General features: G+C 62.6%; 87 protein-coding genes and 1 tRNA gene (1 of these 88 only partly in view). 40 read left to right on the top strand and 48 right to left on the bottom strand.

Going from position 1 to position 89,621, the window contains the following annotated elements:
* Positions 1 to 191 (top strand): site-specific integrase (locus B059_RS0114295; RefSeq protein WP_018078937.1); only part of this gene is annotated, 191 nt, incomplete at its 5' end.
* A 169-nt stretch (positions 192 to 360) separates the two neighbouring features.
* On the opposite strand, the gene B059_RS0114290 is transcribed toward B059_RS0114295, so the two are convergent.
* The gene (locus B059_RS0114290) at positions 361 to 2,058 is read right to left on the bottom strand and encodes a glutamine--tRNA ligase/YqeY domain fusion protein (protein WP_018078936.1); all 1,698 of its coding nucleotides are present in this window, start codon (positions 2,056 to 2,058) and stop codon (positions 361 to 363) included.
* A gap of 222 nt (positions 2,059 to 2,280) precedes the next feature.
* Here B059_RS0114290 and B059_RS0114280 point away from each other — a divergent pair, with 222 nt between their 5' ends.
* Complete coding sequence (locus B059_RS0114280) at positions 2,281 to 3,120, top strand: delta-class carbonic anhydrase (RefSeq protein WP_018078934.1); 840 nt, start codon at positions 2,281 to 2,283, stop codon at positions 3,118 to 3,120.
* 108 nt (positions 3,121 to 3,228) lie between these two features.
* Here the strand turns inward: B059_RS0114280 and mnmA are convergent, their stop codons facing one another.
* From mnmA to B059_RS0114265, 3 genes are read right to left on the bottom strand one after another with little or no spacing between them, the layout of a single operon-like run.
* A complete protein-coding gene (gene mnmA / locus B059_RS0114275; RefSeq protein ID WP_018078933.1) occupies positions 3,229 to 4,305 on the bottom strand; it encodes a tRNA 2-thiouridine(34) synthase MnmA in 1,077 nt (358 codons plus the stop codon).
* The gene (locus B059_RS0114270; protein WP_018078932.1) at positions 4,302 to 4,751 is read right to left on the bottom strand and encodes an NUDIX hydrolase; all 450 of its coding nucleotides are present in this window, start codon (positions 4,749 to 4,751) and stop codon (positions 4,302 to 4,304) included. The genes mnmA and B059_RS0114270 overlap by 4 nt, the downstream gene beginning before the upstream one ends.
* Positions 4,744 to 5,286 carry a pseudouridine synthase gene (locus B059_RS0114265; RefSeq protein ID WP_026177543.1) on the bottom strand — a complete coding sequence of 181 codons (543 nt, stop codon included), beginning with the start codon at positions 5,284 to 5,286 and terminating at the stop codon, positions 4,744 to 4,746. The genes B059_RS0114270 and B059_RS0114265 overlap by 8 nt, the downstream gene beginning before the upstream one ends.
* Positions 5,287 to 5,350: 64 nt before the next feature.
* Here B059_RS0114265 and icd point away from each other — a divergent pair, with 64 nt between their 5' ends.
* The gene (gene icd / locus B059_RS0114260; RefSeq protein ID WP_018078930.1) at positions 5,351 to 6,592 is read left to right on the top strand and encodes an NADP-dependent isocitrate dehydrogenase; all 1,242 of its coding nucleotides are present in this window, start codon (positions 5,351 to 5,353) and stop codon (positions 6,590 to 6,592) included.
* 54 nt (positions 6,593 to 6,646) lie between these two features.
* Here the strand turns inward: icd and B059_RS0114255 are convergent, their stop codons facing one another.
* On the bottom strand, positions 6,647 to 6,853 hold the full coding sequence (locus B059_RS0114255; RefSeq protein ID WP_018078929.1) for a cold-shock protein: 207 nt from the start codon (positions 6,851 to 6,853) through the stop codon (positions 6,647 to 6,649).
* Positions 6,854 to 7,125: 272 nt separating this feature from the next.
* On the opposite strand from B059_RS0114255, the gene B059_RS0114250 reads away from it, so the two are divergent.
* From B059_RS0114250 to dnaE, 4 genes are all read left to right on the top strand, one after another.
* Complete coding sequence (locus B059_RS0114250) at positions 7,126 to 7,422, top strand: PsiF family protein (protein ID WP_018078928.1); 297 nt, start codon at positions 7,126 to 7,128, stop codon at positions 7,420 to 7,422.
* 52 nt (positions 7,423 to 7,474) lie between these two features.
* On the top strand, positions 7,475 to 8,629 hold the full coding sequence (earP, locus tag B059_RS0114245) for an elongation factor P maturation arginine rhamnosyltransferase EarP (RefSeq protein ID WP_018078927.1): 1,155 nt from the start codon (positions 7,475 to 7,477) through the stop codon (positions 8,627 to 8,629).
* A 42-nt stretch (positions 8,630 to 8,671) separates the two neighbouring features.
* Positions 8,672 to 9,232, top strand: coding sequence for an elongation factor P (efp, locus tag B059_RS0114240; RefSeq protein WP_018078926.1), 561 nt, complete (start codon positions 8,672 to 8,674; stop codon positions 9,230 to 9,232).
* 102 nt (positions 9,233 to 9,334) lie between these two features.
* A complete protein-coding gene (gene dnaE, locus B059_RS0114235; RefSeq protein ID WP_018078925.1) occupies positions 9,335 to 12,778 on the top strand; it encodes a DNA polymerase III subunit alpha in 3,444 nt (1,147 codons plus the stop codon).
* 206 nt (positions 12,779 to 12,984) lie between these two features.
* On the opposite strand, the gene B059_RS0114230 is transcribed toward dnaE, so the two are convergent.
* From B059_RS0114230 to ispB, 6 genes are all read right to left on the bottom strand, one after another.
* Entirely contained in the window at positions 12,985 to 13,254 is a 270-nt protein-coding gene (locus tag B059_RS0114230) for an acylphosphatase (RefSeq protein ID WP_018078924.1), read from the bottom strand.
* A 6-nt stretch (positions 13,255 to 13,260) separates the two neighbouring features.
* Positions 13,261 to 15,336, bottom strand: a complete 2,076-nt coding sequence (metG, locus tag B059_RS0114225; protein WP_018078923.1) for a methionine--tRNA ligase — start codon at positions 15,334 to 15,336, stop codon at positions 13,261 to 13,263.
* Positions 15,337 to 15,402: 66 nt separating this feature from the next.
* Positions 15,403 to 16,005 carry a DUF924 family protein gene (locus B059_RS0114220; protein ID WP_018078922.1) on the bottom strand — a complete coding sequence of 201 codons (603 nt, stop codon included), beginning with the start codon at positions 16,003 to 16,005 and terminating at the stop codon, positions 15,403 to 15,405.
* Between the two features lie 17 nt (positions 16,006 to 16,022).
* The gene (locus B059_RS0114215) at positions 16,023 to 16,274 is read right to left on the bottom strand and encodes a CDGSH iron-sulfur domain-containing protein (RefSeq protein WP_018078921.1); all 252 of its coding nucleotides are present in this window, start codon (positions 16,272 to 16,274) and stop codon (positions 16,023 to 16,025) included.
* Between the two features lie 151 nt (positions 16,275 to 16,425).
* Positions 16,426 to 16,502 (bottom strand) — tRNA-Pro (locus B059_RS0114210).
* An 83-nt stretch (positions 16,503 to 16,585) separates the two neighbouring features.
* Complete coding sequence (gene ispB, locus B059_RS0114205; RefSeq protein ID WP_026177542.1) at positions 16,586 to 17,554, bottom strand: octaprenyl diphosphate synthase; 969 nt, start codon at positions 17,552 to 17,554, stop codon at positions 16,586 to 16,588.
* Positions 17,555 to 17,724: 170 nt separating this feature from the next.
* Here ispB and rplU point away from each other — a divergent pair, with 170 nt between their 5' ends.
* The 3 genes from rplU to cgtA all read left to right on the top strand — a co-directional run bounded on the left by rplU (position 17,725) and on the right by cgtA (position 19,466).
* A complete protein-coding gene (gene rplU / locus B059_RS0114200; protein WP_018078920.1) occupies positions 17,725 to 18,036 on the top strand; it encodes a 50S ribosomal protein L21 in 312 nt (103 codons plus the stop codon).
* A gap of 12 nt (positions 18,037 to 18,048) precedes the next feature.
* Entirely contained in the window at positions 18,049 to 18,312 is a 264-nt protein-coding gene (rpmA, locus tag B059_RS0114195) for a 50S ribosomal protein L27 (protein WP_018078919.1), read from the top strand.
* 95 nt (positions 18,313 to 18,407) lie between these two features.
* Positions 18,408 to 19,466 (top strand): Obg family GTPase CgtA, encoded by a 1,059-nt coding sequence (gene cgtA, locus B059_RS0114190; RefSeq protein WP_018078918.1) that lies wholly within the window; start codon positions 18,408 to 18,410, stop codon positions 19,464 to 19,466.
* On the opposite strand, the gene B059_RS0114185 is transcribed toward cgtA, so the two are convergent.
* The 10 genes from B059_RS0114185 to B059_RS0114140 all read right to left on the bottom strand — a co-directional run bounded on the left by B059_RS0114185 (position 19,463) and on the right by B059_RS0114140 (position 29,584).
* A complete protein-coding gene (locus B059_RS0114185; RefSeq protein ID WP_018078917.1) occupies positions 19,463 to 19,741 on the bottom strand; it encodes a hypothetical protein in 279 nt (92 codons plus the stop codon). The two genes, cgtA and B059_RS0114185, sit on opposite strands and share 4 nt — an antisense overlap.
* A complete protein-coding gene (locus B059_RS0114180) occupies positions 19,738 to 21,858 on the bottom strand; it encodes a nitric oxide reductase activation protein NorD (protein WP_018078916.1) in 2,121 nt (706 codons plus the stop codon). Before B059_RS0114180 ends, B059_RS0114185 begins: the two co-directional genes overlap by 4 nt.
* Positions 21,859 to 21,878: 20 nt before the next feature.
* On the bottom strand, positions 21,879 to 22,691 hold the full coding sequence (locus B059_RS0114175) for a CbbQ/NirQ/NorQ/GpvN family protein (protein ID WP_018078915.1): 813 nt from the start codon (positions 22,689 to 22,691) through the stop codon (positions 21,879 to 21,881).
* Positions 22,692 to 22,705: 14 nt separating this feature from the next.
* Positions 22,706 to 23,179 (bottom strand): DUF4124 domain-containing protein, encoded by a 474-nt coding sequence (locus tag B059_RS0114170; RefSeq protein ID WP_018078914.1) that lies wholly within the window; start codon positions 23,177 to 23,179, stop codon positions 22,706 to 22,708.
* Positions 23,180 to 23,184: 5 nt separating this feature from the next.
* Entirely contained in the window at positions 23,185 to 24,096 is a 912-nt protein-coding gene (locus B059_RS0114165) for a YkgJ family cysteine cluster protein (protein WP_018078913.1), read from the bottom strand.
* Between the two features lie 177 nt (positions 24,097 to 24,273).
* The gene (gene aprA, locus B059_RS0114160) at positions 24,274 to 26,295 is read right to left on the bottom strand and encodes an adenylyl-sulfate reductase subunit alpha (RefSeq protein WP_018078912.1); all 2,022 of its coding nucleotides are present in this window, start codon (positions 26,293 to 26,295) and stop codon (positions 24,274 to 24,276) included.
* Between the two features lie 18 nt (positions 26,296 to 26,313).
* Positions 26,314 to 26,787 (bottom strand): adenylyl-sulfate reductase subunit beta, encoded by a 474-nt coding sequence (gene aprB / locus B059_RS0114155; protein ID WP_018078911.1) that lies wholly within the window; start codon positions 26,785 to 26,787, stop codon positions 26,314 to 26,316.
* 183 nt (positions 26,788 to 26,970) lie between these two features.
* On the bottom strand, positions 26,971 to 28,188 hold the full coding sequence (gene sat, locus B059_RS0114150; RefSeq protein WP_018078910.1) for a sulfate adenylyltransferase: 1,218 nt from the start codon (positions 28,186 to 28,188) through the stop codon (positions 26,971 to 26,973).
* A 165-nt stretch (positions 28,189 to 28,353) separates the two neighbouring features.
* Positions 28,354 to 28,767, bottom strand: a complete 414-nt coding sequence (locus tag B059_RS0114145) for a hypothetical protein (protein WP_018078909.1) — start codon at positions 28,765 to 28,767, stop codon at positions 28,354 to 28,356.
* Between the two features lie 106 nt (positions 28,768 to 28,873).
* Positions 28,874 to 29,584, bottom strand: a complete 711-nt coding sequence (locus tag B059_RS0114140; protein WP_018078908.1) for a type 1 glutamine amidotransferase — start codon at positions 29,582 to 29,584, stop codon at positions 28,874 to 28,876.
* Here B059_RS0114140 and B059_RS0114135 point away from each other — a divergent pair.
* A complete protein-coding gene (locus tag B059_RS0114135) occupies positions 29,583 to 30,233 on the top strand; it encodes a retropepsin-like aspartic protease family protein (RefSeq protein WP_018078907.1) in 651 nt (216 codons plus the stop codon). The two genes, B059_RS0114140 and B059_RS0114135, sit on opposite strands and share 2 nt — an antisense overlap.
* A gap of 66 nt (positions 30,234 to 30,299) precedes the next feature.
* On the opposite strand, the gene folE2 is transcribed toward B059_RS0114135, so the two are convergent.
* The 4 genes from folE2 to B059_RS0114115 form a co-directional block, all read right to left on the bottom strand.
* Positions 30,300 to 31,109: a GTP cyclohydrolase FolE2 gene (gene folE2 / locus B059_RS0114130; RefSeq protein WP_018078906.1), complete on the bottom strand. Its 810-nt coding sequence runs from the start codon at positions 31,107 to 31,109 to the stop codon at positions 30,300 to 30,302.
* Between the two features lie 79 nt (positions 31,110 to 31,188).
* Positions 31,189 to 33,045 carry a 1-deoxy-D-xylulose-5-phosphate synthase gene (gene dxs, locus B059_RS0114125; protein WP_018078905.1) on the bottom strand — a complete coding sequence of 619 codons (1,857 nt, stop codon included), beginning with the start codon at positions 33,043 to 33,045 and terminating at the stop codon, positions 31,189 to 31,191.
* Between the two features lies 1 nt (position 33,046).
* Positions 33,047 to 33,934, bottom strand: coding sequence for a polyprenyl synthetase family protein (locus B059_RS0114120; RefSeq protein WP_018078904.1), 888 nt, complete (start codon positions 33,932 to 33,934; stop codon positions 33,047 to 33,049).
* Positions 33,927 to 34,169 carry an exodeoxyribonuclease VII small subunit gene (locus B059_RS0114115; RefSeq protein WP_018078903.1) on the bottom strand — a complete coding sequence of 81 codons (243 nt, stop codon included), beginning with the start codon at positions 34,167 to 34,169 and terminating at the stop codon, positions 33,927 to 33,929. Before B059_RS0114115 ends, B059_RS0114120 begins: the two co-directional genes overlap by 8 nt.
* Positions 34,170 to 34,428: 259 nt before the next feature.
* Here B059_RS0114115 and B059_RS0114110 point away from each other — a divergent pair, with 259 nt between their 5' ends.
* From B059_RS0114110 to B059_RS0114100, 3 genes are all read left to right on the top strand, one after another.
* Positions 34,429 to 35,541: an aromatic ring-hydroxylating oxygenase subunit alpha gene (locus B059_RS0114110; RefSeq protein WP_018078902.1), complete on the top strand. Its 1,113-nt coding sequence runs from the start codon at positions 34,429 to 34,431 to the stop codon at positions 35,539 to 35,541.
* Positions 35,542 to 35,602: 61 nt separating this feature from the next.
* Complete coding sequence (locus B059_RS0114105; protein WP_026177541.1) at positions 35,603 to 36,469, top strand: DMT family transporter; 867 nt, start codon at positions 35,603 to 35,605, stop codon at positions 36,467 to 36,469.
* Between the two features lie 27 nt (positions 36,470 to 36,496).
* Positions 36,497 to 36,865 carry a SpoIIAA family protein gene (locus tag B059_RS0114100; RefSeq protein WP_018078900.1) on the top strand — a complete coding sequence of 123 codons (369 nt, stop codon included), beginning with the start codon at positions 36,497 to 36,499 and terminating at the stop codon, positions 36,863 to 36,865.
* On the opposite strand, the gene B059_RS0114095 is transcribed toward B059_RS0114100, so the two are convergent.
* Genes B059_RS0114095 through pip form a run of 3 tightly spaced genes read right to left on the bottom strand, consistent with a single transcriptional unit; the run spans position 36,862 to position 39,424 of the window.
* Positions 36,862 to 37,602 (bottom strand): DUF3025 domain-containing protein, encoded by a 741-nt coding sequence (locus tag B059_RS0114095; RefSeq protein ID WP_018078899.1) that lies wholly within the window; start codon positions 37,600 to 37,602, stop codon positions 36,862 to 36,864. The genes B059_RS0114100 and B059_RS0114095 overlap by 4 nt on opposite strands.
* On the bottom strand, positions 37,599 to 38,462 hold the full coding sequence (locus B059_RS0114090; protein ID WP_018078898.1) for a tetratricopeptide repeat protein: 864 nt from the start codon (positions 38,460 to 38,462) through the stop codon (positions 37,599 to 37,601). The genes B059_RS0114095 and B059_RS0114090 overlap by 4 nt, the downstream gene beginning before the upstream one ends.
* Positions 38,462 to 39,424 carry a prolyl aminopeptidase gene (gene pip, locus B059_RS0114085; RefSeq protein ID WP_018078897.1) on the bottom strand — a complete coding sequence of 321 codons (963 nt, stop codon included), beginning with the start codon at positions 39,422 to 39,424 and terminating at the stop codon, positions 38,462 to 38,464. Before pip ends, B059_RS0114090 begins: the two co-directional genes overlap by 1 nt.
* A 246-nt stretch (positions 39,425 to 39,670) precedes the next feature.
* On the opposite strand from pip, the gene B059_RS0114080 reads away from it, so the two are divergent.
* From B059_RS0114080 to B059_RS19975, 4 genes are all read left to right on the top strand, one after another.
* On the top strand, positions 39,671 to 40,060 hold the full coding sequence (locus B059_RS0114080) for a Gfo/Idh/MocA family oxidoreductase (RefSeq protein ID WP_026177540.1): 390 nt from the start codon (positions 39,671 to 39,673) through the stop codon (positions 40,058 to 40,060).
* A gap of 99 nt (positions 40,061 to 40,159) precedes the next feature.
* Positions 40,160 to 41,260, top strand: coding sequence for an FIST signal transduction protein (locus B059_RS0114075; protein ID WP_018078895.1), 1,101 nt, complete (start codon positions 40,160 to 40,162; stop codon positions 41,258 to 41,260).
* Positions 41,261 to 41,286: 26 nt separating this feature from the next.
* A complete protein-coding gene (locus tag B059_RS0114070; protein ID WP_018078894.1) occupies positions 41,287 to 41,550 on the top strand; it encodes a hypothetical protein in 264 nt (87 codons plus the stop codon).
* 15 nt (positions 41,551 to 41,565) lie between these two features.
* Positions 41,566 to 43,773: a putative bifunctional diguanylate cyclase/phosphodiesterase gene (locus B059_RS19975; protein WP_051068527.1), complete on the top strand. Its 2,208-nt coding sequence runs from the start codon at positions 41,566 to 41,568 to the stop codon at positions 43,771 to 43,773.
* Positions 43,774 to 43,936: 163 nt separating this feature from the next.
* Here B059_RS19975 and B059_RS19150 read toward each other — a convergent pair whose 3' ends face one another.
* From B059_RS19150 to cydP, 8 genes are all read right to left on the bottom strand, one after another.
* Entirely contained in the window at positions 43,937 to 44,863 is a 927-nt protein-coding gene (locus B059_RS19150; protein ID WP_018078893.1) for a catalase, read from the bottom strand.
* A gap of 273 nt (positions 44,864 to 45,136) precedes the next feature.
* Positions 45,137 to 45,709, bottom strand: a complete 573-nt coding sequence (locus B059_RS0114055) for a Tll0287-like domain-containing protein (RefSeq protein WP_018078892.1) — start codon at positions 45,707 to 45,709, stop codon at positions 45,137 to 45,139.
* 220 nt (positions 45,710 to 45,929) lie between these two features.
* Complete coding sequence (locus B059_RS0114050) at positions 45,930 to 46,217, bottom strand: cyd operon YbgE family protein (RefSeq protein WP_018078891.1); 288 nt, start codon at positions 46,215 to 46,217, stop codon at positions 45,930 to 45,932.
* Positions 46,214 to 47,362: an NAD(P)/FAD-dependent oxidoreductase gene (locus tag B059_RS0114045; protein WP_211206915.1), complete on the bottom strand. Its 1,149-nt coding sequence runs from the start codon at positions 47,360 to 47,362 to the stop codon at positions 46,214 to 46,216. The genes B059_RS0114050 and B059_RS0114045 overlap by 4 nt, the downstream gene beginning before the upstream one ends.
* Positions 47,363 to 47,447: 85 nt before the next feature.
* Positions 47,448 to 47,585 carry a cytochrome bd-I oxidase subunit CydX gene (gene cydX / locus B059_RS20395; protein ID WP_018078889.1) on the bottom strand — a complete coding sequence of 46 codons (138 nt, stop codon included), beginning with the start codon at positions 47,583 to 47,585 and terminating at the stop codon, positions 47,448 to 47,450.
* Between the two features lie 11 nt (positions 47,586 to 47,596).
* Entirely contained in the window at positions 47,597 to 48,733 is a 1,137-nt protein-coding gene (cydB, locus tag B059_RS0114035; protein ID WP_018078888.1) for a cytochrome d ubiquinol oxidase subunit II, read from the bottom strand.
* Positions 48,734 to 48,742: 9 nt separating this feature from the next.
* Complete coding sequence (locus B059_RS0114030) at positions 48,743 to 50,335, bottom strand: cytochrome ubiquinol oxidase subunit I (protein ID WP_018078887.1); 1,593 nt, start codon at positions 50,333 to 50,335, stop codon at positions 48,743 to 48,745.
* Positions 50,325 to 50,540, bottom strand: a complete 216-nt coding sequence (gene cydP / locus B059_RS0114025; RefSeq protein ID WP_018078886.1) for a cytochrome oxidase putative small subunit CydP — start codon at positions 50,538 to 50,540, stop codon at positions 50,325 to 50,327. Before cydP ends, B059_RS0114030 begins: the two co-directional genes overlap by 11 nt.
* 175 nt (positions 50,541 to 50,715) lie before the next feature.
* On the opposite strand from cydP, the gene B059_RS0114020 reads away from it, so the two are divergent.
* Positions 50,716 to 52,005, top strand: coding sequence for a sigma-54 interaction domain-containing protein (locus B059_RS0114020; protein WP_018078885.1), 1,290 nt, complete (start codon positions 50,716 to 50,718; stop codon positions 52,003 to 52,005).
* A gap of 99 nt (positions 52,006 to 52,104) precedes the next feature.
* Here B059_RS0114020 and B059_RS0114015 read toward each other — a convergent pair whose 3' ends face one another.
* The 6 genes from B059_RS0114015 to B059_RS0113990 form a co-directional block, all read right to left on the bottom strand.
* Positions 52,105 to 52,476, bottom strand: coding sequence for a c-type cytochrome domain-containing protein (locus B059_RS0114015; RefSeq protein WP_018078884.1), 372 nt, complete (start codon positions 52,474 to 52,476; stop codon positions 52,105 to 52,107).
* 116 nt (positions 52,477 to 52,592) lie between these two features.
* Positions 52,593 to 55,250 (bottom strand): aconitate hydratase AcnA, encoded by a 2,658-nt coding sequence (gene acnA / locus B059_RS0114010; protein WP_018078883.1) that lies wholly within the window; start codon positions 55,248 to 55,250, stop codon positions 52,593 to 52,595.
* 84 nt (positions 55,251 to 55,334) lie between these two features.
* A complete protein-coding gene (locus B059_RS0114005; protein ID WP_018078882.1) occupies positions 55,335 to 55,685 on the bottom strand; it encodes a DUF3147 family protein in 351 nt (116 codons plus the stop codon).
* A 38-nt stretch (positions 55,686 to 55,723) separates the two neighbouring features.
* Positions 55,724 to 57,223, bottom strand: a complete 1,500-nt coding sequence (gene lysS / locus B059_RS0114000; RefSeq protein ID WP_018078881.1) for a lysine--tRNA ligase — start codon at positions 57,221 to 57,223, stop codon at positions 55,724 to 55,726.
* A 22-nt stretch (positions 57,224 to 57,245) separates the two neighbouring features.
* The gene (locus B059_RS0113995; protein ID WP_018078880.1) at positions 57,246 to 57,677 is read right to left on the bottom strand and encodes a type II toxin-antitoxin system VapC family toxin; all 432 of its coding nucleotides are present in this window, start codon (positions 57,675 to 57,677) and stop codon (positions 57,246 to 57,248) included.
* Positions 57,674 to 57,907, bottom strand: coding sequence for a type II toxin-antitoxin system Phd/YefM family antitoxin (locus B059_RS0113990; protein ID WP_018078879.1), 234 nt, complete (start codon positions 57,905 to 57,907; stop codon positions 57,674 to 57,676). Before B059_RS0113990 ends, B059_RS0113995 begins: the two co-directional genes overlap by 4 nt.
* An 83-nt stretch (positions 57,908 to 57,990) precedes the next feature.
* Here B059_RS0113990 and recQ point away from each other — a divergent pair, with 83 nt between their 5' ends.
* The 7 genes from recQ (at position 57,991) to B059_RS21125 (ending at position 64,640) form a co-directional block, all read left to right on the top strand.
* The gene (gene recQ / locus B059_RS0113985; RefSeq protein ID WP_018078878.1) at positions 57,991 to 59,790 is read left to right on the top strand and encodes a DNA helicase RecQ; all 1,800 of its coding nucleotides are present in this window, start codon (positions 57,991 to 57,993) and stop codon (positions 59,788 to 59,790) included.
* A gap of 365 nt (positions 59,791 to 60,155) precedes the next feature.
* The gene (locus tag B059_RS0113980; protein ID WP_018078877.1) at positions 60,156 to 61,004 is read left to right on the top strand and encodes a hypothetical protein; all 849 of its coding nucleotides are present in this window, start codon (positions 60,156 to 60,158) and stop codon (positions 61,002 to 61,004) included.
* A 36-nt stretch (positions 61,005 to 61,040) separates the two neighbouring features.
* Positions 61,041 to 61,523 carry an adenylyl-sulfate reductase subunit beta gene (gene aprB / locus B059_RS0113975; protein ID WP_038058853.1) on the top strand — a complete coding sequence of 161 codons (483 nt, stop codon included), beginning with the start codon at positions 61,041 to 61,043 and terminating at the stop codon, positions 61,521 to 61,523.
* Positions 61,523 to 63,391, top strand: coding sequence for an adenylyl-sulfate reductase subunit alpha (gene aprA, locus B059_RS0113970; RefSeq protein ID WP_018078875.1), 1,869 nt, complete (start codon positions 61,523 to 61,525; stop codon positions 63,389 to 63,391). The genes aprB (B059_RS0113975) and aprA (B059_RS0113970) overlap by 1 nt, the downstream gene beginning before the upstream one ends.
* Before the next feature lie 98 nt (positions 63,392 to 63,489).
* Positions 63,490 to 63,879, top strand: coding sequence for a hypothetical protein (locus B059_RS0113965; protein WP_018078874.1), 390 nt, complete (start codon positions 63,490 to 63,492; stop codon positions 63,877 to 63,879).
* Positions 63,880 to 63,894: 15 nt separating this feature from the next.
* Positions 63,895 to 64,404 (top strand): FKBP-type peptidyl-prolyl cis-trans isomerase, encoded by a 510-nt coding sequence (locus B059_RS0113960; protein WP_018078873.1) that lies wholly within the window; start codon positions 63,895 to 63,897, stop codon positions 64,402 to 64,404.
* Between the two features lie 74 nt (positions 64,405 to 64,478).
* The gene (locus tag B059_RS21125) at positions 64,479 to 64,640 is read left to right on the top strand and encodes a hypothetical protein (protein ID WP_018078872.1); all 162 of its coding nucleotides are present in this window, start codon (positions 64,479 to 64,481) and stop codon (positions 64,638 to 64,640) included.
* A 99-nt stretch (positions 64,641 to 64,739) separates the two neighbouring features.
* On the opposite strand, the gene pepN is transcribed toward B059_RS21125, so the two are convergent.
* From pepN to B059_RS0113925, 6 genes are all read right to left on the bottom strand, one after another.
* Positions 64,740 to 67,442 (bottom strand): aminopeptidase N, encoded by a 2,703-nt coding sequence (gene pepN / locus B059_RS0113950; protein ID WP_018078871.1) that lies wholly within the window; start codon positions 67,440 to 67,442, stop codon positions 64,740 to 64,742.
* A gap of 147 nt (positions 67,443 to 67,589) precedes the next feature.
* Complete coding sequence (locus tag B059_RS0113945; RefSeq protein WP_018078870.1) at positions 67,590 to 68,096, bottom strand: Hsp20/alpha crystallin family protein; 507 nt, start codon at positions 68,094 to 68,096, stop codon at positions 67,590 to 67,592.
* A gap of 58 nt (positions 68,097 to 68,154) precedes the next feature.
* Positions 68,155 to 68,553 carry an Hsp20/alpha crystallin family protein gene (locus B059_RS0113940; protein WP_018078869.1) on the bottom strand — a complete coding sequence of 133 codons (399 nt, stop codon included), beginning with the start codon at positions 68,551 to 68,553 and terminating at the stop codon, positions 68,155 to 68,157.
* Positions 68,554 to 68,565: 12 nt separating this feature from the next.
* Positions 68,566 to 68,997 carry an Hsp20/alpha crystallin family protein gene (locus B059_RS0113935; protein ID WP_018078868.1) on the bottom strand — a complete coding sequence of 144 codons (432 nt, stop codon included), beginning with the start codon at positions 68,995 to 68,997 and terminating at the stop codon, positions 68,566 to 68,568.
* 224 nt (positions 68,998 to 69,221) lie between these two features.
* Positions 69,222 to 70,326 (bottom strand): peptide chain release factor 2 gene (gene prfB, locus B059_RS20855; protein WP_157273710.1). Its coding sequence is split into 2 segments (ribosomal slippage): positions 69,222 to 70,244 and positions 70,246 to 70,326, totalling 1,104 coding nucleotides; the frame shifts between segments, so codons are not numbered across the junction.
* Between the two features lie 15 nt (positions 70,327 to 70,341).
* Complete coding sequence (locus tag B059_RS0113925; protein ID WP_038058878.1) at positions 70,342 to 71,625, bottom strand: MgtC/SapB family protein; 1,284 nt, start codon at positions 71,623 to 71,625, stop codon at positions 70,342 to 70,344.
* A gap of 207 nt (positions 71,626 to 71,832) precedes the next feature.
* Here B059_RS0113925 and B059_RS0113920 point away from each other — a divergent pair, with 207 nt between their 5' ends.
* The 14 genes from B059_RS0113920 to epsI all read left to right on the top strand — a co-directional run.
* On the top strand, positions 71,833 to 72,828 hold the full coding sequence (locus tag B059_RS0113920; RefSeq protein WP_018078865.1) for an ABC transporter substrate-binding protein: 996 nt from the start codon (positions 71,833 to 71,835) through the stop codon (positions 72,826 to 72,828).
* Entirely contained in the window at positions 72,825 to 75,662 is a 2,838-nt protein-coding gene (locus B059_RS19140) for an EAL domain-containing protein (RefSeq protein ID WP_157273709.1), read from the top strand. Before B059_RS0113920 ends, B059_RS19140 begins: the two co-directional genes overlap by 4 nt.
* Before the next feature lie 367 nt (positions 75,663 to 76,029).
* The gene (locus tag B059_RS0113910; protein WP_018078863.1) at positions 76,030 to 76,752 is read left to right on the top strand and encodes a PEP-CTERM sorting domain-containing protein; all 723 of its coding nucleotides are present in this window, start codon (positions 76,030 to 76,032) and stop codon (positions 76,750 to 76,752) included.
* A gap of 452 nt (positions 76,753 to 77,204) precedes the next feature.
* Positions 77,205 to 78,587: an undecaprenyl-phosphate glucose phosphotransferase gene (locus tag B059_RS0113905; RefSeq protein WP_018078862.1), complete on the top strand. Its 1,383-nt coding sequence runs from the start codon at positions 77,205 to 77,207 to the stop codon at positions 78,585 to 78,587.
* A 557-nt stretch (positions 78,588 to 79,144) separates the two neighbouring features.
* The gene (locus B059_RS20850; protein ID WP_018078861.1) at positions 79,145 to 79,810 is read left to right on the top strand and encodes a PEP-CTERM sorting domain-containing protein; all 666 of its coding nucleotides are present in this window, start codon (positions 79,145 to 79,147) and stop codon (positions 79,808 to 79,810) included.
* A 245-nt stretch (positions 79,811 to 80,055) separates the two neighbouring features.
* Complete coding sequence (locus B059_RS0113895) at positions 80,056 to 81,933, top strand: outer membrane protein transport protein (protein WP_026177535.1); 1,878 nt, start codon at positions 80,056 to 80,058, stop codon at positions 81,931 to 81,933.
* 266 nt (positions 81,934 to 82,199) lie between these two features.
* Positions 82,200 to 83,162, top strand: a complete 963-nt coding sequence (locus B059_RS0113890) for an EpsD family peptidyl-prolyl cis-trans isomerase (protein ID WP_018078859.1) — start codon at positions 82,200 to 82,202, stop codon at positions 83,160 to 83,162.
* 116 nt (positions 83,163 to 83,278) lie between these two features.
* The gene (locus B059_RS0113885) at positions 83,279 to 83,944 is read left to right on the top strand and encodes a CAAX prenyl protease-related protein (RefSeq protein WP_018078858.1); all 666 of its coding nucleotides are present in this window, start codon (positions 83,279 to 83,281) and stop codon (positions 83,942 to 83,944) included.
* Positions 83,941 to 85,122, top strand: coding sequence for an XrtB/PEP-CTERM-associated polysaccharide biosynthesis outer membrane protein EpsL (epsL, locus tag B059_RS0113880; protein ID WP_018078857.1), 1,182 nt, complete (start codon positions 83,941 to 83,943; stop codon positions 85,120 to 85,122). The genes B059_RS0113885 and epsL overlap by 4 nt, the downstream gene beginning before the upstream one ends.
* A gap of 294 nt (positions 85,123 to 85,416) precedes the next feature.
* Complete coding sequence (gene epsE, locus B059_RS0113875) at positions 85,417 to 86,184, top strand: polysaccharide export protein EpsE (protein ID WP_018078856.1); 768 nt, start codon at positions 85,417 to 85,419, stop codon at positions 86,182 to 86,184.
* An 11-nt stretch (positions 86,185 to 86,195) separates the two neighbouring features.
* Positions 86,196 to 87,584, top strand: coding sequence for a chain length determinant protein EpsF (epsF, locus tag B059_RS0113870; RefSeq protein WP_018078855.1), 1,389 nt, complete (start codon positions 86,196 to 86,198; stop codon positions 87,582 to 87,584).
* A gap of 32 nt (positions 87,585 to 87,616) precedes the next feature.
* On the top strand, positions 87,617 to 88,504 hold the full coding sequence (gene epsG, locus B059_RS0113865; protein ID WP_018078854.1) for a chain length determinant protein tyrosine kinase EpsG: 888 nt from the start codon (positions 87,617 to 87,619) through the stop codon (positions 88,502 to 88,504).
* A gap of 4 nt (positions 88,505 to 88,508) precedes the next feature.
* Positions 88,509 to 89,408, top strand: coding sequence for an exosortase B (xrtB, locus tag B059_RS0113860; RefSeq protein WP_018078853.1), 900 nt, complete (start codon positions 88,509 to 88,511; stop codon positions 89,406 to 89,408).
* Positions 89,409 to 89,423: 15 nt separating this feature from the next.
* On the top strand, positions 89,424 to 89,621 hold the 5' end (the start) of the coding sequence (gene epsI / locus B059_RS0113855) for an exosortase-associated protein EpsI, B-type (protein ID WP_018078852.1). Its footprint extends 492 nt past the window's final position; only the first 198 of its 690 coding nucleotides appear in the window; its start codon is at positions 89,424 to 89,426; the stop codon falls past the right edge of the window.

The following is an 89,621-nucleotide window of genomic DNA, read 5'->3' as shown; positions in this document are numbered from 1 at the left end:
TGCAGGCCGGCGTCGATATCAGCGTAATCGCGCTCTGGCTCGGGCATGAAAGCCCGCTAACAACCCACCACTACGTCGAGGCCGACCTGACCATGAAGGACCGTGCCTTGGCACGCCTTCAAGCGCCAGAGGTCAAGGTGCAGCGCTATCGTGCACCCGACTCGCTGATCGACTTCCTAAAGACCCTGTGATTATGTGAAGGACGGAATTCGCGCCTGCCGCTGCCAATCAGCTATTGGCGTGCGTTCCGACTCGCTACTTTCCATAATCAACGACTTTGCATAATCGGCCTTATGTAAAGTTTTACATAAGGCCGAGAAGTTGCCGTTCGACGTAAGCGGTCAGACCGCTACTGACTGGCTAACTGCCAGCCTTCCCCCACGAATCCTTCAACGTCACCGTCCGGTTGAACACCGGCGCGCCCGGCTTTGTGTCGACGCGATCCGCAACGAAATAGCCGTGCCGCTCGAACTGGAACGAAGCCTCGGGCGTGGCGTCCTTGAGCGCCGGCTCCAGCTGCGCGTGGATGACCTTCACCGAATCGGTGTTGAGGTCGTCGAGGAAGTTGCCGGTCTCGGTACCGGGTTGCGCGGTTTTGAACAACCGGTCGTAGAGGCGTACTTCGGCTTCGTGCGCGTGCGCGGCGCTCACCCAGTGGATGTTGCCCTTGACCTTGACCGAGTCGGCGCCGGGGGTGCCGGACTTGGTGTCGGGGAGGTATTCGCAGTGCACGGCGGTGATGCGGCCGTCGGCGCCACGGTCAAAGCCAGTGCATTTGACGACGTAGCCGTAGCGCAGGCGCACCGAGTTGCCGGGGAATAAGCGGAAATAGCCCTTGGGCGGGGTCTCCTCGAAGTCCTCGCGCTCGATCCACAATTCGCGCGAGAAGGGAATGGCGCGCTTGCCCAGCTCTGGCTGCTGCGGGTGGTTGGGGGCGAAGCAGTCCTCAGACTGGCCTTCGGGGTAGTTGTCGATGATGAGCTTGACCGGGTCGAGCACGGCGATGCGGCGCAGCGCGGAATCATTCAACACGTCGCGCTGGCAGGCCTCGAACACGCTATAGTCGATCCAGCCGTCGGATTTCGACACGCCGATCTGGTCGGTGAAGCGGCGGAAGCCTTCCGGCGTGTAGCCGCGGCGGCGCGCGCCGACCAGCGTGGGCAGGCGCGGGTCGTCCCAACCGGAGACGTGCTTTTCATCGACCAGCTGGATCAGCTTGCGCTTGGAGAGCACGACGTAGGTGAGATTCAGGCGCGCGAATTCGATCTGCTGCGGCAGCGGGCGGGTGAAGAAGCCGTCAATGGCGAGCTTGTCGAGCAGCCAGTCGTAGAAGGGGCGCTGGTCCTCGAATTCCAGCGTACAAATCGAGTGGGTGATGTGCTCGATCGCATCCTCGATCGGGTGGGCGTAGGTATACATCGGGTAGATGCACCAGGTGTCGCCGGTATTGTGGTGGGTGGCGCGCTTGATGCGGTAGATCGCCGGGTCGCGCAGGTTGATGTTGGGCGAGGTCATGTCGATCTTCGCGCGCAGAACGTGCGCACCGTCGGGGAATTCGCCGGCGCGCATCTTGCGGAAGAGGTCGAGGTTCTCCTCGACCGAACGATTCCGATAGGGGCTGTCCTTGCCTTTTTCAGTGAGCGTGCCGCGGTAGGTGCGCATCTCGTCGGCGGAAAGTGAATCCACGTAGGCGTGGCCGGCCTGGATCAGGTGTTCGGCGCAGGCGTACATGGTGTCGAAGTAGTTTGACGCGTAGTAGAGATGCGTGCCCCAGTCGAAGCCCAGCCATTTCACCGACTCGACGATGGAGTCGACGTATTCCTGTTCCTCTTTCTCGGGGTTGGTGTCGTCGAAGCGCAGGTGGCAGACGCCGCCGTAGTCGCGGGCGAGGCCGAAGTTGAGGCAGATCGACTTGGCGTGGCCGAGGTGCAGATAGCCGTTGGGCTCAGGCGGAAAGCGCGTCTCGACGCGGCCGCCCCATTTTCCGGCGGCATTGTGCTCGTCGATGAGGTTGCGGATGAAGTTGGCGGCGGGGGCGGGTGTCGGTGTGTGGCTCATGGGGCGAATTCTGCTGCCGGGATGACAGGTCCGGAATCATAGCCATTTAGCAGCGGGCAAGGCAATTGCGGGCGCCGGGACGGGATGGATCATGGGTGCTTTGCACGTGGTGGCTCTTGTTTTTCCATATGGTGAAAATTATGTACGGCATGCAAAACGGCTGGAGGCTCGCGGGTAATCTACTGTTGTTCATCGGCATTTGACAACAGAGGGAAATGAATCATGAATCTGATCAACGGTTCGAATACCGGCGTGCTGGCTGCGTGTGTCGGTTTGGCCTTGGGGCTCGCCGTTCCGGGCGCATGGGCGGCCGAGGTGCAAGGCGAAGCGTGCGAGGGCTTCGGTCCACAGACACCGCGTGACATCGACAGCCGCGTGGGCGAGAACCGGCGCGTCTTCACGATGGCGCCCGACTACAGGCAGATGAACCTGTGCAACATTCATTTCCACAAGAATGCCGAACACAAGGCTTCGGCGTTCTCCGTTTACGCCGGGGAAGGCGATGGGCACGGTCATGAAAGCGGCTATCTGTGCAACGCGAGCAAGCAGTTGAACGCGGCCGAACTGGCGCCTGCAGCAAAGCCGATCTGCAAGGGTGAGCACGGTGCGCTCAAGCCGGGCGACACCATCGAGGTGCACTGGGTATATTCCTCGTGCGACGTCAAACCCGGCCAGGGGCTGGGGGCTTGCCTGTCTGCGTCTTGCGCCAATCCTGCGCTCCGGGTCGAAACTCAGGTGTTCACGGTGGTGAACGATCCCAAGGCGCTGGACTTCACGACTCTCGATTACGGCGGCGGCCTGGTCGATGGCTACCATCAGGCGAAGGCGATTCCCTCGAATACCGGTACGCCGGTCCAGTTCCTGGGATCCACTACCGGGCCCAAGTACACCGAGCAGGCATGCTCGCCGCTGCAGGTGACCTGGAGCGTGCGCCCGAACTGCAGCAAGGTGGATATCAACAGTGTCGGCCGGTGGTGCGAGCAGAATGCGTTCGGCGAGGACCATGCGCACGGCGTGCGCAAGCTGGTGACCAACCCCAAGCTGTTGTCCACGATTCAGTGATCGGCCGGCCTTGCCCTGCGTAGCGATACGTGCAGGCCTTCGCAGTCGGCCGGCCATTCCGATCCGTCGGAATGGCCGGCCGGTTTTTTGTTGCCGGCAGTGGTTGTCTCAGACGATGATGCCGCCGCCCAGGCACACCTCGCCGTCGTACAGCACCACCGACTGGCCAGGCGTGACCGCCCATTGCGGGACGTCGAAGACGAGTTCCAGCGTGTCGGCCTCGAGCCGGGTGATGCGGCAGGCGGCGTCGGCCTGGCGGTAGCGGGTCTTCGCGGTGTAGGGCTTGCCGGGGTCGGGGGCGACGCCGCTGATCCAGTTGAGCTGGCCGGCAGCGAGCGCCGAGCGCTTGAGCAACGGCTGGTCGTGGCCCTGCACCACGACCAGCGTGTTGGTCGCCATGTCCTTGGCGGCGACGAACCACGGTTCGGTGCTGCTGTCCTTCTGTCCGCCGATGCCGAGGCCATGGCGCTGGCCCAGGGTGTAGTACATCAGGCCCTGATGGCGGCCGACGACGCGGCCATCGGGCGTTTGCATCTCGCCGGGATTGCGCGGCAGATAGCGTTCGAGAAATGCGCGGAAGTTGCGCTCGCCGATGAAGCAGATGCCGGTGCTGTCCTTCTTGGCGGCGTTGGGCAGGCCGATCTGCGCGGCGATCTTGCGTACCTCGGGCTTGGGCAGCTGCGCCAGCGGAAACAGGGTGGGAGCAAGCTGCGCCTGGCTCAGGCGGTAGAGGAAATAGCTCTGGTCCTTGTTGCTGTCGGCCGCGCGCAGCAGCGTGGCGCGACCGGCAGCGTCTGCGCCCTTGCCGGCGTAGTGGCCGGTGGCGATGTATTCGGCACCGCGCGCGATGGCGTCGTCGAGGAAGGCCTTGAACTTGATCTCGGCGTTGCACAGCACGTCGGGGTTGGGGGTGCGGCCGGCCTGGTATTCGGCGAGGAAGTAGCTGAACACGCGTTCCTTGTATTCGGCGGCGAAGTTGACTAGGTCGACCTCGATGTCGAGCACGTCGGCGACCGCGAGTACGTCCAAAAAATCTTGTCTGGCGGTGCACTGTTCGGTGCCATCGTCGTCGTTCCAGTTCTTCATGAAGACGCCGAGCACGTCGTAGCCCTGCTGCTTGAGCAGATGGGCGGCAACGGCGGAATCGACGCCGCCGGAGAGACCGACAACGACGCGCGTACTCATGCGTGGCTCACGAAGTTGAGCGGAAAGCGCCGCCCGGCGAGGTAATCCTCGATGCAGCGCATCACCAGCGGGCTACGGTGCGGGGTGGGATGGGCGGCGAGCTCCGCCGGCGTCAGCCACAGCGTGCGCACGATGCCGTCATCGAGCGCGCGTCCGGCGTCGAAACCGACGGCTTCGCAGACATAGGCAAAGCGCAGATAGGTGATGTCGCGGCGCGGATAGTAGGTGCTGTAGCAGCCCAGCAATGCAAGCGGCTCGACGTGATGCGCGGTTTCCTCCAGCGCCTCACGGCGCACCGCATCCAGCAGGGTTTCGCCGCGTTCCCAGTGGCCGGCGGGCTGGTTCAGGCGCAGGCCTTCGGCCGTGTGTTCCTCCACCAGCAGGAATGTGCCGTGGTGCTCGACGATGGCGGCGGCGACGACGTGAGGCAACCAGGTTTCAGACATGTTGTTCCATCCATTCTCCGGGCTGCAAGGCGCCCAGGGTCCATTCGCCGACGGCGGCACGGATCAGCCGCAGCGTCGGGAAGCCGATCTTCGCCGTCATCCGGCGCACCTGGCGGTTTTTGCCTTCGTTGATCGTGAGTTCGATCCACGCGGTCGGGATGCTGGCGCGAAAGCGGATCGGCGGGGTGCGCGGCCACAGGCCGGCAGGTGCGTCGATGAGGCGCAGCGCGGCCGGACGAGTGACGAAATCGCCGAGGTCGACTCCACGGCGCAAGGGTTCGAGATCGGCTTCGTTCGGCACGCCCTCGACCTGCGCCCAGTAGGTTTTCGGCAGCTTGTGGCGCGGATCGGCGATGCGGCTCTGGAGTGGCCCATCATCGGTTAAAATCAGCAGTCCCTCGCTGTCAGCGTCCAATCGCCCGGCCGCATACACGCCGGGCACGCTGAGGTGATCGCGCAGGCCCTGCCAGCGCCCCTCGGGGGTGAACTGGCTCAGCACGCCGTAAGGTTTGTTGAACAGGATCAATCGCGCCACGCTACAGACAATTCGCAAAACGCCCATTTTAACGTTACCCGAGCATTCACCTTACTATCCAGCCATGACTTATCAAAACATCCGGATCCCCGCCAACGGCCAGAAAATCACCGTCAACGCCGACAACACGCTCAACGTGCCCGACATCCCCATCATTCCCTTCATCGAGGGCGACGGCACGGGTGTCGACATCACGCCGGCGATGCGCCGTGTGGTCGATGCGGCGGTGGCCAGGGCCTACGGCGGCAACAGGCAGATCGCGTGGATGGAGGTGTTCGCCGGAGAGAAGGCAGTCAAGGTCTACGGCGGCGACCAGTGGCTGCCGGATGAGACCGTGCAGGCGGTGAAGGACTATGTGATCTCGATCAAGGGCCCGCTCACCACCCCGACCTCGGGCGGCATCCGCTCGCTCAACGTCGCGCTGCGCCAGCTTCTGGATCTGTACGTGTGCCTGCGCCCGGTGCGCTATTTCACCGGCGTGCCGAGCCCGGTGAAGGCGCCGGAGAAGGTCGACATGGTAATCTTCCGAGAGAACACCGAGGACATCTACGCCGGCGTCGAGTGGGAGGCCAATTCGCCTGAAGTGAAGAAAGTGATCGAATTCCTGCAGCAGGAAATGGGCGTGACGAAGATCCGCTTTCCCGCGACCTCGGCCATCGGCATCAAGCCGGTGTCGATCGAAGGCTCCGAGCGGCTGATCAGGAAAGCCATCCAGTACGCGATCGACAACGGCCGCAAGTCGGTGACCCTGGTGCACAAGGGCAACATCATGAAGTTTACCGAAGGCGGCTTCAAGAAATGGGGCTACGAGCTCGCCGCGCGCGAATTCGGCGCCAGGCTGGTCGGCGAAGGCCCGTGGATGGAATTGCCGAACGGCATCATCATCAAGGACGTGATCGCCGATGCTTTCCTGCAGCAGATCCTGCTGCGCCCGGACGAATACGACGTGATCGCCACGCTCAACCTGAACGGCGACTACATTTCCGACGCGCTGGCGGCGGAAGTCGGCGGCATCGGCATTGCGCCGGGAGCCAACCTGTCCGACACCGTGGCGATGTTCGAGGCGACTCACGGTACTGCGCCCAAGTATGCCGGCAAGGACTACGTCAACCCGGGCTCGCTGATCCTGTCGGCCGAGATGATGTTGCGCCACCTCGGCTGGATCGAGGCAGCCGACCTGATCGTGGCTGGCATGGAAAAGGCCATTGCCGCCAAATCGGTAACCTATGATTTTGCGCGCCTGATGGAAGGCGCGACCGAGGTGAAATGCTCGCAGTTTGCCGAGGCGATGGTGGCGAAGATGTGAGCCTGCGCAGCAAAAAAAACCCCGCCTGGGCGGGGTTTTTTTGGCTCGAACAACTCAGCCTTGCGGCTGGATGTTGGAGGCCTGCTTGCCTTTGGGGCCCTGGCTGACTTCGAAGCTGACCTTCTGGCCTTCCTTCAGGGTCTTGAAACCGTTGGACTGGATGGCGGAGAAATGTGCGAACACATCCTCGCCGCCGTCATCGGGGGTGATGAATCCAAAACCCTTGGCATCGCTGAACCATTTGACAGTACCTGTTGCCATTCAAACTTCCTCCTTGGCGTGACACGAACAACATAACCGCGATAAGCACAATTGCACTGGCGGATGACTGGACGGCGTGATTTTTTTTGCCGTCGGTCTGAATTCAAGCGCGCTACCCGGTGATGCCCTGTGGTAATGCCAAACCTGCACGGTTCTTGAAACCAAACTTTTTGCTTTTTACTACCGTGCATGAGTTTTTACAAGTGTAAAGCCGAGAAAAAACAATGGGCTCGGCTAGACTGTGGTTTCCATTCAACCAAAGGGGGAGGGCGATGAAAAAAACCGTCTTGATCGGCCTGATGGCGGGCGCCATGCTGGCCACAGGCGCATGGGCCGAAACGGCGCAGCAGACGCGGATGAAATCGTGCAACGCCGAAGCGGGCAAGCAAAGCCTCGCCGGCGATGCGCGCAAGGCGTTCATGAAATCCTGTTTGTCCGGCGCAACGCAATCCGGCGAAAAGATCACCCAGCAGCAGCGCATGAAGAATTGCAACGCCGAGGCCTCCGGCAAACAAATGAAGGGCGATGCGCGCAAGGCCTTCATGAAGTCCTGCTTGTCCGGCAAGTAAGCCGAACGAAGGCCCGCAGCGCCGGGCCTTCGTGGTTTGGGGATGCGGTAGCATGCGTGCCATGCGCGCCACCTGGGACATCTTCTGCAACGTCGTCGACAACTATGGCGACATCGGCATTGCCTGGCGGCTGGCGCGCGGACTGGCCACGGAGCAGGGCCTGGCAGTGCGGCTGTGGGTGGATGATTTGCATGCGTTTCACCGCATCTGGCCAGCCATCGCGGTAGATGCAGATCGGCAAACCTGCGAGGGCGTGGCGGTCTGCGCGTGGCGCATGCCGTTTGCCGCGGTCCGGCCGGCGCAGGTGGTGATCGAGGCATTTGGCTGTGCCTTGCCGGAATCCTATCTGACCGCGATGAGCGTGCAGGCGCCGCCGCCGGTCTGGATCAATCTCGAATACCTGAGTGCCGAACCCTGGGTGGCGGAACATCATGGCTTGCCGTCGCCGCATCCACGCTTGCCGTTGACCAAATATTTTTTCTTTCCCGGCTACACGTCCGGCACCGGCGGCTTGCTGGCCGAGGCGGATCTGGTTGAACGGCGTACAGCGTTTATCTGTGCCGGGGCGGCCGCGTTCTGGCGCCAGCTTGGGCTGGATGCGCCGCCGCCTGAGGAATTGCGGGTGTCGCTGTTCGCTTACGAAAACCCGGCGCTTCCCGCCCTGCTCGATGCCTGGGCGGCCGACACGCATCCTGTCACCTGCCTCGTGCCTGAAGGCCGGGTCATTCCGCAATTGACGACGTGGCTGTCGGTTTCCGGGCTGCGCGCGGGAGACGAACACCGGCGTGGCGCCTTACGGCTGCGCATCCTGCCGTTTCTGGATCAGGACACGTACGACCGCCTGTTATGGGCGTGTGGCCTCAATTTTGTGCGGGGCGAGGATTCCTGCGTGCGGGCACAGTGGGCAGCGCGTCCATTGGTCTGGCAAGCTTATCCGCAGGCCGGGGCGGCGCACTGGGCCAAGCTGGATGCGCTGCTGGCGCGTTACACGGCGGGGCTGGATGCTGCGGCAACGCGGGCGGTCGTGGCACTGTGGCAGCGTTGGAACGGCCAGCCCGATACGCCGGATATGGCGCAATGCTGGGCGGCATGGCGGACGCAGCAGAACCCGATCGAGCACCATGCACGTGCCTGGCCCGAGCGGCTCGCCCCGGCCGGACGCCTGACCGACACGCTGGTTGACTTTGTGGAAAATAAGTTAAAATAGCGAGTTTTCTCAAATTTACCAGCTATCGCAACAGGCACATTCATGAAAATCGCACAGGAACTCCGCGCCGGCAACGTCGTGATGATAGGTAAGGACCCGATGGTGGTGCAAAAGGCCGAATTCTCAAAATCTGGCCGCAACTCTTCCGTCGTCAAGATGAAGCTGAAGAACCTGCTCACCGGCGCCGGCACCGAATCGGTCTACCGCGCCGACGACAAGTTCGACACTGTCACCCTCGATCGCAAGGAATGCACCTATTCCTATTTCGCCGACCCGCTGTATGTGTTCATGGACAGCGAATACAACCAGTACGAGATCGAAGCCGACAATCTGGGCGACGCACTGAACTACCTGGACGACGGCATGCCGCTGGAAGTGGTGTTTTACGACGGCAAGGCCATTTCGGTCGAAATGCCGACCACCGTCATTCGCGAAGTCGAATACACCGAGCCGGCCGTGCGCGGCGATACCTCGGGCAAGGTGATGAAGCCCGCGCGCATCAAGCCCACCGGGTTTGAACTGCCGGTCGCGGCTTTCGTCGACATCGGCGACATGATCGAGATCGACACCCGCACCAACGAATTCAAGCGTCGCGCCAACTGAGTTCCGGCGCGTGGCTCTGGAAAAGGCAGCTTCGGCTGCCTTTTGTTTTTTTGCCGTTTCCCACGGCGTTAAAATAACGGGCTGCGTTCCCGTATCCGCCCCATGACCGATCCGCGTTTCATCCATCTTCGCCTGCATACCGAGTATTCCGTCACCGATGGCCTGGTGCGGATCGGCGAGGCGGTCGGGCGTGCGCGCGAGACGGCCATGCCTGCACTCGGAGTGAGCGATCTTTCCAACACCTTTGGCTGGGTGAAGTTCTATCGTGCCGCGCGCGCTGCCGGCATCAAGCCGGTTTTCGGCTGCGACGTGTGGGTGACGAACGCAGCCGACCGCAACCGCCCATCGCGCCTGCTGCTGCTGGCGCAGCACCGCGCAGGCTATCGCCGCCTGTGCGAACTGCTTACCCGGGCCTACCAGGACAACCTCCATCGCGGTCGTGCCGAAATCGACCTCGCCTGGCTGGCTGACGATACCGACGGCCTGCTGGCGTTGTCGGGCGGCGACGCCGGCAACGTCGCCCAGGCGATTCTCGACGACAAGCCCGACGCCGCGCGTGTCGCCGCCGAGGCCTGGGCCGCGCTGTTTCCCGGCCGCTATTACCTGGAACTGCAGCGCTTCGGCCAGCCGCATGCCGAACGCCTGATCGACGGCCTGCTCGACCTCGGGGCGACGCTGAATCTGCCGGCAGTCGCCACGCATCCGATCCAGTTCATCGCGGCAGACGATTTCAAGGCGCACGAGGCGCGCGTATGCATCGCCGAAGGCATGATGCTGGGCGACCCGCGCCGCCCGCGGCCGTTTACCGCCGAGCAGTATTTCAAGACGCCGGACGAGATGGCGGAACTGTTCGCCGACCTGCCCGAGGCGCTCGCCAACAGCGTGGAAATCGCCAAGCGCTGCAACCTCACGCTGGAACTCGGCAAGAGCAGGCTGCCCGATTTCCCGACGCCCGACGGCATGAGCCTCGACGATTACATGCGGCAGCGTTCCATCGAGGGCCTGCATGAGCGCATGGCCCAGCTTTACCCCGATGCAGCCCAGCGCGCCGCCAGGCTGCCGGAATACACCGAACGGCTGGAGTTCGAGCTCGGCACGATCATCCAGATGGGCTTTCCCGGCTACTTCCTCATCGTGGCCGACTTCATCAACTGGGCCAAGAACAACGGTGTGCCGGTGGGGCCGGGGCGCGGCTCCGGCGCGGGTTCGCTGGTCGCCTACAGCCTGCGCATCACCGATCTCGATCCGCTCGCCTACGATCTGCTGTTCGAGCGTTTCCTCAACCCCGAGCGGGTGTCGATGCCCGACTTCGACATCGACTTCTGCCAGGACGGGCGCGACCGCGTGATCCAGTACGTCAAGGACAAGTACGGCCACGCGGCGGTATCGCAGATCGCCACCTTCGGCACGATGGCGGCGAAGGCGGTGCTGCGCGACGTCGGCCGCGTGCTCGACCTGCCGTACCTGTTCGTCGACAAGTTCGTCAAGCTGGTGCCCAACGAGCTCGGCATCAGCCTGGCCGAAGCGCGCGAGAAGGAACCGCAGATCGACGAGCGCGCGAAGAACGAGGAGGAGCTCGCCGAGCTGCTGCCGCTGGCGGAAAAGCTCGAGGGCATTACCCGCAACGTCGGCATGCACGCGGGCGGGGTGCTGATCGCGCCGGGTCGGCTCACCGACTTCTGCCCGCTGTACCGTGCCGAGAACTCGGACGCCATGGTGTCGCAGTTTGACAAGGACGACGTCGAGGCGATCGGCCTGGTCAAGTTCGACTTTCTGGGATTACGCACGTTGACCATCCTGGCCGAGGCGGTGCGCTTCGTGCAGCGCCACGAGGCGCGCAGGGATTTCCGCCTGGAGGAGCTGCCGCTCGACGATCCGGCGGTGTACAAGCTGTTTGCCGCCGGCAACACCACAGCGGTGTTCCAGTCCGAATCGCGTTCGGCCAAGGACCTGGAAAAGAAGCTCAAGGGCGACTGCTTCGAGGACATCATCGCGCTGATGGCGCTGAACCGGCCGGGGCCGCTCGGTTCCGGCATGGTGGACGACTTCATCGCACGCAAGCAGGGCAAGCAGAAGCCTGAGTATTTCCATCCCGACCTCGAGCCGGTGCTGAAATCGACCTACGGCATCATCGTCTACCAGGAACAGGTGATGCTGGTGGCGCAGATTCTGGCGGGCTACAGCCTCGGCGCCGCCGACATGCTGCGGCGCGCCATGGGCAAGAAGAAGCCCGAGGAAATGGCGCAGCAGCGCACGATTTTTCTCGAGGGCGCGGCCAAGCGTGGGGCCGATACCAAGGTCGCCGAGCGGCTGTTCGACCTGATGGAGAAGTTCGCCGAATACGGCTTCAACAAGTCGCACTCGGCGGCCTACGCGCTAGTGGCGTACCACACCGCCTGGCTCAAGGCCTACTACCCGGCTGAATTCATGGCGGCGACGATGTCGTCGGAAATGTCCGACACCGACAAGGTGCGGGTGTTCTACGAGGACTGCCGCGCCAATGGGTTGGCGATGCTGCCACCCGACATCAATCTGTCCGGCTACCGCTTCGAGCCGGTTTCCGCAACTGAAATCCGCTACGGCCTGGGTGCGATCAAGGGCAGCGGCGAGGCGGCGATCGGCGCCATCGTCGCCGAGCGCGAGCTCAACGGCCCCTACCGGGGCCTGTTCGATCTGGCGCGGCGGGTCGACAAGCGCTACCTCAACCGCCGCGTGCTCGAAGCACTGGTGAAGGCAGGCGCGTTCGACCGCATCAGTGACCACCGCGCCAGCCTGATGGCGTCGATCGGTGCCGCACTGGAAACCGCCGACCGCACCGCACGCAGCGGCGGCCAGGTGGGCCTGTTCGGCGAAATGCTCGACGGTGGAGAAGACCTGATCGACGTGCCGTTGTGGCCGGAGCAGGAAAAGCTGCTGCAGGAGAAATCCGCGCTCGGCTATTTCTTCAGCGGCCATCCCTTCACCTCGTATCTGGCCGAGGTGTCCAGCTTCGCCAAAAGACAGCTCGACAGCCTGGAGCCCTCACGCGATCCGGTGATGCTGGCCGGCATCGTGGTCTCGCTGCGCACCCAGATGACGCGGCGCGGCAAGATGCTGATCCTGCTGCTGGACGACGCGACTGCGCAGGTTGAGGTGGTGATCTTCAACGAGCTTTACGAGCAGAGCCGGCATCTGCTGAAAGACGATTCACTGCTGATCATCGAAGGCAAGGTCAACCGCGACGACTATTCGGGTGGCGTACGGGTGACGGCAGAGCGGATCTACGATCTGACCGGCGCCCGCACCCGCTTTGCCCAAGGCCTGCGGCTGGCGTGCAACGGACAATATCCGGCCCAATCCAATAGCAGCAGCAGCCGCAAGCTGGCTGAATTGCTCGCACCGTACAAGATGCAGGAGGGGGGGTGCCCGGTGTGGATCGACTATTGCAATCCTGGCGCGTGTTGCCGGGTGCGCCTGGGCGAGGATTGGCGGGTGCGCCTGGACGACCGGCTGCTTGAGTCGCTGGAGGGCTGGCTCAAGCCCGAAGCGGTGAACGTGATTTACTGAATGCCGGGCAGCGCGGTTGATGTTTTTTTGCATTGGGGGTTGACAGGCAATGAATTATATTAGATTATTCTAATAACGCTGAGGTCGCTGCAATAGCATTTCAGTGTTGTCTCCTCCAATCCTCCTCCTTTGGTGGATATTCAGCCCGGCTCCAGAGCCGGGCATTTTTTTGCCTGTCCGGCCAAGGTGGCAATCCTGGCGCCGGGCTAATCGACCCGTATCTTGAATCCGCTGAAGTGGCCGCGCGTTTCGCTGCGCTCGATGCGCTCAACCCGCGCCAACGGCGGGCCGCTGTGTGCCCATTGAATCAGCGCGTCGACGGCTGCGGCACTGCCTTGAACCACCGCTTCGACCGATCTGTCGGGCGCGTTGCGTACCCAGCCAGCCACGCCCAGGCGTTCGGCCTCGATCCGCATCGACTCGCGGAACCCTACGCCCTGCACGCGGCCATGAATACGCAGGTGCAGCGTTTTCATGACGGTTTACTTCACTTTCATGCCCGGCTGTGCGCCGCTGTCGGGCGACAGGATGAACAGGCCGGGCGCCTCGCCTTTGTGCCCTTCGGGGTAGGAGGCCGCCAGCACCATACCTTCGCTCATGCCGAACTTCATCTTGCGTGGCGCGAGGTTGGCGACCATCACGGTGAGCCGTCCGACCAGCGCTTCCGGCGCATAGGCCGACTTGATGCCGGCAAACACCTGGCGGGTGCCGAACTCGCCGAGGTCAAGCGTCAGCCGCAGCAGCTTGTCGGCGCCTTCGACGTGTTCAGCATGGGCGATGCGCGCGATGCGCAGGTCGATCCTGGCGAAATCGTCGATGCTGACGATTTCTGAGGCTGGCGTGGCGGTCGCCGGCTGCGCGGCATGCACCTGTGCTTCGGCATGGCGCACCGGGGCGGGGGCAGGAGTCGGTTCGAGATTCAGCTTGTTGGCGTCTACCATGGCTTCGATGGATTGGGGATCGATGCGGGTCATCAGGTGCTTGTACTGGTTGATGCGGTGTCGGATGAACAGGCTTTGCGCGTCGCCCCAGGCCAGCGGTGGAACGTCGAGGAAGGCCTCGACTTCGCCGGCGAGCTTCGGCAGCACCGGTTTCAGGTACAGGGTCAGCAGGCGGAAGCAGTTGAGCGCGACCGTGCAGACCTCGTGCAGGCGATATACCGCCTCGGGTTTCTTGGCGAGTTCCCAGGGTTTCTCATCGGCCACGTATTGATTGGCGCGGTCGGCCAGCGCCATGATTTCGCGCAGGGCCTTGGCGTAATCGCGCGCCTCGTAATGCGCGGCGATTGAATCGGCAGCAGCCTGGAATGCGCCGATGAGTTCGATATTGGCCACGCCGTCGGCGAGCTTGCCGCCGAAGTTCTTGTGGATGAAGCCGGCGGTGCGGCTGGCGATGTTGATGAACTTGCCGACCAGATCCGAATTCACCCGCGCGACGAAGTCGTCCAGGTTGAGATCGATGTCCTCCATGCTGCCGTTGAGTTTGGCAGCGTAGTAGTAGCGCAGCCACTCGGGGTTCAGCTTCTGCGCCAGATAGCTTTCGGCGGTGATGAAGGTGCCGCGCGATTTGGACATCTTCTGGCCGTTGACGGTCAGAAAGCCGTGCGCATAGATCGCCGTCGGCAGGCGATGGCCGGAGTATTTCAGCATCGCCGGCCAGAACAGGGCGTGGAAATACAGTATGTCCTTGCCGATGAAGTGCACCAGTTCGGTCTTGGAATCGGCGCCCCACCAGGCGTCGAAGTCGAGGCCGTGATCCGCCGCGTATTTGGCGAAGCTCGCCATGTAGCCAACCGGCGCATCCAGCCACACATAGAAATATTTGCCGGGCGCGCCGGGGATCTCGAAGCCGAAGTAGGGCGCGTCGCGGCTGATGTCCCAGTTGTTCAGGCCCGAGGCGAACCACTCCTGCATCTTGTTGGCGGCTTCCGACTGCAGCGTGCCCGAGGTGGTCCACTCGCGCAGGAAGGCCTCGCAGTCGCCGAGCCTGAAGAAGTAATGCTCGGAATCCCTGTGCACCGGCGTGGCGCCCGACACCGCCGACACCGGGTTCTTCAGTTCGGTCGGGTTGTAGGTGGCGCCACACACTTCGCAGTTGTCGCCGTACTGGTCGGCCGCGCCGCACTTCGGGCATTCGCCCTTGATGAAGCGGTCCGGCAGGAACAGGTTTTTTACCGGGTCGTACAGTTGCGCAATCGTCTTGCTTTCGATCAGGCCGGCTTCCTTCAGGCGCAGATAGATGGCCGACGCCAGTTCGCGGTTCTCCTCGGAATGCGTCGAGTAGTAATGATCGAAGCCGATGTGGAAGCCGGCGAAGTCCCGCGTATGCTCGTCCCACACCCGGCCGATCAGCGTTTCCGGCGTGATGCCTTCTTTTTCCGCGCGCAGCATGATCGCCGTGCCGTGGGTGTCGTCGGCACACACGTAGCGGCAGTCATGGCCGCGCATCTTCTGGAAACGCACCCAGATATCGGTCTGGATGTATTCGACCAGATGGCCGAGGTGGATGCTGCCGTTGGCGTAGGGCAGGGCGGAGGTGACAAGGATCTGGCGGGACATGAACGAGCCGGAAGGCGAAAAACGCCCATTTTACGCCTGCCGACCGCTGCGTTCTTACCTCTCCCGCTAAAAACGCGAGCCGGGCTGTTTCAGGAATTCGATCTCGTCGGGCGTGGAGGGGCGGCCCAGGATCGCATTGCGATGCGGGAAGCGGCCGAAGCGCGCGACGACGTCGAGATGCTTGCGCGCGTAATCGAGGAAGTTGTCGAACAGCGCGCGTTCGTCTGCCGCCGCCTCGTGCGCCAATTGCGTATACAGCGAAACGGCCCGCTCCTGCATGGCAAGCGACTCGGCGTGCTCTAGCGGCAGATAGAGAAACACCCGCTCGATCGGCGCCAGCTGCCGGTACTCGCCGGATTCCAGCGCGGCGAGACTCAGCGCCAGCGATTGCGGATCGGTGGCAAAGGCCTGCGGCTGATCGCGATAAATATGGTGCGGAAACTGGTCGAGCACAATCACCAGCGCCAGTCGTCCGCGCGGGGTGTCTATCCAGTGGTCGAGGTGGCCTGCAGTGGCCGCGGTCAGCGTGGCGGCAAAGCGGTCGATGACCGCCTGATCATTTTCCGGTGATTTGCCGAACCACAGCTTGCCTTGCCGTTCGGCGACCGCGGTCGCGCTGCCTGGCGCGCCGAACCAGAAAGCGAGCACCTTTTCGGAGGCGTCTGTCATGGCGGGTTCAATGTGGCTCAGAACATGTCGTCAGACAGTTCGTTGTGCGCGCCATCGCAAAACGGCTTGTCCTTGCTGTGCTTGCAGTTGCACAGCCATACCGTCGTTTTTTCCTTGATGACGAACGGCATCGGCTCGATCCCGCTGCCTTCATGCGAACCGTCGCAGAACGGCTGCGTCATCGAGCGGCCGCACGAGCACCACCAGTATTCGCCAGGTTCGAGTTCGAGTTCAGCGGGTTTGCGGTCGTAGACAATGGGTTCGGACATGGTGTGCTCCTGTGCAAAAAAGCGCCATTCTAGCGGCATTGGGCGCTTCGAAATCCGCATGGTTTTTGTGGTGATTGGCGCAGCCATGGCGAAGCCGGATCGTACGCGGAGAAGAAGTGGTCGTGTATTGGCTGCCATGAATGAGGATTCATGGTCGGGGTGAGAGGATTCGAACCTCCGACTCCTGCGTCCCGAACGCAGTACTCTACCAGGCTGAGCTACACCCCGAGGCAGATGGCGGGTCCAGTATGGGCTGAACCCTTGCTTGAAGAACTACCGGGAAACGTTCAAGGAAACGTCTTTCAACGCGGTCAAAAACTACGGTCAACCGCGAAAGCCGCTAATTGTAGCAAAGCTGATTTGGATTTTGAATCCGGTAATGCAGAAATTGCATCATTTGCCATCTGGACTTCCCGCTGCGCGACTTCGCGAGTGTAGTGCAGGGCGCGCGTATCCTTGATTGCAGCGAGCACGCTCTGGAATTCGGTCAGGCCGCCGTGTTCGATGGCCTGGCGGATGCTGGCGGCCTGTTCCGGGGTGCCGTGCTTCATTGCATACAGCAGCGGCAGGGTGGGTTTGCCTTCAGCCAGGTCGTCACCGATGTTCTTGCCGGTCTTGAGGAAGTCGCCGGAGTAGTCCAACACGTCGTCGATCAGCTGGAACGCGGTGCCGAGGTGCATGCCGTAGCGCGCCAGCGCGTCCTTTTCCGCGTCGCTGCCGCCACCGATGACGGCGCCCAGCCGGCTCGCGGCCTCGAACAGCTTGGCGGTCTTGTAGCGGATGACGCGCAGGTAGTGCTCTTCGTCGATGTCGGGGTCGTGGCAGTTGAGCAGTTGCAGTACCTCGCCCTCGGCGATGATGTTGGTGGCGTCGGACAGGATGCGCATGACTTCCATGTTGTCGATCCCCACCATCATCTGGAAAGCGCGCGTATAGAGGAAGTCGCCGACCAGCACGCTGGCGGCATTGCCGAACAGGGCGTTGGCGGTTTCGCGGCCGCGCCGCAGTTCGGATTCGTCGACCACGTCGTCATGCAGCAGGGTGGCGGTGTGGATGAACTCGACCACCGCGGCAAGCTCGTAATGGGCGCGGCCCGGATAATTGAGACAGCCTGCGGATAGCAGCACCAGCGCCGGGCGCAGCCGCTTGCCGCCGCTGTTGATGATGTATTCCGAGACCTGGCGGATCAGCGCTACGTCGGAATGCAGGCTTTGGCGGATGACATGATCGACAGCGCGCATGTCGTCAGTCAGGTAGGATTGCAGGCTCTCCAGGGACACGGTAAAGGTTTGTATAGGGAAAAGCCTCAGATGTTAGCAGTCCGGGCGCGGTTTTTCATCGCTTGCGGCTAGATAATCAGTGCGGCGGCTGGATTAAATCGTTTGACTCGCTGTCTGTTCGTCGCTAGAATCTTGCGCTTTCCTGGGTTCGTATTGGTTGGAGACCCCCAATGTACGCAGTCATCAAAACCGGCGGCAAGCAATATCGCGTGAGCGCCGGTGACAAACTTAAAATTGAAAAGCTCGAAGCCGAGATCGGCAGCGAGATCACCTTTGATCAGGTGCTGATGGTGGGCGATGGCGCTGACATCAAAATGGGCGCCCCCATGCTGCGTGGCGCCACGGTGACGGCCACGGTGCTGAACCAGGCGCGTGGCGACAAAATCAAAATTTTCAAGATGCGCCGCCGCAAGCATTATCGCAAGAGCCAGGGCCATCGCCAGTACTTCACCGAAGTGCAAATCGGTGGCATCACCGCATAAGGAGCACATGACATGGCACACAAGAAAGCAGGCGGCAGTTCGCGTAACGGTCGCGATTCGGAATCGAAACGTCTGGGCGTGAAGCGCTACGGCGGCGAATTGGTTCTGGCGGGCAACATCATCGTGCGTCAGCGCGGCACCCAGTTCCACCCCGGCGACAACGTCGGCATCGGCAAGGACCACACCCTGTTCGCCAAGGCGAACGGCACGGTCAAGTTCGAAGTCAAGGGTGCAGCCCGCCGCCGTGTGGTTCGCATCGAGCCGGTTGCGGCTTGAGTTGATTTAAGCCGAGTCCGAATCGGCCACCAAAAAGCCCTGTCCGCCGGATGGGGCTTTTTTGTTTGTGCCGGGTTAATCAGGTTTACGCCAATATGAAATTCATCGACGAAGCGAAAATTCAGGTGCTGGCCGGCAAGGGCGGCGACGGCAGTGCATCGTTTCGCCGTGAAAAATATATTCCCAAGGGCGGTCCCGACGGCGGCGACGGCGGCCGTGGCGGCAGCGTGTACGCGGTGGCGGACTGCAATATCAACACCTTGGTCGAGTTTCGTTTCAAGCGCACTTTCAAGGCGCAAAATGGCGAAGGCGGGCGCGGTGCGCAATGCTACGGCAAGGGCGGCGAAGATCTTGTCATCCGCGTGCCGGTCGGGACGGTGTTCACCGACATCAACAGCGGCGAAGTCGTGGCCGATCTGGCCGAGAACGGGCAAAAGGTTTGCCTGGCAAAAGGCGGCAAGGGCGGCCTGGGCAACCTGCATTTCAAGTCGAGCGTCAACCGCGCGCCGCGCCAGCATACACTGGGCGAGCCAGGCGAGGAATGGGAGCTGGCGCTTGAGTTGAAGGTGCTGGCCGACGTCGGCCTCCTGGGTATGCCCAACGCGGGCAAATCGACCTTCATCCGCGCGGTATCGGCGGCGCGCCCCAAGGTGGCCGATTACCCGTTCACCACGCTGGCCCCCAATCTGGGCGTGGTACGGGTGGACAGCGAACGCAGCTTCGTCATCGCCGACATTCCCGGGCTGATCGAGGGCGCGGCAGAAGGCGCCGGCCTGGGCCACCAGTTTCTGCGGCATCTGCAGCGCACCCGTTTGTTGCTGCACCTGGTCGATATTTCGCCGCGCTGGGAGGCCGGCGATCCGGTGCGCGAGGCACGCGCCATCGTCGAGGAGCTGCGCAAATACGACCAGCAGCTCTACGACAAGCCGCGCTGGCTGGTGCTGAACAAGATCGACATGGTGGACGAGGCCGAACGCGCAGCAGTGGTCGAGCGGTTTGTGAAGGACTACGGCTGGCAAGGGCCGGTGTTTGCGGTTTCGGCCTTGAATGGGGCAGGCTGCAGCGCGTTGACCTACGCCATCATGGACTATCTGGGCACGCAGTTTGCCGTGTCCATCGAGGATGCGGCGGCGGCCAATCCTGCCGCCGATTAAGGTTCCAGCGGTTCGGCTGGCGATGATGCATCGCTGTCGACCCGCTTCCAGTCGTTTTCCTGCAGCACCACCTGATATTTGGCCCAGCGGGCGAATTCTTCCGGGCTGCAATCGCCTTTCTTGCGGCGGCAGGTGCCGGCGATTCCCTTGAAGCGAACCACCGTCTCACCGGTCTCGGCGTCGGCGGCGATGTCGGCCAGTTGGCGCACGCCCCAGGTGCGACCGTAGGCACCGTTGCTGTAGAAATACCCTATCTTGAGTTCGTCCAGGCTCATGTCGTGATGCGTCGATAAATGTCGGTGACCTTGATGGGCAATTGTCGCACGTCATCCAGAATGATGTAACGCGCTGTGCCATACATGTGGGGCAGGTAGTCGCGTGCGTCGCGGTCGAGCGTGATGCAGAAGGGGTGAATGCCGGTGCGGCTGGCTTCCAGCAGCGCCATGCGCGTGTCCTCGATGCCGTACTGGCCGCGATAGACGTCGAAATAATCGTCCGGGCGGCCGTCCGATAGCGTCATCAGCACGCGGGTGCGGGCCTCGACCTGGTTCAGCAGCCGGGTCATGTGGCGCAGTGCGAAGCCCATGCGGGTGTATTCCTGCGGACGGATGCCGGAGATGCGCGCCTTCACTTCGTCGCCATAGTGTTCGTCGAAAGTCTTGATGCGGAACAGCTCGCAGCGCTTGCGCGTGGTGCCGGAAAAACCATAAATCGCATAGCGGTCGCCCAGCAGTTCCAGCGCCTCGCACAGCAGGATCAGCGCCTCGCGCTCGGCTTCGTTGATCCAGCCCTTGGTGGAACCGCTCATGTCGACCAGAAAGGCCACTGCGATGTTGCGTTCGGCGCGATGCAGGCGCACGAACAGGCGATCGCTCATTTCGCGGCCGTCTTTCGCATCGGCGAGCGCCTCGATCAGCGCGTCGAGATCGATTTCGTCGCCCTGGGTCTGCCGCTTGTCGAGGCGGTTCTCGTCGCGCAGCGCTTCGAATTTCCTGCGCAGGTGCTTGACCACGCCAGCGTATTTTTCGAGCGTATCGCGATAGAAGCTGTCGTGCGCCGGGGTGACGGTTTTTTCACGCATCACGCACCAGTTCTTGCGGTAATGCTGACGGCCGTGATCCCACTCGGGATACAGCTCCGCGCCTTTTTCATGATAGGTGCCGTGCCATACGGCATCAGGGTCCTCGGGCTGGTCGAACACGCGGGTCGGGTCGTATTCGCCATCGCCCGCCGGGGTGAGGTATTCCGGGGGGATCTCGCCGAAGTCGAGATAGACCGAGGCAAGCAGCTGTCTGACATCGTCGGGCGGCGCCAGCGGCGCGCCGTCGAGGGTGATCTCGAAGTCGAGCCGGCCGTTTTCGTCACGCGGCTCGGCATCCAGTGCAGGCGGCGTTGCGGGCGCTGCCTGCGGGCCGGTTTGCGCGGTCGTGTGCTCTTCCAGCAGCTCGGCCAGCCTGATGCGCAGGCGCGCCTTCTCGTTGTCCACTCGGGCGGCGCGGGCGGCGGCAATCGCCTCCGGACGCAGGCTGCCCTGATCGCTCCATTGTGGGCATTCGGCTTCGTCGTAGGCGGCGCCGAGCAGGGCCAGGCTGTCGTCCAGCGTGGACTGGGCGGAGCCCAATGCAGCCTCGAAACGGCGCCAGGCTGGCGGCAGTTCAGGGTCGAGCTGTGCGCGCAGGCGCTGCATCTGGCGGTGCAGGCCGGGTAGCTCACGCGCGATGCGCGCGGTGAGCCGCAGTGTTTCCAGCGCGTAAAGACGGGCGAGCGCGCGTTCCGGGTCGGCATAGTGGGCCGCGACGCCTGCATAATCGATGCGCAGGGTGCCGAAGCGAGTTTGCGCCCACAGCAGTGCGACGGTGGCCTTGGCGAGCTGGAAGTTATCGTCCAGATTCGGCAATGCGGCGATCAATGGCGGCAGCACGATGCGCTCGCCGTCAGTCCAGGCAGCATCGCCTTCCTCGATGCGCAGCCGTCGTCCGGAGAGGCCGCAGACGAAATTGCCAAGCACCGGTGCGATCTCGTCGAACAGCGCGCCGGCCGCATCGTTCCGGTGCTGCGCTGCATCGAAGCTGTCGACTTGCTCCATCACCCTGAGCGCGGTCTGCAGGCCGGTACGGTCGTAGACGTCGCAGGCATGCACCGCCCAGGCCTCCAGCAGGCGTCGCTCCATGCGCGGCAGCAGCGCCGGTGCACGGCGGCCGAACTGCCAGGCGAGCGTGATGTGGGTGGAGGCGATGCGGCGGATCCAGCCGAGGATGAAGTCCTGCTCGTCGCGTGCCAGCGGTTCGAGCTCGGCGGCGAGTTGCTCGACCTTGAAATAGGTGAATTCGGTTTCCAGCCAGACGTGGAGGCTGGCCTCCATGTCTGCGGCGGAAAGCGGCGGCTGTGCCATGTCGGATGGCCTGCTTCAGCTCAAAAAATCGATGAGGAGAGTTCCTGGATCGCCTTCAGCATGTCGGCGTCGTCGGTGACCGCCTGCGCGACCGCAGATTTGCATGCCGTCACCGGGCTGATGCCGTCGGCGATCAGCTTGCCGGCATGCACCAGCAGCCGCGTGGAGGCGCCTTCCTCCAGCCCGCTGCCCTTGAGGTTGCGCGTCATCTGCGCGAAGCGCACTAGATTGTCGGCGACCGCTTCGGTCACGCCGGATTCGGTAGCGACGATGCGGCGTTCGAGCGCGGCCGAGGGGTAGTCGAATTCCAGCGCGACGAAGCGCTGGCGGGTTGACTGCTTCAGATCCTTCAGCACGCTCTGATAGCCGGGATTGTAGGAAATGGCCAGGCAGAACTCGGGCGGCGCCTCGACGATCTGGCCGAGTTTTTCCATCGGCAGGGTGCGGCGATCGTCGGCCAGCGGATGGATCACCACCATGGTGTCCTTGCGCGCCTCGACGATTTCGTCCAGATAGCAGATGCCGCCGCAGCGAACTGCGCGGGTGAGCGGACCGTCGACCCATACGGTTTCGCCGCCCTTGACCAGATAGCGGCCGACCAGGTCGGACGCGGTGAGGTCATCGTGGCACGACACCGTGATCAGCGGCCTTTTGAGTCGCCACGCCATGTGTTCCATGAAGCGCGTCTTGCCGCAGCCGGTGGGGCCTTTCAGCAAGATCGGGATATGTTGCCGGTAGGCGGCCTCGAAGAGCCGGATTTCATCGCCGACGGCTTCATAGTAGGGCTCTTTTTCGATCAGACGATGGGTGGGGTCGAGGGTGCGTGCGTTCATGGCCGAAGGTTTTTTCAGAAGCAGGCGGATTGCTGTTTCTTGCGTTCGAGTTCTTTGACTTCCGCGTTCCAGGCATCCATCTGTTCCTGGGTGTAGCCTTTACGGCGTGCCGCATCCATTTTGTCGAACACCCGCCCGAGTTTGTCGGCCAGTGCGTCACACTGCCGCGCCGAGGCAGGTTTGGCGGTGGCATTTCCCTTCAGGGTACGCCGGGTTTCAAGGTGAATGGCAGGCTCGGCGTCGCGGTTCGCCGCTTTGGAGGCGGCAGGGGGGGCTGGCATGGGTAATGCTGGTTGCACGCGCACCGGGTCGGGCAGCGGTGCAGGGGCGATCTCCACTTTGCGCGCTTCCCGTGCATTGCGGCAGGGCAGGTTGGAATAAGTCACCTTGCCCTGCGCGTCGATGCACTTGTTGAGCGTGGGCTGCGCCGATGCGCCTGCGGGGAACAGGGCCGGCAACGCGAGCAGGACCAGTGCAAGCACACGCATGAGGATCAGTGCTCGCCCGAATACTTGTCGTCTTCGAGCGCCATCTTTTGCTGGAATTCGGTCTCTTTCGCCTGCTCGGCCAGGGCGCGCTTGCGCGCCAGACGCTTTTCGTACGCCCCCGGGTGCTGCTCGACAAATTCTTCGCCGAATAGCGCGTGGCGCAGGAAGTTCATGCCAAAGTCGAGCAGGGCCTCGTCGTCGGCGATCAGGGTGGCCATGATCTCGACCGGAATGTCATAAGTATCGTTGAAGCTCGGGCTCATGACAAAGGCGCGGAAACGGTCGACGTCATAGCTCGCCATGAAGAAGAGCTGGTTGGAAACCGGGGTCGGCTTGCCGATCGCGGGGCCGGCCGATTTGCGCTTGACCACCAGCTGGCGCCACGCGTGCGCTTTCTGGTCGTACTCGTCGACGCCCTGTTCGTGGCGGTATTCCTCGATGGTCTGGACCTTGTCCTCGAAGTGGCCAAGGCAGTGGGGCTCCTTCACCAGCGCGTAGGCACTGCGGTCGACGTATTCGTCCGAACGGCGCATGGTCAACAGCGCCACCGGGTAATAGCGGCAGGCGGTAGGGCGGTCTTCGTAGACGCCGCAGCCTTCGGGTGTCATGAACTGGCAGGCGGTACCACCCTCGACCGGATTCAGCTTGATGCCGGGCATGCCGTCCTTGTCCATCTCGAACGGTACCGAGTACTGCTTGAGGAATTCGCCCGACGACATGTCCAGGCGCTTTTTCAGACGCAGCACATCGTAGGGCGTCAAAGGAATGTCGATGTTGCTGCAGCAGGCATTCCAGCATTTGACGTTGCGATGGCAGCGGAATTGCAGCCTGGCGTTTTCAGCCAGCATGGCGGGTTTGACCGGGTTGCCCGCGAAAGGGGAATCCTCGATCAAGTCTTTAAATTCGGCTTCGTTCATTTTGCGACCTCTCGGGGCACTGCCCCTCACTTCAAAAACATCAACATATAGCCGGGAATGCGTAGGGTACGCGCTTTCGGCTGGATGCTGAACAACCTTGATTGTCTTGCTGTTATTACTGCCGGAAAAAAACCGGGCGCCCAGAAGGCGCCCGGAGTTTACTGCGTCACCGATGGATTAGTGGGCAGCGGGCTTGAACAGCTTGGACTTGTCGACCAGATCCACGTGGGCGCGCTTGAAGCAGTTCCACTGCTTGGAGTTCTTGTCGTAGACCGAGTTCACGAAGCAATGCCAGTTTTCCTCATCGACAAAGTTCTTGTCCATGCGGTAGTAGAAGCCGGGGTAACGGCTTTCTTCGCGGAACTGGATGTGCTTCATGTGGGCTTCGGCCGTCAGGATGCGATGGTAGTTTTCCCACGCGCGCAGCAGTTCGTGCAGGTCTTTCGCACGCATCTTTTCTGCGTCTTCCTTCAGCATGTTCAGCTTTTCTTCCGCCACACCCAGCATGTTGGCGTTGGTCGTGTAGTAGGTCGCGACACCGGCAACATACTCGTCCATGATTTTCTGCAGACGGAACTGCAGCATCTTGGGTGTGATGTAGTTGGGGTTGACGTCGATCGCCGTGGTGTAGTCCTTGTGCTCGAGGAAGGTGCGCACCGGCTTGTAGATGTCTTCCACCAGTTGCTCGACGGAGGTGTCGAGTTCGGGTTTCCAGTCCTTGTTGTCGATGCAGAACTTGACCATGGACTTGGCGCACATGCGGCCTTCGGCGTGGGAGCCGGAGGAGAACTTGTGGCCGGATGCGCCCACGCCGTCGCCGGCGGTGAACAGACCCTTGACCGTGGTCATCGAGCGGTAGCCCCAGTTCCAGCCCTTGGGCAGGTGAGCCGGGATCTTGCCCGCATCGGCGTGCGTTTCGTCGGTCGGTGCGCCGATATCGGTCGGGCCCGACACCCAGATGCCGCAGCAGCCGGAATGGCTGCCAAGCAGGTAGGGCTCGGTCGGCATCAGTTCGGAGTTCTTCTTCTCCGGCTCGATGTTTTCGCCCACCCAGATACCGCACTGGCCGACGCACATGTCGAGGAAGTCTTCCCAGGCTTCGGCTTCGAGGTGCTTCACTTCGCGCGGGGTCAGGGTCTCGCGCAGCTTGGCGAGGGCGGTCACGGTGTCCATGTAGATGGGACCGCGGCCTTCCTTCATTTCCTTCAGCATCAGGTGGTTACGCAGGCACGAAGCCGGCACGGCAGCCTGACCGTAGGGGGGGTAGTCGTTCAGCAGTTCCTTGTTCTTCTGCATGTAGACTTCGCCGTAGGCGTTGACGGCCTGGGCCTTGAACAGCAGGAACCATGCGCCGACCGGGCCGTAGCCGTCCTTGAAGCGGGCGGGCACGAAGCGGTTTTCCATCATGGTCAGCTCGGCGCCGGCTTCGGCAGCCATCGCGTAGGTCGAACCTGCGTTCCACACCGGGTACCAGGCACGGCCGGTACCTTCACCGACGGAGCGCGGACGGAAGATGTTCACGCAGCCACCGGCGGCCAGCAGGATCGCCTTGGCCTTGTAGACGACGACCTTGTGGTCGCGGGTCGAGAAGCCGACGGCACCGGCGATGCGGTTGGGGTCGTTCTTGTCGTTGACCAGCTTGACGATGAAGATGCGCTCTTCGATGCGATCCATGCCGAGCGCCTTCTTGGTCGCTTCGGCCACGATCCACTTGTAGGATTCGCCGTTGATCATGATCTGCCATTTGCCGGAACGCACGGGCTTGCCGCCGTCCTTCAGCGTGGGCAGGCCTTGCGAACCGTCGTGGCGCTCGCCGTTTTCGTCGGTCTTCCAGATCGGCAGGCCCCATTCCTCGAACAGGTGCACGGAATCATCCACGTTGCGGCCGAGGTCGTAGGCGAGGTCGTCACGCGTGATACCCATCAGGTCGTTGGAGACCATGCGGGCGTAGTCGGCGGGATCCTGTTCGGATCCGATATAGGTGTTGATCGCGGACAGGCCTTGTGCCACGGCACCGGAACGGTCCATCGCGGCCTTGTCGACCAGCTTGATCTTCAGATCGATGCCGGTCTCTGCCTTGGCGGCGTCAGCCCAGCGCATGACTTCGTAACCGGCGCCGCAGCAAGCCATGCCGCCGCCGATCAGGAGGATGTCGACTTCCTCCTGGACTACTTCAGGATTACCAAATTCTCCAGCCATTTCGTTTACCTCTCTAAATTACTTGCGAATCAGTTCAGCGGGGTTGCCGGCACGGTAGCCCCCCATCATGTCACGGGTGAAGGAACCCGTGGACTCGATATCAGCCATCTTGGGCATGGGTTTGTTGCCGTAGGGATCGATCGAGCCTTCGGGGGTGGTGCGGATCGGGAACTTGAAACGCTTCAACACGCCGTTACGGAACTTGATGGTCCACATGATGGAGTCGGAACCACGCAGCGGTTGAACCATGCCGCCCAGCGGCACGACGTCGGCGTAGTGGCGAACTTCAATGGCTTGCTGCGGGCAAATCTTCACGCAGGAATAGCACTCCCAGCACTGCTCGGGTTCCTGGTTGAACGCACGCATGGCGTGGCCGGTTTCCGAACCGTCCTTGTCCAGTTTCATCAGATCGTGCGGGCAGATGTACATGCAAGCGGTCTTGTCCTGACCCTTGCAACCGTCGCACTTGTCGGTACGAACATAGGTTGGCATTACAGTCTCCTAAAGTTAGCTAACAATCCGCGTACGTCGCGGTCCGCTTAGAACTGAACCCGTCCTTGGCCGGGGCGACTCGCGAATCCGCTTCCGGTAGGCTCGTGTCCTAAAAGCTTGCCCCGATCACTGCTGCAACGATCGGAGCCATTCCATCCGGCATGCCTGCCGTCCGGAAAAAAACTACGCTGCCGAGTGGCCTTTCAACTCGACCTTGACGTTCTGCTCCGCGGAGAGGCCGGCGTAATACTTTTGCAGCACCTTGGCGACTTCCGGGCGGCTGAATTCGACCGGCAGATCCTGGCCTTCGGACAGCATCGAACGTACCTTGGTGCCGGACAGCAGGATGCGGTCGTCCTTGGTATGCGGGCAGGTACGCTGCGAGGCCATGCCACCGCATTTATTGCACCAGAAGGTCCAATCGATGTTCATGTTCTTGGTTTCGAGCGCATCCTTGGGGATTTCGTCGAAAATCTTCTGCGCGTCGAACGGGCCATAGTAATCACCCACGCCGGCGTGGTCGCGGCCGACGATCAGGTGCGAGCAGCCGTAGTTCTGGCGAAACAGCGCATGCAGCAGGGCTTCGCGCGGGCCGGCGTAGCGCATGTCGAGCGGGTAGCCCGCCTGGATCACGGTGTTGGGGGCAAAATAGTTGTCGATCAGAGTGGCGATCGCTTCGGAACGGACTTCGGCGGGAATGTCGCCCGGCTTCAGCGCGCCAAGCAGCGAGTGGATCAGCACGCCGTCCATGGTTTCGATGGCGATCTTGGCCAGATACTCATGCGAGCGGTGCATCGGGTTGCGGGTCTGGAAAGCGGCAATCTTGGACCAGCCCATTTTTTCGAATGCGGCGCGAGTTTCGGCGGGGGTCATGAACTGGTCGCCGTACTCTTCCTTGAAGCTGCCGGTGGACAGCACCTTGACCGGACCGGCGAGATTGACCGGGCCCTGGTCCATGACCATCTTCACGCCAGGGTGCTCGAGATCGGTGGTCTTGTAGACCTGCATGCACTCGTGCGCCTTGTCGATAGCGTATTTCTCGGTCACCTTCATGGTGCCCATGATGTTGCCGGATTCGCTGTCGACCAGTGCGATATCGGCACCGACCGCGATATTCTGGGCGGTGACTTCATCGGCGGAGAGGGTGACCGGAATCGGCCAGAACAGGCCGTTGGCCATTTTATAGCCGTCGCATACGCCCTGCCAGTCGGCATGGGTCATGAAGCCTTCGAGCGGGGTGAAACCGCCGATTCCCATCATGATGAGGTCGCCGGTTTCGCGCGAGGTCATCTTGACCTTGGGCAGCGAGGCAGCGCGGGCTTGCTCGGCAGCAAGTGCGGCGCCCGTCAGCAGCAGGGGTTTGAGTTCGCCGCCACCGTGGGGGCGTACCAGTTTGGACATGCTGTCTCCTCAGAATTGAAGGGGTTATTGAGTCGGGGCAGCATAGCACCGGGGCTGATGTCTGAATAATGCTTTATTTTTATTTGAGGATAAGCGGGGTTGATATTGACTCATGGCCATAAAAAAGCCCGGTATGGCCGGGCTTTTTTATTTTGAAACAACTGCTTATGCGTCGAAGAAGGCAGGCATGTCGGTCTGCTCGGTCTTGATGACGTCAACCCAGGCAGGCTTGGTGTCGCCACCGGCTGCAGCCAGTTTTTTGGTTTCTTCGTAGAGCATTTTCCAGCGGTTGTACAGACAGTCGCTGATCTTGCGCATACCCGAATCGAAATAGGAGTTATGCAGATCGCCTACGGTACGGGTGAAAGCCTCCATCTGCTCAAGCAGGTTATGTGGGTAGCCGTGACGGTTGGGGTCGGCGTATTTGACCATTTCGCGCTTGACTGCCCGCACGAAGACTTTTTGGCCTTCGGTGAGGTCGGCTTCGGTACGGGGGCTACCGCCGTAATTCATCACCTCGTGGATGAAGCCATTGAGACGTTCGCCGAAATCGAAGTTGGCATAGTCGACGTTTTGCATAAATCCTCCGTTATCACGATGAATCTTTAAACCTGGATATGACTCCGTTGGCTATCCTACCCTGCGCGATACGGCTGTCCAGCGTCTTCTCGGGGCGGCCGCATGATTATTTTCTAAGCCCTTGAATCCAGCGGGAATATATTTTGTCGGCCAGTTGATGCAGGCGGGCGATGCGGGCATCCATGTCCGCCTGGATGGCGCCGGGAGACTGTACGCCGGGACTGTCGCTGGCGGCGATTTCGGCGCCGCCGCTGTCGCACCAGCTGGCGATCAGTTCGGGCGTCATTTCGACGTGGCATTGCATACCGATATGGCGGCCATTCAGGATATAGGCCTGGTTGGCGCACCAGACGCTGTCGAGAATGCGCGTGGCGCCCGGCGGCAGACTGAAGGTGTCGCCGTGCCAGTGAAACGCCAGCATGGGCTGTGTGGCTTCGCCCAGCCAGGGAAGCGCTGCTTCGGCGTCGCTGATGCGGACGTCGCCCCAGCCGATCTCCTTGACCGGGTTACGGCTCACCGTGCCGCCCAGCGCTTTGGACATCAGCTGCCCGCCCAGGCAATGACCAATCACCGGAACGTCCGATGCGACCGCCTGGCGGATCAGGGCCAGCAGCGGCGGAATCCAGGGCAGGTCGTCGTTGACGCTCATATGCCCGCCCATCAAGCAGATGCCCGAAGCGCCGTTAAGGTCTTTGGGCACGGCGTCGCCGGCGTCGATGCGAACCAGCTGCCAGGGAATGCCGTGGTGATCCAGAAACGTGGTGAAATATCCCGGCCCTTCGGTGAGCGAATGACGGAAAACCAGAACAGGAAGCATGATGCCTCTCGATAAAAAAACGGTCGTGATGATGATAGCCGCAGGCGGACTTTCCTGCATGCCTGCGTGGGCAGCCAGCATCTCGGTGACGGGGCTGTTCAAGGACAAGGCCATCGTCAGCATCGACGGCGGCAGGCCACGTACCCTGAGTGTGGGACAGACGGTTCAGGGAGTGAAACTGGTGGCCGCGGATTCCGGTAGTGCCAGTTTCGACGTCGACGGCAAGCGCCGTACGCTGGGTATGGGGCAATCGTTTGCAGGCGGCGCGCCGACTGGCCCGCGCCAGAGCGTGTCGCTCACGGCCGATGCCCGTGGCCACTTTGCCGCGGCCGGTTCGCTCAACGGGTATCCGATGAGCTTCCTGGTCGACACCGGCGCGACGTCCATCGCCATCAGCGCTGCCGAAGCCAGACGCATCGGACTCGACTACAAGGCCGGGCAGGCCACTGGCGTCGGCACCGCCGCAGGGGTGGTGCCTGCCTGGCGCGTCAAGTTCAATACCGTCAAGGTCGGCGGCATTACTGTCAGCCAGGTCGACGGTCTGGTGGTCGAGACCGGTTTGAGCGTGCCGCTTTTGGGGATGAGCTTTTTGAACCGGATGGAAATGCGGCGCGACGGGCAGACGATGACGCTTACGCAGCGGTATTGACGGCAAGCGGGCAAAATGAAGCGGGGCCCACTGTTGCGGGCCCCGCTCCTGCGATGCTGCAGGAAATTATTGCTTTGTCTTGTCGCGCTCGATCAATGCGTACGCCGAATGATTGTGGATGGATTCGAAGTTCTCGGCTTCCACCACATACGCATCGATCATGGGTTCGGCGTTCATTGCGGCGGCGACGTCGCGCACGATGTCCTCGACGAATTTCGGATTGTCGTAGGCGCGTTCGGTGACGTATTTCTCGTCAGGCCGTTTCAGCAGGCCGAACAGCTCGCACGAGGCCTGGTCTTCAACTTTGCGCACCAGGTCTTCGATCCATAGGAAGCCGTTGGTCCTGGCGGTGACGGTGACGTGCGAGCGCTGGTTGTGGGCGCCGTAATCGGAGATTTTCTTCGAGCACGGGCACAGGGAGGTCACCGGCACCAGCACGCGAGTGGTGTGGGTGTATTGGCCGTTCTCTATTGCGCCGATGAAGGTGACTTCGTAATCCAGCAGGCTCTGCACGCCTGAGATGGGCGCGGATTTGTTGATGAAGTAGGGGAAGGTCATTTCGATGTAGCCGGATTCGGCTTCCAGGCGTTCGATCATCTGGCGCAACATGCCCTCGAAATTCTCGACCGAAATCTCGCGCTCGCGTGTATTGAGGATTTCAATGAAGCGCGACATGTGCGTACCCTTGAAGTTATGCGGCAGGTACACGTACATATTGAAGCTGGCGATGGTGTGCTGGACGCCGACGCTCTTGTCAGCGACCCGAACCGGGTGGCGAATGCTCTTGATGCCGACCTTGTTGATGGCGATTTGCCGCGTGTCGGTCGAACTTTGTACGTCCGGCATGCAAACGGCGGTTTCGCAGATCTGGTTCATGGCAGGCTCCTTGTATTGGTTTCAGCTTGGGCTGGGGACAGTTTAGACTAAGTATAAACTGTCCGAATAGTTGAGTAAACTACTCGGATAATAAGATCATCCGCTGACGTACGGAATGGACTATCCCCGTCGCGTCGAGCCCGCAGCCAGCCAGCATCGCAGCCGGGTCGCCATGTTCGATAAAAGTGTCGGGCAGGCCCAGATGCAGGATCGGCATGCTGAGGCCAAGTCCGGCCAGAGCCTCGGCTACCCCGGTGCCGGCGCCGCCCGCCACCGTATTTTCTTCCAGTGTCACCAGCAGACGGTGGCTGTGCGCCAATTCACGTAGCAAGTCCAGGTCCAGCGGTTTCACGAAGCGCATGTCGGCCACGCTGGCATCGAGCGCTTCGGCCGCTTGTAGCGAGGGTGCGACCAGGCTGCCGAAGGCGACGAGCGCGACATCGTGGCCGCGCCGACGCAGCAGGCCCTTGCCGATCTCGACTGGTTCGAGGCCGGGTTCGATCGCGGCGCCGCCGCCGCTGCCGCGCGGATAGCGCACCGCCGAAGGGCCATCGTGCAGGAAGGCGGTGGTCAACAGGCGGCGGCACTCGTTCTCGTCCGATGGCGCGGCGATCAGCAGGTTGGGGATGCAGCGCAGGAAGGAGAGGTCGAAACTGCCGGCGTGGGTGGGGCCGTCGGCACCGACCAGGCCGGCGCGGTCGATCGCCAGCATCACCGGCAGGTTCTGCAGTGCGACGTCATGGATCAGCTGGTCGTAGGCGCGCTGCAGGAAGGTCGAATAAATCGCCACCACCGGCTTCACCCCCTCGCAGGCCAGCCCGGCGGCGAAAGTCAGCGCGTGCTGTTCAGCGATGCCGACGTCGAAATAGCGTTTCGGAAACTGTTCGGAGAAGCGCACCAGCCCGGAGCCTTCGCGCATTGCTGGCGTGATGCCGACCAGCCGCGTATCGGTGACAGCCATGTCGCACAGCCAGTCGCCGAACACCTGGGTGTAGGTGGGCTTGCCGCCGGTTTTTTCGGCGACGCCTGCGGCCGGGTCGAAGCACGACACGCCGTGATACAGGCAGGGGTTGGTTTCGGCGGGTTCATAGCCCTTGCCTTTGCGGGTGACCACATGCAGAAATTGCGGGCCGCTGAGCTGCTTGATGTTGCCTAGCGTTTCCAGCAGCACGTCGAGATCGTGGCCATCGATCGGACCGATGTAGTTGAAGCCGAATTCCTCGAACAGGGTGCCAGGCGTCACCATGCCCTTCATGTGTTCCTCGGCGCGCTTGGCGAGTTCGCGAATCGGCGGCGCGACGGACAGTACTCTTTCGCCGGCGCGGCGGGCCGCCGCGTAGAACTTGCCGGACATCATGCGCGCCAGGTAGTTGTTGAGCGCGCCGACGTTGGGCGAAATCGACATGTCGTTGTCGTTCAGCACCACCAGCAGAGGCAGGTCGGTGGCGCCGGCATTGTTGAGTGCCTCGAATGCCATGCCGGCGGTCATGGCGCCGTCGCCGATGATCGCCACCGCGCGGTGGCTGGAGCCAAGCTGACGAAACGCCTCGGCCATGCCGAGCGCCGCCGAAATCGAGGTGCTGGAGTGGCCGACGCCAAAGGCATCGAACTCGCTTTCTACGCGGCGCGGAAACCCGGCGATGCCACCCGGCCGACGCAGGCCGGCCATCGCCGAGCGGCGGCCGGTCAGGATTTTGTGGGCATAGGTCTGGTGGCCGACGTCCCAGACGATGCGGTCGCGCGGGGTGTCGAACACATAATGCAGGGCGAGGGTCAGTTCAATCGTGCCGAGATTGGATGCCAGGTGGCCACCGGTGCGGGAAACCGACTGCACCAGAAATTCGCGCAGTTCGGCAGCGAGTTGCGGCAACTCGGCCGGTGCCAGGGCGCGCAGGTCGGTGGGGGTGTGGAGGGTGTCGAGCAAAGGCGTGGCCATCTTAAAACGTCCGTTCGACCACAAAATCGGCCAGCTGGCGCAGCCGCTCGGCGCGCGCGCCGAGCGGGGTCAGCGCAGTGCGGGCGTCGGCGCGCAGTTCCAGCGCCAGTTCGCGCGCGCGCGTCACGCCGAGCAGGCTGACGTAGGTCGGTTTGTTGTTGGCGGCGTCCTTGCCGGCGGTCTTGCCCAGCGTGGCGGTGGGGGTTTCGGCATCGAGCACGTCGTCCACCACCTGAAAGGCCAGGCCGATGCATTTGGCGTAATGATCGAGCGCCGCGGCAGTCGCGTCGGGCAAGACACCGCACTGCGCGCCCAGCAGTACCGAGGCGCGGATCAGCGCGCCGGTCTTGTGGATGTGCATGAATTCGAGTTCGGTCAGGTCGAGCGGCTTGCCCACGCTGGCCAGATCGATCGCCTGGCCGCCGGCCATGCCGCGGGATCCCGCTGCCTGCGCCAGTAGCCGCACCATGCTCAGCTGGACGGCAGCGTCGTCGGCCAGCGGCTGCGCCGCGAGGATGTCGAACGCCAGACTCTGCAGCGCGTCGCCCACCAGCAGGGCGGTGGCTTCGTCGAATTCGACATGTACCGTGGGCTTGCCGCGCCGCAGTGCGTCGTCGTCCATCGCCGGCATGTCGTCGTGCACCAGCGAATAGGCGTGAATCAGTTCCACTGCCGCAGCGGCGTGCTGTACGCGTTCGATATCGGCGCCCGCGACTTCGCCGGCGGCAAATGCCAGCAGCGGCCGTACTCGCTTGCCGCCGCCCAGCACCGCATAGCGCATGGCCTCGTGCAGGCGCTGCGGGGCAATCTGGGGGGCGGGGAGCCATTCGGCCAGCACGCTTTCCATGCGTGCCTGGCATGCCTGTGTCCAGGCGGCAAAATCAGTCATCGATGTCTTCGGTCTTGAAGGGCTGCAGGGTGCCGTTTTCCAGGATCTTCACTTGCTGTTCGGCAGCGGCCAGTTGCTGACGGCAGTACTGCAGCAGTTCGGCGCCGCGCTTGTAGGCGGTCAGCGAGGCCTCCAGCGGCAGCTGGCCGGATTCCATCTCGCCCACGATGGCTTCCAGTTCGGTCAATGCCGACTCGTAATCTTTGGGGGGCGTGGCGGCGCGGGATTTGGCCATGAAATTTCGAACCCGGCGGAGAAAGGACGCTACTTTAGCAAATTCGGCGCGCAGGCGCCTCCCCGCGATGCCTGCCTATGCTAGAATTTCGCGCTTTCCCTGCGCCGTAAGGCATTGTGTCCAGGCAGGGGTTCATCCGTAAATCCGGTGGGCATCAGGGCCTGGGCCCCGATACGTTTTTAATGGTGGTCGTTTCGCGATCACGCTTGCCGCTTCCGGTACCGACTGGAAGGGGGCTTGGTTTTGAGTAGGGTACGCCATGAGCGATCTCGCCGAATCCAGCGCCTTGTCGCTAATTTCACCTCAGTTGCCGGTTTCCTGGTACTTCGATCCGGCCGTCTACGCGCTGGAACTGAAACATCTGTTCAAACAAGGCCCCGGTTATGCGGGCCATCGCTTGATGGTGCCCGAAGCGGGCGATTATCACGCGCTGGAGTTGTTCGACGGCGCGAAGATGCTGGTCAACGGCGGAACCGGCATCGAGCTGCTGTCCAATGTATGCCGTCATCGCCAGGCGCTGATGCTGCAAGGGCGCGGCAAGCTGCCGTCCGGCAACATCGTCTGCCCGGTCCACCGCTGGACCTACGACAGCCAGGGCCGGCTGATGGGCGCGCCGGCGTTTCCCGGCAATCCCTGCCTCAACCTCGATCGCAGCGGCCTGCAGAACTGGCAGGGCCTGCTGTTCGCCGGCGCGCGCGATGTGAAGGCCGATCTGGCCGGCATGCAGGCGGCGCGCGAGCTCGATTTCTCCGGCTTCATGCTCGACCGCGTCGACGTGACGCATTACGCCTGCAACTGGAAAACCTTCATCGAGGTGTACCTGGAGGACTACCACGTCGCGCCCTATCATCCCGGGCTCGGTCACTTCGTCACCTGCGACGATCTGAAATGGGAATACGGCGACTGGTGGTCGGTGCAGACGGTGGGGGTGAATCGCGGGCTGACCAAGCCGGGCTCGCCGGTGTACCAGAAATGGCACGAACAGGTGCTGGCCTACCAGCAGGGCAAGGCGCCCGCGCATGGCTCGATCTGGCTGACCTACTATCCGGGCCTGATGGTCGAGTGGTATCCGCACGTGCTGGTGGTGTCGTCGATCGTGCCGACCGGGGTGGAGTCGTGCAGCAACGTGGTCGAGTTCTATTATCCCGAGGACATCGTCCTGTTCGAGCGCGCCTTCATCGAGGCCGAACAGGCGGCATATCACGAAACCGCGGTGGAAGACGAGGACATCTGCGAACGCATGCACAAGGGGCGGCGCGCGCTATACCAGCAGGGCATTTCGGAGACGGGGCCGTACCAGTCGCCGCTGGAGGATGGAATGATGCATTTCCACAGTTTCCTGCGGCGAGAGATCGAGCCGCATCTGAAATGAGCGGGTGGAACACCTCGGCGAACGGGCGGCGTATTCCGCCCGTTTTTTTCGCCCAGCCGCAATGAAGTCGAGCTGGATGCTGGTGGCGGCGGCGCTGTTCGCGCTGATGAGCGTGCTGGTGAAACATGCGTCCGCCACCTTTTCCCCGGCCGAACTGGTGTTCTATCGTTCGGCGTTCGGGCTGCTCGCCATCTGGGGCGTGATCGCGATCAGCCATCGCCGGCTGCTGGCGCCGCTTGCCACCCCTCATTTGAAAGCCCATTTCTGGCGCAGCCTGTCCGGCTTTTCCGCGCTGGTGCTGTTCTTCTACGCGCTGGCGCGGCTGCCGCTCGCCACCGCGGTCACCCTCAACTACACCGCGCCGCTGTTCCTTGCCGCGCTGTCGGCGTGGTGGCTGCATGAACGCCACGGGCGCGGCTTGAACGGTGCGGTGCTGCTGGGCTTTGTCGGCATCGTGCTGCTGCTGCAACCGCAGGTTCAGGGGCAGGCCTGGTTGCCGGCCCTGGCCGGGCTGACGTCCGGCATGCTGGCGGCGGTGGCCTACGTCAACGTCAAGCAACTCGGCAGGCTGGGCGAATCCGAATGGCGCGTGGTGTTCTATTTCACGTTGTTGTCGACCGTGGGCGGCGCAGCCTGGATGGCGGTGGCTGGATTCCACCTTCCACAGGCTGGCGACTGGCCGTGGCTGATCGGCATCGGCGTCACCGCCACGGTGGCGCAGCTGGCGCTGACACGTGCCTACCATCGCGGCCGCACGCTCACGGTCGGCTCGCTGGCCTACACGACAGTCGGGTTTTCCGCCCTGTACGGCGTGCTGCTGTTTGGCGAACGCTTGCCGTTGCTGGCCTGGATCGGCATGGCGCTGGTGGCGGCAGCCGGGGTGTGGGCGGTACGCGCATCAACCCCAATCCGGCCCGATTCGCTATAGTTGGAACTCGGACATGAGGAGTGCGCCATGATCAACCTGAACGTCAAGGACAACCAGATCGCCGTCACCGTGATGGGCCAGTTCACCCTGAGCGACTACCGCGAACTGGAGCAGGCAGTGTGCTACGGCATCCAGTTTCAGGGCACGGTCAACCTGCTGTTCGACCTGCGCGACATGCTGTCCTACAGCGTCGACGTGGCGTGGGAGGAGCTGAAATTCTCGCGCGAGCACAAGAACGATTTCGGCCGCATCGCGATTTTGACCGGCGACCAGTGGGTGGCGTGGAGCATGTGGGTGAATCGCCTGTTCATGTCGGCGGATATCCGCCTGTTTGACGAACTGGAACTGGCGCAGTCCTGGATCGCCGGCGGCGAACTGCCGGCCGCGACAGCCTAGCGCGCAGGCCGGAAGATTTCCGCGTTGGCGTAATACGCGGCGTCTGCGCTGGCTGCATCCCAGCCGGGAATGCCTTGTATCGGCAGGGGCGCAAGCTGGCGTGGGGTGTCGACGGTTTCGAGCGCAGCGACCGCCAGCGTATCGGCAGCATCGGGGTCGAGCGAATCCGAGATCAGCGTCAGGCATTTTCCGGTCATCGAGGGATAAGGCGCCAGCGCCTTTTCCAGCAGCGCATGGCCGACCACCACAAAGCCCATGTCACTTTCCACGCGGGCCCGCGCTTCCCAGAACAGCGCGTGCCATGCACGCCCGGCCAATTGCCCGGACAAGATCCGGTCGCGGCTGATCACCCACACGCCCGATTCGTCGAGCACCGTCAGCGCGTCGCGCCGGCGCCCGCGCCGGGTGTCGGTCTCCAGCGCGATGGCCTCGCCGTGGGCCGCGTTCAGCGCTGACTTGAAGCGTGGAAAGCGCAGCCACACCAGCGCATTCAGCACGTCGTGCCAGGTGTCGGCGCGGGTCGGCACCTGGCCGGTGTGCAGGATATGCGTTTCGTAGTCGCGCGCCGAGTGGCGGCCGTCGGGGGCGACAAAGCGCAGCGGCAGCCCGCGCGCCTGCGTCGTGCCGCGCGCGGCGGCCAGCGCGTTGAGTGCATCGAGCGAGGTCAGCCCGCGCGCCAGTCCCATCGCGTCGATCAACGTCTGGTAGGGCGCAAAGGCAGGGTGATCGAAGTTCAATGCAGCGATTCGAACAAGGCCTGGCGATATTGACGCGTCAGCGGATGTGCGCTGCCGAGCAGGTCGAATAGCGCCAGCAGGCTGGTGCGGGCGATATCGTTGCGAAAGCCGCGGTCGGTGCGCGCAATGGCCAGCAGGTCCGCCATGGCGCCGGAAAAGTCGTCGCCTGCCAGCCGTACCGCTGCGCGTTGATAGCGTGTGGCGAGGTCGTCGGCGTCGCGGGCGAGGCATGCATCGAGGTCGGCCAGCGGCGACGCCAGGCGGGCGGTTTCCGCCAGATTCAAATGCGCGTACAGGGGCGCAATGACAGCGTCGGCGCGTGCCTCGGGCGGCAGGCTGTCGAGCAGTTTCAACGCCTGTTCGCCTTCGCCCTCGGCCCACAGCAGCTTGGCGAGGTCGCGCGGGATCGTCAGATTGGCAGGCTCGGCCAGCGCCGCGTTGGCGAGCAACATGCGCGCCTGCTGGCTATTGCCCGCCTGCCAGGCCGCCACGCCCAGCGCGTGGGCACGGTTGGCGTCACCGGCGATGAAGCGGTCGAGCACCGCGCGGAAGCTGCTGTCGGGGTCGGCGCCGTGGATGGTATGGGCGACCTCGCCGCGCCAGAAGAACTTCACCGTCGGCACCGAGTTGACGCTGAAGCGCCGCGCCAGCTCCGGCAGCTCTTCGGCGTTCAACATGACGAGCAGAAATTTGCCGCCGTATTCGGCGGCGAGCTTCACCAGGCGCGGCATCAAAATGAAGCAGGGCCCGGCCTTGGGGGTCCAGAAGTGCACCAGCACCGGACCCTTGTGTGAGTTTTCCAGCACCAGCCGGTTGAAGTTCTCGGCGCTGGCATCGAAGACGTAAGGTGACAGCGCCATCAATCGAAGGCTCCGGTCCGGGCAAAACGGTCGCATGCGGCGACGAGTTCGCGGCAGATGCCCGGCTCGAAGGCCGAGTGGCCGGCATCCGCCACGATCGCATAGCGGGCCTCGGGCCAGGCGCGGGCGAGTTCGTCGGCCGACACGATCGGGCAGACGGCATCGTAGCGCCCCTGCACGATGACGGCGGGAATGGCGCGGACGCGGTCGACGTTGGCGAGCAGGCTGTTGCCGGGCAGGAAAATGTCATTCGCGAAATAGTGCGCCTCGATCCTTGCAAGCGAAAGCGCGGTCTTGTCGCGACCGAACGCAGCGACGAGCTCCGGGCTGGGCAGCAGGGTCGAGCAGGACGCCTCGAAAGTGGCCCACTCATGGGCAGCCGGCTGGTGCACGGCCGGGTCCGGATCGAGCAGGCGGCGGTAATAGGCACCGAGCAGATCGTGGCGCTCTGCTTCGGGGATGAATTCCGCGAACTTGCGCTGCGCCTCGGGGAAGAAGGTGCGGATGCCGTTGAGAAACCAGTCGATCTCGCTCTTGCGGCACAGGAATATCCCGCGCAGCACCAGCCCGCGACAGCGTTCCGGATGGGCCTCGGCGTAGGCCAGCGTCAGGGTCGACCCCCACGATCCGCCGAACACCAGCCAGCTGTCGATGCCGAGTTCGACGCGCAGCGCTTCCATGTCGGCGATCAGGTGCGGCGTGGTGTTGTCGGTGAGCTCACCATGCGGCGTCGAGCGCCCGCAGCCGCGCTGGTCGAACAGGACGATGCGGTAGCGGGCCGGATCGAAGAACCGCCGCTGGTTGGGCGAGGTGCCGGAGCCGGGGCCGCCATGCACGAACAATACCGGGATGCCGGCGGGATTGCCGGACGTTTCCCAGTAGACATGATGGACGCTGGGCGTTTCCAGCATGCCGCTGGCGTAGGGCGTGAGCGGCGGGTAGAGCGTGGAAGGGTCTGGCATGGGGGGAAAGGGGCGAGTCGACAGCCTGCATCATATCGCGGGGCCCGCCGGGCATGAAGCTGCGAGGGCGGGTTCCGTCCCGCCACACTGCTGGCGGCAGGATGGTATCGACAGGCAGGGGCGGGATACGTATGCTCCAGATGCGTTTCAAACGCGCGACGGGCGACCCGCTGAGCTGGACCGCCCGATCGACAAAGCAACAGATCCTGCTGTTGCCAACAATAACTGATACGAGGAGAGATGTTCATGAGCCATGTCGTGAAAGTCGCCCTGCTGGGTCTGGGCGATGTCGGGGAAAAATTCGCGGAACATTTTCTGGCAAAAATCCAGGAAGAACACGTCAACGTCGACATTGTCGCCGTCGCGTCGCGCGACCTGGAGTCGCCGGTTGCGCTTGGGTTCATGCACAGCAAGGTGCCGGTATTCAAGGACGCGATGGAAGTGGTGACGCTCGGCGCAAAAGTCGACATCATTTTCGATCTGACCGGCGACCCCGAATTGCGTAAAAAGCTGCGTACCGCTCTACAGGATGCACACAATCAGCACACCGTGATTGCGCCCGAGGTGGTTGCGCATCTATTGTGGAATTTCTTTGGCGAGGGCGAATTGCCGCGGAGCAGCAGAACCGGCTACTGATGCATGGCATTGCGCCCGCCACGCCAGTGGCGGGCGCAATGCCATCATCCATGGCCGACATGCCGAACTGACGGGATTCCTGATCGATATCTTAATCTTATGAATACCCCTTTCAAATTTGCTCACGCCGCCGATGCCGATTGGACTCGCGCCGCACAGACCTGCATGGGCCAGTTGGGCGCAATTCCCTCCACGGCGACGCTGGGATTCTTGTATGTATCGGATGCCTTCGCCGGCGAACTCGCTGCAATCCTGGCATTTTTTAAAAGCGCGACCGGGGTGATGCACTGGACCGGCAGTGTGGGCGTGGGGATCTGCGCCACCGGTGTGGAATATCTGGAAGAGCCGGCGATGGCGGTGATGCTGGGTGAATTTGCATCGGCCGACTTCAGCATGCTGCCGGTAGTGCGCACGCTGCAGGACATCGAGGCGCAGCCACCGGATGCGTATGTCGCGCTGGTGCATGGCGACCCGGCGAACACGCAAGTTCAGGAACTGATCGAAGGCCTCTCCGCACATGTGTCGGGCAGCTTTGTCGTCGGCGGGCTGTCGAGTTCGCGCGGCGAGACGGCACAGATCAGCGACGGCGTGGTGAGCGGCGGCCTGTCGGGCGTGTTGTTCGGCGAACGGGTGAAGCTGGCGACGCGGCTGACGCAAGGCATTTCGCCGCTGGGGCCGCGCCACCGCATCACCGCCGCCAACAAGAACGTCGTCGGCGGCCTCGATAACCGCCCGGCGCTGGACGTGATGAAGGAGGAGGTCGGCGAAGTACTGGCGCACGACCTGCGGCGCGCGGCCGGCTATATCTTCGTCGGCCTGCCGGTACGTGGATCGGATACCGGCGATTATCTGGTGCGCAATATTCTCGGCGTCGATCCGCAGAACCATCTGGTGGCGATCGGCGAGTATGTCGAGCCGGGGGATGAGTTGCTGTTCTGCCGCCGCGACCAGCAAACCGCCGAAGACGACCTGCTGCGGATGCTGCAAGCCATCGGGGCGCAGCTGGGTTCGCCGATCCGGGGTGGCGTGTATTATTCCTGCCTGGGGCGCGGCCAGCACATGTTCGGCGCGCCGAATCGGGAAATGGAGCTGATTCGCGACGCCCTCGGTGATTTTCCGCTGGTGGGGTTCTTTGCCAACGGTGAAATTTCCCACAACCGATTGTATGGCTACACCGGAGTGTTAACTCTGTTTGGCTGACCAAGGCAGTAAATACGGAGACAAGCATGACCCTGCACGCCATGAAAGAAGACGAAATCCGCCTGTTGCGCGACGAAATCGAAATGCTGATGAACGAGCGCCGCCAGCTGCTGCAGGTGACGGGGGCGGCGGCGGTGTTCGTGGCCAATCTCGATACCGACAGCCTGCCCGATGAAGCCGATACCATCGATGCGGCCGAAATGCTGGCGGAGCAGCTCAACGGACTGTCCGAGGAAACCCTCAAGGACGCGCTGGAGTCGGTGCGCGCCGAACTCGATCCCGTGCAGTAGGCAGGCTTTAGCGTCTTGGCTCGCCTGCCGCTGCCGGGTTTCGCCGAGGTCAGGCGCTTTGTGCTGATCGCCGGACTGACGGCGCTGGCGTATGCGCTGGCAGGCTGGCTCAGTCTCAAGCTTGCGGCCTACATTGCTGGCGTGGTCGCCGCCGTCTGGCTGGCTGCCGGCATTGGCGCCATGGCGAGCCTGCGCTTCGGCGCGGCAGGCGTGGTGGGGACCGCACTGGGGTCGTTCGCGATCAACAGCCTGTCTCTGCCGCCGGACGAGGCATTCCGCTTTGCACTCGGCGCGGCTGCGGAAGCGTGGATCATTGGGTATCTGCCGCGTTACCTGCAGCCTTTCAGCACCACCCTCGATTATGTGCCCAGCGTCGCCAAGTTTGCGCTGGTGGCCGCCCCGCTGGGCTGCGCGGCGAGCGCACTGACGGGCATGCTCAGCCTCTATTTCTGGGGCCACCTGCCGGTCGACACGGTATTGCGGGGCTTGTGGGTATGGTGGCTGGGCGATCTGCTGGGGGTGTACCTGATTGCGCCGCTGCTGCTGACGGCGACACGCTGGGATTTATTGCCGACCAACAGGGGCGCACGGCTGGAAGGCCTGGTGCTGATGCTCGGCATGCTGGCGCTGACGCTGGCGATGATGGAGTACGTCGAGCCTTTGCGGCCAGCCGAAATTGTCCTGTTCGTGATGATGCCGGCGGTGCTGTGGGCCGCGCTGCGGTTTTCGGTGACCGGCGCGAGCCTGGCGATTTTCCTGTCGGCGCTCATCGTGCTGGGCGTGGCGGTTGCCTCCTACGGCGGCCTCGCCGGCGTCGCGAGTCCGCGCGACGTATTCGCGCTGCAAGTCAGCATGGCGACCATGGCACTGGGCGGCCTGTTCGTGTCGGCCGCCCTGACCGAGCGCCGCTATTCCGAATTGCGGCTCGACATGCTGGCCAATCACGACCCGCTCACCGGCCTGCCCAATCGCTCGTATTTCCAGGATTTCCTCGGCCATGCACTGGCGCGCGCGCAGCGTGAAAAATCCCAGGTTTCGCTGCTGTTCATCGACCTCGACCGCTTCAAGCACATCAACGACTCGCAGGGACACGAGGTGGGCGATCAGGTGCTGTGTATCGTCGCCAACCGGCTGGACGAACAGCTGCGTGCCGATGATTTCGTCGCCCGCCTGGGGGGCGACGAGTTCGCCGTCATTCTGACCCATGCGCCGGCCGCGCGGGCGGCCAGCCGGGTGGCGCACAAGCTGCTCCGGGCACTGGCCAAGCCCTTCAAGCTCGCGCAGCGGCGTTACGTCATCGGCGCCAGCATCGGCATCAGCGTATATCCGGACGACGGACTCGACGCCCATACCCTGCTGCGCCAGGCCGATCTGGCGATGTACCAGGCCAAGCATCGCCGCAGCGGCATCGAGTACTTCAGCGATGAATTGAACACGGTGGCGCAGCAGTTGCAGGCGCTGGAAAGCGGTTTGCGCCAGGCGCTCGAACGCAACGAACTGGCGCTGGCCTACCAGCCCAAGGTCGATCTTGCCAGCGGCCAGGTGGTGGGGCTGGAGGCACTGGTACGCTGGCTTCCCCGCGCGGGCTTTAGCGTCGGCTCCGAACAGTTGATCCCGGTGGCCGAGGAAACCGGCCTTATCATCCCGCTGGGCCGCTGGGTGGTGCGGGCGGCGTGCGAGCAGTGGATCGTCTGGCGCGATGCCGGATGCGACCCGCCGCCGGTGGCCGTCAACCTGTCGCCGCGGCAGTTTTCCGATGCGCGGCTGATCGACGACATCGACGCCATCCTGGCGGAAACCGGAATGCCCCCCGCGTATTTGCAGCTGGAAGTGACCGAGAGCGCGGCGATGGATAACCCCGCACGCAGCTTCGCCATGCTCGAGGCGCTGCGCCAGCGTGGGCTGCATGTTTACATCGACGATTTCGGCACGGGGTATTCCAACCTCGGCCAGCTGAAGCGCATGCCGATCGATGCGCTGAAAATCGACAAGAGTTTCGTGAGCGATGTGGTGACCGACAGCGACGACGCCGAAATCGTCAACGCCATCATCCGCCTGGCCCATGCCCTGAAGCTGCGCGTGGTGGCCGAAGGAGTCGAACAGGCCGGCCAGGTGGCCTTTTTGCGGCAGAGCGGCTGCGACGAGATTCAGGGTTATGTCGTCGCCAGGCCCTTGCCGCCGGACGAGGTGGCGGCCTTCTTCGATTGGCGGTTCAATTTCTAGCGGATGCAGCCGGAGCAGGGCTGCTGGAACTGTATGCAATCGATCCACAGCCCGTCCGCTGTCCGGCTGGTTGCCGCTATCAATAACAGCCGCCTGACGCATTTGACAATCGGGCCGCTTGCGTCGCCTGCATTCCGTTACGCTCGATCCGGTGTCATCTCCCTTATGCCGAGGGCACTTCGCTCAGCGCTATTCCCCGTGCCTTGGCTATGCCTTCGCCATAGGCAGGATCGGCTTTCATGCAGTTGCCGATGTGACGCTTTCTCACCATATCGTCGACACTCGCCAGTTCGGCCGCGGTATTGTCGAACAGGGCCTGCTGCTGTGCCGGCGTCATGAGGCGGAACAGCATACCGGGCTGGGTGTAATAGCCGTCATCGTCCTCGCGGTAGTTCCAGTTGTAGGCTTCGCCCGAAAGTGCCAACTGCGATTCCTTGGCTTCCAGGTTTTCCTGCCACAATTCCAGACTATTGGGTTCATACGCCTTGGTGCTACCGTAGTTGCCGTCGACGCGCATCGCGCCGTCACGGTGGTGGCTGTTAACCGGGCAACGCGGCTTGTTGACCGGAATCTGCGCATTGTTCACACCCAGTCGGTAACGCTGCGCATCACTGTAGGAGAACAGGCGCCCCTGCAGTATTCTGTCGGGCGAAAACCCGATCCCGGGAACGATGTTGGCCGGATTGAAGGCCGCCTGCCCGCCCTCGGCGAAATAGTTCTCGGGGCTGCGGTTAAGCTCCAGAACGCCGACGTCGATGAGCGGATAATCGCCGTGCGGCCAGACCTTGGTCAGGTCGAAAGGGTGGAAGCGATACATGGCCGCATCCTTCTCCGGCATGACCTGCACCTTGAATTCCCAGCACGGAAAGTCGCCCCGTTCGATCGCTTCGTAGAGGTCGCGCTGGTGGCTCTCGCGATCTTTGGCAACGATGGATTCGGCCTCGCCATTGGTGAGGTTCTCGATGCCCTGCATGCACTTGAAGTGAAACTTGACCCAGAAGCGTTCGCCGTTGGCATTGATGAGACTGGAAGTGTGACTGCCGAAGCCGTGCATGTGACGGTAGGTGCGCGGAATGCCGCGGTCACTCATCGCTTCGAAGTTGGGCGCCGGGGCATTGATCTGGGGAGGGTGCGATAGGGTGTGGTTTCAGTCCTGCCTATTTCCTTTTTTCGGATGGATGATGTAATTGCGATTGCAAACGGTCTTAAGCCTGGGCCGTAACCGATACTACATCCAATTGATTACACCCTCACATTCGATTGGGTTCGTCAATCGGAGCCGAGAGCGCAGCCCGTTCGCACGATACAGGCCGGTTCAGTGATGATGCCGGCCGGCCTACACCTCGCCTGTCCTGGCAAGCAATCAAAGCGGCCGCTTGACGACGATGGCGCCGCGCAATTCACCAGCCTGATAGCCGGTGGCCTGGTCCATCGGATATTCAGTCTGCAGGCGTGCCTTGACGCCTGCCGGAATCGATTCGGCCGGGCCGTGGCAGGTGAGACATTGGGGCTGCACGGCGACGGCCTTGGCGTAGCGCAGATATTTTCCGGACGGTTCGGTCACGACTTCGGCCAGTTCCATCGTGTCGGGCTTCTCGCCCTGTTTCATGCGCTCGCTGAAGTTCGCCAGCGCCTTCGCCTCCCAGGCGTCCGGCGTACCCGTCCTGGCGTTGCGCACACGCGTGCCGACGCGGCCTACTTCCCAACCGGTTTGTCTGGACAAGCCGGATGCAATTTGAGGTGCGATTTCCTTGCACACGCCGACGGCGGATGCAGGCCCGTTGGCGCTTACCTCCGCCTTCAGCTTGGCGCTCAGTTGCATGCCCAGGGACTTGGCCACATTGCGACTTTCTTCGACCTGCTCGGGTTGCGCGGTTTGGGTGCCATAGGTGGCGCAGCCGGTGAGCAGCAGGATCACAATCAGGGATTTTTTCATGAGGATTCCTTATCAGTGAGGGGGGAATCAAAATATTCGATGTCTGGCGCCTGCGGCGCGCATTCATCATACAAGGGTACGCAATTGCCAGTTTCCATCGTGCTGCATGGGTGGAATGGGGCTTTCACAGGTTTTTCGAGTCGCCCGGTCAGCCGGCCCGATTATCGACAGCTTGTTGCCGGGCCCGGATAGGCCGGACGGAGCGGTTACGTGCATGGCATCACCTCAAAAAATACCGGATATAAAAAGCCAGCCCGACACCCATCAACGGCCAGGCGATCAATGGACCGAGCGCCACGCGCAACATCGGGTTGTGCGGGACGAAGCCTGTGCCGTGGACGAAACCGGCCGACAGACCCCACATGATGAGCGCGAGGATGCCGTGGTTGATCGGGCTGCCGCCGGCGATCGTCAGGCCGCGCGGAAACACGGTGATCAGAACCATCATCATCAGAGCCGATCCCAGCGACACGCCACGCGCCCAGCCTGTGTTGAATGCGCCGTTCACGTGCGTGTGGTGCGGCGGTAGGAGCGCAGATACTGCCATTCGAAAAAGCGCTTGGCCCAGTGAAACAGGCGGCATGACGGCAACATGAGTGCGCGCTTTTCGTTGCGGTAAACGAGGATGCCGCGGTCGAGCGTATCGACGATGCAGATGAGCTCGACCTTGAAGCGCGCGACCGCAGGCTTGCCCGCCAGCGCCCGCAGCAGATTCTTCGCGGCGGCTTTGGCCTGCAGGTCGGCGATGTGCGCCTGCTTGGGCAGCCAGTCGGGCCCGGGGTAGCTGCCGCAATCGCCGGCCACGTAGACCTTGTCGGCGCTAGTGACCTGGCAGTATGCGTCGGCCTGGAAAAATCCACCGTCGGAGAGCGGCAGCCCGGTCTCGCTTGCCCAGGCAGGGCCGCTCATGCCGGGCATGAAGAGAATCAGGTCGGCGGGCACGTCGCCGCCTTCGGTCTTGACCCGGTCGGCCTCGAAGCCCGTGGGTTTGTGGCCGAGATGGGTCGCGATGTCGCGCTTCTGCATTTCGCGCAGCAGGCCGGCGACTGCCTTCTCGCCGAGGCGCTTGCCCGGCGCTTTCGCTGCGTGGAAGAACACCAGCTTGAAGCGATCACGGCGACCCTGACGGCGCAGTAGGGTGTCGATGCCGAACAGCAGTTCGAACATCGGGCCGCCACGCATCGCACCCTGCTCCCTGGGATTGGTGCCGAAGCCGAGGGCGATCGTGCCACGGTCCATTTTTTCCAGACGCTCACGGATCGATTCGGCGGCAGCCACGCCTTCGCAGATCGTCAGGGCATGTTCGATGCCGGGCAGGGACTTGAGGAAGCGGCCGCCGCTGGCGATCAGCAGCGCATCATTCGTTATGCTGCCGTTCCCGGTCAGTACGGTGCGGCCGCCATCGGCGAGGCCGCTGACACGCCCGGCGTGGAATTCGACATTCTGCCCGGCGAGAAAGCGTGACACGTCGATATCGAGATCGGCGCCGCGTCGTAATCCGGCGGGCACCCAGATCAGGCTCGGGTAATACGTCAGCGCGGCCCGGGGCGCGACGAGCGTGATCCGTGCGTCACGATGGTGCCGTCGCAGTTCACGCACGGCGGTGAGCGCTGCGAATCCCGATCCGAGAACGGCAATGTGGGGTGGATTCACGGCAGACTCCATCAACACGCCTGTGCGATCCAGGCAAAACAATGATTTTTCCGCGTGATGCGGGTGTGCTTGATCATGTAAACGATCAGCCTTGCCGTGTGTCGTTTGTGTTCCGATCATGCGCTTCGTCGGGCGCGTATTCCCTAGCGTCACACATCATCGCACTGATCGTCGCGAGCAGCACGGCCATGGTGACTCCGAGTATCCAGGCGAAATACCACACGGCGCTTCCTTTCAGTAAACCGACTTGTCGTTGGCGGAAATGAATTCGGTCGTGACCTTGCCCCACATCACCTTGTAGGCCCACGAGGTATAGATCACGATCAGCGGAATAAAAATCACCGTGGCACCCAGCATCAGGCCCAGTGTGAGATGCGACGACACCGCGTCATATAAAGTGAGGCTGGAACGCGGGTCGGTGGACGACGGCATGATGAACGGAAACATCGATACTCCGGCGGTGCCGATGATGCCGGCGCAGGCGGTCGACGACGACCAGAATGCCAGCCCCGCCTTGTGGAGCCGTGCGAACAGGATTCCTGCCGCCAGTGCGATGAACGCCACGATGGGCACCCATATCGTCCAGGGATAGTGGTTATAGTTGAGCATCCATGCACCTTCGGCAATTACGACGGTTTTGGCCAATGGGTCGGGCGGGCTGTTGCCGTCGATGACACTGGTGATGGCATAGCCGTCGATGCTGGTCGCGACCCACCATCCGGCGAGCGCGAAGGCGAAGAGGGTCAGCACCCCGAAAATGAGGCTGGCGGTACGGGTGCGGCGGTAGATGGGCCCTTCGGTGCGCATCATCATATAGTTTGCGCCGTGGAAGGTGAGCATGCCCAGACTGACCACGCCAGCGAGCAGGGCAAACGGATTGAGCAGCGCCCAGAAACTGCCGGTGTAGGTCGACATCATCAGGTCGTTGAAGTGGAACGGCACGCCGAGGAGCAGGTTGCCAAAAGCAACGCCGAAGATGATCGGCGGCACAGCGCCACCGATGAACAGGCCCCAGTCCCAGGTGCTGCGCCAGCTTGCATTCTGGATCTTGGAACGGTAGGTGAAACCCACCGGGCGGAAGAACAAGGCCCACAATGCCGCCATCATCGCCCAGTAAAAACCCGAGAACGCCGTTGCGTAAACCAGTGGCCAGGCGGCGAATAGCGCACCGCCCGCGGTGACGAACCAGACCTGGTTGCCTTCCCAGTGCGCCGCGACGGTATTGATGACGGCGCGGCGTTCGAGGTCGGTTCGGCCGACGAAAGGCAGCAGGGTGCCGACACCCATGTCGTGGCCGTCCATGATCGCGAACCCGATCAGCAGCACGCCGACCAGCAACCACCACACGAGTTTGAGGGTTTCGTAATCCATGTCCGCTCCCTAGATCCGGTTCGCGGGTGCGTTTACAGGCAACGCGCCGCCTGCCGCTTGCTCGCCGTGGTATTTGCCGGTGCCGAGGCTGGCAGGTCCAAGTCGTACGTATTTCCTCATCAGATAAATCTCGACGATGAGCAGCACGGTATAGAAACCGATAAATCCCGCGAGCGAGCCGTATACATTCGCGACGGAAATATTGGAAACCGAGATATGCGTCGGCAATACACCATAGATCGTCCAGGGTTGGCGGCCGTATTCGGCGACGATCCAGCCGAGTTCGGCGGCGATCCAGGGCATCGGGATGAACCACAGCGCCCAGCGCAGCAACCATCTCTTCTCGATGAAATTGCCCTTGATCGAATGGAACAGCGCCAGGCTGAACAGCGCGAGGAACAGGAAGCCGAGCGCGACCATGATGCGGAAACTCCAGAACAGCGGTGCGACCCTCGGGATGGTGCTGTCGACTGCCTGCTGGATCATGTCCGGTGTGGCCTGCGACACGTCAACGATGTATTTTTTCAGCAGCAGCCCGAAGCCGAGATCGGCCTTGTACGCTTCGAACTGTGCGAGCGCAGCGGCATCGTCGCGATTCCTGCGCAGTTGCTCCAAAGCGGTCACCGCCTTGATGCCGTCCACGATGCGTTCGCGGTTCTTTTCCTTGATCTCGCGGATGCCGGGCAGGGTCTCGGTGGTCGAGCGCGTGCCGATCAGCCCCAGCACGTAGGGAATCTGCAATTCGTAATCATTGCGCTGGGCCGCCTCGTTTGGCAGCGCAAACAGTGTGAACGCGGCGGGTGCAGGCTCGGTTTCCCACATCGCTTCCATCGCTGCCATCTTGGCCTGTTGGGATTCGCTCAGCGTATAGCCGGATTCATCGCCCAGCACGATCACCGACAGGGCCGAGGCGAAGCCGAAGCCGGCGGCGATGCGGAACGAACGGCGCGCGAAGTCGAGGTCGCGGCCTCTCAGCAGGTACCAGCTGGAAATGCCGAGCACAAACAGCGATGCGGTGACATAGCCCGCCGACACCGTGTGAACGAATTTGGCCTGTGCAACGGGGTTGAACACGATGGCCCAGAAGTCCGTCATTTCCATTCGCATCGTGACGAAGGAAAACTCCGAACCGAGCGGGTTCTGCATCCAGCCGTTGGCGATCAGGATCCACAGCGCCGAGAGGTTGGAGCCGAACGCCATCAGCACCGTCACCATGAAGTGCTGCCATTTGTTGAGGCGGTCCCAGCCGAAGAAAAACAGGCCGATGAAGGTTGATTCGAGAAAGAACGCCATCAGTCCCTCGATCGCCAGTGGCGCGCCGAAAATGTCGCCAACATAGTGCGAGTAGTACGCCCAGTTGGTGCCGAACTGGAATTCCAGCGTGAGGCCGGTCGTCACCCCGAGCGCGAAGTTGATGCCGAACAACTTGCCCCAGAAGCGCACCATGTCCTTGTAGATTGGACGATCGGTTATGACGTAGGTCAGCTCCATCACCACCAGGATCACCGCCAGACCGATCGTCAGCGGCACGAACAGGAAGTGATACAACGCGGTGACGGCGAATTGCAACCGCGACAGATCGACGAGTTCTTCAGTCAGCATGGGAACTCCCGAGTGACGGTTGAGTTTGGGTGGGTGGATGGGGGCTTGCGATGCGTTCGGCGACGGCATCGGCGTCGGGATTCGGTGTATGGCCAGCGAAGAACGCATAAAAAATGGCCGCGATCACCAACAGCTTGATGACGAGGGCGAGCGAGATTTCCCGGGCCAGAGGATGGTGCAGAAAAACAGGCAAGATGAGTTTCATGATGAGTCGTACCCGCAAGTGTCGTGCCAGATCTCTGAACGATTCAGCTGCCGTTATTTTTATTTGATTTCAAAAGCATAGATAAAACTGGCAATAATGTCGAAAAGACCGGATGTCATATATGGCAAGTAGTGCTAGGGTTGTCTGTCATAAATGACATAAGGCTTGCAAATCGATGTCACCCGCCAACGAGCTCATCAGCTTTCTTGAAACCCAGCCTGACCCGCAGATCGTCATGGGGATCGACTACCGGATTCTGGCGGCCAATGGAGCCTATCGCCGTGTGTATGCAGGCGACCGGAATGTGATCGGACAGTTTTGCTATGCGGTATCGCACGGCTACAACCGGCCCTGTGACGAATGCGGCGAGTCCTGTCCGCTCGCTGCCAGCCGGGCGAGCGGCGAACCGCATCGGGTGCTGCATCTGCATCACACGCCGCGCGGCGAGGAGCACGTCGACGTCGAGCTGATGCCGATCGTCGGCACGTCGGGAAAGATCGAGTATTTCGTCGAGCGCATGCTGACCGTGCGCGAAGCCAGCAGCTTTCCTGCCGAAAGCGGCCTCGTCGGTAAATCGCCTGCTTTCAACCGCATGCTCGAACTGATCCGACGCGTAGCACCTTCCGGTACGGCTGCCCTGCTACTTGGCGAATCGGGCACCGGCAAGGAACTGGTCGCGCAGGCCATTCACCAGCAGAGCCGGCGCGAGCACGGACCGTTCGTGGTGGTGGAATGCTCCGGGCTGACCGAAACCCTGTTCGAGAGCGAACTGTTCGGCTACGAGAAGGGGGCCTTTACCGGCGCCAGCCAGCGCAAGATCGGCCTGGTCGAGTCGGCGTCGGGTGGGACGCTGTTTCTGGATGAGATCGGCGACATTCCGCTCGGCCTGCAGGTCAAGCTGCTGCGTCTGCTGGAAACGGGCACCTTCCGCCGGGTCGGGGGCGTGGAGACGCTGCGCGCCGATTTCCGTCTGATCGCCGCCACCCATTGCGACCTCAAGGCCATGGTCGAGCAGGGTAGTTTCCGTCGGGATCTGTATTACCGGCTGAGCGTGTTCCCGATTCATCTGCCCGCGCTGCGCGAACGGCGTGACGACATCACCCTGCTGGCCGACACGCTGCTTACGCGGTTGGCGCCAGGGCGGGCCTACACGCTGAGCGAGCCTGCACGGGCCCGGCTACAGGCCTATGACTACCCGGGCAATATCCGCGAACTGCGCAACATCATCGAACGCGCGATACTGATGGCCGACGGCGACATCCTGCTGGAGGAACATCTTTCCCCCGAACTGAGAGACAACGAGGCGGCGGGCATGCCCGGCATGGCCGACATCGTGCCGCTGGAAACAGCCGAACTGCGTTATCTGCAATGGGCGCTGGCGCGCCATGGTGGCGACCGCAAGTCGCTGGCGGAACAGTTGAACATCAGCGAGCGAACGCTCTACCGGAAACTGGCCTCCCGGTGATGCACGTTTGTCCGATCAGTCACGCGCTCCTCTATGGCAATCGTCCCGTATTGTGGTGAGACGCCACAACGGGACGCCCCGAAAATTCCGGACGATCTGTCAGTACTTCGCTCCCTGATCGATCCAGGCGCCGATCAAGCGTGCGTTCTCTTCCGATAGTATGGGCCCGCCGTGCGGCATGCGGATTGACGGATCGAGCTGGCCGGATACCACCCGGTGCAGGGTGCTGCTTAAGCTGGAGCCCGGGCGCACCACCGGGTTGAGCCTGGCGCCCTTCATCAGCGCGTCATAGCTGTCGAGACGCAGGCCGGACTGTTCATATCCCGGTTTGCCGGGTACATGGCACGACACGCAATGGGTATCGAGGATCGGTTTGATGCGGGCCTGATACGTCAGCGGCCGGTCATCGCTGCAGCCCGTGTGCAATACAGCAGCAAGGATGGAGACGGCGGAAAGTGCAGTGCGTTTCATGGGCGACTCCTGCGCAAGAGCAACGGGTAAGGATGCACGACACGGGCCGGGTGGGCCGTGCGTGCCAGCGACCCATTCATGGCGCCGCTGGCGCTACAGACCCGCAGGCTTAAGGCTTAACCCAGCAACTGGCCCAGCACAAACGGCAGAATCCCGCCCTTGTTGTAGTACTCGACCTCGATCGGCGTGTCGATGCGCAGCTTGAGCGCGACGCGTTCGGTGCTGCCGTTGGTGCGATGGATCACCAGCGTGACGTCCTGCTGCGGGGTGATGCCGTTCTCTGTACCCTCGAGGTCGAAAGTCTCGGAGCCGTCGAGCTTCAGCGTGGTTGCATCGAAGCCGTCCTTGAACTGGCAGGGCAGCACGCCCATGCCGGCGAGGTTGGCGCGGTGGATGCGCTCGAAGCTCTTGGCGACGACGGCTTTCACCCCGAGCAGCGTGGTGCCCTTGGCCGCCCAGTCGCGCGACGATCCAGTGCCGTATTCCTCGCCGGCGAAGATCATCAGCGGCGTGCCTGCGTCCCGGTAGGCCATGGCGGCGTCGTAGATCGGCTTCTGCTCGCCGTCCTGCAGCGTGATGCCGCCTTCGCTGCCGGGGATCATCAGGTTCCTGATGCGCACGTTGGCGAAGGTGCCGCGCATCATCACCTCGTGGTTGCCGCGGCGCGCGCCGTAGCTGTTGAAGTCGGCCTGCTGTACGCCGTGTCCGGTGAGGTACAGGCCGGCGGGCGAGGTCGGCTTGATGCCGCCGGCCGGGCTGATGTGATCGGTGGTGACCGAGTCGCCGAAGATCGCCAGCGCGTGCGCGCCCTTGATCGCGCGAGCGGCGGCCTTCTCGCCGGCAAAGAAGGGTGGCTCCTGGATGTAGGTGGAAGCGGCGTCCCATTCATAGACCGCGCCGGCTGGCGCCGGAACGCCGTCCCACAGCGGGTTGCCGGCGCCGACGTCGGTGTAGCTCCGGTAGGCACCGGCATCGGTGGAGTGGTGCAGCAGCGCGGCGACTTCGTCGTTGCCCGGCCAGATGTCCTTCAGATACACCGGGCCGTTCTTGCCGGCGCCGATCGGCTCCTTCTCGACATCGAACGGCACCCGCCCGGCCAGCGCGAACGCCACCACCAGCGGCGGCGACATCAGGAAGTTGGCCTTGACGTTCTGGTGCACCCGCGCCTCGAAGTTGCGGTTGCCGGAGAGCACCGAGCAGGCGACCAGATCGTTGTCGAGCACGGTTTTCTCGATCGCTTCCGGCAGCGGGCCAGAGTTGCCGATGCAGGTGGTGCAGCCGTAGCCGACAACCGAGAAACCCAGCTGTTCGAGATAGGTCAGCAGGCCGGCCGCCTTGAGATATTCGGTCACTGCGCGCGAGCCCGGGCCCATGCTGGTCTTGACGTGGGACGGGGTGTAGAGGCCGAGTTCGACCGCCTTCTTCGCCAGCAGGCCGGCGGCGATCATCACGCCGGGGTTGGAGGTGTTGGTGCACGAGGTGATCGCCGCGATGACCACGCTGCCATGGCGCAGTTCGCCGCCGCCTTCGACCGTGTAGGTGCGGCGCAGGTCTTCCGCGGTCTTGCCGTAGCCGCCGTCTTCCTTCGGCTTTTGCATCAGCGTGTCGAAGGTCGGTTCGATCTGCGACAGCGGAATGCGGTCCTGCGGCCGTTTGGGGCCGGCGACCGAAGGCTCGACCGTGGAGAGGTCGAGGCTCAGCGTCTGCGAGTAGTCGATCGTGCCTGCCTGGGGGACGCCGAACAGGCCCTGCGCCTGGTAGTAGGCGCGGATCAGGTCGACCTGATCCGCGCTTCTTCCGGTCGCGGCGAAGTACTGGCAGGTGGCCTCGTCGGCCGGGAAGAAGCCCATGGTCGCGCCGTATTCCGGTGCCATGTTGGCGATCGTCGCGCGGTCGGTCACCGGCAGCGCGGCGGCGCCTTCGCCGAAAAATTCCACGAACTTGCCGACTACCTTGGCGTGGCGTAGCATCTCCGTGATGGTCAGCACCACGTCGGTGGCGGTGACGCCCGGTTTGACGCTGCCGGTGAGATTGACGCCGACAACGTCGGGGGTGAGGAAGTACACCGGCTGGCCGAGCATCGCCGCTTCCGCCTCGATGCCACCGACGCCCCAGGCGACCACGCCGAGGCCGTTGATCATGGTGGTATGGCTGTCCGTTCCCACCAGCGTGTCGGGGTAGGCCATGCCGTCCTTTTCCATCACGCCGCGCGCCAGGTATTCCATGTTCACCTGATGCACGATGCCGACGCCGGGCGGCACCACCTTGAAGGTGTCGAAGGCCTGCATGCCCCACTTGAGGAATTGGTAGCGCTCGAGGTTGCGCTCGAACTCGATCTTCATGTTGAGGTCGAGCGCGTCGGGGGTGCCGAATTTGTCGACCTGGATGGAGTGGTCGACCACCATGTCGACCGGTACCAGCGGTTCGATCTTCTGCGGGTCCTTGCCGATTTTCTGTGCAGCGGAGCGCATCGCCGCGAGGTCGGCCAGGAGCGGCACGCCGGTGAAATCCTGCAGGATCACGCGCGCTACGGTAAAGGGAATTTCCTCGCTGCGTTCGGCGTTCGGCTTCCAGCCTGCCAGCTGCCTGACGTGCTCGGGCGTCACCTTCACGCCGTCGCAATTGCGCAGCACCGACTCCAGCACGATGCGGATCGACACCGGCAACCGCGCCACCGACGCACCCAGCGCGGATTCGAGTTTTTTCAGCGAAGCGAAATGGTGTTTGCCGCTGCCGGTTGAGAAGGTGTCGTGGGTGTTGAAGGCGTCGGTCATGATGGGGTAACTCGTGAAAAATGGACTGGAAACGGGCGATAGGCCGGATTTTACCGGAAGCGCGCCGTGCGCAGGCGGGGTTGGCTACAGGCGAATTCCGAACGCAGCCAGCAGCCGGATCAGGCCCAGGTAGGCCAGCGCCGTGGCGGCGCTGGAAATGGTCAGGCTCGCCCAGAACCCCCAGCCACTGCGCAGCAGGATGGGCAGCAGCACGAACAGCAGCAGCGAAGGCAGCACCAGCCAAAAGATGCCGCCGGCGAGTACGGCCACCTTCTGCGCGTCGCCGGTATCGAGATATAGCCAGACGAACGCCAGCAGCGACGTCAGCGGCAAGGACGCCAGCGCCGCTGCCCAGAACGTGCTGCGCTTGGCCAGTTCGGCAATGGCGACGAGGATCAGCGCGGACAGGCCGATCTTGAGCGCGTATTGCCCCATGGGGAGGTCAGTCTTCGCGCCGCATCTGTGGGCGGTCTTTAAGCTTCCCGCCGCATCTGCGGGAACAGGATGACGTCGCGGATGCTCGGCGAATCGGTCAGTAGCATCACCAGGCGGTCGACGCCGATGCCGCAGCCCCCGGTCGGGGGCAGGCCGTGCTCGAGCGCGCGGATGAAGTCGGCGTCGTAGTGCATCGCCTCCTCGTCGCCGGCTTCCTTCTGCCGCACCTGTTCCATGAAGCGCTCGGCCTGGTCCTCGGCGTCGTTCAGTTCGGAGAAACCGTTGGCCATCTCGCGCCCGGTGATGAACAGCTCGAAGCGTTCGGTGATGTCGGGCTGGCTGTCGGAGCGGCGCGCCAGCGGCGAGACTTCGGCCGGGTAGTCGATGATGAAGGTGGGCTGGATCAGCAGCGCTTCGGTGGTCTCCTCGAAGAAGCTCAATTGCAGGCCGCCGAGGCCGTCCTGCGGCTTGTACTTGGCTTTCATCGCGGTGAACTGGGCGATCAGCCAGTCGCGGTCGTTCAGCTGCTCCACCGTGTACTGCGGGTTGTATTTGCGGATCGCCTCGACGATGGTGAGGCGGTCGAACGGCGTGCCGAGCTCGACGGTGTGGCCCTGATAGACGACCGTGGTGGAGCCGGTGGCGGCAACCGCGGTGTGGCGGATCAGCGCTTCGGTGTAGTCCATCAGGTAGCCGTATTCGCGGTAGGCCTCGTAGAACTCCATCATGGTGAACTCGGGGTTGTGGCGCGTCGACAGCCCTTCGTTGCGGAAGTTGCGGTTGATCTCGAACACCTTCTCGAAGCCGCCAACCACCAGCCGCTTCAGATACAGCTCGGGCGCGATGCGCAGAAACAGTTCCATGTCGAGCGCGTTGTGGTGGGTGGCAAACGGCTTGGCCGCGGCGCCGCCGGGGATAGGGTGCATCATCGGCGTTTCCACTTCGAGGAAGCCGTGGCCGGTCATGAACTCGCGGATGGACTGGATGATCTTCGAGCGGCGCATGAAGGTTTCGCGCGCCGTGTCGTTGGTGATGAGGTCGAGGTAGCGCTGGCGGTATTTCTGCTCCTGGTCGGCCAGGCCGTGGAATTTCTCCGGCAGCGGGCGCAGCGCCTTGGAGAGCAAGCGGATCGATCTGGCCTGAATGGTGAGTTCGCCCTTGTTGGTCTTGAACAGGGTGCCGGTCACACCGAGAAAGTCGCCCAGATCCCAGTGCTTGAAGGCGTCGTGCGCGTCGGTACCGGTGAGGTCGTTCGACACGTAGACCTGGATGCGCCCGCTCATGTCCTGCAGGGTGGCGAAGCTCGCCTTGCCCATCACCCGCTTCAGCATCATGCGGCCGGCCAGCTGCACCTCGACCGCCTCGGCTTCCAGCGCTTCCTTGCTCTTGTCGCCGTGTTCGGTGGCGAGCTTGCCGGCGTAGTCGCGGCGCTCGAAATCGTTGGGGAAGGCGACCCCGGCCTCGCGGATCGCGGCGAGCTTGGCGCGGCGCTCCATGATGATCTGGTTCTCGTCTTGTAGGGGTTGCTGCTCGTTCATGGTGGGTTCAGTAAAAAGTGGTTCAGTAAAAAATGGTGAGGGGCAGGCCGAGCGCGCGGGCGGCCTCGGCCTGATTCTTGTCGGCAGTGGCGAAGACTTTTGCGTCGTAATGGCGCGCGTAGGCCAGGTGCAGCGCGTCCAGCGCACGCAGCGGCACTTCGGGAACGAGGTCGATCAGCTGGCGGGCCTCATCGAAGAGGCCGGCGGTGTCCTGGTAGATGCGCCAGGTGCGTGCGTGCACGTCACGTTCGAATTCGGCCAGTACAACGCGCTCCAGCAGCAGATCGATCTGGCCGGCCCGGCGCCGGCGTGCCAGCAGGCAGCGAAACTCCACCAGGGTCAGGGGGCTCGTCACCACGCCATCCTGGGCGTCCGCCCAGTCGAGCACCTCCAGCGAGCGGGGTTCGCGGATGTAACATTTGGCCAGTGCGCTGGTGTCGATATAGGCGCTCAAGCGCGGTCCTCGCGCTCTTCTGCTAGAAGATCCTCGCTGGGCACGGCCTGCATGGGCTGGCTTTCCAGGAATTGTCGCAGCGAGCCAAACGCCTTCTTGCGCGGTTCTACCGGCAGGATGCGTGCCACCGGCTCGCCATGCTTCACCACCAGCACTTCGTCGGCATCGGCGAACATCTGGTCGGGGTGCGACAGGCCTTCGCGGGCTTCGCGGATGGTCAGGGTTTTCATGGGCAGCCTCCCGAGGGAAAAAACAGCGCAAAACGTGACACAATTATAGCCAATGTGACACACCGCCTCCAGTCTGTTTTTCCATGTCCGACACTCCTGTAAGCCTGCTCAACCGCGTCTTCGGCTACCCCGCGTTTCGCGGCGAGCAGGCGGCCATCGTCGATACCGTTACGGCGGGTGGCGATGCGCTGGTGCTGATGCCCACCGGCGGCGGCAAATCGCTGTGCTTTCAGATTCCGGCGCTGTTGCGCGAAGGCTGCGCGGTGGTGGTGTCGCCGCTGATCGCGCTGATGCAGGACCAGGTCGCGGCGCTGCAGGAACTCGGCATCGCGGCGGCGTTTCTGAATTCCAGTCTCGACGGCGCGGCCGCCGCGCAGGTCGAACGCGAATTCGTCTCCGGGCAGCTCAAGCTCCTGTATGTCGCGCCGGAACGGCTGCTGACGCCGCGCTTCCAGGGCCTGCTCGAACAGGCCCGCGTGTCCTTGTTCGCCATCGACGAAGCGCACTGCGTGTCGCAATGGGGGCACGACTTCCGCCCGGAATACCTCGGCCTGTCGGCGCTGCACGAACGCTTTCCCGCGGTGCCGCGCATCGCGCTCACCGCCACGGCGGATGCCGCGACGCGCGCCGAAATCCTCACCCGGCTTGATCTCGGCGCCGCGCGCGTCTTCGTCGCCAGCTTCGACCGCCCCAACATCCGCTATCGCATTGCCGAAAAGACCGAGCCGCGCCGCCAGCTGCTGGATTTCCTGGCCGAGCACAAAGGCGAAGCCGGCATCGTCTACTGCAGCACGCGCAAGAAGGTCGAGGAAACCGCCGACGCGCTCAGGCAGGCCGGCCTCACCGCGCTGCCCTACCACGGCGGCATGGACAACGAGACGCGCCGCCGCCATCAGGAAAAATTCCTGCGCGAGGACGGCGTGATCATGGTCGCCACGCTCGCCTTCGGCATGGGCATCGACAAACCCGACGTGCGCTTCGTCGCGCATCTGGACCTGCCGCGCTCGGTCGAGGGCTACTACCAGGAAACCGGCCGCGCCGGTCGCGACGGCGAACCGGCCGAGGCGTGGATGGCGTGGGGCCTGCAGGATGTGGTGACGCAGCGCCGTTTCATCGACGAGGGCGAGGCCGAAGACAGCCACAAGCGTATCGGCCACGCCAAGCTCGACGCCCTGGTCGGCCTCGCCGAAGCCGCCAGCTGCCGTCGCGTCGCGCTGCTCGCCTACTTCGGCGAGGCCAGCCCGCCGTGCGGCAACTGCGACGTGTGCCTCAATCCACCCACGCTGTGGGATGGCACCGAGGCCGCGCAGAAGTTGTTGAGCACGGTCTACCGCACCGGCCAGCGCTTCGGCGCCGGCCACGTCATCGATGTGCTGCTCGGCAAGACCACCGAGAAAATCGATCGCTTTGGCCACAGCCAGCTGAGTGTGTTCGGCATCGGCGCGAGCCAGACCGACAAGGTTTGGCGCGCCGTGCTGCGCCAGCTGGTGGTGCGCGGGCTGCTCGAGGTCGATCACAGCGCCTACGGCGCGTTGAAACTCACCCAGGCCGCCAGGCCGGTGCTGAAGGGCGAGGAAACCGTGATGCTGCGCGCCATCGAAGCGCGCCCGGCACGCAGCAGGAAATCGCGCTTCGCCCCCAGTTCCGGCACCGGCGTCCACGACGACGAGGATCCGCTGTTCCTCTCGCTGCGCGCCTGGCGCCGCGAAACCGCCAACGAGAAAGGCGTGCCCGCCTACGTCATCCTGCACGACGCCACCCTGCGCGAGATCGCTGCACGTCGTCCCGCCACGCTGACGGAGCTGGGCGAGATATCGGGACTGGGGACGAAGAAGCTGGAGGCCTACGGCGAGGCGGTGCTGGGGGTGGTGGCGGAGGGTTAACCGGCACTATTGCCGTAAGTTTCGTCTGTCAGACGCGGGCTTGCGCCGGCAACCCAGAGGTGAAGCCGTGAATAATAGGGTTGCCCGGTAACGCGAACAGAAACCTCCGCATTGAGAACCGTCGACATTCTCCGCTCGTTTCTCGGCCGGTAAATTTCCCTTGAAAATAAAGCTGTCTACCCTATGGTGCATGAATTGAGTTGCGCCATAGAGATTGACCGAGGATGCCAAATCACGGAGCGACAGCGAATTGCGAGTCGGGGCATCGGGGCAGTGTGTTTTCAATATGTATCTCCAGGCGCCTAGCTATTTCGTATACGAAGGACTCGTGTTCGTATTTTTGAGGCCTGAGGAGACCGGATGCCATGATCGCTAGCAACCCCTTCGCCGAACTCGCCGCGGTCATCCCCCCGGCTGCGATGCAGGCATACGTCGTGCTGATGCTCCTTCTGGTGGTGGTCGGGACGGTGCTCGACATGCTTCACAAGAAAAGTGCCCGGTATTTTTTCGAGAATGCCAGGAAGGCCAGGAAGAACGCGACGCGCACGCTAGGTACGGGCGAAAAAAGCGCACTGGCCTTGAAGACCGTCGGCAAGGAGGTGCTGACCTCGGGCGAATTCGCCAATCTGAAGCGCCGCATTTCGCACCTCTTCACCATGTACGGCTTCATCATTTTTGTCGTCACCACGGCGATACTGATCTTTGCCTATCCGACCCTGGAAGATTCGGCGCCGGCCATCCTGGCGCTGCTGTGGCACCTGGGCGCGGTCATGCTGTGCCTGGGGGGGTACTGGTTCTGGTTCAGTATCCGTGTCGACGTCGCCTCCGAGGGCGTCAAGTGGTATCGGTTGAACGGGCGCGGAGACCTTTTCATCATCGGCCTGCTTGGCATGGCCACCTTCGCGCTGCTCTGGTCTTTCACCATGGGACTCGGCACGCTGAACATGCTGTTCTTCATATTGTTCGTCGCCTTCAGCACGCTGCTCTTCGGCTCGGTGTATTGGTCCAAATTCGCGCACATGTTCTTCAAGCCCGCGGCCGCTTTCCAGAAGCGCGTCATCAAGGCGGATGGTTCGAGGGAAAACATGCCCGCCATCTACGATCCGTCGGATCCTGAAGTGCAGGCGAGGTTTCCTGATGTCCCGGCCTACCTGGGGGCCCATCCGCCCAATATGGGACTGGGCATCAAGCGTGAAGCGCCCAGCCATTTTTAATGGCCCTACCAATCCAGCAGAATCGAGAGGTACACCATGCCTACCTTTGTGTACATGACACGCTGCGATGGCTGCGGACACTGCGTCGACATCTGTCCGTCGGACATCATGCACATCGATAAAGTCACGCGGCGCGCCTACAACATCGAGCCGAACATGTGCTGGGAGTGCTACTCGTGCGTCAAGGCCTGTCCGCATGATGCGATCGATGTACGCGGTTACGCCGACTTCGCCCCGCTGGGCCACTCGGTACGCGTCCGTCGCGACGAGGAAAAAGGCGTCATTGCCTGGCGCATCAAGTTCCGCAACGGCGAAAAGGACATGGAGCTGCTGGCGCCGATCACGACCAAGCCCTGGGGCAAACACATCCCGCAACTCTCCGCTGTGCCCGCGCCCAGCCAGGCGATGCGTGATAGCCAGTTGTTGTTCAACGAGCCCAAATACATTCGCATGGACGAAGGCGATCTGCATACGCTGGAATCGAACCGCCTCGTGATGAAGGAAGGGGTGTACTACTGATGGCTTACAAGACCATTGTCGAAGACAACATCGACATCCTTGTCGTAGGCGCGGGCCTGGGCGGCACGGGTGCTGCGTGGGAAGCGCGCTACTGGGGGCAGGACAAGAAGATCGTCATTGCCGAAAAGGCCAACATGGACCGTTCGGGCGCAGTGGCCCAGGGCCTCTATGCGATCAACTGTTACATGGGCACGCGTTGGGGCGAGAACAAGCCTGAAGATCACGTCCGTTACGCGCGGATGGACCTGATGGGGATGGTGCGCGAAGACTTGCTGTTCGATATGGCGCGTCACGTCGACTCCGCCGTTCACCAGTTCGAAGAGTGGGGCCTGCCGATCATGCGCGACCCCAAGACCGGCCACTATCAGCGCGAGGGGCGTTGGCAGATCATGATTCACGGCGAATCCTACAAGCCGATCGTCGCCGAGGCGGCCAAGAAATCCGCCGACAAGGTCTTTAACCGGATCTGCATCACCCATCTGCTGATGGATGACGCCAAGGAGAATCGCGTGGCCGGGGCGGTCGGCTTTAACGTCCGCACCGGGGATTACCACGTCTTCAAATCCAGGACGGTGATCGTCGGCGCGGGCGGAGCCTCCAACATCTTCAAGCCGCGCTCAGTGGGTGAAGGTGCGGGCCGCGTCTGGTATGCCCCGTGGTCGTCGGGCTCGGCCTATGGCCTGATGATCCAGGCGGGCGCAAAAATGACCCAGATGGAAAACCGTATCGTACTGGCGCGATTCAAGGATGGTTACGGTCCGGTGGGAGCTTACTTCCTGCACCTCAAGACCTACACGCAGAACTGTAATGGCGAAGAGTACGAGTCGAAGTGGTTCCCCGCGCTGACTGAAATGGTCGGCAAGGAATATCTGGATACCGAGGGGCAGCATCTGTCCCACAAGCCTATTCCGACCTGTCTGCGCAACCACGCATTCATTTCCGAGGTGAACGCCGGTCGCGGTCCTATCCACATGGTGACGATGGAGGCCTTCCAGGATCCGCATCTGGAGGAGATCGGCTGGCATAACTTTCTTGGCATGACCGTGGGCCAGGCCGTGCTGTGGGCGGCGACCGATGTCAATCCGAAGTATGAAAACCCGGAACTGACCACCTCCGAGCCGTATGTGATGGGCTCGCACGCGACCGGTTGCGGCGCCTGGTGTTCAGGCCCCGAGGATATTTCCCCTCCGGAGTACTACTGGGGCTACAACCGCATGACCACGGTCGAGGGTCTATTCGGCGCGGGCGATGCCGTCGGCGGCACGCCGCACGCGTTCTCGTCGGGCTCGTTTACCGAAGGCCGTCTGGCCGCCAAGGCTGCGTGCAAATACATCGACGACGGCAAGGCCGAGGGCATCCAGGTTTCTGATACGCAGATCCGGCGCCGCGGTGAAGAAATCTTCAAGCCGATGGAGCATTACAAGGTCAACCGCAACGAAATCACGGCGGGTAGCGTCAACCCGAACTACATCAATCCCCGGCAGGGCCTCGACCGTCTGCAGAAGCTGATGGACGAGTACTGCGCAGGGGCGACGGTCAACTACATGACCAACGACAAGCTGCTGCAAATCGGCCTGAAAAAACTCAAGATCATGGAAGAGGACCTTGAGAAAATTGCCGCCGAGGACATCCACGAACTGCTGCGCGCCTGGGAGCTGAAGCATCGCCACCTCACCTCTGAGGCGGTCATGCAACACACCCTGTTCCGCAAGGAAACCCGCTGGCCGGGTTACTACTATCGGGGGGATGCGATGAAGCTCGACGATGCAAACTGGCATGTCCTCACCGTATCGCGTCGCGATCCCGCGACCGGCGAATACACCATGGAAAAAGCCCCGTGCTACCACCTGGTCGGCAAGGACGAGTAAACCGCGGCCGCGACACCAGCCTGCTGGCCGCCGCTATCTTCCCTGAAAACCCGCACGTTCCTGCGCAGGTTTTTTCGCGACCCTACAAGGAATTGCCCATGACCACTTCTGTCGTTCAGGCCACCCCCCAGACCTCCATGAACATCATCGAACACAGCGACGAGGCGATTCTGGAGCTTGCCCACCCTATGTGGCGCGACCTGATTAAATACTCCAACCAGGGGCAGTACGGAAAATTCATCCGCAAGTTTTCCTACGACCTGCTGCTCGGTCTGAATGAGATCGAACTCGGCAAACAGTTCGCCAACAGCGAACTGACCCGAAGCCTGCACCCGGAATGGGATTACCTGGGCATCATCCGGAGAGGCCGGCATGTCACGGTGCTGTACCGGGTCCGCAGCACGAAGAAGGAAGGTGAATGGCTCGGGCGTCTGGTGCTGGGCTATGAACAGGGCGAGGTACGCATCTTTGCCGCCTCCATTTTCTGAAACTTCAGGACATCCATGAAAGCCATCGTCGAAGCCAACAAATATGTCGAACTGACCTACAAGGTGATCGACCGGAAAACACGCCAGGTGCTGACGCTGGTCGAGTTTCCTCTGGGCTATGTTCACGGCGTCAACGCGATCTTGTCGCCCCGGGTCATGGACGCGCTGGAGAGCAAATCCGAGGGCGATATCATCGAGGTACACATAGACTGCAACGACATATACGGCCCCCGGGATGAAGCACTGGTGATTATCGAAGCCATCGCGAATGTCCCTGAGGCCTACCGTGAAGTCGGCACGGCCATCCTGATGGAAAACGACAATGGCCAAACCAGGAGTTTTCTGGTGACCCGGGTGGACGCCAGAACGGTGACGATTGACGGCAATAACCCGCTGTGCGGCCGGGAAGTGATTTTCAAGCTTGAAATACTAAGGGTACGTGATGCCACGGATGAGGAAATCCGGTACGGCGGCAAGGTGGAAGCGTCCCCTGCCCTGAACGACTGTCGCGCCGTTCCCATTTGAATGGTGCGCAAATCGCATCCGCGACAGGCCTGATGTCGGCCAAGCCCCCCATTTCCAAAGAGACGAGGTAAACCATGAGCGAACCCACCAAAACCAAGCGTCCCGTCCCGGAAGGCAAATCACGCTTTCTGACAACCCGGCAAAAAGCGCCGACCGAGAAGGGTTACGTCGGTTACGAGACTATCTGGGAACCGTTCCATAAAGTGGTGAAATACACCACGCCCAAGAAGCCGTAAAAGCGCAGGCCACGCTCACCTGACAGGTCGGGCCGATAGCGGAGCGGCCAACAAATCCCGCATCATCGCCCTGCATGGGCAATGCGCCAACCTTGCCGGTCAAGCCTTCAACGCATTCCCCACCACCTCCGCCACATCCTTCGCCAGATCCTCGACTGCCGCGATGCGCTCCAGCGCGGCGCGCGCGTGCGCCTGCCGGCCCGCGTCGAACTGACGCCAGCGGTCGAAGCTGCGGGCGATGCGTGACGCGACCTGCGGATTCATCGCCTGCAGGTCGCTGATGACGTCGGCGGCCAGCGCGTAGCCGCTGCCGTCGGCGGCGTGGAAGTGGCGCGGGTTGGCGCCGCAGAAGCCGCGGATCAGGGCGTAGACGCGGTTGGGGTTTTTCAGGTCGAAGGCAGGGTGCTGCATTAGCGCGCGCATGTGGCCGACGGTGCCGGGCAGGCGCGAGGTGGCCTGCACCGAGAACCACTTGTCGATGACCAGGGCTTCGGTTTGCCAGTGCGAGTAGAAATCGGCGAGTGCGGCTTCGCGTTCGGGCAGGTCGAGGTTGGCGAGCGTGGCCAGCGCAGCGATCTGATTGGTCATGTTGCCGCCCGCCGCGAGCTGGGCGGTGAGGCGCGGCACGACCGACGCCTGCAAATACTCCGCATCGCTTTCGGCGAGATAAGCGAGGCAGGCGTTGCGCAGGGCGCGCTGGCCGACCTGCGAGCCGTCGGGGGCGTAGGCGGTGGTGGGGGCGAGGGTGGTCCACACGGCTTCGAGTTTGTCGCGTAGGCGGGCGGCGAGGTGGCGGCGCAGGGTCACGCGTGCGGTGTGGATGGCTTCGGGGTCGATGGTGTCGCCCTGGGCAACCACCGCTTCGGCGAGCACGGCTTCGGCAGGCAGGTTGAGCGCTTCGGCGGCGAGCGCGGGGTCGCCGGCGAGGCCGTCGTCGAGGACGCGGCCGCAGGCGGCGACGAAGGCGTCGGGTATCCAGTCGGTGCCGCTGCCGCCGGCGGCGACGCCGGCGAGCAGGACGCGTGTTGCCAGCCGCTGTCCGGCTTCCCAGCGGTTGAAGGCGTCGGAGTCGTGGGCCATCAGGTGCGCGAGCTCAAAGTCGGTCTGGTCCAGTTCGAGCAGCACCGGCGCGGAGAAATCGCGCAGCAGCGAGGCGACCGGCGCAGCAGGCACGCCTTCGAAGATGAAGGTCTGAGTGGGTTCGGTGAGCGACAGCACGCGGGTGGTGCCGACGGCGTTCGGCTCGCCGGCGAGTCGCAGCGGCGCGTCGCTGCCGTCGGGCAGGACGAGGCCGAGCGCGACGGGAATGTGCAGCACGCCCTCGACGACCGGCTGCCCCGATTCGGCCAGTCGCTTTTCGTAGGCGGTGGGCGCGAGATGCTGGGTGAGCGTGAGCGTGTAGCGCCGGGCCACGGCGTCGTACGCCGTTTCGGCATGCAGGCGCGGCGTGCCGGCGCGCGCGTACCAGCGGCGGAACTGCGTGAGATCGACGCCGGAGGCGTCCTGCATCGCTGCGACGAAATCCTCGCAGGTGACGGCCTGGCCGTCGTGGCGCCGGAAGTAAAGATCCATGCCGCGGCGGAAAGCGTCGCGTCCGAGCAGGGTGTGCATCATGCGGATGACTTCCGCGCCCTTGTTGTAGACGGTGGCGGTGTAGAAATTGTTGATCTCGGCGTAGGAGGCCGGCCGGATCGGGTGCGCCATCGGTCCCGCGTCTTCGGGGAACTGGCCGATGCGCAGGGCGCGCACTTCCTGGATGCGCGTGACCGCGCGCGAATGCGTGTCGGCGCCGAATTCCTGGTCGCGGAATACCGTCAACCCCTCTTTGAGCGACAGCTGGAACCAGTCGCGGCAGGTGACGCGGTTGCCGGTCCAGTTGTGGAAGTACTCGTGCGCCACCACGCGGTCGATGCCCTGGTAGTCGGCGTCGGTCGCGGTGTCGGGACGCGCCAGCACGTATTTCGTGTTGAAAATGTTGAGGCCCTTGTTCTCCATCGCGCCCATGTTGAAGTCGCCGACAGCGACGATCATGTAGCGGTCGAGGTCGTATTCCAGCCCGAAGCGCTGCTCGTCCCAGCGCATGGCTTTTTTCAGCGCCGCCATCGCGTGGCCGCACTGGTCGAGCTTGCCGGGTTCGACGAAAATCTGGAGCTGCACGCGGCGGCCGGACGCGGTCACGTATTCGTCTTCCAGCACGTCGAGCCTGGCCGCCACCAGCGCGAACAGGTAGCAGGGCTTGGCGTAGGGGTCTTCCCAGCGCGCCCAGTGGCGCGTCGCATCGCCGGCGCACGCACCGGCTGCGACGGGATTGCCGTTGGATAGCAGCTGCGGAAAGCGTTCGCGGTCGGCTTCCACCGCGCAGCTGAACTTTGCCATCACGTCGGGCCGGTCCGGGAAGAAGGTGATGCGGCGGAAACCTTCCGCCTCGCATTGGGTGAAATAGCCGTCTTTCGACCGGTACAGCCCCGACAGCTGGGTGTTCTTGTCCGGATGAATGCGCACCACGGTTTCCAGCATGCATTCATCCGGCAGCGACGCGTCAATCGTCAGCCGTTCGCCGGCCTGAGCGTAGCGTGCCGGGTCGAGTGGTGTGCCGTCGAGCGTGAGGCTGACCAGTTCCAGTGCCTCGCCGTTCAGTACCATCGGGCCGGCTACGGCGGCTGGATTGCGGCGGCAGGCGAGACGGGTTTTGACGTCGGCATGCCCCTCGAAAATTGCAACATGAAGATCGACGGTGTCGATCAGCCAGGCGGGCGGGGCGTAATCCTTGAGATACAGCGTGACGGGCGTTTCGGTGCGCATGGAGTCTCCGGCGGCGGGCAGAAGGAATGCCGTTGGGCAATGGGAAGGAGATTACACCCGGTTTTCGATGGGCAGGCCGGGATAATCCCTGAAACCGGCCCTATTGTGGATGACGCGCGCGCAGCCGGGACTCGCGGCATGCGCCGCTCATTCCACCGCGATGCTCACCGCACGGCTGCGCCCGGGAGACGACTTGGGCAACTCTACCCGCAGCACGCCGTTTTTGTAGCTCACCCGCGCTTCGTCGGCCTTGACCTCGGCGGGCAAGGGAATCCGGCGGCGGAAATTACCGTAGGCACACTGCATCACCCGCCAGCGGCCTTCGGTCGATTCGTGGGCAAAGCGTTTTTCGCCGTGAACCAGCAGAGCGTCGTCGAGCACCTCGAGTTTGAGGTCTTCCTTTTCCATTCCGGGCACTTCGATCCGCACCACCAGGCGCTGATCGTCCTCGAACACGTCGCCGCCCAGCATCGACCATCCCTGGCTGGGGATGTAGGCGGTATCGTCCACGGCCGCAGCAGGCGGCAGGTTGGTCGCGTCGCCAGGCTTGAAGCGGGTCAGCGCACCCGCGGCGGAACGCCATAAGTGGCGGCCCCCCTCGGCCACGTTGTCCCACAGGGTCTCGACATTTTCCTTCAGGTTATCGAATCTCATCCCGAATCTCCTTGTTCATGTACCGTTGCCGGAGCGCAGGGATGCGCTCCGGCAACGGTTACGCAGCGCGCACTTCAATGCGTCGCGGCTGCGCGTGTTCCGCCTTCGGTATGCGCAGTTTCAGCACGCCATTGCTGAATTCGGCGCCGACCTTCTCGGTGTCCAGCTCCTTCGACAGCGTGAACGCTCGGTGATAGCGGACCAGACCCACTTCCGCATGACTGGGCTGCATACCTTCGGGCATGTCGAGCGCGATGTCGGCATCGATGGTTAGCCGGTCGGCTTCGATATGCAGGTTCAGTTTGTCCTTGGGTACGCCTGGCAGATCGGCATAGAGCGTGATGCCGCCGGCATCCTCGATGACGTCCACCGGCGGCAGCAGCGCAGCCTCGGCGCGCGCGGCGTCAGTGTCGGACTGGGTGGTCCGGGTCTGGGTGGCAAGCGTGTTGTCGGCCATGGTCGTTGCTCCTCAATGAATGGCAATGCGGCGCGGTTGCGCGCTTTCGCTGCGGGGAATGCTGATGTGCAGCACGCCGTCGCGGTATTGCGCCTCGCAGGCGTTGGCGTCGACGTCGTCGGGTAATGCCACGACACGGCGGAAACGGCCGGCGTAGCGTTCGTTGATGTGCACGGCGGCCTTCTCCGCCATTTCGTCGTCCTTGCGTTCGCCGGCGACGGTCAGCACGCCTTTTTCGATCTGCACCTCGAGGCTGGCCGGATCGATGCCGGGGGCAAAGGCATAAATCTCCACCGATTTCGCGGTGCCGCCGATATTCAGCGCAGGAAAACCGCGCGCGAGGCCGCGGATATTCGGGGAAAGGTCCAGGGCCTGCTGCATTTCACGCTGCAGGCGATCCATGTCCGCGTACAGGTCGCGGGGAAAAAACGAGCGATAGAGCATGTCGTAACCTCCTTGGATAAACGGGGATAAAGGGTACCGGCTTCCCTTCTTTAGGATCTATGTGCGGCCTGCTGGAATTCAAGGGGCGCGTGCCAGGCGGAACCCTGATGCGCCCACCGATCGGGCGGCGTGGCTGTAGGACGGACGGAACCCATGCGTCGGCGGGCGACGCATGTTGACGTGGACCCGCGCGGCCCGACGGCCGGCGGCTGCGAAGGGGACGTTTACACGCCTTGCTTGAGGCTGGCTTCGATGAACACGTCCAGGTCGCCGTCCAGCACCTTCTGCGTGGCGGAGACTTCGACGTTGGTGCGCAGATCCTTGATGCGCGAGTTGTCGAGCACGTACGAACGGATCTGGTGGCCCCAGCCGACATCCGATTTGCCGGCTTCGAGCTTGTCCTGTTCGGCCTGACGTTTGCGTAACTCGGCTTCGTAGAGCTTCGATTTCAGCATCGACATCGCCTCGGCGCGGTTCTTGTGCTGCGAACGGTCGTTCTGGCACTGCACCACGATGCCGCTGGGCAGGTGGGTGATGCGCACCGCCGAGTCGGTCTTGTTGATGTGCTGGCCGCCGGCGCCGGACGCGCGATAGGTGTCGATCCTGAGGTCGGCGGGGTTGATTTCCACCTCGATCGAATCGTCGGCTTCCGGGTAGACGAACACGCTGGCGAAACTGGTGTGGCGGCCGCCGGACGAGTCGAACGGGGACTTTCTCACCAGGCGGTGCACCCCGGTTTCGGTGCGCAGGGTGCCGTAGGCGTAGTCGCCCTCGATCTTGATGCTGGCGGACTTGATGCCGGCGACGTCGCCCTCGGATTCTTCCAGCAGTTCCGCCTTGAAGCCCTTGCGCTCGGCGTATTTCAGGTATTGCCGCAGCAGCATCGATGCCCAGTCGCAGGCCTCGGTGCCGCCGGCACCGGCCTGGATGTCGATGAAGCAGTTGCTGGGGTCGGCCGGATTGTTGAACATGCGGCGGAATTCCAGCGTGGAGACATCCTTTTCGATGGTCTCGATGTCGGACTGCACCGCGGCGAGGGTATCGTCGTCGTTTTCCTCGCGTGCCATCCCGAACAGCTCGGCTGCATCCTTCAGGCCCGATGCCACGCGGTCGAGCACCAGCACCACGTCTTCCAGCGACTTGCGTTCGCGGCCCAGTTCCTGGGCGCGGGCGGCGTCGTTCCAGAAGTCGGGCGCTTCGGACAGGCGGACTACTTCTTCGAGGCGGTCTTTCTTGTGATCGTAGTCAAAGAAACCCCCTGAGCTGGGTGGCACGCTCGCCCAGGTCGGCGAGGCTGGATTCGATCTGATTGAGGCTTTCGGCTTCCATGATGGTGTTCGGCGTTTATGCGGAAAAGCCGCGAATTATAGCCCAGGCCGCGACCAGCCCCAGTCCCGCCGCGCCCATGCCGGCGATGGCGTGGCGCGCCATCTGCCCGCCGCCGATGGCGAGGGTGAGCGTGGATTTGAAGACCAGATTGGCCAGCACCGCAAGGGTGATGATGTTGACCACGCCCTCCACCGACAGCTTGTCCAGATTGTGCAGGCGCAGGCTCGACAGCGTGATGGCGTCGACGTCGGTCAGCCCCGACACCAGCGCCACCGCATACAGGCCGCGCGTGCCCAGCAAGTCGGACAGCCAGGCCGCCGCCAGCAGCACCACCCCGTACATCAGGCCGAAGCCGAGCGCCGTACGCAGTTCGGTAGGGTTTTCAATCGCCAACTCCGGCAGCTCGCCTTGTGGCCGCAGGCGCTGCACACCGTAGGCGGCGCCGATGCCGCCGACGATCAGTCCGCCGAGCAGCACCGGCAGCAATTGCGGCAGGACCGAGGGCGCGACAACCGCGGCCAGCACGCCCAGCCGCACCAGCACCATCAGGTTGGCCAGCACGATGACGATCACCGCGACCGGTATCATGTCGCGGCTGGCGCGGGCGTGGCGGCTGAACGCCAGAGTCGTGGCGGTGGACGACACCAGCCCGCCGAGCAGGCCCAGCATCACCGCGCCGCGCTGCTGCCCGACCAGGCGCAACGCGGCGTAGCCCGCCAGTCCCACGCCGGCGATCAGTACCACCATCCACCAGATCTGATACGGGTTGAGCGCGCCGTAGGGGCCGTAGTTGCGGTTCGGCAGCAGCGGCAGGATGATCAGCGCCAGCACTGCAAACTGCAGCATCGACAGCAGGTCACGCCGCGAAATCCGCTCGCTCAGGCCGCGCAGCTCGGGCTTGAAATACAGCAGCAGGGTGGTCGTAATCCCCAGCATCACCGCCAGCTGGGTTTCGTCGTGCCATACCAGCACGCCAAGCCCGTAGCACAGCATCAGCGCCGCCACCGTGGTCGTTCCCGGGTCGCCGTCGGCTTGTTGCGGCGCGCGCACGTAGGCTGCAATGATCATCGCGCCGACCAGCATCAGACCCACAGCGATCAGCCATGGCTCGCCCAGCGCCGTTGCCAGATGCGCCGCCAGCACCCCCAGCAGCGCGGTCAGCGCAAACGTGCGCAGGCCCGCCTTCGCCGCCGGATTGCGCTCGCGCTCCAGCCCCATCAGCAGGCCGATCGCCAGCGCCACCACGTAGCGCGGCAGCGAGGTCAGTTCGGCGGGTAACCAGGCGATCAATTCTTCCATCTCGTTTGTCTCAGCAAAAGGCAATACAGCGTTGAAGCTTGCCATTCCGGCATCAATCCAGCGATCATCTGCCTACTGGTTATAGGGGCATTATCCTGTCTGACCGGCCGGATAACGGCCTGACTAACCGAAAATAACGGGGCGAGTACATGAGATATTGCCCATGAATCCGGTTTCCCGGCAAAAAACAGTGGGTCCGGAAGGCCGATGACGGACCGCCGGCTAAAGGGTGTGGAGATGGACAAGGGGCGCCGTCGTTTTCTTGCGGCCAGCGCACTGGCGCCGCTTGCGCTGGCCGCAGGCTGCAGCGGCCCGCCGCCACTCACGCGCGTCGGGGGCATGCTCTGGATCGGTTCCGAACCCCTGTTTCTTGCGCGTGAACTGGGACTGTATGACGCCAATACCCTGCGTCTGGTGGAAATGCCCTCCAACACGGCCAATCTCATGTCGCTGGCCACAGGGGATGTGGAAGCGGCCACGCTCACCCTCGACGAATACCTGCTTGCCCGCGAAGGCGGGCTGGACGTGCGCGCCATTCTGGTCTTCGACGATTCCGCCGGAGCGGATGTCATCATGAGCCGCCCCGGTATCGAACGGCTGGAGGATCTCAGGGGCAAACGCATTGGCGTGGATGAGACCGCCGCTGGTGCGCTGATGCTGGTCAAGTCGCTCGAAGCGGCAGGCTTGACGCCCCGCGACATCGTCAAGCTGCGGATTACCGGCGACCACCAGCTGCGGGCCTACCTTGCGGGCAAGGTGGATGCGCTGGTCAGCTGGGAGCCCTTCGCCACGCAGCTGCAGGCAGAGGGCGCGCGGCGCCTGTACGACAGCAGTCATTTTCCCGGCCTGATCGTGGACACGCTGGTGGCGCGGACCGATGCCCTGGAACGGTCTCCCGACAGCTTCCGGCAATTGCTGGCGGGCTATTTCCGGGCGCTGGATTATCTGCATGCCGCACCCGACGACGCCTTTCGCCGCATGGCTCCACGCCTTGGCGTCAGCCCGGACAAGGTGCGCGCGGCACTCGCGGGCATCCGCTTCATGGATCTTGCGGCCAACCGTGGCTGGCTGGAGGAGCCCAGCCCCGGCCTTGTGCCTGCGGCCGGCAACGTCGCTCGCATCATGGTTTCCGCCGGATTGCTGAGGCAATCACCCACGCTGGCAGGACTGGCCGATCCGCGTTTTCTGCCGGTGTCGCCATGAGGATGCGGCGTCTGCCCCTGCGCATCACCCTGCCGGTCGGGCTGGCGCTGCTGCTGCTGGTGGTGCTCGGGGTGTCGCTGGTGAATGTGCTGGACAAGCGCCTGGACCAGCTTGGCCAGCAGGCCAGGATGGATATCCTGACCCACACCGCCCATCTGGCGCGCATGGCGGAGCAGGGCTGGGAAACCAGCCGGGAACTGGTGGAAGCGGATATGGCGCAGGTGGCGGCCGACCAGCGCACGGAGGCCGTGCTGCTGCTCGACGACAGCGGCCGCGTGCTGGCGGCCCACCGCTATGCCTGGCGCGGCCGACTCGTTACCGAGGTGCTGCCGGGTTTCGACATGCGTCGCTTCGCCCTGATCAGGCAAGGGAAGCTCCCGGTATTTTTTCCGACCACTGCGGACGGGGTGCACATCGCCGCCATGCAGCCGTTCCAGCTGGCGGGCGAAGCGCAGCAGTTGCGCAGCCGGCGGCAGGGCGCGGTGTACGTCGGATTCGATCTCGCTCGCGACCGGCTGATGATGCGCGAGTTCGTGTTCAAGGCGCGTGCGGCGGACCTGACCGCCAGCCTGCTGCTGATCGGTCTCCTGGGCTGGATGCTGCATCGCCATGTGGCCTCGCCACTGGGACGCCTGGCGCAGGCGGCGGATACCCTGCGCAGCGGGCAGCTGGATGTGACGGTGCCGGAAGAGGGCGCACTGGAAATTGCGAAGCTGGCCGGAAGCTTCAATGCCATGGCGCGCGCTATTCAGGAGACGCAGGCAAACCTGGCCACCAGCGAGGAACGGCTGGCCATCACCCTGCATTCCATCGGCGATGGCCTGCTGGCTACCGATACCGGGGAACGGATTACCCTGATGAATCCGGTGGCGGAAAGCCTCACCGGCTGGACCCAGGCCGAAGCCCTGGGGCGGCCCATCGCGGACGTATTCGTGATCGAAAATGCCCTCACCGGCGCGCCGGCAGAGATTCCGGTGGCGCGCGTCGTCCGCGAGGGGCAGGGGATGGGGCTGGCCAACCATGCCGTGCTGGTAGCGCGCAACGGTGCGCGCTACCACATCGCCGACAGCGCTGCCCCGATCCGCAATGCCAAGGGCGCTTTGCAGGGCGTGGTGCTGGTATTCCGCGATATCTCGGCGGAATACCGGCTGCGCGAGGACCTGGCCAACAGCGAACAGCATTTTCGCGACCTCGCCAACAGCGGACAGGCGCTGGTGTGGACTGCCGGACCGGATATGGCGTGCGATTATGTCAACGAGCTCTGGCTGCGCTTTACCGGCCACTCGCTGGAGCAGGAACTGGGTTCGGGTTGGGCCGAAGGGATCCATCCCGAGGATCGTTCGCGCAGTGTCGAGGCCTGTCGCGAGGCCTTCGACCGGCGGAAGCCGTTTTCGATCGAATACCGGCTGCGTAACGCCAGCGGCGAGTATCGCTGGGTCATCGACCGGGGCAGTCCGCGCTACGATACCCAGGGCCAGTTCCTCGGCTATGTCGGGCACTGCATGGACGTCACGGACGCCAAGCGGGCCGAAGCCGAAATCGAACGCCTGGCCTACCATGATGCACTGACGGAACTGCCCAACCGCGTCCTGTTCCTCGACCGGCTGGCCCAGGCGCTCGCGGCTGCGCGCCGCAACCGGCGCTACGGCGCCGTGCTGTTCGTCGATCTCGACCAGTTCAAGCGCATCAACGATGTGCATGGCCATGCGACGGGAGACGCCGTGCTGCGCGAAGTGGCCAGGCGGCTGGCGTACGCCCTGCGCCAGGAAGACACGGTGGCGCGGCTGGGCGGCGACGAGTTCGTGATCCTGCTGCCCGATCTGGCGGCAAATCCGGAGGATGCCGGCGCTCTGGTCATGGCGGTGGCAGAGAAAATCCGCAGCATGCTGGATAACCCGGTAAACATCGGCGGCCAGGAATACCTCGCCACCGCCAGCATCGGCATCACCCTGTTTCCGAAGAAAACAGAAAGTGTCGACGACCTCATGCGCGAGGCCGATACCGCCATGTACCGGGCCAAGGAGGGCGGCCGCAACGCCCTCGCCTATTTCGAGCCCGCCATGCAGGAAGCCGTCGCCGAGCGCTATGCCCTCGATCACGAATTGCGCGAGGCGGTGCGCGACCGCAGCTTCGAACTGCATCTGCAATCGCAGGTCGATGCCGGCGGCAGGGTGATCGGGGCCGAAGCGCTGGTGCGCTGGCGGCATCCGCGCCGTGGTCTGGTGATGCCGTCGAGCTTCATTCCGCTGGCCGAAGAATCCGGCCTCATCGTGCCGCTGGGCGAGTGGGTGCTGCGCGAAGCCTGCACCCTCATCGCCCAGCTCGACGCCGCAGGCCGCGGCCTGCGCATTGCCGTCAACGTCAGCCCACGGCAGTTTCACCAGGCCGATTTCGTGCAGCGGGTCAGGGAAATCCTTGCCGCCACCGGCGCCGACCCCACCTATCTCACGCTGGAAATCACCGAAAACCAGCTGGTCGAGCACGCCTCCGAGTCGGTGGCACGCATGACCGAACTGGCGGCGCTGGGTCTGCGCTTCGCCATCGACGATTTCGGCACCGGCTATTCTTCGCTGGCTTACCTGAAGCGCCTGCCCCTGTCCGAATTGAAAATCGACAAGAGCTTCGTGCATGACATTCCGCACGACCCCAATGACGTCGCCCTGGTGGAGACGATCCTGTCGATGGCTCGCCATCTGCATTTCGAAGTGGTGGCCGAAGGGGTGGAAAACGAAGCCCAGTTCGCCTTCCTGCGCCAGCAGGGCTGCGAGCGCTTCCAGGGCTATTACTTCCAGCGCCCGCAGGAGATGCATGCCTGGGCCGACCGTTTGCTGTAGTTTCGGGCGCGCGCCATGCCGCGCTGTCGGGCTTCTTTACATCCCGGCATGGTTCGCCATGGGTTTGCCGTGTTACAGAAAAAAAAACAGCAAGCAAACAAGAGGATGATGCGAAAAGTGCCTCCCCGGCATGCATGTTGCTTAGCCCGCCCGGTCAAGTGGATGTTTTTTTTTGACTTTTTTCCGCGAAGCCGGATGCCATGTGGCGCAAGCGAACGGCTTGCCGGGCGCAGCGTAGGCATACTGTAAAAAAACGATAAAAACGATAGAAAAACGATACAAAGCAAACGCCCTGCCTCGGATGTCGTCGAGCAGGCGTCCAGGGGAGTCATATTGGGTTCTCAGGAACCGATAGGAGGAGTGCAAAATGAAATTACTCAAACAAACGGCAGTCGTGCTGGGCCTGACGGCCGCGATGCTGAGTGGCCAGGCGCTGGCCATTCCCGTCACGGTTGCGGGCGCCACCGTCAGCTTTACGTTCGACAGCGGCTTGAGCGGGCTTTTCGGCACGCCAACGGTAGTGGGCGACATCCTGTCCTTCACGCCCACTACCTACAAGGCGCAGGCTTTCAATGGCTCAGGGTTCGCTGCCGCCAGCCAGACGTTCAACATCGTGGTCAACGCCCATTCCGGCTATCTGCTGTCGGCCGTCAACCTGACGGAAGACGGCGATTACTACAATATCGGTGCGGGCTCCAGCGTGGCGGTGGGCGGCAAGCTCCTCGTGCGTGACCTGGAAGCGCCGCTGCTGCCCGCTGCCAGCGGCAAAATCAAGACCGCCCTGCCGCTCACCGCTGTAACCAGCATGGCGGATTTCCAGACCACCGACTGGACGTCCCATACGGGCGTGACGATCCCGGCCGGCTGGGGCGGAGTGGACGGTATAGTCAACGGCGTCAACGTCACCATCGAAAACATCCTGCTTGCCAACAGCATCAGCGCCGGCAGTGCCGCTTTCATTGAGAAAAAATTTGCCGCGCTCGCCATCGTCACCGCGCCCGTTCCGGAGCCGCAGACCTATGCGTTGTTCCTTGCCGGGCTAGGCTTGATCGGCTTTGCGGCGCGCCGCAAGTCACGCGCGCCCACCTGATCGCCGATTACCGCAGTCCCGTTTCCCGGCTTCAGGCAGAAAGCTTTTTTGCAGGCCGGGTGATCGGGTTCCGCTATCACCCGGCGGCGGGAAGATGGCCGCACGGTGGTGCGGATCGTGGGTGTTTTCTGTCGGACGACCGATCCGGTTTATTCATGGTCGTGTATGTGATAGAAGGGTGGGCGAGCCCGGGTTGGTACAAACGTTCCATGCGTTCGGTCCAGGTTTTTTTCCGTCATGACAGACGGCCGTCCGCAGCGCGGATAAACCGGATCGGGCTATCGAAGCCGCAGCGAGCGCCGTCGATTTCACGGTCCGGTAACCTTCGGTTTTTGCTTTTGCCAGATAATTCACCCGAACCCGGGATCGCCCCGGCCAGGGCTACGACAAAAAAATAATTCGCCTGTCCACAGGCCTGAGGAGAAACGCATCGGCACGATGCGTTTGGAGTGATGACAAACCATAATCAGTGGCTGTTTCGGCAGCAGCTTTCCGTCGTCTCGTTGACTAAGATCCTGCTCGACCCCTTCGTGGCGGTGCTGGTGCTGATCGGCTGCACGCTGTATTACGACGAACCGTTCCGTGGCCCGTATCCCATCCTGGCCCTGATCGTCTTCACCCTGACCTTTCCCGGCAAATGGCCCGAAGTCACCCTGCGCGCCTTCTGGAACGAGGTCGTCATGCCCTGGTTCTTTTTGTCCGGGCTGATCCTACTGTTCGGCTATTCCACCGGCTATCTCGACTGGTTCCCCCCCGATCTGGTGATGGCGTGGATGCTCGCCACCCCCATCGCCATGTGGGTGGCGCATCGGGTAGTGCGCAAGCTTCTGCCGCGCCTGCTGCTGCTGGAAGGCGGACGCCGCCGCGCCCTTATCGTCGGCGCGGGGCATCTGGGCACCGAATTGCGCGGCCGCTTCGCCAACGACCGCGCGCTGGGCGTGGATGTGGTCGGTTTTTTCGACGACCGCGCCGTCGAACGCACCGAACTGGCCGACCCGAAAAAACTGCTCGGCAAGCTGGCCGACATCCCCAGCTACGTCAACCGCAACGGCATCGACCTCGTCTACATCACCCTGCCGATGGCCGCCCAGCCGCGCACCCTGGGCCTGCTCGACGCCCTGCGCGACACCACCACCTCGGTCTATTTCGTGCCCGACATCTTCGTCTCCGACCTGATCCAGGCGCGGGTCGACCACATCCACGGCATGCCCGTGGTAGCGCTCACTGAAACCCCTACCCTCGGCGTGTCCGGCATCGGCAAACGCATCAGCGATCTTGTCATCGCCAGCCTCATCCTGCTGATGATCTGGCCGCTGCTGCTTGTCCTGGCCGCCGGCGTCAAGCTGTCCTCGCCCGGCCCCGTCATTTTCAAGCAGCGCCGCTACGGCCTCGACGGCCAGGAAATCCTCGTCTACAAATTCCGCTCCATGCGTGTCTGCGACGATGGCGACATCATCCGCCAGGCCGGCCGCAGCGACCCCCGCATCACCCGCTTCGGTGCCTTCATCCGCCGCACCTCGCTCGATGAACTGCCGCAGTTCATCAACGTCTTGCAGGGCCGCATGAGCGTGGTCGGTCCGCGCCCCCATGCCGTCGCCCACAACGAGCAGTACCGCAAGCTCATCAAGGGCTACATGCTGCGCCACAAGGTCAAGCCCGGCATCACCGGCTGGGCCCAGGTCAACGGCCTGCGCGGCGAGACCGAAACCCTCGACAAGATGCGCGCCCGCGTCCAGTACGACATCGACTACATGCGCAACTGGTCGCTGGTGTTCGACCTCATGATCATTGGCAAGACTCTCGCCGTCGTCTGGCGCGACCAGAATGCGTATTGAATACGCAAGATTCAAGAGACAGGTTGCAAGGGGGTATCACCTGTGCTGAGCATCCGCCTGCTGAACCTTGAATCTTGAACTGGCGAGGCCAGGCCCCACGGCTGCATATCCCCGCCCAAGGCAAAACTGGATCTATGTTCATATCAATTAAACATATGAACAAACGATTTGTCGATAAATTTTACACATCAATAAAATAGAGTATAAAAATACCATCTAATTGATACAAAACAACTAATTCCATATTAACGCCCAGGAATCCTGTCTGGCTTTCATTTTTCATGGCCTGTTTAGCCATTTTTTTGGTCATTTTTGTCGGATTATTTTACAGACATGATCCAAACCTACTAGTCGCAGCATCCAAAACAACTAGATAAAATTGTTAAATGATTGATTGTAAAAGCCATAAATAAAAATTCTGCCAAGCTGGAACGGCCATTGCTAAGTGCTTGTCGCCGCGAAGGTAACTATTCGGTGCAAAGAATATTTACACCATGTGGCAGGAGGATGTAGTTGATAAATCGATCGATACATATCTACATGAGGAGACTTAAAAAATGAAATTCACAAAAACCTTATTGGCAGTTGCGCTTGTCGGTGCTTCCAGTGTTGCCCTGGCTGATCCGGTAAATTGGACCGGAGAATTCATTATGAAGAACCCGGGTGGTTTCAATATGGATGCCAGCGATAACCAGGCTGGCGACGCGGCTGCGGTAACGGGTCAGATTGATATTGCAGCGGGCACTTTCAGCCTGGTAGCCACCGATACCTTCCAATGGACCTCCTGGACCGCCAATGGTGGCACGCTGTACGGAACTGGTACCCACACTGTCAGCGTCAATGGTGATGGCTCGAACGAATTGTCAGGCATTGCCAATGCTCCGCTGGCGAACGGTGATGGCTTCTACACCTTTACGGTGGGCGCAGGCCAACTTGGTGGCAACATCAACTTTAACTGGGGCGCAACCTCTGGCATTGACGTGTTCCTGGTATGGGACGTGGCCACCTCTGGTGGCGTGACTACTTATACCTCCACGGACGTCGAGGGCGATGGCATTCTGGGTGCCCGCATGGTAGACGGTGCCTTCCCCGGCTTTAGCGCCAACTTCAATATGCAGCACGTCGCTGCAGCCCCCGTTCCCGAAGCTTCGACCTACGGCATGATGCTGGCTGGTCTGGGCCTGGTGGGCTTCGCAGTGCGTCGTCGCAAGTTGACGGCCTGATTGAATGCGGCTGATAGGCCGCTTCAATTGTCCCGGTCAGCCCGGCCGGGACTCAAGCAATACGGCGGGTTAACCCGCCGTATTGCTTGTTTGGGTCTATCCAACATTCTGTACAAGGTCTGTTCGGTGATCACTGTGTGGCACTACATATAGGCATGCCACCTGTAATCTTGAACCAGCCTTTGGGGAGAGCGGAATACCTCACCCATTGGGCTCTCAATTCCAATAAAACTCCCGGAGGAGATATGCGTTTCACTCTAAAACACGCGGTGTTAACCGCGGCCTGTATGGCTGCGTTCCCGGTTCATGCCACCAATGGTTATTTCCTGCCGGGTTTTGGAATCCGGTCACAGGGTATGGGTGGTGTTGGTATTGCTTATGGCCGTGATTCCCTGTCCACCGCGGCTAACCCGGCCAATGCGGTCAATATTGGCATGCGCGGCGATATGGGCTTCGCTGTGTTCAATCCAGAGCGGCATGCTGCCGTGGGTGCCGATGCAGGTGGCGATTATTTTTATGGATTTCATGGAAATGTCGAAAGTGACGCGAAGTATTTCATCATGCCGGAAATGGGATTCAGCATGCCGCTGGATGACAAGCTACATGTTGCCCTTGCCGTAGTTGGCAACGGAGGGATGAATACAACCTATCCGGATAACTTTTTCTCATTCAATGACAGTGTTCCACCAAGGGACCAGAAAGTTGGTGTGGACATGATGCAGGTATTGGTCCCGATAACTGTCGCCTACAAGATCAATGAAGAACATGCTATCGGTGCCTCGCTTGTGCTGGCTGAAACGCGCTTTCGTGCGTACGGGCTCGCTGCTTTCCCATATTTCCAAACATTAGCGCCTGTTTTCAAAATCACGTCAGATCCGGCCCATATGACGGATAACGGTTTTGATTATAGTTATGGTGCAGGTATCCGCTTAGGCTGGCTGGGTAAGTTCATGGACGACCGGCTGAACGTCGGCCTGACCTACGCGTCCAAGGCCTATATGACCAAGTTTGACAAGTACCGAGGTCTGTTTGCGGAGCAAGGCGATTTCGATATACCAGAAAACTACGGTATTGGTATTGCGATCAAGCCTGTCAAGAATCTGGTTGTTGCCGCCGATGTTATGCGGATCAATTACAGCAATGTTGCCTCGGTGGGTAATCCTGGAATGAGTTCGCCCGTTGGGCCAATGGGCATACCTTCTGTTGCCGACACAATCAAGACGGGGACAACAGACAAGCAACTGGGCATGGACAATGGTATGGGTTTCGGTTGGACCGACCAGACTGTCTACAAACTGGGCGTTCAGTATGGCGTGAACAACAAGCTAAAGCTGCGGGCTGGCTACAACTACGGCAAGAGCCCAATTCCGGACAACCAGGTGACTTTCAACCTGTTGGCTCCTGCCACGGTGGAACGGCATTACTCGTTGGGCTTCACTTACAAGGCGAATGACAACCTGGAAGTTTCTGGGACGTATATGTATGCAGCCTCAAACAGCCAGACGGCTTGCGGCCAGAATATCCTTAATTGCGCCTCGTTCAACATGCACCAGAACATGTTCGGCCTCACCTTCGGCTGGGTGCTCGACCCGGGCCCGGTCGCGCTGGAAGAATACGGCGAAAGCGACTGGGCCGGCATCAACTTCGACGGCTGGTATGCAGGTCTGGGAATCGGGCAGTCGAAATACGGGGACATTGACGAAGCCTCTGCCAATACCCGCACCGAAGGCTGGAAGGTTTACGGCGGCTACCAGTTCAACAAGTACCTCGGCGTCGAGGGCGGTTATGCCAATCTCAACGACATGACGGCCAGAACCGGAGCGGTCGTCACGAACGTGGCGGCCGATGCCTGGACACTGGGCGCAGTGGTCAGCTATCCGGTTACCGGGAAATTGTCGGTGATGGGCAAGCTGGGTGCGGCCTACATGCTTGCCGACGTCAAGGTGAAGAACGGTACCGCACTCACGGTGCGAAGCGGCGACGACAGCTATGAGCCCAACTATGGGGTGGGCATCAGCTACGCGCTGCTCGACAATCTGAATCTTCGCGTCGAGTGGGAACGCTTCGACCGGAAAGAATATGACATCGACCTCGTGACGGCAGGTATGGCACTGGAATTCTGATCGCCCAGCCGGAATCGTTTTGTCAAGCCGGGGGCGGTGTTCCCGGCTTTTTGTGTTCAGGAAGTACGCAAGGGAGCGCGAATGGCAGCATTGCAGGATCACGCTATTGAAATTGATGGGCCATATAGAATCGCTTTCATCCCGCATCGAAAACTTTTCACGTATTTCTGATTTGGCATGTTTCCTGCATGCGATCTCTGCCGCTGTGCTTGCTGTAACATTCGCACCACATAATTTCCAATAATCCGGATCAAGAGGAAGACAAAATGCAAGGTTTGAAGAAGCTGGTCCTGCCGTTGTTGATTGCCGCGCTGGTTGTGGGTTGCGGCGACAAGAAAGAGGAGACGGCAACGGGCGAGAAGGCGGCGACCCAGGTGGCGGCCAAGGTCAACGGCACCGAGCTCACGGTGCATCAGGTGAACTACGCGCTGCAGCGCATTCCCAATCTCGACGCGGAAAAATCCAAGGCGGCTTCGTTGCAGGTGGTACGCAATCTGGTGGACCAGGAACTGCTGGTGCAGAAGGCGCTGACCGACAAGCTGGACCGCGACCCCACCGTGGTGCAGGCGCTGGATGCCGCGCGCCGCCAGGTTCTGGCCGAGGCCTATATGAGCCGCAAGCTGGGCACGCCGGCCGAGCCGTCCGATGCCGAGGTGTCGACATATTTCGATAATCACCCCGAGCTGTTCGCCAAGCGCAAGATCTATCGCCTGCAGGAACTCTCGATCAAGGCGCCGGCAGACAAGCACGATGCGATCCGCGCCCAGCTGGGCACATCCAAAAACCTGAACGATTTCGCCGCCTGGCTGAAAGCGGAGAACCTTCCGGTCAAAGCGGCGCAGGGCGTCAAACCGGCCGAGCAGCTGCCGCTGCAACTCCTGCCGCAACTGGCCAAGATGCCCGACGGCCAGGCGATGGTGGTGAATGCGCCGGACGGCCTGCTGGTCGTCGTGCTGGCGGATTCGCAGGTGCAGCCGGTGACGCTGGAGCAGGCCAAGCCGGCGATCACCCGCCTGTTGCAGACGGAGGCGCGCCAGAAGGCAGCCAAGGCCGAACTGGATGCATTGAAGGCCGCCGCCACGATCGAATATGTGGGCGAGTTTGCCGATGCCGGCAAGGAAGCCGCGGCGCCTGCCGAGAAGCCAGCCGCACCGGCTGCCGACGCTGCTCCGGCTGCGCCCGATGCTGACGCCGACGCGATCAGCAAGGGCATTTCCGGACTCAAGTAAAAAAGCAGGTACAAGGGACAAGTTACAAGGTTCAAGACGACAGCTGGTGGGCGGCGTGCCGCGCGCTTTCGCAGACTCTTGCAACTTGTAACTTGTAACTCACCGGTCTCGCGTCCGTGCTGACGTCCCCCATTTTCGTCCGCAGCCTGCCGTTCGGGCTGTATATCGCCCTGCTTGCGCTGGAAGGCCTGCTGCCCGGCTGGGCGCCCGGTTTCGACGCACGCTGGCTGTATCCGCTCAAGGCCGGGCTGGTGGCTCTGGCGCTGGCGGTACTGTGGCGCCATTACGGCGAACTCAAAACCTGGGGCCTGTCGCTGGGACACCTGCTGCTGTCGCTGGCGGTGGGCATCGTGGTGCTGGTGCTGTGGGTCAACCTCGACGCCGGCTGGATGCTGATGGGCGAGGTGGGCGAAGGCTACGACCCCACCGATGGATCCGACCGCATCGACTGGCTGCTGGTGGCGTTCCGCATCGCCGGCGCCGCGCTGGTGGTGCCGGTGATGGAAGAGCTGTTCTGGCGCTCGTTCCTGCAGCGCTGGGTGCAGCAGTCCGATTTTCTGGCGCTCGATCCGGCACGGATCGGTCTCAAGGCGCTGCTGATCGCCAGCGCGCTGTTCGCCGTCGAGCACCTGCAGTGGCTGGCCGGCCTGGTTGCCGGTCTGGCTTACGGCTGGCTGTATATCCGCACTCGCAACCTGTGGGCGCCCATCGTCGCGCACGCCGTCACCAACGGCCTGCTCGGCGCCTATGTGGTGGCCACCGGCCAGTGGAGCTTCTGGTGAAAGCCCGGCTGTCGTGCGTGGTGCTGGGCGCGTTGCTGGCCCTGCCGGCAACGGCGAAGGAGGGCGACACCTTTCAGCCCTTCGTTTCCTACGCGCGCTATTACGACAGCAACCTGTACCGCCTGGCCGAGAGCGAAAAAAACCTGGTGCCGCAGCTGTCGGACCAGTACGGCGTATTGAGCGCCGGGCTGAACGTCGACTGGCAGCCGGGACGCCAGCGCGTGATTGCCAGCGCCAGCAAGAGCCTGGTGCGTTTTTCCCATTATTCCAATCTGGACTACGACGGCTCCGACTACCGGCTGAATTGGAACTGGCGGCTGGGCAACCGCTGGTCGGGGCAGGTGGGTGCAACCGAAAGCACCACTCAGAGCAGCCTCAGCGATCAGCTGGGCTTGCCGGTCAACAATACGGTCACCCGCGAAAACCGCTTTGCCAATGCCGACTGGCAGTTTCATCCGCGCTGGCATGCGGGGCTGGGCGCGGCCGCGGCCACCTCGACCAACAGCACCGCGCAACAGGCAACACTGGATTACGAAGACACCAGCGTGTCGGCCACGCTGGGCTACACCACACCCAAGGGCAGCAAGCTGCGCGTCCAGTTGCGGCAGGTGGATGGCGAGTACCCCCATCGTCCGGTCATCTATCTCGACCGCTTCTACACGCAGACCGAATACAACCTGCTGGGCGACTGGAGCCTCACCGGCAAGCTGACGGCGCATGGAAGAATCGGTTATACCCGGCGCGAGAACGACACCCAGTCGCAACGCGATTTCTCGGGGGTGACGGGGCGCCTGTCGGCGGATTATTTTCCCACCGGCAAGACCATGCTGACCTGGGCAGCCTATCGCGAGATCGCGAACTCGGACGATCTCAACGCCAGCTATCAGTTGAACACCGGCACCAGCCTGGGCGCGGCCTGGCTGCTTACTTCCAGGGTCACGCTGCGCGCCAGCGGCAGTTTCGAGAACCGCAGTTTCGAGGGCGACACCGGCGTGGTCATCCCCGGGCTCGTTCAGCGCGACGAAGACACCCTGAGCGGCTCGCTGTCGCTGAGCTATGCGCCGATACGCATGGTCACGATCGATCTCGGGGTGCAGGCGGGGCGACGGGACTCCAACGTGGCTGTCAACGATTACACGTTTCGTTCGGTGTTTGTGAGTGTGCGGGCCGATTTCTGAGCGCGGCGGCGGGGTGCCGGCGCGCCCGCTCCGGGCATGGGTCTTGCCATACAGGCTGGTTGCGGTTGGGTGGTTTTGACCATGGACAGGGCTAGAATGTCCGCCAGCCGATGCGGACCGGCGGCACGTCACATGTTTGAAGCAACAAGCGGGTAGGCTGGCCGCGGCGGAAGCAAAGGGCAATCAACTTAGCGGGTTGCCTGCAGGTAAATATTTCAGAGAGAAGAGTGGACAGCCTTTGCAGCTGCCACCGATTGGAGAGATGCAATGAGGAGATGGTGGCGTAGTGTTTTGATGGTGTGTGCGTTGCTGCCGGCGGCGCCTGCATGGAGCGCGGACAACGATTACCGCATGGGCACCGGCGACGTGCTGCGCATCACGGTGTACGGACAGCCCGATCTCACCACCGAGGCGCGCGTGGGCGAAAACGGCGGCATCACCTTCCCGTTGATCGGCGACGTCAAGCTGGCCGGCATCACCCCCGCGCGGGGCGAAACCGAGATCGCGCAGCGCCTGAGCAAGGGTGGCTTCATCCTCGAACCCTTCGTCACCCTCAACGTGATGCAATATCGCAGCCAGCAGATCTCGGTGCTGGGGCGGGTCAACCGGCCCGGCAAGTACACGTTGGAAAAAGTCAGCCGCGTTTCCGATGCGCTGGCGCTGGCCGGCGGCATCATCATCGACGGCTCGGATACCGTCACCCTGGTGCGCACCCGTGACGGCAAGCCCGAATACCGCGACATCGACGTCATTGCGCTGTTCCGGCCGGGTGGTGAAGCCAGCAACGAACTGGTGCAGGACGGCGACATCATCAACGTGGCGCGCCAGCCGATGTTCTACATCTATGGCGAAGTGCAGCGCCCCGGCGCGTTCCGCCTGGAGCAGAACATGAGCGTGGTGCAGGCCCTGTCGATGGGCGGCGGCGTCAACGCGCGCGGCACTCAGCGCGGCATCCGGATTCTGCGTCGCGGCGAGAACGGCGCCATGCAGGAGCTCGAAGCCCGGCTCGCCGACATGGTGAAAAAAGACGACGTGATCTACGTCAAGGAAAGCCTGTTCTAAAGGACGTCACCATGAACTTCACTCAATTCCTGCTGATCCTCAACGCGCGCAAGTGGATCATCCTCGGCGTGCTGCTGTTCACCGTGGTTGTCACCGCGGTCGTGAGCCTGCTGCTGCCCAAGCAGTACACGGCGACCGCCACGATGATCATCGATTCCAAGAGCAAGGACCCCATAACCGGCCAGCTGCTGCCGTCGCAGATGTTCCCCGGCTACATGGCCACGCAGATCGACATCATCAACAGCAGCCAGGTGGCGGGCCGCGTGGTGCGCGAGCTGAAACTGGCGGAGAACCCGGCGACCCGTCAGCAGTTCATGGAGGCCACGGAAGGGCAAGGCACGATCGAGCAATGGCTGGGCGGCGTGCTGCTGCAACAGATCAGCGCCGAGCCCTCGCGCGAATCCAGCATCATTTCCATCGGCTTTACCGGTTCCGATCCGCGCTTTGCCGCGATCGTCGCCAATGCCTTCGCCAAGGCCTACATCGAAACCAACCTTGATCTGCGCGTGGCGCCCGCCAAGCAGACCGCCACCTGGTACGACCAGCAGATTGCGCAGTTGCGGACCAACCTGGAAGACGCACAGCAGAAGCTCAATGCCTACCAGCGTGAGAAAGGCCTGGTCGAATCCGAGGAACGGCTCGACGTCGAAACCCGCCGCATGGCCGACCTGGCCGGGCAGATGGTGGCAGCGCAATCAGCGTCGTTCGACGCCAGCTCACGCACCCGCGACAGCGGCAGCCTGCCGGAGGTCATCAACAATCCGGTGGTGCAGAACCTCAAGGCGCAAGTGGCGCAAGGCGAGGGCAAGCTGGCCGAACTGGCCAAGCGGGTGGGCGCCAACCACCCCGAATTCATTCGCCTGCAGGCCGAGGTGAGCAGCTACAAGGCCAAACTCGCCCATGAGCTCGGCACCGCCACGCGCGGGGTCGGCGCCACCGCGGGGGCGGCCCGCCAGCGCTTCAGCGAACTCGCCGGCGCATTCGAGCGGCAAAAAGCCAAAGTGCTGGCGCTGAAACAGCAGCGCGAGGAAGCCTCGCTGCTGGCGCGCGACCTGGAAAATGCCCAGCGCATCTACGACGGCGCCCTGCAGCGCTACAGCCAGACCCGCATGGAATCGCAGTCCACGCAGACCGACATCGCGGTGCTGAATCCCGCCACGGTTCCCACCCAGGCATCCAAGCCGCGTGTGATGTTCAATCTGCTGCTGGCGGTGTTCTTCGGCACCCTGCTGGGCGTGGGCCTGGGCTTCCTGGTCGAGCTGCTGGATCGCCGTGTGCGTTCCGGCCAGGATATCGCCGCCGCGCTCGAAATCCCGGTACTCGGCGAAGTGTCCCGCAAGGGACGTGTCCTTGAAATGCTGCGTCGCCTGTTTCGCCGCAACCGTGTCGCGATGGCCTGAGCCACGTACACCGCCCAAAGTCGAGGTCAATCATGAATTCACTCACAAGCACCAGCGAGCAGGACCGCATCGCCCAGGCGGCGGCCAGCATCCGCGCCGAAGCCCATATCGGCAAGCTGCTGCAGGATGCCGGCAAACTCAAGCCGCAGGACATGGAGCGCGTGCTCCAGCTGCAACAGGAGCAGAACCTGCGCTTCGGCGAAGCGGCGCAAAAGCTCGGCCTGGTCGACGAGGCCGATATCCGGCAGGCGCTGTCGCACCAGTTCGAATACCCCTATATTCCCGCCGCCGAGGCCAGCCTCAGCCCCGAACTCACCGCCGCCACCGCGCCCTACGGCAAGGAAGCCGAAGCGCTGCGCTCGGTGCGCTCCGAACTGCTGCTGCGCTGGTTCAAGGATGGCCGCAAGACGCTGGCGATCGGTAGCGCGCGCGCCGACGAGGGCGCAAGCTACCTGGCCGCCAACCTGGCGGTGCTGTTCGCGCAGATGGGGCGCAAGGTGCTGCTGGTCGACGCCAACATGCGGCGGCCGCGCCAGCAGGACATCTTCAACCTGGGCAACGGCATGGGGCTGTCCGATATTCTGGCCGAACGTGTGCCTTCGCTGCAGGTGCATACCATCAAGCCCTTCCATACGCTGTCCGTGCTGCCAGCCGGTTCGCCGCCGCCCAACCCGGCCGAACTGCTGGCGCGGCCGGCATTCGGCGCACTGCTGTCCGGGCTGGAAACCAGCTATGACATCATCCTGGTCGATACCGCGCCGTCGCAGCTCAGCTCTGATTTCCAGCTGGTCGCGGCGCGCATCGGCGGCATGCTCATCGCCACCCGCCGCAACGTCAGCCGCATCAGCCCGCTGGCCGAGCTGAAGGAAAAAATCACCCTCTCCGGTGCGCAGATCGTGGGCGCCGTCGTCCTGGATTGAACGCATGAATACGCTCGCCCCGCGCGCCTCCGCACTCGACGCCCTGGTGCCTCTCAAAGCCTGGTGGCCGATCGTGCTCGGCCTGCTGGTGCTGTATGTGCCGACCTATTGGGGGATGGCGCACGGCCTGTGGAATTCAGACGATTACGCGCACGGCCCCATCGTGCTGGTGGTCGCGCTGTATCTGATCTGGCAGCAGCACGCCGTATTCATGAACGGCGCTGGCACTGCGCCCACGCGCAGCGAGGCGGCAACCGGCTGGTTCCTGCTGGGGTTTGGCCTGCTGGTCTATGCGATGGGCCGCTCGCAGGACATTCTGTTGATGGAGGTCGGCTCGCAGATCCCGGTCATCCTCGGCGTGCTGCTCATCACCCTGGGGCTGTCGGCGGCGCGGGCGTTGTGGTTTGCGCTGTTCTTCCTGCTGTTCATGGTGCCGCTGCCGGGCTTCCTGGTGGACGCTGTCACCGGCCCGCTCAAGCAATACATCTCGGTCATCGCCGAACAGGTGCTGTATGCCGCCGGCTACCCCATCGCCCGCAGCGGCGTGGTGCTCACCGTCGGGCAATACCAGCTGCTGGTAGCCGATGCGTGTTCCGGCCTGCATTCCATGTTCAGCCTGTCGGCCATGGGCCTCTTGTATCTGTACCTGATGCAGCGCACCAGCGTTGCGCGCAACCTCATCATCATGGCGGCGATCATCCCGATCGCGTTTGCCGCCAACATCGTGCGCGTCATGGTGCTGATCCTGGTGACCTACCACCTGGGCGACGAAGCGGGGCAGGGCTTCCTGCATGGCTTTGCCGGTATCATGCTGTTCGTCATCGGACTGCTGTTCCTGTTCGTGCTGGACTGGGTGCTGGGCTTCATCTTCCCCGACCGCAAGCGCGCCGTGACACAGATCTGATTACGGAAACCGGACATGAAACTCATCAGCTTCAAGCATCTTGTCATCGGCCTGTGCATGTTCACCGCGGCAGGCATGGCGCTGGCGCTCAAACCCACCACCAAACTGGCCGATGCCGAATCGCAGATCGATCTGGAAACCCTGGTTCCGGCCCGCTTCGGCGAGTGGAAAGTCGACGAAACTATCGCCACCCTGCTGGTCACGCCAGAGCTG

The organism is Thiobacillus denitrificans DSM 12475, from assembly GCF_000376425.1.
GTDB classification, from domain to species: Bacteria; Pseudomonadota; Gammaproteobacteria; order Burkholderiales; family Thiobacillaceae; genus Thiobacillus; species Thiobacillus denitrificans.
This window is presented reverse-complemented; position numbering and strand designations above follow the sequence as displayed.

Bases quoted from the DNA above. Each gene is read 5' to 3' on its own strand.
- B059_RS0114120 (WP_018078904.1), bottom strand. From the start codon at position 33,934: ATGACTGATTTTGCCGCCTGGACACAGGCATGCCAGGCACGCATGGAA.
- B059_RS0114140 (WP_018078908.1), bottom strand. From the start codon at position 29,584: ATGCTTCCTGTTCTGGTTTTCCGTCATTCGCTCACCGAAGGGCCGGGA.
- B059_RS0114015 (WP_018078884.1), bottom strand. From the start codon at position 52,476: ATGAAACGCACTGCACTTTCCGCCGTCTCCATCCTTGCTGCTGTATTG.
- B059_RS0113925 (WP_038058878.1), bottom strand. From the start codon at position 71,625: ATGGAAGAATTGATCGCCTGGTTACCCGCCGAACTGACCTCGCTGCCG.
- B059_RS0113990 (WP_018078879.1), bottom strand. From the start codon at position 57,907: ATGAAAACCCTGACCATCCGCGAAGCCCGCGAAGGCCTGTCGCACCCC.
- xrtB (WP_018078853.1), top strand. From the start codon at position 88,509: ATGAATACGCTCGCCCCGCGCGCCTCCGCACTCGACGCCCTGGTGCCT.
- B059_RS0114185 (WP_018078917.1), bottom strand. From the start codon at position 19,741: ATGAGCCTGGACGAACTCAAGATAGGGTATTTCTACAGCAACGGTGCC.
- B059_RS0114115 (WP_018078903.1), bottom strand. From the start codon at position 34,169: ATGGCCAAATCCCGCGCCGCCACGCCCCCCAAAGATTACGAGTCGGCA.
- aprA (WP_018078912.1), bottom strand. From the start codon at position 26,295: ATGGCTGGAGAATTTGGTAATCCTGAAGTAGTCCAGGAGGAAGTCGAC.
- recQ (WP_018078878.1), top strand. From the start codon at position 57,991: ATGTCCGACACTCCTGTAAGCCTGCTCAACCGCGTCTTCGGCTACCCC.
- B059_RS0114220 (WP_018078922.1), bottom strand. From the start codon at position 16,005: ATGACAGACGCCTCCGAAAAGGTGCTCGCTTTCTGGTTCGGCGCGCCA.
- B059_RS0114090 (WP_018078898.1), bottom strand. From the start codon at position 38,462: ATGGCGCTGTCACCTTACGTCTTCGATGCCAGCGCCGAGAACTTCAAC.
- B059_RS0114135 (WP_018078907.1), top strand. From the start codon at position 29,583: ATGATGCCTCTCGATAAAAAAACGGTCGTGATGATGATAGCCGCAGGC.
- B059_RS0113965 (WP_018078874.1), top strand. From the start codon at position 63,490: ATGACCACTTCTGTCGTTCAGGCCACCCCCCAGACCTCCATGAACATC.
- B059_RS21125 (WP_018078872.1), top strand. From the start codon at position 64,479: ATGAGCGAACCCACCAAAACCAAGCGTCCCGTCCCGGAAGGCAAATCA.
- folE2 (WP_018078906.1), bottom strand. From the start codon at position 31,109: ATGAACCAGATCTGCGAAACCGCCGTTTGCATGCCGGACGTACAAAGT.
- pepN (WP_018078871.1), bottom strand. From the start codon at position 67,442: ATGCGCACCGAAACGCCCGTCACGCTGTATCTCAAGGATTACGCCCCG.
- efp (WP_018078926.1), top strand. From the start codon at position 8,672: ATGAAAATCGCACAGGAACTCCGCGCCGGCAACGTCGTGATGATAGGT.
- B059_RS0114075 (WP_018078895.1), top strand. From the start codon at position 40,160: ATGAATACCCCTTTCAAATTTGCTCACGCCGCCGATGCCGATTGGACT.
- aprA (WP_018078875.1), top strand. From the start codon at position 61,523: ATGGCTTACAAGACCATTGTCGAAGACAACATCGACATCCTTGTCGTA.
- cydP (WP_018078886.1), bottom strand. From the start codon at position 50,540: ATGAAACTCATCTTGCCTGTTTTTCTGCACCATCCTCTGGCCCGGGAA.
- rplU (WP_018078920.1), top strand. From the start codon at position 17,725: ATGTACGCAGTCATCAAAACCGGCGGCAAGCAATATCGCGTGAGCGCC.
- B059_RS0114230 (WP_018078924.1), bottom strand. From the start codon at position 13,254: ATGAAAACGCTGCACCTGCGTATTCATGGCCGCGTGCAGGGCGTAGGG.
- B059_RS0114290 (WP_018078936.1), bottom strand. From the start codon at position 2,058: ATGAGCCACACACCGACACCCGCCCCCGCCGCCAACTTCATCCGCAAC.
- cydB (WP_018078888.1), bottom strand. From the start codon at position 48,733: ATGGATTACGAAACCCTCAAACTCGTGTGGTGGTTGCTGGTCGGCGTG.
- aprB (WP_018078911.1), bottom strand. From the start codon at position 26,787: ATGCCAACCTATGTTCGTACCGACAAGTGCGACGGTTGCAAGGGTCAG.
- dxs (WP_018078905.1), bottom strand. From the start codon at position 33,045: ATGGCCACGCCTTTGCTCGACACCCTCCACACCCCCACCGACCTGCGC.
- B059_RS0113940 (WP_018078869.1), bottom strand. From the start codon at position 68,553: ATGGCCGACAACACGCTTGCCACCCAGACCCGGACCACCCAGTCCGAC.
- B059_RS0114280 (WP_018078934.1), top strand. From the start codon at position 2,281: ATGAATCTGATCAACGGTTCGAATACCGGCGTGCTGGCTGCGTGTGTC.
- B059_RS0114055 (WP_018078892.1), bottom strand. From the start codon at position 45,709: ATGAAAAAATCCCTGATTGTGATCCTGCTGCTCACCGGCTGCGCCACC.
- B059_RS0113920 (WP_018078865.1), top strand. From the start codon at position 71,833: ATGACGGACCGCCGGCTAAAGGGTGTGGAGATGGACAAGGGGCGCCGT.
- B059_RS0114020 (WP_018078885.1), top strand. From the start codon at position 50,716: ATGTCACCCGCCAACGAGCTCATCAGCTTTCTTGAAACCCAGCCTGAC.
- epsG (WP_018078854.1), top strand. From the start codon at position 87,617: ATGAATTCACTCACAAGCACCAGCGAGCAGGACCGCATCGCCCAGGCG.
- B059_RS0113910 (WP_018078863.1), top strand. From the start codon at position 76,030: ATGAAATTACTCAAACAAACGGCAGTCGTGCTGGGCCTGACGGCCGCG.
- B059_RS0114270 (WP_018078932.1), bottom strand. From the start codon at position 4,751: ATGTCTGAAACCTGGTTGCCTCACGTCGTCGCCGCCGCCATCGTCGAG.
- B059_RS0113945 (WP_018078870.1), bottom strand. From the start codon at position 68,096: ATGAGATTCGATAACCTGAAGGAAAATGTCGAGACCCTGTGGGACAAC.
- B059_RS0114070 (WP_018078894.1), top strand. From the start codon at position 41,287: ATGACCCTGCACGCCATGAAAGAAGACGAAATCCGCCTGTTGCGCGAC.
- B059_RS0113960 (WP_018078873.1), top strand. From the start codon at position 63,895: ATGAAAGCCATCGTCGAAGCCAACAAATATGTCGAACTGACCTACAAG.
- B059_RS0114175 (WP_018078915.1), bottom strand. From the start codon at position 22,691: ATGAACGCACGCACCCTCGACCCCACCCATCGTCTGATCGAAAAAGAG.
- metG (WP_018078923.1), bottom strand. From the start codon at position 15,336: ATGTCCCGCCAGATCCTTGTCACCTCCGCCCTGCCCTACGCCAACGGC.
- B059_RS0114255 (WP_018078929.1), bottom strand. From the start codon at position 6,853: ATGGCAACAGGTACTGTCAAATGGTTCAGCGATGCCAAGGGTTTTGGA.
- acnA (WP_018078883.1), bottom strand. From the start codon at position 55,250: ATGACCGACGCCTTCAACACCCACGACACCTTCTCAACCGGCAGCGGC.
- icd (WP_018078930.1), top strand. From the start codon at position 5,351: ATGACTTATCAAAACATCCGGATCCCCGCCAACGGCCAGAAAATCACC.
- B059_RS0114100 (WP_018078900.1), top strand. From the start codon at position 36,497: ATGATCAACCTGAACGTCAAGGACAACCAGATCGCCGTCACCGTGATG.
- B059_RS19140 (WP_157273709.1), top strand. From the start codon at position 72,825: ATGAGGATGCGGCGTCTGCCCCTGCGCATCACCCTGCCGGTCGGGCTG.
- B059_RS0114105 (WP_026177541.1), top strand. From the start codon at position 35,603: ATGAAGTCGAGCTGGATGCTGGTGGCGGCGGCGCTGTTCGCGCTGATG.
- dnaE (WP_018078925.1), top strand. From the start codon at position 9,335: ATGACCGATCCGCGTTTCATCCATCTTCGCCTGCATACCGAGTATTCC.
- B059_RS0114180 (WP_018078916.1), bottom strand. From the start codon at position 21,858: ATGGCACAGCCGCCGCTTTCCGCCGCAGACATGGAGGCCAGCCTCCAC.
- B059_RS0114165 (WP_018078913.1), bottom strand. From the start codon at position 24,096: ATGAACGAAGCCGAATTTAAAGACTTGATCGAGGATTCCCCTTTCGCG.
- B059_RS0114080 (WP_026177540.1), top strand. From the start codon at position 39,671: ATGAGCCATGTCGTGAAAGTCGCCCTGCTGGGTCTGGGCGATGTCGGG.
- cgtA (WP_018078918.1), top strand. From the start codon at position 18,408: ATGAAATTCATCGACGAAGCGAAAATTCAGGTGCTGGCCGGCAAGGGC.
- sat (WP_018078910.1), bottom strand. From the start codon at position 28,188: ATGTCCAAACTGGTACGCCCCCACGGTGGCGGCGAACTCAAACCCCTG.
- B059_RS0113890 (WP_018078859.1), top strand. From the start codon at position 82,200: ATGCAAGGTTTGAAGAAGCTGGTCCTGCCGTTGTTGATTGCCGCGCTG.
- B059_RS0114110 (WP_018078902.1), top strand. From the start codon at position 34,429: ATGAGCGATCTCGCCGAATCCAGCGCCTTGTCGCTAATTTCACCTCAG.
- epsE (WP_018078856.1), top strand. From the start codon at position 85,417: ATGGTGTGTGCGTTGCTGCCGGCGGCGCCTGCATGGAGCGCGGACAAC.
- B059_RS0114145 (WP_018078909.1), bottom strand. From the start codon at position 28,767: ATGCAAAACGTCGACTATGCCAACTTCGATTTCGGCGAACGTCTCAAT.
- B059_RS0114215 (WP_018078921.1), bottom strand. From the start codon at position 16,274: ATGTCCGAACCCATTGTCTACGACCGCAAACCCGCTGAACTCGAACTC.
- rpmA (WP_018078919.1), top strand. From the start codon at position 18,049: ATGGCACACAAGAAAGCAGGCGGCAGTTCGCGTAACGGTCGCGATTCG.
- pip (WP_018078897.1), bottom strand. From the start codon at position 39,424: ATGCCAGACCCTTCCACGCTCTACCCGCCGCTCACGCCCTACGCCAGC.
- B059_RS0113895 (WP_026177535.1), top strand. From the start codon at position 80,056: ATGCGTTTCACTCTAAAACACGCGGTGTTAACCGCGGCCTGTATGGCT.
- aprB (WP_038058853.1), top strand. From the start codon at position 61,041: ATGCCTACCTTTGTGTACATGACACGCTGCGATGGCTGCGGACACTGC.
- B059_RS0113980 (WP_018078877.1), top strand. From the start codon at position 60,156: ATGATCGCTAGCAACCCCTTCGCCGAACTCGCCGCGGTCATCCCCCCG.
- earP (WP_018078927.1), top strand. From the start codon at position 7,475: ATGCGTGCCATGCGCGCCACCTGGGACATCTTCTGCAACGTCGTCGAC.
- B059_RS0113905 (WP_018078862.1), top strand. From the start codon at position 77,205: ATGACAAACCATAATCAGTGGCTGTTTCGGCAGCAGCTTTCCGTCGTC.
- B059_RS20850 (WP_018078861.1), top strand. From the start codon at position 79,145: ATGAAATTCACAAAAACCTTATTGGCAGTTGCGCTTGTCGGTGCTTCC.
- B059_RS0113935 (WP_018078868.1), bottom strand. From the start codon at position 68,997: ATGCTCTATCGCTCGTTTTTTCCCCGCGACCTGTACGCGGACATGGAT.
- B059_RS19150 (WP_018078893.1), bottom strand. From the start codon at position 44,863: ATGAGTGACCGCGGCATTCCGCGCACCTACCGTCACATGCACGGCTTC.
- B059_RS0114170 (WP_018078914.1), bottom strand. From the start codon at position 23,179: ATGCGTGTGCTTGCACTGGTCCTGCTCGCGTTGCCGGCCCTGTTCCCC.
- lysS (WP_018078881.1), bottom strand. From the start codon at position 57,223: ATGAACGAGCAGCAACCCCTACAAGACGAGAACCAGATCATCATGGAG.
- epsF (WP_018078855.1), top strand. From the start codon at position 86,196: ATGAACTTCACTCAATTCCTGCTGATCCTCAACGCGCGCAAGTGGATC.
- mnmA (WP_018078933.1), bottom strand. From the start codon at position 4,305: ATGAGTACGCGCGTCGTTGTCGGTCTCTCCGGCGGCGTCGATTCCGCC.
- B059_RS0114005 (WP_018078882.1), bottom strand. From the start codon at position 55,685: ATGGGGCAATACGCGCTCAAGATCGGCCTGTCCGCGCTGATCCTCGTC.
- B059_RS0114030 (WP_018078887.1), bottom strand. From the start codon at position 50,335: ATGCTGACTGAAGAACTCGTCGATCTGTCGCGGTTGCAATTCGCCGTC.
- B059_RS0114250 (WP_018078928.1), top strand. From the start codon at position 7,126: ATGAAAAAAACCGTCTTGATCGGCCTGATGGCGGGCGCCATGCTGGCC.